Origin of the sequence: Flavobacterium sp. ASW18X (genome assembly GCF_005144745.1) — a bacterium.
GTDB lineage: Bacteria > Bacteroidota > Bacteroidia > Flavobacteriales > Flavobacteriaceae > Croceivirga.
Genome location: NZ_SWKK01000010.1, coordinates 1 through 83,552 on the forward strand (window position 1 = coordinate 1; position 83,552 = coordinate 83,552).

Consider the following 83,552-nt stretch of genomic DNA (forward strand, 5'->3'; position numbering starts at 1 on the left):
CGTACAAATCGTACAGAAAAAATAAAAAACAACTGGAATTTTTAACCATTTAATCTCAAAAAAATGGTCAACCTATTTCAGGACAAGACAAACCTACTCTGAATGAAATACCTTTTAAAAACCCCTGCTCTAATCTATATGTTACTGTTTATTTCTTGCGGGTATCGAACCCCTGAAGCGGATAAACATCCCGAAATTCCAATTTTCCCAATGCATACCAATGATCAATTATGCATAAAACAAATAACCCCTAATTTATATGGTATTAAATGCAATGAGAAATACCTATTTGCCCATAATAGCGATGGTGAGTTGGTTATTATTGATAGACAATTATATACCACAAAAACAATACAGGCACCTAACAATTAAATCAGTAAAAACGGAGATATTTATTCCATAGAACTTAATCAAAATCCTGAACTAACAGAGGTTTACAAAATATCGTTTCTAAATAATTTTAAAAAAGAAAAAATAGAAAACTTAATCATAAATTCTAGAGAGGGTTATGCCATCAGGGATTCATTAAACCTAGTTTACAACCTGGATAAGGATGCTAAAGAAAATATTGAACGTAAAAGGCACATAGATAGTTTAATCCCTATTATTTATTAAAAAGAACAAGATGTAATCGCTGCTAAATTAGAAGAATTAAAACCAAATGTAATGTCGATATATCCGCTAGCATACTCCGTGAGTGTTTTAAAGTTTAAGAATAAAGAACTCGCTTTGTATATAAGAAATGACCATTCGCAAAATTTTAAAGAGATGTTAGAAGAAACACGCAGTAATCGATTAGAATTTATATGGGATGTAACAAAAAGCCCAAAATCTTTTGACAAGGTTGTTCTAGGTAATTCCTTCACTGGGAATCATTACGTAGTGGGGTATACCCCTTATGGCTATAATTATATAGAACTCTCATTAAATAAGCAAACAACAAAATTCAAAGCAAAAAACACACATAATGGGGATGGGGTACATATTCTACATGAAAGTAAAGACACTGTTATCCTCACAGATTATGAAAAATTATATCGCGTAACACTAAAACCATAAAACCGAACTAGAATAATTCATCATTTAATCCTAGAAAAATGAATAACCTATTTGAGGGTAAGCCACTGCTAAAACAAGTACCTTTGGCAACACCGCTATAACGCAACTGAAATTTAATAGTATGAAAAAACTTTTACTACCCTATTTACTTCTTTCATTGCTTTTTGTTGGGTGTAAAGTAAACTACAAGCAAGAGGATACCACACCAACCAAATTTACCTACACGGAAAACAGTGAGGTATTAATTAGTGCACACCGCGGGGGCAAAGGTTACCCTGGCTATCCAGAAAATTGTTTAGAAACCATGCAGTACATCAAAAAAAATATACCCAATGCGTTATTTGAAATTGATGTGGCAAAAAGTAAAGATGGGGTACTATTGCTGATGCACGATAATTCCTTAGAACGTACCACTACTGGCTCTGGCAGCGTAGACCAAAACAGTTGGGAAACCATGTCTCAACTCACCCTTAAAGACGATTTTGATTCGATTGTACCCTTTAAAATTCCACTGTTTAAAGAGGTATTGGATTGGGCAAAAAAAGAAAATGCCATCCTCACAGTGGATATTAAACGTAGCGTGGACCCTACAGAAGTACTTCAGTTTATAGAAGATAACAATGCTTTAGAACAAACTATTATAATAACCTATGCTATAGAAACCGCCCAAAAATTGTATCAACGTAATCCTAACGTTATGCTCTCTGTAAGTATCAGAAATATGGAAGAGTTTAACAGAGCTGCTGACTCTGGTATACCATGGGCTAATATGGTGGCATTTACAGGTACCAGATTATCAGATGTTTCTTTATATGACCAACTGCACGATAAAGGAGTAATTTGCATGCTAGGTACTTTAGGAAACTTAGATAAGCGTGCAGCTGCAAGAGGTGACCATCTTTACAGGGACTGGGCCAAACTAGGTATTGACGTTTTTGCTACAGACAGACCCTTAGAGACGCAAAAAGCACTTATAACGCATAAAAACTAATTGCAGTAGCTCATTAAAAAGAAGCATAATTTTGTAGTACTGTAACGGATAATCACCGCAATTGTAATGCGGCTACACGCGTTGTTTTAGCAGGATAAACAAAAGCAGTCCCCATAACAGTAGCAATACACCGAGTAGTGCCAATAGTATATTCAAATTTTGGACAGCTACATGGGAGACCGCTGTAGCCTTAGCATTTTCTAAGATTAAGCTATTTTTCAGTAATTCTTTTTCGCAGTGCGATAAACCTGTACGTGCCGCTGTTCGCTGTTTTTCTAAATCTAGATATGTCGCCGTCTTGTTTTGTGCAACACGTATGTTAGCTGTCTGTTGCCATGCCAACCATGCGGTTAGCCCTAAGACCAGCGTACAAAGCAGCAAAGCAATACATGCGTATAGCGATTTCATTTAACTTTCTAAAGCTGCCGCGGTAAGTCCAAGAAATGCCAAGGCACCAAAAAAGAATAGCAATAGAATTAAGCCTATACAAGAAATAACCAAGCCCGCTATAGCTGTACCTCTTGGACGCTTAAATAGGCCTATAATGGAAAAGATAAGACCTAGCAACCAAATAATAGAACCTGCAATAGGTAGGCAGCTAGAAAACCATGCTAAGATAGACAGTATAAGACCTGCCAATCCCATGCTATTGCTTTGGTTTTGTTGGTTGATGATGATGGTCTGTTTTTCCTGATTACGGTGGTCTTGCATGCTTGTGGTTCTTTGTTAGTTTAACGTTAACGCGTAAAAATAATCATTTAAAACAATTTTCATTCTGTAGTTAGAAATCGTTGTACATCACAGCATAAAAAAACGAGGGCCTGTGCCCTCGCTTTCAATTCTTGGAATGTGTTGGTCTTTACTTACCGTCGCATCCTGGTTTGGCATCGGCATCCGTAGCCAGTTGTATGGCAGACAGTCCTAATGTAGTGCCCTTTGGTGCGCTAATGCTAAAAGCAGTGTTTACTGCAGTCATATCAGTCCCCAATTTTTCAAAACAACTAAGGCTCAAACGGTATTCTTTCCATGCTTGCCCAGAGATACCTATTTCTAGTTGTTGGTTGCATAGCCCAGCGGCACTGCAAACTCCAATTTGTACTGTTGCTGTTTCTTGGTCAAAAGTACGTGCGTAAAACGCAAGTTCCATGGCGCCATTGCTTTCCCTTGCCATATCTGCAGGAGTGGTCGCAATCAATTGTGCTTGTATACGCTCTGTAGAAGTCCACTCTAATTTTAACGCATCTTCTTGTGCCATATGGTCTGTTTTCCCTACCAATAACCCACCAATAGAGGTTGGGAAACTGGCCACTTGCTTTTCTAAATCGGCCGACTGTAATTGCAAACGCCAAGGCGCGGTAGGCTGCCCTTTATCAAAAAAGACGCCAGTAGAGGCTACCTCTAAATTTTCTAAACCTGAGTTTTCTGGTAATACCTCAACCGTTTCTTTGCTGCTGTAATTTAAACCATAACCTAGCTTAAAAAGCACATCTTTGGTTTGTGGTGCTACAGCAGTTGCAGGCCATGAAAAAGATAGTTTTCCAGTAAAATCGTATGTTGCATCACGCTTAAACAACAAGTCCGATACCCCACCACCTTCACTTCCTGGTAGCCAAGCAGCCACAAAAGCATCAGAAAGGTTGAGCTCTGGGTTAGTCCACATAGGGCGGCCAGAAAGGAACACACTTACTACAGGAATCCCTTTTTCTTTGTAAGCCGAAAGTTTGGCAGTATCAAAAGCATTGGGCACAAAATCTAAATGTTTACGGTCTCCTTGGAACTCAGCATAAGGGTCTTCCCCATAAATGGCTATTACTACATCTGCCGTAAGGCTTGCATCTGCCTCTGGCGAAAAGATAAGCTTCCCTCCTTTTTCTGCAACTGCTTCTTTTATACCTTCTAATATAGATTCGCCATTAGGGAACTCTTCATTAGTATGGCCTTCGCCTTGCCAAGACAAGCTCCATCCGCCAGCAGCTTTAATAATATGTTCCGCACCATCACCTACTACCAAGATGGTTTTGCTCGCATCTAGTGGTAGTATATTATCATTGTTTTTAAGTAAAACCATAGATTCCCGTACGGCTTGGCGTGCCAATGCACGGTGTTCTGGTAATGCTAGTTGACGCTCGTCTCCAGCAAATTTACGCGTGCTTGGTGCTCCCTTATCAAAAATACCAGAAGCCAGCTTCACCCGTAAAATTCTACGGACCGCATCATCTAGGCGCTCCATAGTTATGGTTCCTGCTTTTACGTGTTTCAACGTACTTTCATAAAGCCCTTTCCAGCTATCTGGTGCCATAAACATATCTACCCCTGCATTAAAAGCATTGGGGCAATCTTCATTAGTACAGTCGGGTACTTGGCCATGACCGTTCCAATCCCCTACAACAAAGCCATTAAATCCCAGTTTCCCTTTTAAAACTTCTGTCAGTAACTCATAATCGCCATGCAATTTTCTGCCATTGTAACTAGAAAAAGAAGCCATCACCGTTTGTACTCCGGCAGGGATAGCACTGTAATAGCCTGCTGCGTGTACATTGAGCAATTCAGATTCATCAATCTTAGCATCGCCTTGGTCTACACCATTTTCTGTGGCTCCATCTGCTAAAAAGTGCTTAGCACAAGAAATTACACGACCTGCTCCCATAAAGTCTGCATCGCCCTTAGTGCCTTGTAAGCCTAATACAATTTTATCCGCATACCTGTTTGCCAGGTCTGGCTCCTCAGAAAACCCCTCGTAACTACGGCCCCAGCGCACATCTTGCGGCACGGCTAAGGTTGGGGCAAACGTCCAATCGTGCCCAGAAACTGTAAGTTCATGTGCTGTAATAGATGCTAATTGTTGTATCAACTCTGGGTTATGGGTAGCGCCTAGCCCAATATTATGTGGTAAAATAATGGCACCTTCTAAATTGCCATGTCCATGTACGGCATCTATACCCCAAATAATAGGGATAGCTACTTCTACCCCATCCGTATCCATAGATGCATTGTAATACTGGTCTGCCATCTGCAACCATGTTTTAGCATCTGCGTAGGCTTTATCTCCGGGAGCAGAATTACCACCACTTAAAACCGAACCCAAACGGTATTGTTTTACTTCTTCTGGCGTAACAGACTCACTATCTGCTTGTATTATTTGCCCTACCTTTTGTTCTAAGGTGAGTTGGGGTAACAAACTATCTATTTGCGCCTCTATGGTAGAATCTAAGGGTTGAGGCTCAAAAACAGGCCAATCTGTGAGTAACGCTTTGGTTTCTGGTGGTTTTTCTGTTGTTTTGGGTTGCTGCTTACAGGCTACAAAAAACAAGGCTGTAACTAGCGTGCATCTTAGTACGGCTTTGGTAAACATTTTTTAAAAATTAGAATTATTAGAATAGTTGAAAGGAATTATTATTCCTTTCTTACGTTTTAGTTTAGTGCGATGCAATATACGGGTGTACCTGTAAATTTAAAAAATTTTACACCTTGCGATACTTGTAATTCTTTACGTTAACGTTATAGTTCTTTATAGCGTTTTAAATTAAAATTTTCTGGTAGCCTTAAATAAAACTTACGGAGGATATTCATATCATACCCATCCACACTGGTTCCCCGAGTTTCGTCTTCTATATACAAGTAATTTTTTGCATTCTTTATCTTTCTACCTTCGGTTTTAATGTGAGCGAACTTTTTAAGTGTAAATTTTTGCTCTAAGTGTACCATACCATATTGATATTGATGCCATTGTCTGTTTGGGTTTAGTTTTACTTTTTTAAGTGGTTCTAACATGTATATATAAAAGCCCGTGGCCCAAACGGCTACGCTCAACACTAAAGTAAAACCAACAATCAAAGCAAATTCACCATCGTTATCCTTACCCAAAAACAACCCTAATACTAATGCCGCAAATCCAATTGCTAGAGTAATCCCCATAGCTTTAAAATGCTTTGCTTTTTGTTGCGCTATACACTCCTCTATCACAGAACGCCACTCCTGCGGCTCATACCTAAAAATGGCTTTTGCTTTAAACTCCTTAGCCTGGGCTGCTGCAAAAAAGCGCTTATCTGGTTCTCTTATCAACTTACGAATTATGACCATTGCTGCGACAGCATACACATAACAGCCTGCTAATTGAACATATGTTTTTGATTTAATAGCAATGTACCCAATCCACAATAATAGCGGACATACCAAGCCTAAAATAAACATGATTATTACCAGGCTTTGGATGATATCTAATTCATAGCGTTCTTCCATAGGAGCTTATTCACTGCAAGATACTCCCAAATTGTGAAAAGAGGAGGTTCTTAACTTTAAGAACTTTCTATAAATTACACTCCTTGTGGCTCTTCGCCAAAAGCTAGTGTTCTAGTAAATAATTATTAAATCGGTGATGGTTATATTACCTACTATAGCAATGGCAATTACCATAGTTAAGGTAACTTTAGTGTACACCTATATTTTAATTAATCTGCAACACTACCACAAAACATTGCTGCTAATAAAACAAAATAGATAGTAACCTCTATTCTCTTAAAACTTGAGACACTTCTATCATTTGCCATTTCTTATCATAATCAACAAAAATCTCGAACATAGCCGTATGGCTAGAACCCGCTAAAACCATGACCCGCTCGTCGGTTTCTTCTGTATACTTGCGTACCAAAGACCACATGTACAAGTTTCTTTTGTACCATTCTGCAGTTAAGAGCGCGCCATTAAATTGTTCTGTGTTACCGGCAAGGGAAAGTACGTTGTTGTGCAAGTTATTACTCTCGTACCGCATGGTTTCGGTATTCATCCCCAAGGTTAAGGCAATCAAGGAAACTCCCTGATCTATTTGCGCATCAAAATCTGCACTAAACCACTTTAGTTTTTCTTCTATTTCTTGCTGTAATTGGGTTTGTTGGTTGGCTTCTATATCTTCCATCACCTCTGTATATGGAAAGTTGGTATCCGTGTAATCTATGGCATATACCCGCTCTTGGTTATTGGCCTTGGCTACCCTAAACGCTAGTTGAAAAATCTCATTTTTTTTGTAAAAATTAGATAGGTTTTCTTGTTTAAAATAGTTGCCCGCCTTGTACAGGTTGTAAAGTGAGTCTAGTTCTTTTTGTTCGTGATGTGGCCATTCTACAAAGATTTTTGTAGGGTTATAGTTTACCAGTTGTTTGGTCATCTTATCCAAATCTTTCTGGGCACTTGGACTAAGGATGTCAAAAGATTTGGTTTTGGCTACATCTGCACCTGGGTTATGGTAGTGAAACGTACCCAACAAAAGTACCTCTTTAGGCTTGGATTGCAAGGTTGTCTTAGGTTGAGCGCTAAGGAAGGTAACACTCGTTAAGAGTAATAAACAAAATAAAGTAGTAATTTTCATTTTTTTGATAGGTTATTGATTGCTCTAGGTATAAGATGAATTACTTTAAAATTTGTTACATCACTAAACTATTTTTTGCCTTAAAAATGAGTCCAGCTATATAAAAAGAGGAGGTCCTCGCCTATAAGTACCTCCTCCAAACTACACACAATGCGGCTATTCCCCAATAGCCTATTTTTTAATATTGTTCTAATAGATAATTAATTAAATCGGTAGTGGTAACAATGCCCACCAAGGTATCACCATCTACAACAGGTAATGCATGAAATTCTTTTTGAGATAAAAACAAAGCAACATCTCTTATTGTAGTGCTACGCTGTACAGAAATTACATCTTTAACCATGACCTGTTCTATAGTAAACATATTGTACACCATAGTATCTACATCTTGTTCTTCTTCATCTATCGCATCTGCAAAACTGATGCGCATTAGGTCTGTATAACTCATCATACCAATAACCTTTTCACCTTCGGTTACAGGAATGTGTCTAATATGGTGTTTTTTAAATAACTCTTCTGCGGTAACCAAATCATCTTGTGTAGACAAAGTGATGACATTTCTGGTCATTATTTCGGAAACTGGAACACGCTTTTTCATGGGTTTAGTTTTTTAATTTACATACCTAAAGGTAGTACGGTTAACGTGCTAAAAACATGACAATTATCAGATTACACCATAAAAAAAGTCCCGCCGTAGCGGGACTCCCTGTAAACAATACCAAACTGAACTGGTAAAACAAATCATATTTTAAAAGTCACCACAGGAATTTCACTGTGGTTAGCTACATCTTCTCCTATACTACCCATAAAAAAGTGGGTAATTCCTTTTCTACCATGCGTAGGAATGGCAATCATATCTGCAGCATTGCTATCTGCAAAAGCAAGTATTCCTTTTTCTACCGTATAATCATTATAAATCACCACTTCCTTACCTAGTTTTGCTTGGTCTAAAAATTTAGAAATACGGCTGTAGGTATCTGCGGTACTCAAAAAGTTATCTGCAGGGGTATTAATGTACACCATTTGTAATTCTGCGCCTATAAGCGCTGCAAATGCCACCACGCGTTTGGCAACGTCTACACTTTCTAGTTTAAAATCTGATGCAAACACTATACGTTCCGCATTAAATTTTGTCATATCACCTTTCACGACCAAAACCGGAACCTCAGCACTACGTACTACGCGTTCTGTATTGCTGCCAATAAATAGTTCTTCTAAACCATCTACGCCATGAGACCCCATGACAATAAGGTCTGCTTTGTGTTTTTCTGCTACTTCATTTACTTCAGAGAACACTTTGTAATGTTTAATTATAGGTGTTACAGCTATACCTTCTAAGTAGGGCTTTTCTAAAAACTTAGCAAAGCGGTCTTCTGTTATTTTAAGCAGATGTACCATATGCTCTCCTGGAATTAAATCTGTATTAGACGTTACGGAGGGCGATAATTCTAGCATGTGCATTACATACAAGGTGGCATTATGTTTTCTAGCTATGTCTGCAGCTACTTTTAAGGCTGTTTCCGATTGTTGAGAAAAATCGATGGGTACTACAATACTTTTCATTTTTTTTGCTTTTAAATAGGTTAAACGGTCATTGAGAATAATTGGGTATCAGGCTTTTTGCGCTGTAATTTTAAATCTAAGGCCATGCTTATGTTTCTGATAAAAGGCTTTCCTTTTTCGGTCACCGTAATGCCTTTATCGTCTACCAAGACTAAATCATCTTTGGCCAATTCTTGTAATCTTTCTTGTATCTCTTGCAGCGGTAAAACGCCGTGGTCCTCTGTATTCCATGCTGTTTTAAATCGGCACATTAAATTAAGAATATGTTTTCTTATTAAAATGTCTTCATTGTTAAGAATGTGACCTCTAAAGACCGGAATAACATTATTTGCTACTAAATCTTGGTATTCCTCTATATTTTTTACATTCTGGGCAAAACCATACCAACTATCACTAATACTGCTGGCACCTAAGCCAATCATCAATTGGGTTTTAGAAGGTGTGTACCCCATAAAATTGCGGTGCAACTTTCCGTTTGCAGCAGCAGTGGTTAACGCATCTGTAGCCAAGGCAAAATGGTCCATACCAATATCAACGTACCCCATGTCTGTAAGCATTTTTTTACCTAAAGCGTATTGTGATTGTTTTAATGCTGCGGAAGGTAAATCAGAATCTTTAAAACCACGCTGACCATTGCCTTTTAACCACGGTACATGTGCATAACTATAAAAAGCAATACGGTCTGGGCGTAGTTCACTGGTTTTTGTAATGGTATTTTTAACGTCTTCTAGTGTTTGGAAGGGTAAACCGTAAATAATATCATGCCCCACACTAGTGTAACCCACAGCTCTGGCCTGTTCCGTTACTTGCTTAACATTCTCAAACGGTTGTACTCTATGGATGGCCTGTTGCACTCTTAAGTTGTAGTCTTGTACACCATAACTGACCCGCTTAAAACCTAGCCCATACAATAGTTGCAAATGGGCGGTTGTTGTATTATTGGGGTGCCCTTCAAAGCTCATTTCCACGTCTGTCGCTACTCTAGCTTTCCTAAAAATACCTCTAAGCAACATTTCTAAATTTTGCGGGGAAAAGAAGGTAGGTGTACCTCCGCCAATATGCAGTTCTTTTAGTAACGGACGCTCTGGCAATAGCTCCAAATACAAATGCCACTCTTTCAGTAATGCCTTTACATAAGGTAGTTCTACATCGTGCCTTTTGGTAATGCGCTTGTGGCAGCCACAAAACGTACACATACTTTCGCAAAACGGTAGGTGTAGATATAAACTTATACCTTCTTCTTTGCTTTCTCCAAAGCTTTTAACCACACTATCTTTCCATTTTTTACCAGAGAATTCGGTAATATCCCAATAGGGAACCGTTGGGTAACTGGTATACCGTGGTCCTGCCACATTGTATTTCTGAACTAAATTGCACATACCTAATAATTATACTCCAAAGCTAAGGTTAGGCGTTTTTGTAAAATATGATATTTATCAGGTTGCTATAAAAGAAATGCCCTGCAGCCTTTGTAGCCTGCAGGGCATCAACAAAAAAAACGAAAACCCCATTATTGCATCACAAAATTTATTGGGACACCATATCGTACTGTAGCTGGTCTGCCTCTTTGATTACCAGGTGTCATATTCGGTAACATTGCTATAATTCTTACTGCTTCGTCCTCTAACAATTTATCCGGACCTCTTTTATTTATATGGGCTACCTTGCCCTTAGAATTAATCTCGAACTGCACATAAACTTTACCCTGTATCCCTAATTCTAAAGCAGTACTTGGATACTTAAAGTTGTTTTTAATATGCTCCTGAATTTTCTGATTAAAACATGCTTTACGGGCTTCATTATCTGCTAAACCCTCGCAGCCAGGAAAAATAGGCACTTCTTCTATCACAGCAAAGGGAACGGTAATCTCCTCTTCTTCTTCTACTACCTCTACCTCATCTACAGCTACCACGGCATCATTCACGTAAATATCTTGGCTACTTTCTGTACTTTCTATTAAAGTCTCTTCTACCTCTTCCATATCTTCTACAATAGAAATAACGTCTGGAGCAGCAGGTGGTGGCGGTGGTGTAAAATTGGTTTGCATGTGGGTTACTGGTACTTCTTCATCTATATCGTCCATAACTTGCATTATGGTTACAAATTCTTCTGCTGTGGAATAGGTTTTATGTTCTAACATTCTCCATACAGCGAACAAGACAATAGTTAATCCTATTACAAAATAAAGACCACTATCTCTACTTAAATCTACTTGTGGGTTTTTCTTCAGTTCCATGGGTATTACGATTTTATAGTATAAAAGTAATCTAGCTAAGTATCTTAAAACATGACAATTATCATGCTTACCTTTTTTATTGAGATGTTGCTTTTTCTTCTTGTTGAGCAACCTTATTTTGTTTATCCTTATATAGTTTGGTCTTAAAATAAAGGCTGAATCTAAGGCGGTCGTAATTTTCTTTGCCTACGTGATTTTTTAAATAGCCTAATTCTAAACACAGGTTTGGCGTTATTTTTTTACCAAGTCCAATGAAAAATCGGTTTTGCATTATTTTAAATTCGTTCAACTCTAAAAAATGCTCATTAGAAACTTTTACGTAGGTTGATGCGTCTACAGCTTGTGTAAATTGTAGGCGATGTCGTAAGCGTGGTCCAAATGTATGGGTAGTTCCACTGTGTTTCCATCGGTGTTCCAAGCGAAAGCGCTGTGCAAATTTTTTACTATGCTTCCATCCCATTTCTTGGTACAACCAGAATTGACCTTTTTGTTCTAAGGAGTTTACCTTCTCAAAAGGATGGTGGTCTAAGAATGCTACCCCTGCACCTATATATGTATTGGAATTTAATTTATAATTGGCACCAACACGTAAAAATCCAAATTCCACGCTTTCTGCATAGTTGTATTGTCTTAGAATACCTACCGTTGGGATGCTCCAATTATTAGCAATTTGATGGGTGCCAACCAGTTGTGTCCACGTACCTACTTGGTCTTTTGGAGCTTCTTGTGTAAACCCCACTAGCGTATAAAAACTTAGTGCTAAAAAACAAAGGCGGAAGAAATATGAAGCCAGTTTCATGGTATTCCATTTTATATACCAAAGGTCTACTCTAATAGGCTAGGAATTCATGATAAATATCAGGTAATCAAACTTTAAGGTTAAGAGAATGTAAAGTATTCAAAAGCTGATATCTGTCATATTTTGCCCGCTAGGGGGACCCTACTTTTACAGTGTTATTAGTTAACCTCTAAAACATCAGGTATGAATCACATTAAACACATTTTGGTCCCTTTCGATTTTACAGAATCGGCTATCAACGCATTAGACTACGCCTTAACATTCGTAGGTTTTGAGAACGATATTAAAATTACAGCTGTATACGCTAGTACTAGCCCTATAACAAGTTTAGAAGAAGTGTCTTCTGAAGCTAAGTTTGTGTCCTTGGTTGCTTCATTAAATAAAAAAACCAAGAACGTACCCAAGCTAAAAATGGTCACAGGAGAAATTACCAACGTAATCTTAAGTGAACAAAACTTTTTAGAAGCAGACCTTATTCTAATGGGCACTATGGGCGATAGTAGTGCAGACACCCATCTAACTAATACATCTAAATTGGTGTTAGAAGCAGATTGCCCTGTACTGTCTATTCCGTTAGAAACTACGGTAGATACTCCTAAGCACATTGCCTTGGTTTTAGGCAATGAAGAGATAGAACACAAGAGCGTCCTCAACTTTTTATTAGACATCGCAAGGAGTTTTAATGCTAAAGTACACGTGCTAACCATCTACAAAGAGAGTATTTATAAAGAAAAAGTAGTGGTTGAGTCTAATGAGGACTCCTTAGAATACTATTTGGAGCATTTTTATGCATCGCATGATTTTGAAAAAAATCAGGATATAGAGCAAGGTATTATGGACTATGTGGCAGATAAAGAGATAGACCTTTTAGCTATTATCCCTAGAAACCATGCCGAGAAAACAAAACCATCAGAAGGTAGGCTTACCAAATTATTAACCCTACACGCCACGGTACCTGTACTTACGTTGGATTAACCTTCTATACCACGATTATGACCATCTTAATCATCATATTAATACTAACCATTGCCTTATTTGTGTGGGGAAAATACCCACCAGATGTGGTGGCATTAATGTCCCTACTATCACTATATCTATTTGGGGTATTGGATATGACAGAGGCATTAAGCGGCTTTAGCAATGCTACCGTGATTATGATTGCCGCTTTGTTTATTATAGGAGAAGGCTTATCCAGAACAGGGTGGACTGCCTTAGCTGGTCAATGTTTTGTTAATTGGGCCGGTAAGAGTGTCCCTAAACTACTAGTTATTGTTACCTTGGGTGCAAGTGTTCTATCTGGTTTTGTTAGTAACACTGGTACTGTGGCTGCTTTATTGCCCGTTACCGTTTCTGCCGCTTGGAATGCTGGCACCCTTCCTTCTAAGCTATTAATGCCCGTAGCTTTTGGTTCTAATACGGGAGGTTTATTGACGCTGACGGGTACACCACCAAATATTATTGCTAGTAATGCAATGGTAGAAGCTGGGTTTGAGGGATTCTCTTTCTTTGAATTTAGTTTGATAGGGCTCCCGCTACTCCTTATTGCCATTCTGTACTTTAGGTACATAGGCTACCGTTTGCTCCCTAGTAATAAAACCAAAAACAAGCCTGTTAACATAGATGCAGAAATGAATAAATGGATAGAAGGATATAGTATTGGTGACAATTTATACCGTTTACGCATCCGTTCCATGTCCCCGTTAATAGGTACTAAAATTGGCGATTGGGGTTTTGAAGATAAATATAAAGTATGTGTAATGCGCTTAAAACGTAGACACCCTAGTCCTTTACAACAAAAAACACCCGCCTTTGTAGAGTTACCAGACCCAGACACAGAAATGCGTTACCATGATATCATAACGGTTAAGGGCGATGCAGAACATATTAATTTTTTAACCTTAAAATTCAGTTTAGGGATTATCCCTACTCCACCAGAAAAAGAGACCTTAAAAAACGAGCTCATTAATCAAGAAATTGGTATGGCAGAAATGCTTATTACACCAAAATCTGTGTTTGTCGGCAAGACTATAAATCTAGGTTCTTACCTGCAAAAATCTGGTGTACAGCTTTTAGCCGCTTCTAGGGATGATAGACCTTTAACTAAAGCTATTACTATAAAGGCAGGTGACGCTTTTATCATACGTGGCCCATGGAGTGAAATAGATGGTTTAAAATCCGTATATGAAAATCTAGTTATTGTAGGTAGTCCAGAGTCCATGGCCAAAAACGTTCCGCAATTAACGCCTAAAAGTTATATTGCTCTTGGAGCATTGCTGCTAATGATTGGCTTATTGGTTTTTAAAGTACTTCCTGGTGCCATAGCAGCGTTACTCTGTGCAGGTTTAGTGATGATTACGGGTTGCGTTCCTATTAATAAAGCGTACAAAGGTATTTCGTGGACCAGTGTAATTATGATTGCCGCTATGATACCTATGGGAGTAGCACTACAAAAAACAGGTGTTGCACAATTGGCAGCAACTAATTTAGTAGACACGCTTGGCTCATGGAGTCCTACCGCCTTATTGGGAGGTATATTTTTACTCACAACAGCATTTAGTCAAACAATAAATAATTCGGCCACCGCAGTACTAATGGCGCCCATAGCCTTGCTGGCGGCCACCTCTTTAGGGGTTTCTCCTAAACCCTACTTAATTACCGTTGCCATTAGTGCATCTACAGCGTTTTTAACCCCAGTGGGCACCACAACCAACGCCATGGTTATGACTGCGGGTGGATATCAATTTAAGGATTATGTAAAGGTTGGCGGTCCTTTATTGTTGTTTTTTTTCTTAGCAACCATAGTCCTGGTACCACTTATATGGAAATTCTAATAACAGCATTGTAAAAACAACACTCATGGAATTAGTAGTAGAAAACAAAAGAGATTTAAACAAGTATGGGCTTAAGAATGTTACGGCCTATTGGAACCTAGACGGAGAAACCTTACAACGCCATACCCTAGAAAAGGGTTTGGGGGTAGAAACTGAAAATGGCACGCTAGCCATTAATACGGGTAAGTTTACAGGGAGGTCTCCTAAAGACCGTTTTTTAGTAAAAGATGATTATACCAAAGACAAAGTGTGGTGGGGCCGCATAAACAAACCTATTTCTCCAGAGAACTTTGACCAATTACAAGAAGAAATTATCAACTATCTATCAGGTAAAGAAGTTTATGTAAGAGATGCTGCAGTTTGCGCTGACCCTCGATATCAAATGAATGTGAGAACCATAACCGAATATCCGTGGTCCAATTTCTTCATTAAAAATATGTTCTTGCGTTTGTCTGAGGGCGAATTAGAGAATTTTGAAGAAGAATGGTTAGTACTTTGTGCTCCTGGTTACCTGGCCAATAACCCACAAGAATATGGAATTTTAGCAGGTAATTTTTCTATCCTAAACTTTACCAAAAAAATCGCTTTGGTAGGTGGTTCTGCCTATACAGGTGAAATGAAAAAAGGGATATTCTCTGCCCTAAATTTAATACTACCTACAGAAAAAAATGTATTGCCTATGCACTGCTCTGCCAACGTTGGGCAAGCTGGTGACACGGCTATTTTCTTTGGATTGTCTGGTACTGGTAAAACTACGCTTTCTGCAGACCCTAACCGTAAGTTGATTGGAGATGATGAGCATGGATGGACGCCAGAAAACACCATTTTTAATTTTGAAGGGGGTTGCTATGCCAAAGTAATTGACCTAACAGAAGAAAAGGAACCCGAGATTTTTAGGGCGATAAAACCTGGTGCTTTATTAGAGAATATTACGTTTAAAGAGGGTACTAAAGAAGTTGATTTTTTTGATAGTTCCATAACGCAGAATACCCGTGTGAGCTACCCTATTTACCACATAGAAAATAGCAAAGAACCTTCTTATGCCGGTAATCCTAAAAACATATTCTTTTTAACCTGTGATGCTTTTGGGGTATTACCGCCTGTATCAAAACTTACAGCAGGACAGGCTGCATACCATTTTATCTCTGGTTACACTGCTAAAGTAGCTGGTACAGAAGCTGGTATTACAGAACCTGTACCCTCTTTTTCTGCTTGTTTTGGAGAACCTTTTATGCCACTACACCCAACCGTTTATGCAGAAATGCTGAGTAAAAAAATGACCGAAGCAGGCGTTAATGTATGGTTAATTAATACCGGATGGAGTGGCGGTCCTTACGGCGTAGGCTCTAGAATAAAATTAAAATATACTAGAGCTATGATTACAGCCATATTAGAAGGTCAATTGGAGCAGGTGGAGTTTGAGACACATCCTATCTTTGGTCTGTTTATGCCAAAATACTGCCCTGGGGTACCTACAGAAATGTTAGACCCAATGAACACGTGGTTGCAAAAAGGTGCTTATATTAGTAAAGCAATTCAGTTAGCACACTCGTTCCATATCAACTTTGATAAGTTTGCATCAGAAGCATCCGAAGAAATCTTGAATGGCGGGCCGCTAATTGATTCGCACCATAGTTTGGCAGACCATCTTTAAAATAAACCTATATGTTCCAAATAGCACAATTAGGAACACCAACTATAAAATCCCCCTTGGAGTTAAGTACTGTCAAGGGGGATAATATCTTCAACTTTATTACAGAAGAAGATAAATTGGTGTACGACCTTTCATTAGAAAATTACCAAAATTGTTTAAGCAGTAATTCTGCACCTATTTGCCTAGAAAAGGCTGGGCCTAGAGAACACCTCTTTTTTGACCCTAGAACCACCAAAGCGGCTATAGTTACTTGCGGCGGCTTATGTCCTGGTCTTAACAACGTAATTAGGGGTATTGTTATGGCACTACACTATTTTTATGGGGTTAAAGAAATTGTTGGTGTACGCTACGGGTATGAAGGTTTAAATCCAGAAGTAGGTCATGAGTTAATGCCACTTACGCCAGAAGTAGTTAAAAATATACACCATTATGGTGGTACCATTTTAGGGTCTTCTAGAGGTGGACAAGAAGTAACTACTATGGTAGATACATTAATAGCTAATGACATCAACGTCCTTTTTACTATTGGCGGGGACGGAACGCTTAAAGGAGCCAATGCTATTGGTGAAGAAATAGGCAAGCGTGGTGCACAAATAAGCGTAGTAGGCATTCCTAAAACCATAGATAATGATATAGACATCATTGATAAGTCCTTTGGTTTCGAGACGTCTTTTGACATTGCCAGCCCAATAATCAGAGATGCACATAATGAAGCGGCAGGTGCCATGAACGGTATTGCCATTATAAAGCTTATGGGTAGAGATAGTGGTTTTATAGCCGCTTCTGCCTCCTTAGCAATGCCAGAAGTAAATTATGTACTCATTCCAGAAATGGCATTTAACCTCTACGGTAAAAAAGGCTTTTTAGAACTATTGAAATTGCGCTTAGAAGCCAAAAAACATGCTGTCATTGTAGTAGCAGAAGGTGCTGGCCAACATCTCATAGAAAAAGAAACTGAGGTAGTAGATGCCTCTGGCAACATACAACATGAAGATATTGGGTTGTTCTTAAAAGATAAGATTAAAGCTTATTTTAAAGACCATTTTCCTGTAACCATAAAATATATAGACCCCAGTTATATTGTGCGTAGTGCTCCTGCTAACAGTAGCGATAGTATATTTTGTAGCAGTTTAGCGTACCAAGCAGTACATGGTGCCATGGCCGGTAAAACCCAATTTGTAGTAGGTAAAGTAAATAACAAGTTTGTACACCTACCTATAGTTGCCGTGACCAGTAAACGTAAAAAAGTTGATTTGGAAAGCGAATTCTGGTTTTCTGTGTTACAAAGTACAGGGCAACCCTTTTCCTTTTAGGCAGTTAACAAAATATCGGATTAAGCACTGTAATGCATAAGCTAAATTATACTTTAGCTTATGCTTTGGACCCTCATCATAATAGTATACCTTATTATTTCCTTCTTTATCGTAGGAAAATTGCTTGTTAACGGCATGCGGCCTTCCAAAAGTTTGGCATGGTTGCTTGCCATTTTTACCATCCCTATTGGGGGTATGTTGTTGTATTGGATGGTGGGTAGAAACAGACGCAGAAACAAGCTATTTACGCTTAAAGACGACTTTACAAAAAACCTACCAGAGCCTCCCCGTTCTAAGCCTACGGAAGATTTAAAAAAACACCGTAGCTTAATTAATCTTATTTATCGCAATTGCGGCTACCCACTTACTTGCGATAATAGTGTAAAGGTGCTGCGCGATGGGCAAGATACTTTTAATTGCATTTTTGATGCCCTAGAACAAGCAGAAGAACACATCCATATTCAGTATTATATTTTTGAAGATGGCACTTTAGCAGAACGCTTTTTTAATATCTTAAAAACAAAGTGCGAAGCGGGTGTAAAAGTTCGCTTGATGTATGATAGTGTAGGAAGCTTTTCTTTAGACCGTAGTTATAAAAAAAGATTAGAGGATATCGGTGTAGAAGTTGGTCAATTTTTGCCGTATCGGTTTGGAAAATTTTTAGCGTCCATTAATTATCGTAATCATCGTAAAATAGTGGTTATAGACAATATTATAGGGTTTACCGGAGGTATCAATGTATCTGACAAATACTTGAAAGAAGATAACATGCTGGGTACTTGGCACGATACACATCTAAAAATTGTAGGTGATGGAACCAACCTTCTAAACCGTATTTTCTTAACAGATTGGTATTTAGCTACCAATAAAAAGGTCGCTATTCCGGGACGTAAAATTGATAAACCCATAGAACGAAATGTACCGTTACAAATAGTCCCTAGTGGACCGGACGACGATTTTGCAGTTATGGAACAGGTTTACTTTTCTATCATCAATAAAGCTAAAAAATACGTTTACATTGTAAATCCATATATTATTCCTAATCACGCTTTGCTGCAAAGCCTGCAAACAGCTGCCTTAAGTGGCGTAGATGTTCGTTTATTGATGAGTAGTACTACGGATTACACTGTGGTAGATTGGGCAGTGCGCTCCTACTTTGAAAGTTATTTAAAGGCTGGTATTAAAGTGCACTTACAACCCGAAGGATTTATCCATAGTAAAATAATGATTTCTGATGATGAAATTGCAAGCATTGGCACGGCCAACTTAGATAACCGCAGTTTGCATCAGAACTATGAGAACAATGCTATTATTTATGACGCTGAGCTTTGCAAAGAAGTAAAGGAAAATTTCTTAAACGATTGTAAAAACGCGGTTCGCTTAACAGATTTTGATGCGTACCATAAAAGAGGTAAACGACGTAAATTATTAGAAGGAGCAGCAAAGCTGCTCAGCCCCATGCTTTAAACAATTCCAAACTTAAATACAGTGGTAGTGTTGTACACTTCTCCTGGATGTAAACGTACAGAAGGAAAATCTGGTTTGTTAGGACTATCTGGAAAATGCTGCGTTTCTAAACAAAATGCACAACGACGGTTAAAAGTACCCCCTGCAGGATTTTCCAAAGAACCGTCTAACCAATTGGCTGTATAGAGCTGTACCCCAGGCTCTGTGGTCCAAACCTCCATTGTTCTACCACTAGATAGTTCCTGTACCGTGGCCGCCTGGCGTAAATCTCCTTTTAATCCGTCTACAACCCAACAATGATCGTAGCCATTCCCTATTTCTAGTTGGTCATTAGTTGCATCTATGGCTTCGCCAATTGGCTTCATCCTTGTAAAATCAAAAGGTGTATCTACAACAGAGCGTAATTCTCCTGTAGGGATACTGTGTACATCTACTGGTAAGTATGACTCTGCGTTTAATTGCAAATGGTGGTCTAATACCTCTGTGTTTAAATCACCACTTAAATTAAAATAACCGTGATGAGTTAGATTGACTACAGTTGCTTTATCTGTAATGGCATGGTACACTACCTTCAACTCATTAGTCTCTGTTAAGGTGTACGTCACCTTCACCTGTAAATTCCCAGGAAAACCCTCTTCTCCATCGGCACTTAGATAGGTTAATTCCAAATACACTGCATCTTGGTCTTTTCTTGTAGTAGCATCCCAAACTTTACTTTCAAAACCTTCTTCCCCTCCATGTAGATTATTTGGGCCGTTATTGGCTGCCAATTTATAGATTTGGCCATCCAGTTTAAATGACGCATTGGCAATACGGTTACCATACCGCCCTACAATAGCTCCAAAATAGGGGTCGTTTTGTAAATATCCTTCTAGACTATCAAATCCCATGGTAATATTGGCATGTTTACCCTTTTGGTCTGGTATATATAGTTCTGTTAAACGCCCCCCTAAAGTAATTATGTGGGCCTTTACCCCATTGGTATTGGTCAATATATATTTTTCTATTGTTGTACCATTAGGTAAACAGCCAAAAGGAGTGTTTGTAATTGCTAAGTGGCTCATGAGTGTGCTTTGTAGTCCTATTAATGCTGAAAGATAAGATGCTTTAAAGACAATAGTTAGTAAAGCTTTTAGAAGATACTAACTATAACGATTGCGCATGAAAAAGTTGGTACAAATTGTCCTAAATAAAAGCATAATTCTGAAATAAAAAATAAAAATAGCTGGTAGTCTAAGAAGTAGTAAACAGTAAAATTCTGCTTAAAAGAAAAAAGTCCTTTATTTTTGTTTGGATACACTAACGAATTAAAAGCACAAAGAAACCTACTGGATGGAGGCTAAACGACCTGAAAAAAATACGATTAATACCAATTACTATGCTAACGAGGACCAAGTATTATTGGCTGTTGACTGTATTATATTTGGGTTTGATAAAAAACAGCTTAAAATTTTATTAGTAAAGCGAAACGTGGAGCCAGAAAAAGGCAAATGGTCTTTAATTGGTGGCTTTATGAAGCAAAACGAAAATCTAGATACTACAGCAGAACGCGTTTTACAATTAAATACTGGTTTAGATAATGTGTACATGGAACAGCTTTATACCTTTAGCAACGTAGTACGTGACCCTGGAAAACGTGCCATTTCTGTTGCCTATTATGCACTAATAGACGTAGCCACGCATGAGGTTAAAGATATTCCGTTAGAATCTGCCAAATGGTTTGATTTTAAGGAAACACCAGAACTTATTTTTGACCATGCAGAAATGGTAGAAAAAGCAATTTCTAGATTGCGTAGAAGAGCCATGACACGCCCCATTGGGTTTGAACTGCTTCCTGAAAAATTTACAATGAGGCAATTGCAAACCTTGTATGAATGCATTTTGGATAAGGAGTTAGACAAGCGCAATTTCATAAGTAAAATTAACTCCCTAGACGTGCTCATTCGTTTGGATGAAAAAGATAAAACAGATTCTAAAAAAGGGTCTTATCTATACGTTTTTGATAAAGAAAAGTACGAGAAAAAGGTAGCAGAAGAAGGCTTCAACTTTAAAATGTAAGACAACAGCTAAGGTATAACGTATACATAATCAATTCCCAAGAATAACTGTTATAAAATTTACAACAAAAGTACTACTAGGATGGCTACACAATACCACAAAACTCATATCCTGTGCTTTAGGGGAACTATTTAAACCTATCAAATAAACTGCCTTCCATATTTTGACTACACACGAGCCAATTCTGTAAAGCTAAAGGATAAAATACGGATAGATTACCGCTATAAAAATGTACACTGTTTTCTTCTTTATATTTAGATGAGAAGCAAAAAAAAAGCGATGAGAAAAACCCATCGCCCTAAATATTAAATGTATTGATTGTCCTTAATGCGAGGTATATTTTAACTTACGCTCAATAGTCTCTATCATAATATTGGCAATATCTAAGCCTGTTGCGTTTTCTATGCCTTCTAAGCCTGGGGAAGAGTTAACTTCTAACAATAATGGTCCGCGATTACTACGAATTAAATCGACCCCTGCAACATCTAAATTCAACGCTTTAGCTGATTTTACTGCTAGTTTGCGTTCTTCTGAAGTTATCTTTATTAAAGAGGCTTTACCACCTTGATGAATGTTAGCCCGGAATTCGCCCTTCTGTGCTTGCCTTTGCATGGAGGCTACTACCTTACCATTAACCACAAAACAACGGATATCTTGCCCATTGGCTTCTTTGATAAATTCTTGCACCAAGATATTGGTTTGCACACTCTTAAAAGCATTAATAACACTTTCTGCAGCCTTATTGGTTTCTGCCAAAACTACACCTCTACCTTGTGTACTTTCTAGTAATTTTATAATTAAAGGTGCCCCATCTACCATCCGGATAAGGTCCTTGGTATCTTGTGGTGATTTAGCAAAACCGGTTACTGGAATATGTATATCGTTTTTAGAAAAAACTTGTGAAGCGTACAGTTTATCTCTAGATTTAGAAATAGCATCGGCAGAATTAAGACAGTATACGCCAAGGGTATGAAATTGCCTCAGTAAAGCACAACCATAAAAAGTAACTGATGGTTTTATACGGGGTATTACCGCGTCCATTTTATCCAAAACATTACCACCTCTGTACCGTACCTGTGGCGCTATGGCATCTAATTTCATGTACGCACTTTCTACGTTCAGAAAAACTACTTCGTGCCCTCTTGCTTGTCCTGCCTCTACAATACGCTTATTGCTATATAAATTAGGATTACTTGCTAATAAACCTATGGTTAGACCATCTTTTTTACGCATATAAGGTTTATAGAGCACATTCATTTCATCATCAGAAATATCGCCCATTAAAAAACTTTCAGAAGGGTCTACTAAAAAGCGGTCGTTTAAAGCTTCTCTACCCAAAAGCATACGATACTCCATAGTATCTCTATTAGCAAGGGTTACTTCTATGTCAAAAGTTTGGTCACCAATACCTACGTGTGTTTTAATTACAGGACGTTCTTCTGCTATTCCTTGAGAGCTTTTTACAGTTCTGAGCCCTACCAATCTAGCTTGGCAAAGAATAGATATACTTCTGTTATCTTGAATGGGGTTTACCTCAAACCGCACCCATTCTTCTAATCCTTTAGTAAATATTTTAACCTTTGTGGCTTGCAAAGAAGAGGTTTTAGCTCCAGAATCTACTCGTGCCTTAATGGCAGGAATACCCAGTTCTTCTAGTTTGCACCATTCCTCGCTTGCTACTACTGCTTTATTCATTTTATCCTATTATTTAAACATTCGCAATATGAACATATCAAGGATTTCTACCAAGATTAGAATAATAATTATCCATTCTAAACGGCTACTTTCCTTATGGTCCATGATGTCTTTAAATAAGCTAAGGTTTTCTTTGATAATGTTTCCCTGCTCCTTAATAGTGCGGTACCGTTCCTTTAAATCAAAAATTCTTTTTAAATCCTTATCTAACTTATCTAAATTTTCATCTTCCCAAGTTACTTCATGCGAATCAAAAATGTAAAGATTCTCTGATATTTGATTGTTAATATTTAGGACTTTTCCAATGTGCCGTTTTAATTTTTTACCACCAATATCTAATTTACCGTGCATCTCTAAAAAAGTAGTATGCTTTCTGGTCTCTTTAATAATTTGCTCTGATAATCTAGAAAAGTAATCTAAGGCAACGGATTGTGCCAAATGCATTAGCGTTAATCTAATGCCTTCTACATTATCTTTTTTTAGCGTTACCTTATTATTGGTCACTCTAACCCAAGGTGTTTCTGCTACAAACTCTAAAGTAATATCATCCATCAGGCATTCTACTTGCCATTGGTCTGTATGGGATTGTAATTGATTTAGGAGTGTAGCTACACGTTCGGAAGTATAACCATAATAAGATATCATTCCGTATTTAAATAGGTATATATAGGCGTCTTGGTCTTTAAAGAAAAGTTCGTCCCTATCACCAAAAATGAGACTACCTAACTGCAAGTCTCTACACTTTGCAATATCTATAGCACCTGCTATATGCATTGCAACAGCTTTATTTTCCATTACTTATTTACTGCTATGAAGTACGTTGTATGGGAGAAGATTGTTGTAGTGCGTAAGTCTCTACATAAGTGGTTTCTTCTTTGGCCCCTTTATTTTTAAAGTAAGTTTTAATGGCCTTACGGTCTGTTTTATCCATATATTCTATGGCCTCTTTATAATCTAGCCACAAAGTTTCTGTGAACTTGTGCGTTTCTATAACAGCAATTGGTTTTTCTTCTATTTTACTGTAATAGTATTTTTTAGAGTAAGTAACTTCTTTAGATTTCTCTATAAAAGTAAAAAAGAGCTCCAATGCATCTTCTTGTAATTGTAGAGCTATTTCTTCTGCTGTCTCACGCATCAGTGCTTCTATGTACGTTTCATTTTTTTTTCTAATCCCACCAGGAAGGGTGTATTGTTTGCGTTTTCCCACTTTTCTCATCACTAAGACTTTCTGGTCTTTTATCGCAACCAATCTAGATTTAAAAATTTTTTTCATACAAATAAGCTTAATATGGGCAAGCAAGATAAAGCTTGCCCATTGTTTTTTATTGTATGGGCACCAATTTTTTTAAGATGTACACCTCAAATTCTTGGTCTTCCTCATCAATATCAGTTTCTATGGAAAAGGTTACCTTAAATGGTTTACCCACCCACTCTTCTGATGTAAGGTCGTAGTTTTCTAGTACTTCTGCAGGTACGTCAGAGAAATCATAGGAGGTACCATCGTCCCCCATAAAAGAATACATCTCATTAACGTAGCCGTCATACGTAGCTGCTACGGTCTGGTCTTGCACGTCTAATCCTTGTAGTGCAACCATGAAGAAAGCAAAAATAATTGCAGTTAATTTCATTCTTAGAATAGTGAATTATAAATCTAATAAATAAGCGAAAATCAAGGGTGCCACTATAGTAGCATCTGATTCAACAATAAACTTAGGTGTATCTATATCTAGCTTACCCCAAGTAATCTTCTCATTTGGCACCGCACCGGAGTACGACCCATAACTAGTAGTAGAATCACTTATCTGGCAAAAGTAGCTCCAGAATGGTGTTTCTGTTTCTTCCATATCCTGATATAGCATGGGTACTACGCAGATAGGAAAATCCCCTGCAATACCACCACCTATCTGGAAAAATCCAATTCCGTTTTGGCTGTTGTCTCTATACCAACCTGCCAAAAAGGTCATATACTCTATCCCCGATTTTACGGTACTCGCTTTTAACTCTCCCTTTAGTACATAGCTAGCAAAAATGTTACCCATGGTGCTGTCTTCCCAACCGGGGACAACAATAGGCAAGTTTTTTTCTGCCGCGGCATACATCCAAGAATCTTTTAAATCTATCTCATAATATTCTTCTAAAACGCCAGAAAGTAACATTTTGTACATGTATTCGTGCGGAAAGTAACGTTCTCCTTTATCATCTGCATCCTTCCAAATCTTATGAACGTGTTTTTGCAGCCTTCTAAAGGCTTCCTCTTCTGGAATACAAGTATCTGTTACCCTATTTAGGCCGTTTTCTAGTAAATCCCACTCGTCTTTTGGTGTTAAATCTCTATAGTTTGGCACCCTTTTGTAGTGCGAATGTGCTACAAGGTTCATAATATCTTCTTCCAAGTTTGCACCCGTACAAGAAATAATTTGCACTTTGTCTTGGCGAATCATCTCTGCAAAACTTTTACCCAATTCTGCGGTACTCATTGCCCCAGCTAAAGACACCAACATTTTAGCGCCATTGTTTAGCTGTGCCTCGTACCCTTTTGCGGCATCTACCAAGGCAGCTGCGTTAAAGTGCAGGTAGTGTTTTTCTATAAAATTAGATATAGGTCCTTTATTGCTCATCGTAAAAATCTTCTGCGTTTAAATTTCTTTTGTGTAATGGTTCAGCTCCATCTAATTCCTCTGTTTCAATTTCGTCTTTTCTAAACTTATAGCTTAACATTTTGTAATATAGTTTTGCAGCTAAAAAGTCAGACGAGCGGTCTATCTCATTTGGGCAAAGCTCCACGATATCAAAACCTACCACGTTTTTGCTTTCAAAAATTTTGCTTAAAAACTCTAAGGTTTCGTACCACAATAAGCCACCTGGCTCCGGTGTTCCCGTAGATGGACAAATAGAAGGATCAAACGCATCCAAATCAAACGTGATGTAAACGTTGTCTGTCATTAATTCTATGGCGTTATCCATCCAAAAATCGTCCGTAACCATCTCATGCGCAAAAAACACTTTGTTATAATCCATAACCAAAGTTTCTGCATGGTCCATACTACGGATACCTACTTGTATTAAATTGGTGGTCTCATTGGCCTCATACAACGCACATGCATGGTTGTATTTGGTACCTTCGTACTCCTTACGCAAATCTGCGTGAGCATCTATCTGTACTACGGTTAAATCTTGGTAATATTCAGAAAAAGCACGTATTGCGCCTATAGAAACCGAATGCTCACCACCAAACATGGTTACTAATTTATTACGCTTAACCAGTTCTTTTACCTTATCGTGCACCGCGGTAACCATAGCTTCAGGAGAGTTAAAACCTTCCATAGTATCTGCTAGGTAAATGCCTTCTTTATACACTTCACTATCGGTCTCTATATCATAGAGTTCCATATTCTCAGAAGCCTCCAAAAAAGCTTCTGGTCCCTTGTCTGCTCCTTTGCCCCATGTGCTTGTACCATCATAAGCTACGGGCAATAAAACTACTTTAGACTTATCCATAGCGGCATATTGGTCTGGAATGCCAGCATAGGTCCTATTTTTTTTCATTTTAAAAGGGTACTAAAAATTATTTGTTGTTTTATTTTTTACGAAAATGCTCAATTACTTGGTATACCCTAAGATATCCATAAATTTGGCTGATGTCTGTTGTTCTGCAAAAACTTTTGTAGTTAGCTCACCATTTTCATCTCTATCTATGAGAATGTGTTTTGGTGCTGGTATTAAACAGTGTTGCAATCCGCCATAACCCCCTATAGACTCTTGGTATGCTCCTGTATTAAAGAAACCAATGTACAAGGGTTTATCCTTTTTGTATTTTGGCAAATAAATAGCGTTCATGTGTTGCTCAGAGTTGTAGTAATCATCACTGTCACATGTTAATCCACCAAGCAGAACACGCTCATACTCCTCATTCCAACGGTTTATAGCCAGTAAAATAAAGCGCTTATTTATAGCCCAAGAATCTGGCAAGGTTGTTATGAAAGATGAGTTGATCATATTCCATTTTTCCCTATCATTTTGTTGTTTTTGGTACAATACCTCATAAATGGCACCGCCACTTTCGCCTACGGTAAAACTTCCAAATTCAGTGAAAATATGGGGTACATCTACTTTTGCTTCTTGGCATGCCTGGTTTATCTGATTGATGATTTCATCTATCATATAAGCATAATCATATTCAAACGCCAACGAATTTTTGATAGGAAAACCACCACCAATATTTAGGCTATCCAAAGTTGGGCAAACGCGTTTAAGGTTAATATACACCTTTAAACATTTTAATAGTTCGTTCCAATAATAAGCGGTATCCCTAATACCGGTGTTGATGAAAAAGTGAAGCATTTTAAGATTCACTTGCTCATTTTCTTTAACAGATTGATTGTAAAAAGGAACTATATTTTTATAGCCAATACCCAATCTTGAAGTATAGAACTCAAATTTTGGTTCTTCTTCTGATGCGATACGAATACCCACATTAAACGTTCCGTTAATGTTGGACTGCAACAAGTTGAGCTCCTCATAATTATCAATAATAGGAATACAATTTTCGTGTCCGTTATTGATAAGGTCTGCAATATTATTGATGTATTTATCGCGCTTAAACCCATTGCAAAGTACAAAGGTATCTTTGCTTATTTTGCCTTTAGATTTAAGATGGTTTACAATATCGATATCAAAAGCCGAAGACGTTTCTATATGGATGTTATTCTTCAAAGCCTCATTCAACACATGCTGAAAATGCGAGCTTTTGGTACAATAGCAATAATGGTAATTACCCTTATACCCATGCTTTTTAATGGATTTGGCAAACCACTTTTGTGCACGTTGTATGTTGTCTGATATTTTTGGCAGGTATGTGAATTTTAAAGGTGCGCCATACTCAGCGATTAATCCTTTTAAATCGATACCATGAAATTCTAAATTGTTGTCTTTAAGTTGAAATTCCTCTTGTGGAAAGTCATAGGTTTGATCAATTAGATCAAAATATTTCGTTTTCATTTTTGTTTATGCATCTGTTAATCCTAAAATTCTAAAAAATACGAGGGAATAACAAGAATATCAGATACGAAATTCAAAAACGGTGTATGGTTTAAACGTGCGGTTTAAAATAGTTGCACGTCCTGACAACAAGCGGTCTTTAGAAGTCAGCCCTAGTATCCGGAGTCCTAATCTTAGAACAGCTTTTTGGGTAGACTTCCTTATCCCCAAAGGCCCGAACATGAAAAAAGTTTTCAATAAAAAGGCAATGCGTCCGGTTAATTAGTTGGACTCATTTAACGGGGCAAACATAGATAAAAAATCGATGCTGCAAACTTTTTAAATATTTTTTTTGCTTTTTATACCAAAAAAAATGTAAAACCTTGATTTACAACTTGTTTTTTAAGACAAAAAGCGTGTCTAGGTTAAGCTAGGCACGCTTTTTTACATAAATTTCTTGATTATTGCAGAGAATAATGTACGGTAGAAAGCGTATTTAATTTATCTGCAGCTTGTTCTGCAGTAATGTCTCTTTGCGGGTTTGCAAACATCTCATACCCTACCATAAATTTTTTCACAGTTGCAGAACGTAATAAAGGAGGATAAAAACTCATATGAAAATGCCATTCTTCATGCAAATCCCCATCAGTTGGAGCTTGGTGTATTCCACTGGAATAAGGAAAAGAAACCTCAAATAAATTATCAAATTTTGTAGTCACTACTTTAATGGCTTCTGCATAATCTTTTTTCTCTGCTACTGTTAATTGCAAAATATGCTGTATTTGTCTTTTGGGAGCAATCATCACCTCATATGGCCATACTGCCCAATAAGGAACTAAAGCAATAAAAGTATCGTTCTCAAAAATGATACGCTCTCTTTGTTCCATTTCTTGCTCAATGTAAGCTAACAACAAACCTTTTGCATTGGCTTGCCAATATTCCTTTTGTTTAATACTTTTCTTTTCTACCTCTTGCGGAACAGAATATTGTGCCCAAATTTGACCATGAGGATGCGGATTACTACACCCCATCATATCTCCTTTATTTTCAAATATTTGCACATGGTTGATGCCCTCTTTAGCACCAAGTTCTTGGTATTCTTTTTGCCAAAGTTCTATGACCTTTTCTATCTCTTCTAAAGACATAACAGGTAAGGTTTTAGAGTGGTCAGGAGAAAAGCAAATTACTTTACACAGCCCCGTTTCTCCTTTGGCACGCAATAGGCCGTCTACTACCTCATCATTTGGCGTATCTGCAAGCAATGCAGAAAAATCGTTAGTAAAACTGTAAACACTATCGTAATTTGGGGTTTGTTGCCCGCCGGCTCTAGTATTTCCAGGACACAAATAACAATTTGGGTCGTACGTAGGTCTTTCGGCTACAGGTGGCTTTTCTTGTTTGCCTTGCCAGGGTCTTTTGGTTCTATGTGGCGATACCAAAACCCATTCCCCAGTTAAAATATTGTATCTTCTATGTGGATGTTCATTAAAATCTAGTGCCATAGTTATGAGTTTATAAGCGTTGTACCATTACTAGGTAAAGTAGTGAATTGGGAAAGTTCTATACCAAACTTTGATTTGTAAGCTGTTGCAGCTTTAGACACAAAGTCTTCTATAGCATCTTCATGTATTATATTTAGAGTACAGCCACCAAAGCCGCCCCCCATCATCCTAGCTCCTAATACGCTGGGTTCATCTTGTGTAAGGGCAACCAGATAGTCTAGTTCTGGACAACTTACTTCATATTTTTTGCTCAATCCTTGATGCGTTTGGTACATGTATGCTCCAAACTGTGATAAATCTCCCTGTTTCAAAGCTTTTACAGCTTGTACAACTCGCTCTGTTTCTTCTACTACGTAAGAGCTTCTGTCATATAGTACAGCAGACAAGTCGTCCTTTACTTTTTGTAGCATCGCAAGCGTAACATCTCTATAATTTTTGACCGTTTTGAACTTTTGTTGAACTACAGCCAACGCGTCCTCGCATTGTTGTCTTCTAACGTTATATTCTCCACTGCTTAAGTTATGGGTTACATTAGTATTTAAAAGTAAGAGTTTATAAGGTTTAAAATTGGTAGGGATATACTCAAATTCCAGAGAATTACAATCGAGTAACATGGCATGTTTTTCTTTGCCCATGACGGACGCAAACTGATCCATGATTCCGCATTTAGTTCCTACAAAATTGTGTTCTGCCCGTTGTGCTAACTTTACAATATCCCATTTAGAAAGTCCCAATTTAAATAGCTCATTAAGACCATAAGCAAAGCCACATTCTAAAGCTGCGGAAGAACTAACACCAGAACCAATAGGTAAAAAGCTTTCTATCTCACAATCAAAACCCGCCAAGCCTTCTTTTAGCTGCTGAATTTCATGCAAAACACCCAACAAATAATTCTCCCAACCTGTTGTACTTTTTTGCACGTTGTCTAAATTGATGCGTAAAACACCATCAAACCCTTTACTCCGCACAGAAGCATCGTGCTGAGTACCATTTTTTGTAAACTTTAAATGTATGGTTTTATCTATGGCTGCAGGCAGTACAAATCCATCATTATAATCTACATGTTCCCCAATCAAATTAATTCTACCAGGAGAGGTTAAATGTATTTCTGTAGTATTCATGGGTTATTTTCTTAAACTTTACACAGCATTACCACTGTATGAACAAATATAGAAAATATTTTAAGTGTATATACTACATTTATTAACATTTAAAGAAAGTCTGCTTCAGCTGGCCCTAGTTTACCAGAATAGAACTAGAATAGTACTAATAACCACCAAAAGCAGTATAATTTGAAATTGATAGTTTTTATACCAAGGTAATTGTTTGTCTACTGATAATGTTAACTCCTATTCCATTATTAAATGGAGTAAACCAACCGAAAAACTTTTATCCGTTAGTATAATTTACCAACTTTGCCTCTAACTCTTCTAAAGATTTACCTTTAGTTTCTGGTACTTTAGCGATAATAAATAGAAGCCCTATTACGGCAAATATAGCATACAATAGAAATGTAAGTGCATTACCAAAATTAGATAACTGCCATGGAAACACTAATTGTACTAAGAAGGCGAAGGTGAGATTTACTAAGCCTACAAAGGATATGGCTAAACCACGTATACGGTTAGGAAACAATTCTGAAAACAAAACCCACATTACTGGACCTATGGAAACTGCATAAAAAGAAACGAATAGTAAAATACCTATAAGAATTAAAGAGGTATCCATAGCAGCAGCAGCCGTAACCAAATTAGCTTCGTACTGCTTAGCTGTTTCCGTTCCTAAATGTTGTGCTAAGGCCGCTTTAAAATCCAAGTCGTTATCAAAAGTTTGGCCTATAACGGGTGCTATTTTAGATGTTTGTATAGCAGAGGGCAATTGTTCTAAAGCCGTGTTATCTAGAGTATAACTTGCTGTTTTAAATCCGTAAGTAAGTAATAGCATAGATATTCCCATACCTATCATTCCATATATCAGCATAGGTTTTCTACCTAACCTATCGATGATAAACATGGCTAAAACCGTAAATACCAGATTAACTAAGCCTACTAAAATAGCTTGTAAAAAAGAAGCATCTGTACCTATGCCGGTTTGTTCAAAAATCATAGGAGCATAGAACATCACGCTATTAATACCCACCAACTGCTGAAAAATTGCGACAATTATACCTACCACAATAACCAGACACATATTCTTTTTAAAAATTTCTTTTATATGGACCTTTTCTTTTTCTTGTTCTTGCTGAATACTTTTTTCTATAGCACGCATTTGAATTCCACCCGGCCAATTTTGTAACGTATCTTGAAAAATGTATTTAAAGCTTAAAAATTGTGGTTTTTCCAGGGACTGATTCAAATCGAGCATATTCATCCCATCCTTGGTAGCAATCCAAAGTCTATTTTTACTATCCTTGTGTAGAGAAGAAATGTAATTATTAGCAAGACTATTTGGGTCTTCTTGATTGTATTTAAACTGCCTAATGACTTTATCAAGGACTTTCATTTTATTCTGCTAATTTGTCAATAAGTTAAGACTACCCTACAGCCGTAATTTGTCTTAGCACTTAAATCTTTTTAAAGATCATTTAAGCTAATAAAACAGCATACACTATATGTTTTAAAAGATATAAGATATGGTTTTATTGCCAAACCCTTTTCTTACACCTACCTAAATTCGTGCACATGCAACAAATACACAATAATCTAAATTTCAAGTATTTAACTTAAAAAAACAAGAACAATAGGTACCAAAACACCACATAATAAATGTGTTTTTTAAAGTTTTTAACTAGCAAGTATGAGTGCTTTGTTATAACTTGACGCTTTTAATAAAACACAGACAAACTGCCATTTTTTTATGACGCTTTCTACAAAAAACCTCCTTATCAAAACAGTGCTTTTAAGCTTTATTTTTAGTCTCTTTTTTACAGCTTGTAAAGAAAAGAAAATAGCTAAAGACACACCCCAAGCTCAAACAAAAGCTCAAGTAGAAACTCCAAAGATTTTAATAAAAAAACCAGCAACTGTAGAAACTCCAGAAGGAATGGTGTGGATTCCGGGGGGTACGTTTAATCAAGGAGCGTTAGAAGGGGATACAATGGCCATGAATCATGAAAAACCTAGACACCAAGTTACGGTAGATGGCTTCTTTATGGACATACATGAAGTTACCAATGCCCAGTTTAGAGAATTTGTAACAGCCACGGGGTATGTAACGGTTGCGGAACGTAAAATTGATTGGGAAGAAATGAAACAACAATTACCACCAAATACGCCCAAACCCCATGATAGCATTTTGCAGCCTGGCGCTTTAATTTTTAAAAAAACGAAGTCTTCCGTGCCTAATTTATACGATTATTCTCAGTGGTGGGAATGGAAAATTGGCGCCAATTGGAAACACCCTAACGGTCCTGAAAGCACTATTGAAGGTAAAGACAACGAACCTGTTGTGCAAGTAGCTTATGAGGACGCTTTAGCGTATTGTGAGTGGGCAGGTAAACGCTTACCAACCGAGGCTGAGTGGGAATACGCTGCACGTGCTCAAAAAGAAAACGCCATTTTTTTCTGGGGAAATGACCACAGTCAACTAAATAAATATGCAAATACTTGGGAGGGTGAATTCCCTAAAGTAAATAATAAAGAAGATGGGTATGAAAGACGCGCTCCAGTGATGAGCTATCCAAAAAATAACTTTGGTTTGTATGATATGGCGGGCAATGTATGGGAATGGACCACAGATTGGTACAATATTAACTACTACAAAGAACTTGCAAATAAGGGTACCATCCACAATCCTCAAGGGCCTACGGCGGCCTATAATCCAAACAACCCTATGATTCATGAAAAAGTAATTAAAGGCGGTTCTTTTCTTTGTAGTGACAGTTATTGTGCAAGCTACCGTATTAGTGCCCGTATGGCAACAAGCATGGATTCTGGAGCTGAGCATGTTGGCTTTAGAGCTATAAAAGATATTCCCCTAGAGTAGTATGTAATATTTTGTAAATACTGGTTGCGTTTAGTAGCTTAGCTGCATGCCATTTAAGTATTTTCCTCCAAACTCTAATTTCTATTTATCCTATACATACCAGTATGAAAGTAACCAAAAGTATACGCTAGTTTTTTTACATGATTCCCTAGGATGTATTAGTTTATGGCGGGATTTTCCGGCGCAGTTAAGCCAAAAGAATGGCATGAATGCTTTGATTTATGACCGGGCTGGCTATGGCACAGCAGCTAAAGCACCCCAATTAGCAGAAAGAGGCGATAATTATCATGAGGTAGAAGCAGACCTTCTAATACCATTCTTAAAACATCTAAATATTGAAAATCCCATTTTATTTGGTCATAGTGATGGTGCAACCATTGCATTAATAGCAGCAGGCAAACATCCTAACTACATAAAAGGATGTATTGTAGAAGGTGCTCATTCTTTTGTTGAAGAAATCACGTTAAAAGGTATTATCCAGGCTAAAAGTGCGTATACTAAGAATGATGTATTGCACCAAAAATTAACCAAGTACCATGGAGACAAAGTACATCAGCTATTTATGGCATGGACAGAAACATGGTTAGAGCCAAGTTTTAAATCTTGGAATATCTTTTCTTTTTTAACTCAAATTACGTGCCCTGTTTTTGTACTACAGGGAGAGCTAGACGAATTTGGTACCTTAGAACAAGTACACGTTATTCTAAACAAAGTTAAAGGTGAAAAACAGGAATTGATTTTAAGAGATACAGGACATTCCCCTCATAAAGAACATCCTGAGATAGTGTACAAAGGAGTAAGTCAGTTTTTAGCAGATTATTTTTGACAATAACGCTATCCTTAAAATAGATTGCTATTCGCAATCTAAATTATCAACTCTTTTTAGTTACTGCTAATTCAAGGTATATAAGTACATATTATTCCACTAATTTCAACAAAATTCTATAATTAGGGGTAAAATATGCCTAGCTTAAGCCTATATACGTTAAATGCAATTTATTTACAATAATTTAATTTGCACTATCCACAACTAATAAACATGCCAAAACAAACTAACGCATACAAATATTCGTTTATAGTAGCCATTGGCGGGCTCATCTTTGGTTTAGATGCGGCCCTTATTTCTGGCACTATTAACTTTATTACTAAAGAATTTGCTCTTAGTGACATACAATTGGGAACAGCCGTTAGTGCTCCCGCATTAGGTGTATTATTAGCACTACCCTTTGCTGGTTACGCTTGTGATAAATTTGGTCGTAAAAAAACATTAATTATCGTAGCTTTTCTCTATTTATTTTCTGCTATTTTTTCTGCATTAGCTCCTAATTACTTTACGCTGGTGGCCGCACGTTTTATTGGAGGTCTGGCGTTTAGTTCCATTTCTTTAGCCTCTATGTACATTGGAGAAATTGCACCTCCTAAACTCAGAGGCAAATTAGTGTCTATGACACAAATTAATATTGTAATAGGTCTATCTGCAGCGTATTTTATAAACTATTTAATTTTAGACTGGTCTACAGCGACTAGTGGATGGGCAGTAGATTATGGCTTAACCACCAACGTTTGGCGCTGGATGTTAGGCTCAGAAATAATTCCGGCACTTATTTGGTTTCTATTGCTGTTTACCATTCCTGAAAGTCCATCTTGGTACCTGCTAAAAAACAGGAAAGAGGAAGCCACTAAAGTGCTTACCAACCTAATGCCGTTAACAGAGATTCCTAAATACATCAATGAGAATCTAGAACGCATCCATTCCAAGACAAAAGAACTTAGTATTGTAGAACAGTTAAAAGGTGTTTTCGCAAAGCGAATGCGTGTCATTTTAATCATTGCTACTACCATTGCCATTGCACAACAAGCCACTGGTATTAATGCAATTCTTTTTTACGCCCCAACGGTTTTTGAACAATTGGGATTAGGTACAGATGCGGCATTTGCACAAGCCATCTGGATTGGTCTCGTAAGTATAGTGTTTACTATTCTTGCCATTCTTTTAGTAGACAGACTTGGACGTAGACCTATGATTATAGCAGGTATGTTATGGATTGTAGCCAGCTTAGTACTTTGTTGGTATGGTTTTTCTCTGGCGGAATATAGCCTAACTCCAGAGGCTTTAATTGCACTAAAAGATGTGCCAAATATTGAACAATTAAATAATCTGGTAGGCGTGGTGTATGATAGTGATTTGGCAAAATACGAAAGCTGGCGACAATATGTTTGTAAGCAATGGTAAACCTTCTTTTCCGTACGATTATTTTTCTAAAACAGTTGGGCAACCTTTGACCAACACTCAGGTGTATAACGACCATCTTGGGGCACTCTATCACGGTGGTGAAAATCTTTATCCGGTAGACCATGACCGTGCTATAAATTCTTTCTTACTAAAAGAAGATGGCACTTTTAACGAAGAATTGATGAAAGAGCTCACTACTATTCCAGATACCAACGTAGGCTTTTTGTACTACTGGGGCATGTGTATACCAGAATGGGTAGAAAAAAAAGAGCCCGAAATTCGAAAAGGGCGTTCCTTGTTTTTAGGTTTTGACATTGATAACCCAACAGCCAAAGACCTTTGGGGCAAAATAATACGTAAGACGGGAGAACTTACCAAGGGTAAAAAGGTGACGGAATTAGGGTATGTATTTGCTAACGAACCACACTGGTATTCAGAAAAAGACCATTGGACCTACAATTACCAAGAAATGCATGGTATCTCTAGCTACACACTCAATAATTTTAGAAAATGGCTAAAGAATACCTACAACAATGATATTAAAAAATTGAATGCCAATTGGGAGACAAAATTTTCCTCTTTTGATTCTGTGGAGATTGAAATACCTATAGATACTGCACTTAGAGGAAAACCTATTTGGTATGATTGGAACCGATACCACATGCAGCGAACTACGGATTGGTTCACTTTTAATCAAGAAAATTTACACAGCGTAAATCCAGAAGCAGATACCCATATAAAACTATTTCCTAGAACGTTTTATGAGGATTCTCGTTCTCACGGGATGGATTTTGAAGCACTTACAGAACTTACCACCATGATTGGTCACGACGCTAAAGCCTTGGGAGGGCCTAGCATTAGACCGCATATTAAGTCTGACTTTGTTGAAAAGTATGCCTACAAGTGGGACGGTATGGCCATTCTACACGATTTTCTAGAGTCCGTGGCTCCAGATAAGATAAATGTAAACTCAGAATCACATTTTCTTTCCTCCGGGCAATGGCGAGATTTAGATACCCGTACCAGTTATGTACGCAACGTATACTGGTTGGCCACTTTAATGGGCATGGATGCCAATATGGGCTGGTTCTGGGCGCGTGACCCAGATGGTTCTCCAGAAGACCGTTTAGAAGGTGAACTTAACTTTTTTGACCCTGGTTTGGGCGGTGCTTATGCAGGCTCTGTAAACATGCAACCCCATGTTGCCAATGAGGTAACACAGGTGATGTACGATTTAAATAGCTTTTCTGAAGAAATCATCGCTCTGCGTAATCAAAAAAGACCATTACGCTTGTTTTATTCAGAAACCTCAGCGATAAATACTCCTGATTATATGACGCAAACGGGTACAATTTACAACGCTTTATTTTTTGAAGGCTTACCACTGGGCTTTGTAACCAAAAATATTATAGAAAAGCAAGACAATAGTACATGGAGTACCGTGTTGGTGCATAAAACCAAATATGTTACGGAAAAAGAATTTGCGGCACTACAAACTTTTTTAAATAATGGTGGTACGGTTATTATTGATTCTGACGAAAGCTTGTCTCTTAATGAGTACGGAAAAGAACACAAACAAAAACTCTCTGCCAGCAAAGGTGAATTGATAGTCTTAAACACAGAAAATATAGAAAGCTTGAAAAAAGCGGCTTTAGAAAGTGTAGCAGACCAAATACCTCCTGTACAAATAGTAGCTGATAATAGTGAAAAATACAAAACCATTATTTCTAGAGTGGTAACCCAAGAAGATGGCTCTTATTTGGTGAATCTTTTGAATGTGGGGCGCAATACAACCAAAATTAAATTGCAATTGGATTCTGGAGAGGCTATAGCTGTTACAGACTTAATGACGATGAATACTATGGAAACTTCATTTGAACTACCATCAGAAGGGGTTTTGTTATTAGAGGTGAAAAAGAAGTAAACTGATTTTATAACATGAATTGGAATAAAATAATGGTGAGCATCTTACTAGGTTTTAGTGTGATTGCTTGTAAAAACCAAGAAAAGAAAGAAGAGGCTAAGACAGATTTAGTACAAAATGAAACTGTTACCAACAGACCTAATATTTTGGTAATCATGTGCGATGATTTGGGATATAATGATGTTGGCTTTAACGGCAGCAAAGACATCCCCACGCCCAATCTTGATGCATTGGCAGCCAATGGTGCTATTGCCACCGCTGGTTATGCAGTGCATCCGTTCTGTGGTCCTAGTAGAGCAGGATTTTTAACAGGGCAGTATCCGCACGAATTTGGTTCGCAGTTTAATTTGCCTAGACGCCATGAGAATGAAGGCAAAGGGATACCGACCAACTTAGCTTACATGAGTAGCACTTTGCAGGATGCAGGCTATTTTACAGGATTAGTGGGTAAATGGCACTTAGGTATAAAACCAGAATTCCATCCGCAGAAAAGAGGTTTTGATGAGTTTTACGGTTTCCTTGGTGGTGGCCACAAATATTTTCCTGAGCAGTATTACTCCGCCTATCAAAATGAAAAAGCCAAGGGGAATGATGACATATGGGAGTACATTACGCCTCTAGAACACAACGGTAATCCTATTATGGATGCTGATAAATACCTAACCGATGAACTTTCTGATGCGGCAGTTAATTTTGTGTCTGACCAAAAAGCGAAGGAAAATCCATTCTTTTTATTTCTAGCGTATAATGCGCCACACGTGCCTTTGGAAGCTAAGAAAGAAGACTTGGCCAAGTTTAGCCATATTACGGATAAAAAACGCAAAACCTACGCTGCAATGGTGTATGCAGTAGACCGTGGCGTAGGCCAGTTGGCAGATGCGTTGAAAGCTAACAATCAGCTAGACAATACCTTAATTGTGTTTTTAAGTGATAATGGCGGTAAAACAACCGAAGGTGCTAATAACTATCCGTTAAAAGAAGGAAAAGGCAGTATGCAAGAAGGTGGTTTTAGAGTGCCTATGTTTATCCACTACCCAAAAGAAATACAAGCCAACACCATTTACGACCACCCTATTTCCGCATTAGACTTCTACCCTACTTTTGCCCATTTAGCACAGGCAAAATTACCTAAAACACAGGAATTACATGGTAAAAACATTTGGGAAAGTTTAACTACTGGCACTAGTGCTCGACAAGACGAAAGCATTTTTGCCATGCGCCACTGGCCTGGCTATTCTGATGTAGCTGTTCGCAAAAATGATTTTAAAGCCTTAAAGAAAGGTAAAGCAAACTGGCAATTGTTTAACGTAAAAGAAGATTTAAGCGAAGAAAACAATTTAGAAAGTGAATATCCAGAGGTATTAAAAACATTAGTATCAGAAGCGGAAGTCTGGTCTAAAAAGCATGTAAAACCCTTATGGTACAATCCCCCAGAATTAGAAACTGACTGGAAAACGCATGACATGGGCAATTTTCCCGGTATTTTTGATGCCTCTGCGCACAAATAAAAACGTTTTTTTACAATGTAAAAGCCACTGCATCTGCAGTGGCTTTTGTTTGGACAACACTTAACACTAACCAATTGGTTACCCAAAGTAAACCTTTAAATCCATTTAGCTAAGACTTCAAAAAGGTCGTCTTTACCCAAAGGCTTTGGAATATAATCCACAAATCCTTTTTCTAAACACTGCTCCCTATCATTAGACATAGCATGTGCAGTTTGCGCAATAATTTTAGTATTAGGGTTAATTTCTAAAAGATGATTTTTTGCTTGGAAACCATCCATATTGGGCATTCTTATATCCATTAAAACAATATCATATGCATCGTCTTTTTTAAACATGCTAATAGCTTCTTCTCCACTGTCCGCAAAAGCCGCTATCAAAGTGGTTCGTTTAAAAATCGTTTTTAGATATTGTCTATTAATTCTATTATCATCTACGACCAATACTCTTTGGTCTTTAAAAAGCGCTTTGTAATCTGGTGTTTCTTTTACAATAAACCCTAAGCTAACTGGTTTAGTTTTTGAGTAGGGAATAATAAAGGAGAAGGTACTCCCTTGGCCAGGTACAGATTCCACTTTAATCTCTCCGCCTAACAAACCAATTATTCCTTTAGAAATAGATAAGCCTAAACCTTTACCAGAATATTTATCTGTATTACTTGGGTTAACACGTTCAAAACGTTCAAAAATGAGTTTTAACTTATCTTCCGTTATGCCTATTCCAGTATCTGTGACGCGGAACATCACAAAATCGCCTTCTATTTGATAGCCAAACTTAACATGGCCCTTATCTGTAAATTTTAGAGCATTCCCTATCAGATTTATAAGCACTTGTTTAAGACGGTTGGGATCTGTTTTGATATTTATTGGCTGATTGGGATTAGGGGTGTAAGCTATAATTTCCACCTGATCCTTTTCTTGTTGTCGTTTAATCTCTCTAAACGTTAATTCTAATTCTTTTACCAAATGATTCAGTTCACATTGGGTAAAATTCATATCCAGTTCTCCTGCTTCTATCTTACTTAAATCTATAATATCATCTACCAGATTGAGCAATTGCTTGCTACAGTTTTCTATAATATCTATATATTCCTTTTTCTCATGAATGTCTAAATCATGATCTCTTAGCAAATTAGAAAACCCAACCAAACCATTGAGTGGTGTTCTAATTTCATGACTCATGTTTGCTAAAAATTGATTCTTGTAAATGTTAGCGCTATTGGCATCTTTAAGCGCTTTTTTTAAACGCTCTTCGGTTTTTTTCTTTTCTGTTATATCTAAAAAAACACCAAAAAAGCTCTTTACGTTGCCTTGGTCATCGAATTCAAAAGGAGAATCTATAGAATAACACCAAATGTATTTTCCATTTTTATGTCTAAACCGGTATTCTATTTTATTTTCTGGTTGGCCTTGAGCTACTTTACTAATGTGCTTTTCTATAGAAGCCCTATCTTCTGGGTGAAAGAGAGCAAAAAATTCTCCATCCTCTAATTTTGCAATATCTTCTGATGTATAGCCTAGAATGTTAGTGTAACCATCATTCATGTAAATATTTACACCCTTTTCCATATCATAGATATAGATGCCAGATGGCGATAATTCTGTAATTTTACTGGTAAACTCCTTTGCTTTTTGCAAACTAGAACGTAGCTCTTTACGGTCTGTAATATCTTGAGCAATACCCTGTAAATGTGTTATGTTACCATACGTATCCTTAACTGCTCTACCATGCGCAAACAACCACCCTTGAGTACCATCTTTACGTATTAAACGTAATTCTAGGGAATAAGGTTCTCCAGTCTCAATAGTTTTTTGAACCGCTTGCTCTAATTTATTAGTAGATGCTTTGGTAAACAGCTTCTTATGGTTTTCATCATCGTAGTTGGGAACACCTAAGGCAGGGTCTAAACCATAAATATCAAATAATTGTTCTGACCAACTTACTTGGTTTGTTGCTAAATCCAAGGTCCAACTACCTAATTTAGCGATATTTTGTGCCATGGTAAGCTCTGCGGTTTTAAGCTCTAAAGCAGCCTCCTTATTTTTAATATCATTGATATTTACAAAAGTGATGACTACCCCAGAAATCTGTTTACGTTTAGTAACAAACGGGCCAACACGTACTAAATAGAAATTGTTTTTAGTATCTGCTAACTGAAATTCAAAACTTTTAAATTCGCTAAGAGCAGTTTTGCATTTGTTTAGTAAATCTGCACGAACCTCTTCTGTGACAAAGGAAGAAAATTTGGCTATGGAACGCCCTTCATCTTGCTCTTCTATCTCAAAAATCTTGGTTATTGCTGGGGTAAATTTTCTAATATTTAAGGTATCGTCTAAAAACAAGGTTCCAATATCTGTACTGTTTAGGAGGTTATCCATGTCATTATACAGTGCTTCTAACTCCTTATTTTTTTCTTGTAATTCTGTATTTACGGTATAAAGTTCCTCGTTAACAGATTGTAATTCTTCATTAGAACTCTGTAGTTCTTCATTAGAAGACATGAGTTCTTCATTAGAACTCTGCAATTCTTCATTACTGGTCTCTAATTCTTCTCTAATATCGTCTAGCAAAACATTCTTTTCACCCAATTCAAACTCCAAATCGGTAATGCGTTGTTGTGCATAGCTAGGAATATCTTCATTTTTAAATGTGACCTCTTCTGCTTTTACAATTTCTTTACCCTCCCCAAACTGAATTAAAAACATGGGATCAGCTTCTGGTTCTAATGTTACACTTTCTAGTAAAACATTGGTAACCACATTACCTTCTAGTGTATGTATGTTAACCGCCTTGTAAGTAACGGGGTTACCACTTTGTTTTACCCTTCTAACCCCATTCCTAATTAAAATGGCTAAGTCTTCCGGTATTAGATGTAATAAGTTATTGGTAAAAAGCCCGTCATTAGATTGGAACCACTTTTTAAAGTCGCCCATCATAAAAGTCAAATCATAATTTTCATTTATATAAACCGTAACGGGCACATGTTTTTTACATAAATGTTTATAATACAGTAATTCTTTCTGAGAAGCAAAACTTCTGTGAGAGCTACTATTGTTTGCATTTAAATAGCTCACTTGGTCTACAATTGTCTTATTCTCTAAGGTAGGTTTTTTACTTTCCATCCTTCCTTCCTTAATTTTATAAATTTTGTTTTTTGCGTCTATTAGTTTAAAAGCCTGACTCATCTTACCTAAAGATTCGCTATTCCCTAAAAAGAGGTAACCATTTTTATTTAGGGAAAATTCAAACGATTTAAATACTGACTCCTTGGCCTCTTTATTTAAATAAATGAGCAAATTTCTACAAGAGATTAAATCTATTTGTATGTAAGGTGGGTCACTAGTTAAGTCATGATATGAAAAAATAATCTTTTCTCTAATCTTTTTAATTACTTGAAGCCTATCCCCTTTTTTTATAAAGTAATTGGTCAAATAAATATCGTTTAATTCTGCAGCATCATTAATAATATATTCACCACTGCTTGCCTTTTTTAAACTTTCTTTATTAATATCTGACCCAAAAATTTTAAACTTGAGGTTTAATTTATGTTCTTGTATGTATTCATCAAACAGTATAGCAAGTGTATATACCTCTTTACCAGAAGCGCAACCAGGCACCCAAATACGTATGGTATCTTCTCCTTTTTTTTGTTGGCAAAGTTTTGGAATTATGCTGTGTTTTAGAAATAGAAATGCTTCTGGATTTCTAAAAAATGTAGTAACGCCAATTAAAAAGCTCTGACTTAAAATTTCAATCTCATCCTCATGATTCAGCAGATACCTAAAATAATCATCTAGCGTATTTGTCTTTACATAACTCATACGCTTATTCATTCTCCGGATAAGTGTGTTGGGCTTGTATTTTTTAAAATCTACCCCACCTGTTTTATATAAAAGTGTTAAAATTTTGTCGTAGATGGAATTGCTATTAGAAGCACTGAGATTTACAAGTTGTTGGTCTTGACTGGCGAGCCAAACAATATTCTCTGCTATTTTCCCAGGTGATAAAATAAAATCTACACAATTGGTCTGAATGGCAGATTTTGGCATACCATCAAATTCAGCAGATTCAGGGCTTTGTACTAAGATTGTTCCTCCTTGCTCTTTTAAATCATATAGTCCTTTGGAACCATCGGAACCTGTGCCAGATAATATAACACCTATAGCATTTTCTTTATATTCTCTGGCCACCATCTGAAAGATGATATCTATAGGTAAATCTATTTGTTTTCTTGTAGCTTTCTCTAACAGTGTAAATTTTCCATCATTTACCCCCAAATTTTTATCCTTATTGTTTAGATAAATGCAATTAGGTTTAATTTCTTGGTTTTCTTCTGCTACAAAAATTTCCATTTTTGTATGAGAAGCCAATAGTTCTGGCATAAGACTTTTAAAGTTTGGTGCCAAATGTTGAACTAAAATAAACGCCATCCCCGGACTATCTGCCATCGCATCAAAAAAATCATGAACAGCTTTGAGACCACCCGCAGACGCACCAATGGCAACCACTAAAAAATCATTATCTAATTGCGGTGGATTTATCTTTTTCATGGTACGTTTTTGGTGTCTTCTTAAAATTTTAAAAGATTATAAGAATTACGACAATCCTTTTAACAAATGTAAGATTTTTACTAATAATTTTAAATTATGTTTAACTAAATTCAGAAAATATAATAACAAAATAGAAACTCTGCTATAAAAGTAGAACATAACCCAACCTCACTTTTAACATGTATATTCACGCCTATAGCCTCTACCCGATTTTTAGTCATGAACAAACCTATACCTCTAGCTTCTGGGTGTTTGTGAAAGGTTTTGTACATGTCAAATAATTTAGTTTTATGCTTATCTAAATTAATACCTAGACCATTATCTTCTACAATAATTTGTACTTTCTTATCCGTAAAGTTCGAGAGAATCTTTACATATCTTTCCTTTGATTTATCTCTATAGTTTGTAGCGTCAGTAATAAAATTTTACGGCACACTTTCTAAATAGGCGGCTACACCATAAACCTTCGGACTTTCATCACATTTTAATAGTAATCTGTACTCTTTTTCTTAATCACTATTCATTTTCTAAATAAACCTTTCTCTATAAAATTTGGGAGTATATCCTACCTTTATTTAGCCCATTACTGAATTAATTTTTAATGGGCATAGAAAGAAAAGAAATTTGTAGCACTAGAATGGATTATTAATGGGACACCCTTAAATAAACAGCAAAGTTTATTTATCCGTTCTCTTATGGTTATTTCAGTTAGTTATAGATGTCTGTAATCCAACAGAGTATCCCTTAGTTCCTAAAACAAGTACAGTTTGTAGCACGATTTAAGATAGGTATGAACGATTAGAAACAAAAAAAGCCACTGATTTCTCAGTGGCTCTTGTTGTCGGGGTGGCAGGATTCGAACCTGCGACCTCCTGCTCCCAAAGCAGGCGCGATAACCGGGCTACGCTACACCCCGAAGGTTATCTTTATTTGGAAAAAAGCGGAGAGACTGGGACTCGAACCCAGGCAGCACTTACGCGCTGACAGATTAGCAATCTGCTCCGTTACCACTCCGGCACCTCTCCAATATTTTCTGTATGAACGTCTTTAAAAATGCGGTTGCAAAAATACCACAAGTAAACATACAATGCAACTATTTAAACAGCTTTTTTTTGATAAATTTCATAACTACCTTATTCTGGGTATTCTACACGCAAGTGATAAATGTTTGTTAGCTTCTTTTTTAGCACCTTCTTTACTGTTTCTATTTCTTTAAGGGTAATATTAGCGTTGGTAAACTGCCCCGCTTTTAGTTGTCCGCCAATAATTTTTTCCACAAATTCATCAATGATAATGTAGGTAGGTGATTTTAAACTTTTAGATGCTGCCTCCACCGCATCTGACATCATTAAAATTGCCGTTTCTTTTGAAAAGGGTATTGGACCAGGATACCTAAAAGGTTCATCTTCAGTATCTGGTTCTATCTCTTGCTGCTTTTTGTAAAAATAATACACCATAGAATCACCATGGTGTGTTCTTATAAAATCAATAATCCTATCTGGCAAATTATTTTTCCTTGCTAATTCTATTCCCGCTATCACGTGATCTATAATTATTTTAGCACTTTCTTTTGGTGGTAAATCATCATGCGGATTAACATTAGTAATCTGGTTTTCTGTAAAGTAGGTTGGTCTGTTCATCTTACCAATATCATGGTAGAGTGCCCCTACCCTAACCAACATAGCATTGGCTCCAATTTCATTGGCGGCTGCTTCGGCTAAATTCGCTACTTGCAAAGAATGATGAAAAGTACCTGGTGCCTTGTTTGCTAATTCCTTTAATAGCTTAGAATTGGTATCTGACAACTCTAATAAGCTTACATCAGAAACTAAGCCAAATAGTTTTTCATATAAATAAATTAATGGCTGCACAAACAACGTTAGCATTCCATTAAGCAAGAAAATAGCGAAAACATACCACTCTATATTATTCATATTCCCTTCATGAATAATATGAAAAGCAAAATACCCAATAATGTAGATTAAGGTTATCTGCCCTACCGAAATAAATAAATTGGCTCTCTTGTATAACTCGGAGACGGTTAAAATTGTCACAATCCCTGCAATTATTTGTAAGAAGATGTATTCAAAACTATTGGGTACAACAAAGCCTAGAATAAGAATGGTTAAAACATGAACAAATAAACCAAGACGAGCATCAAAAAAGTTTTTGAGGATTAAGGGTAAAATACAAAGAGGTACCACATACAGATAATTATCTACCCTTTTCACCACCATAGTAGTGACAAAAACCATCAATAAAATATTAAAGAAAATAAAGGTTACCTTAATATTATTTTCATAAATATCGGGTCTGTAACGCATTAAAAACAAATACAACATTACCAGCACTAATGCCACCAAAACGGCATAACCCAATAAAATAAAGTAGTAATTATTTGCATCCCAAACCTCAGATTCGTATTCCTTTTTTAAACTGTCTAGAATAGTAAAGTTTTCTGCTTCTACTACTTCGCCTTTGGCAATTATTAATTTTCCTTCTGGCACGGTGCCTCTAGTAAAAGAAATTTTGCTTAACTCGTCTTTCAATGCCTTTTCTGATAAATCTTCGTCATAAAAAACATTAGGTTTTATAACACTTTGCAAGGAAGTCTTAAACGGATTACGGACGCTTTCTGCTATAGAATCTTGTACTAGATTTACCAAATATTGTTTTGCGCTGGTTACATCTAATACCTGATGTTTACGAATGAGAATAGCTTCATTATTTTTAATTAGATAGGGTCTTCCTTCTATTTCTCTATTTTTAAAAACCCCCAAGCGGTACATTTCTGATAGCCACTGCTTCCCTATTTTAAAAAGGCGTTCTCTTTCTGCCATACTATAATTAGCCGCACCAAAATGTTTTGCAAATACGTCTGCAAAATCGTTCTCTACCTTGGTAGCAATATTGGCATTATAACTGTAGTAAGAGGCTTTATTAAGTAGTAATTCTTGTTTTTCCTCATCTATTTCTGATAAATTCTTCTGAATATTAAAATCAAATGGAGCATATAAGTTCTCGTACTGCCAAGCCTTTCCTTTTTGATAATCGTACTTAAATTTACCTCCTCTTGGAAAGAAAAAAACAATAAGCCCTACAGTTACTACATAAAGAATGTACTTATAGATACGGGTTTGATTTTTATAAAAATTATCTAAGGATTTTCCCATAATTACGCTTGGACTGTCCCAAAAATAGAAAATATAAATACAATCAAAGGTTATTAACCATTCCGTGGGATTGCACTTAAATTTAGTATTTTCGTGGCACAAAACTGAATTTAATGAAAGAAGTTGTAATCGTGTCCGCTGTCCGCACTCCAATTGGCAGTTTTATGGGTGCATTATCCACTGTCCCAGCACCAAAATTAGGCGCCGTTGCTATTAAGGGGGCCTTAGATAAAATTAATCTAGCAGCAGATGCTGTGCAAGAGGTGCTCATGGGGAATGTGGTGCAAGCAGGAACGGGGCAAGCTCCTGCCAGACAAGCTGCAATTTATGCTGGGATTCCAGATACTGTACCCTGTACAACCGTAAATAAGGTTTGTGCTTCTGGCATGAAAACCATAATGCAAGCCGCACAGTCTATTGCTTTAGGAGATGCTGATATTGTTGTTGCTGGTGGAATGGAAAATATGAGTCAAATTCCACATTATGTTCATATGAGAACAGGCACAAAGTTTGGCCCTTCTACCTTAGTAGACGGTCTGCAAAGAGACGGACTAGTAGATGTTTATGACCAAACCGCAATGGGTGTTTGTGCAGATGCTTGTGCTGATAAATACGAGTTTAGCAGAGAAGACCAGGACACTTTTGCCATACAATCTTACAACCGTTCTGCTGCAGCATGGCAAGCAGGCAAGTTTAAGGACGAAGTGGTCCCTGTAGAAGTACCGCAACGCAGAGGAGATGCACTAGTAATACGTGAAGATGAAGAGTACAAGAATGTAAAGATGGACAAAATACCTGCTTTACGCCCTGCATTTACCAAGGATGGTACAGTAACTGCCGCCAATGCATCTACCATTAATGATGGTGCTGCTGCCCTTGTGTTAATGAGTGCTGAGAAAGCAAAAGAACTTAACTTAAAACCCTTAGCTAAAATAAGAGGTTATGCGGATGCCGCTCAAGAACCTAAGTGGTTTACAACTGCTCCCGCAAAAGCATTACCAAAGGCCTTAGCTAAAGCTGGTGTAAGTATTGATGCTATTGATTATTTTGAATTTAATGAAGCTTTCGCCGTAGTAGGTTTGGCTAACATGAAACTTTTAGGGTTAACAGACTCCAATGTTAATGTAAACGGTGGTGCGGTCTCTTTAGGGCATCCATTAGGTTGTTCAGGTGCACGCATTGTAGTAACGTTATTAAATGTTTTAGCGCAGAATAACGCCAAGTTAGGTGCTGCCGGAATTTGTAATGGTGGTGGCGGTGCCTCTGCCCTAGTTGTAGAACGCTTATAATTTAGATTGATGCAGTATGGCTTAGGGCATTTAAGTGTTGCTCCCTTAAGGATTGCACCAGATAATTCTTCTGAGATGATAACCCAAATATTATATGGTGATCATTTTAAAATTAAAGAAGAACGTAAATTTTGGAGTAGAATACAGTTGATAGCAGACGGTTGTGAAGGTTGGTTAGACAACCGACAACTAACTAAAATAAATGAGGAAACATTCCTTACCTTAGATGCTGTAACACAACCTACGTTATCACAAGATTTACTGTCCTATATTGCCACTAAGGATGATATGCTCTGCCCTATTGTATTAGGTTCTAGGTTAGACATTGCTCCCCTTTTAAATCATAAATACGAGGAAGAAGAAGTAATAACAACCAAGAATCGAACAAATTTGGTCAATACTGCATTTATGTACTTAAACGCTCCTTTTCTATGGGGTGGCAAAACCCCAATAGGTATTGATAGCGCAGGTTTAACCCAAATGGTTTATAAACTAAATGGCGTTAATCTTTTGCGTACCACACAAGAACAAGCCAGACAAGGAGATGCTTTAAGTTTTATAGAAGAAAGTGAACCTGGAGATTTAGCCTTTTTTGACAATACTGATGGTATTATAGATCACGTGGGTATCATTTTAAAAGACAATTATATTATCCATGCGTATGGTAAAGTACGCATAGACCGTATTGACCATACTGGTATTTTTAACACGGAAGAAAATAGATATTCTCACCAATTACGGGTGATTAAAAAAATTCTATAAGGCAAATTATTATGTATAAAAAAAGCCTCGATTTTAAATCGAGGCTTTTTTTATAAGGTGTATCAGGATTACTCCATCATCCCTTTAATTCTCATGAAATTATCATTATCACCTAAAGCACCATAAATGTTTTTAAGTTGTGATAAAATACCTTCATTATCTGGATTCTTTACCAAAGCATCTTCCAAGATTTGAGCTCCTTTTTTAAACAGGCTATCTTTCTTAGCTTTTAACTCGTCATACTTTTTAGTGTCCGCTCTAGAAGTACCTAAATTGTTCATCTCATCTATAAGTCCGTTACCTTCATTTACGTAAGACGTAGACAAGTTTAACATAGCGTTGATGTAGTTTGGATCTATTTCCAAAGCTTTTTCATAAGCTGCTCTCGCACCTTCTAAATCGCCCTGCTCCATGTTAATTACACCAATGTTATATAACAAATCTGGATTATTTGGATCCATAGCAGAAGCCTGAGCCATCAACTCTTTAAACTTATCTTTCTCACCTATACTATAGTAAAGGTTTGCTTTGTTAAGCACCAAATTTACATCATCAGGATTACTTGCAATAGCATCTTCGTAAGCTGCTAAAGCTTCCTCATTCTTACCTTGTTGTTGGTATATAAGTGCGATATTTTTAACTACCTCAGCTCTTTTAGATTCGGTTTTTTCTTCTTTAGGGTCCTTGTGTGTACCCGCCTTTACATATAAATCTCTTGTAGACTTATCTAACTCTTCTACTTCACCTGTGGCAACATTAACCGCCGTATACTTTACACCGCTACCATCATAATTAATTTCTTTTAACTTTTCATAATACTGTATAGCTTGATCATAATTATCTGGACCAACTTGCACCGCACTAGAAGCCGCGTAATACAAATAGATGGTATCCTTAGGACTTAACGTATACGCTTGGTAAAGCTTTTCTGCAGCAGTTTTAAAATCCTTATTGCTGTTATCTTCTACTGCAGAATTAATTAAATCTGCAGTCATTTGAGACATTTTTTGTTTAATCTCTGCACTATATTTTTGCTTACCTGTTTTCTCCTCTATACTTAAGGTTTTCTTGTAAGCTTCTATGGCTGGGTTAAACTCAGATAATTTTGCATGCGCATCACCTAACAAAGCGTAATATTGGGCCTGCATTTTCTCGTCAGCACCAGAAATGCTTCCAGAAGCAGCCATTAATGCTGTTTTAGCACCTGCAGCATCACCAGTTTTCATGGCTTTTGCAGCGGTCTTTATTTCGTCTTTTTGGGCAAAACCTGCTAGAGAAGCTCCCATAGCAAGTAGTATTAACATTTTACCTTTCATTTTCTGTACTTGTTGTAATTAAATATTTAGTGTTTATTTATTATTCCTTTGATTCATCATCATTCCCTTCCGGTGAGGATTGTTCTTCAGAACCGTTTTCGTCTGTCTTATTATCAATTGCCGTGCCATCTTCTTCTTTGACCTCCATATCCAAGACATCTGTCTCGTCTACGGCATCTTCGTCTTTCATCACTTTAGCAACAGCAGCTATGGCATCTTTCCCTTTTAAATTTATTAAGCGAACTCCTTGTGTTGCTCTACCCATAACACGTAGGTCTTCTACACTTAAGCGGATTGCAATACCAGATTTGTTAATAATCATAAGGTCATCAGAATCGGTCACATTTTTAATAGCTACCAATCCACCAGTCTTTTCCGTAATAGATATCGTTTTTACTCCTTTACCACCTCTATTAGTTACGCGATAATCCTCTATATCGGATCTTTTACCATAGCCATTTTCTGAAACTACAAGAATATTATCTTCAAAATTATTTACAGAAACCATACCTATTACCTCATCATTATCGTCAGCTAAGGTAATACCACGCACCCCAGAGGCATTTCTACCCATTGGACGTGTTTTGCTTTCTTCAAAACGAATAGCTTTACCAGATTTTAATCCTAAAAAGATTTCACTAGTACCTGTGGTCAATTTAGCTTCTAACAACTCGTCTCCATCCTTAATAGTGATGGCGTTAATACCATTCTGTCTTGGCCTAGAATACTGCTCTAAAGAAGTCTTTTTAACAGTACCTTTCTTAGTTGCCATGATTACAAAATGGCTATTTACATACGCTTCGTCCTTAAGATCTTGAGTACAAATAAAAGCCTTTACCTTATCATCTGTCTCTATATTAATTAGGTTTTGTATTGCTCTACCTTTAGAAGTTCTACTCCCTTCTGGAATTTCATAAACACGCATCCAGAAACATTTTCCTTTTTGGGTAAAGAACAACATATATTGGTGGTTGGTACCCACGAACAAGTGCTCTAAGAAATCTTCATTTCTTGTATTAGATGCTTTTTGTCCTACACCTCCTCTATTCTGCGTTTTATATTCTGATAACGAAGTTCTTTTGATGTAACCCGCGTGAGAAATGGTAATCACCACTTGCTCATCCGGAATCATATCTTCTATACTTAAATCACCCCCAGCAAAATTGATTTCTGAGCGTCTTGCGTCACCATACTTATCTTTAACTTCTAATAATTCTTCCTTGATAATTTGCATCCTGCGCTCCTTCTTATCAAGAATATCTTTAAGGTCTTCTATGGTTTTTAGCAATTCATCATACTCTTCTCTAAGCTTATCTTGCTCTAGACCCGTTAACTGTCTCAATCGCATTTCTACGATTGCCTTAGCCTGTATTTCGCTTAATTTAAAACGCTCCATCAAGCTATTTCTAGCTTCCTCTACATTAGAAGACCCACGGATAATAGCAATCACCTCATCAATATTGTCTGAAGCAATAATTAAACCCTCTAAAATATGCGCACGCTCTTCTGCCTTCCTAAGCTCGTATTGTGTTCTGCGCACCACCACTTCATGCCTGTGTTCTACAAAGTGATGTATCATTTCTTTTAGGTTCAACAATTGCGGACGGCCGTTAACCAAAGCTATATTGTTAACACTAAAACTAGATTGTAACGCCGTGTATTTGTATAGCATATTTAGAACGATGTTTGGAATAGCATCTCGCTTTAATATGTATACAATTCGCATTCCTTTTCTATCCGATTCATCCCGAATAGTAGAAATACCTTCTATCTTTTTATCGTTAACAAGTTCGGCAGTCTTTTTAATCATGTCTGCCTTATTTACCTGATAAGGAATTTCTGTAACGACAATACACTCTCTGCCTTGCACTTCTTCAAAAGAGGCTTTTGCACGCATCACAACACGTCCACGGCCTGTGTGGAAAGCTTCTTTTACACCATCATAACCGTAAATTGTACCTCCGGTAGGGAAATCTGGTGCTTTAATATGTGTAATTAACTCATCTATTTCTATATCTGGGTTATCCACATAAGCTACAGTACCATCTACCACTTCTGACAGGTTGTGTGGAGGCATATTCGTTGCCATACCCACCGCAATACCAGAAGCACCATTTACCAATAAATTAGGAATACGGGTTGGTAGTACTGTAGGTTCTTTTAATGTATCATCAAAATTTAATTGATGGTCTACGGTTTCTTTATCAATATCCGCAAGCATTTCTTCAGAAATCTTACGCATTTTGGCTTCGGTGTAACGCATTGCTGCAGGGCTATCGCCATCTACAGAACCAAAGTTACCCTGACCATCTACCAACATGTAACGCAAACTCCATTCTTGAGCCATACGTACCATGGTATCATATACAGATGTATCGCCGTGTGGGTGGTATTTACCTAAAACCTCACCAACGATACGAGCAGATTTTTTATGTGAACTTGTAGACCTTACACCTAGTTCGTGCATTCCAAAGAGCACTCTACGGTGTACAGGTTTAAGACCGTCTCTAACATCTGGCAGTGCACGTGACACAATGACCGACATTGAATAATCAATGTAGGCAGACTTCATTTCATCTTCGATGTTAATCGGTATTAACTTTTCTCCTTCAGCCATAAGTAAATGCTAAATTTTATTGAGGTTAAAATATCGTGGCAATATACCAAAAATTGCGCCTTTGTGAGAATCTGCAAACTTGTTTATTAAAAAAATTATTAACACTTTGCTTGCCAATAAAACAACCCATAAAACCGTTAAAGTTTATACAAAATGCTGCCAAATCTCACAATTTCCCAAATCTTTATAGATTATGGGTACGGTATTTGAACATGGTTGTAATACTTTTATTAATTTTAGTTCGGAAAAGATAAGCTATGGATGATAATTTCTCACCAAGAGTAAAAGATGTGATTGCTTACAGTAAAGAAGAGGCTCTTAGATTAGGGCACGACTTTATTGGTACCGAGCACCTTATGCTTGGACTATTGCGAGACGGCAATGGTAAGGCCATCAACATCTTAGATGCTCTAGATGTGGACTTGGATCATTTGAGGAGGAAAGTAGAGATTTTAAGCCCTGCTAATCCGAATTCTGGTTCAGCACAAAAAGACAAAAAGAATTTACATTTAACCAGACAGGCAGAAAGAGCCCTGAAAACAACCTTCTTAGAAGCTAAGTTGTTTCAAAGCTCCTCTATCAATACGGCGCACTTGTTACTATGTATACTTAGAAACGAGAACGACCCTACTACCAAACTTTTACACAAGCTAAAAGTGGATTATGATAATGTTAAGGAGCAATTTAAGTCTATGATAACAAGCGATGACGACTTTTTAGACAATACAAGGGCAGAATCTTTCCCGGGAGAGCCAGATGATTTGGGCGATTCTAAGGAAGGTACTTTTGGTTCTGCGGGTCAGGCTAAATCCAACAAAAAATCTAAGACTCCTGTTTTGGATAATTTTGGAAGAGATTTAACCAAACTTGCAGAGGACAATAAGCTAGACCCCGTTGTTGGTCGTGAAAAAGAAATAGAACGTGTTTCTCAAATATTGAGTAGACGTAAAAAGAACAATCCTCTATTAATTGGGGAACCAGGTGTTGGTAAAAGCGCTATTGCAGAAGGTTTAGCATTGCGTATTATCAACAAAAAAGTATCTAGGATTTTGTACAACAAACGGGTGGTTACACTAGATTTAGCTTCTTTAGTTGCGGGTACTAAGTACCGCGGACAGTTTGAGGAGCGAATGAAAGCTGTGATGAATGAACTAGAAAAGAATGATGACATTATTCTTTTTATAGACGAAATTCACACCATTGTGGGTGCTGGTGGAGCAACAGGTAGTCTGGATGCTTCTAACATGTTTAAACCAGCGTTGGCACGTGGGGAAATTCAATGTATTGGCGCTACTACCCTAGATGAATACCGTCAGTATATAGAAAAAGATGGCGCTTTAGAAAGAAGGTTCCAAAAGGTTATGGTAGAACCTACAAGTGTTGAGGAAACTGTAGAGATTTTGATGAACATCAAAGGTAAATATGAAGACCATCACAATGTAACGTATACAGACGATGCTATAAAGGCCTGTGTTAACCTTACCAACAGGTACATGACAGACCGCTTTTTACCAGATAAGGCAATAGATGCTTTGGACGAAGCAGGCTCCCGTGTGCATATTGTAAATATGGATGTTCCCAAACAAATTTTAGAGCTAGAACAGCAACTAGAAGATGTAAGGGAATTGAAAAATAGCGTAGTTAAAAAGCAGAAGTATGAAGAAGCTGCTAAATTACGGGATGATGAAAAACGTTTAGAAAAAGACCTTGCTACGGCGCAACAACAGTGGGAAGAAGAAAGCAAATTAAATAGAGAAACGGTCTCTGAAGACAATGTGGCTGATGTTGTTAGTATGATGAGTGGTATTCCTGTAAATAGGATTGCACAAACAGAAAGCAATAAATTGGCAGAATTACCAAATCATATAAAGGATTTCGTAATTGGTCAGAACGAAGCGGTACAGAAAGTGGCCAAAGCTATTCAACGTAACCGTGCAGGTTTAAAAGACCCCAACAAACCTATTGGCTCTTTTATCTTTTTAGGACAAACTGGTGTAGGTAAAACACAGCTAGCTAAAGTTTTGGCTAGAGAGTTGTTTGATTCTGAAGATGCGTTAATCCGCATAGACATGAGCGAATACATGGAAAAATTCGCTATTTCTAGATTAGTTGGTGCACCTCCAGGCTACGTAGGTTATGAAGAAGGCGGGCAATTGACAGAAAAAGTGCGTAGAAAGCCTTACTCCGTAGTGCTTTTAGACGAAGTAGAAAAAGCCCATCCAGATGTTTTCAACATGCTTTTACAGGTATTGGATGATGGTTTTATTACCGATAGTTTAGGTAGAAAAATAGATTTTAGAAATACCATCATCATCATGACTTCTAATATTGGAGCTAGACAGCTTAAAGATTTTGGTCAAGGTGTTGGTTTCGGTACAGCCTCTAAAAAAGCACAGGCAGATAGTCACCAAAAAAGTGTGATAGAAAATGCACTTAAGAAGGCATTTGCTCCAGAATTTTTAAATCGTATTGATGATGTAATTGTATTCAACGCCTTAGAACGAGAAGACATACACAAAATCATTGATATTGAATTAAATAAGTTGTACAAGCGTATCAAAAGTATTGGATACGACTTGCAATTATCAGAAGAGGCCAAGGACTACATTGCAGACAAAGGTTTTGATAAGCAATATGGCGCCAGACCGCTAAAAAGAGCTATCCAAAAATACATTGAAGATGCATTAGCAGAAGAAATTGTAAACTCTAATCTTGATGAGGGTGATAGCATTTTTATGGATTTGGATAAAAAGACAGAAGAGCTGACGATTAAAATTCAGAAAGCAGAAAAATCTTCTGAAACTAAAGAGTAATATATTTTAATTTGATAGTAAAGGGAGTCAAAAGACTCCCTTTTTTTATGCGCACAATTCTGTTAAATTTATATCACCCTATTAAATTTTAACAGTAATCAGTAGAAACTTACCGTTAATCTAATTTATTTCAGCAGACAGCCCTACCCATCTACTTTTGTTAACGAGAACACTATATTAAGATTTAATGAAGTTAGGGACGGGAAAAAAACAGGTGGTTGTCCGTGAATACCACCTGGATATTGGTATTATACAGGTTTTTGACAATTATTTAGTTGCACATTTTAATGAAGGGGCTACCTTAACCCTTGAGCGCGTGTACCAATTAATTGGAATATCAGAAATACATTTTAGAGACAAAAACTTTGCTTATATCAGCAATCGCAAGAACTCTTACGCTATAGACCCCATTATCTACACCTATCTTAGAGGTTTAGACAACCTTGTTGCGCTAGCTATAGTTTCTAAAAAAGAAATAGACATGCATAATTTTAAAATAGAAAAGCTTTTCTATAAAAAGTGTATGGAGTTCTTTATAGAGTATGACAACGCTGTGGCGTGGGCTAAAAAAAGAGTAAAAGCAAAGAAGTAATTATTTATCTTTTGCAATTAATCTTTTTGAGATTACATCTCCAACAAAAGCTAATACTATAACTATCAAAAGTTCTGTAAAATCAAAGCCGTTACTTTTTTCTTTATATACTCTAGCGTACAAAAGGTAAGATAGCGCTGGGAGATAGCATCAAATATTTATTAGTACAGTTTTCATATTTTTATTTAAGATTAAAACCCGCTTCTTTTATAAAAAGCGTATCTGTAAAGCGTATATTTTTATTTAATTTATTTATTCTGGGGTCCTTACTAGAATATTTTACACGGTAATAACCACCAATTTCCAAAGCACTGTAATTATCCCCTAAATAATAGGAACTTTTGTATTTTTCCCCATTAACATAAAAATAATAGTTCATAAAAGTATTAGAATTTTGATACTCAATCCCTGTACATTTAGCAATACTGTATTGGGGATAGTATTTAAGATGTAAATCTGTTTTAAACGCCTTGTACCCAGACCATGCCAACAAAGTCCAAAAGAGTATTAAAACACCTGTTTGGCCGTTTAAAAAATCTTTAATCTTACGCATAACCAGCACAACTTATCATTCAGTCTTATCAGCTTCTTGTGTAGCAGGTTGTTCCCTTTTAAATAATTCTAAAAAAGCATTACCAATATTATCCACTAATTGCGAGGCAGTAAAGGCTTCAAAACCACTGGCATTTACACCAACATCAGCTGCTAATCCATGTAAATAAACGCCCATTATTGCAGCTTTTAAACTACTATATCCTTGCGCAAGTAAACCTGCAATCATCCCAGCCAAAACATCTCCGCAGCCACCTGTAGCCATACCAGGATTACCTGTAGAATTTACAAACCCCACACCGTTAGCAAAGGTTATGGTATGCGCTCCCTTTAATACCAAAATACAGTTGTATTTTTTAGAAAAGAGTTTTCCCTTTTCAACCTTATCAAAATCGTCTTTCCATGGTCCTACTAATCGCTCAAACTCTTTAGGATGTGGCGTAAAAACACTGCCTTCTGGTATTAAACCTAAAAAATCTTCTTGATTAGCTAATAGGTTTATAGCATCTGCATCTAGCACCAAGGGTAATTTGTTAGTTTTTAAAAAGGAATGTAATGCTTTTTGAGTACCCTGATCCTGCCCCATACCCATACCTATACAAACAACATTGACTTTTTCTGGCACTTTAATTTCAGAAATACAATCCTCTTTGGTGTCTGTCATCACCATCACCTCTGGTATTGCCGTTTGTAGAGGTATATATCCGCATTTAGGAACATAGGCGGTTACCAAACCTGCTCCTGCCTGTAAAGCACCTTTACTTGCTAATTGTATAGCCCCTATTTTTCCATAACTGCCACCAACCACGGCAACGTGACCATAATTTCCCTTATGGGAAAATTTCAACCTAGGTTGGTATAGTGGAGCAATTTCTGGCTTACCTAGATACTCAAAGGCGGTTGGCAGGTTATAAATATATTCGGGGTCCAAACCGATGTCTAGCAACTCCCAATGGTTTAAATGTTGCGCAGTTTGCGGCAAGAAAAAAGGCAACTTTGGTGTTTGAAAAGACAACACAAAGTCTGCTTGCACCACATTTTCTGGTTTGGTGGGCAACCTATCCATAAACAAACCAGAAGGTATATCTACTGCCAGGGTAAATGCGTTGGCGTTATTAATATGTTGTATTACTTGTAATACCCAATCTTCTGGGTCTCTGTTTAGACCAATTCCAAAAATGGCATCTATAACAATATCATCTTTACCAATTTCTGGCAAATGCAAAGTTTCATCTATAAATTCTGGCCAGAGTTTACGGTCTTTTAAGCGGTCTAGATTTATTAAAAAATCTTTAGAACGTTTTTCACTGTACTTCACTACGTAAACTTCCATGTTATAACCATGCTCCTTAAGCATCCTAGCAAGAGCTAACCCATCACCACCATTATTGCCAATACCGCAGAACAAATGTAATTTTACAGGACCACCTTGCAACCTACTATGCAACCAATTAAATAATTGGTCCGCAGCCCTTTCCATCAGTATATCACTAGAAATACCATATTTCTTGATTGTATAATCGTCAGCGTCATGTACTTGTTGGGCAGATAATATCTTCATTTTCTAAGAAAGGGATTGATTAATTATTAAAATCGTAAAAATTACACAAACGTGTTTGATGCACTTTTGGTATACACTACATTTGATACACACAAATGAACGATGCAATTTAATCAATCGGACATAAAAACTTTCCTATCCAATGGTAAATCGACCCAAACTACGATTACCACTACCACCCCTTTGGGGTAGTCTGTATATATAATTTTCGTCTGTTCACGTATTTATTTTTTTTTAGAATTTAATATTCATCCCTAATGAAACTTTTAAAATTTGGTGGTACTTCGGTAGCCAATGCACCCAACATACAACGCGTAAAATCCATAATAGCAAACAATCAAGATAAACAGGTTGTGGTTGTCTCTGCCTTTGGTGGCGTAACAGATTTATTATTAAATGCCTTAGAACTAGCTGCCTCTGGCGATGTAAGTTATAGAGAAGTAATTGCTCAAATTGAAGCACGACATTTTGATGCTATTAAAACCCTATTTCCTGTAACCGCCCAAAGTAGTATTATAAGTAAGGTTAAGAGTGAACTAAATGAACTTGAAACACTGTTAGAAGGAGCTTTTTTGATTGGCGAAACTACCTCACGTTTATCAGATAAAGTAGTAAGTTATGGAGAACTACTTTCTTCTTACATCATTAGTGAATATTTTAAAACAGAAGGTTTAGATGCGAGTTTAAAAAGTGGCAGGGAATTGATTGTTACCAACGCAAATTTTGGCAATGCTAGTGTAGATTTTAAAACCACCAACGCAGTATGCCAATCCTTTTTTAAGGATCAAAACCATCAAATTACGGTAGTACCAGGTTTTGTAGCTGCAACTGCCAAGGGCGATGCCACTACATTAGGTCGTGGTGGGTCTGATTATACCGCTGCAATAATAGCCGCAGCGCTAGAAGCAGAAAAATTAGAGATTTGGACTGATGTGAGTGGTTTATTTACTGCCAATCCAAAACTGGTAAAACAAGCTAAGTGTGTTACCCATATTTCTTATGAAGAAGCGATGGAACTTTCGCATTTTGGAGCAAAAGTTATATATCCACCAACCATACAACCGGTATTACATAAGCAAATTCCTATTATAATTAAAAATACCTTTGAACCAGAAAAAGAAGGCACACTCATCACTAAAAACACCAATGGTGGTGGCAAAACGGTAAGGGGTATAAGTCATATAGAGCATATTAGCTTGTTATCTTTAGAGGGGCCTGGCATGGTTGGTATTCCTGGTATTTCTAAACGCTTTTTTGAGACTATTTCTACTATTGGTGTTAGCGTTGTTTTAATAACCCAAGCATCTTCTGAGCATTCTATTTGTATTGGTATTGCCGATAAAGATGTGGAAAAAGCCGTACAAGCGGTAAACGAAGCCTTTGAATACGAAATTGCTTCTAACAAATTACACCCTGTAGTTGTAGAGTCTAACTTAGCTATTGTTGCTTTAGTTGGTGATAATATGAAAAGTCACCAAGGTTTAAGTGGTAAAATGTTCGCTACCCTAGGTAAAAACAACGTGAATATCAGAGCTATTGCTCAAGGTGCTTCTGAGCGAAATATTTCTACCGTAATTAACAAAGTAGATATTAAAAAAGCATTGAATGCTTTACACGAAGCTTTTTTTGAAGAAAACACAAAACAGCTCAATTTATTTGTAATGGGCTGCGGTAATGTAGGTTCTAAATTGTTGGCCCAGCTAGAGCAACAGCATAAATACCTAAAAAAGGAATTAAAACTCAATGTTAGGGTTATTGGCATCTCTAACTCTAAAAAAATGATTTTTGATGAGGGAGGTATTGCCTTAACGCAATGGAAGACTGCTTTGGATGCTGGGGAGAAAACAGACAGGGCTGCCTTTATACAGAAAGTAAAAGAATTAAACTTAAGAAACAGCATTTTTGTAGATAATACGGCCAATGCAGAAATTGCTAGCACCTACAGCGACTACTTAAGTAACAGTATTTCTGTAGTTACCTGCAATAAAATTGCATGTTCTAGTGAATACCAAAACTATTTGTCTTTAAAACAATTAGCAAAAAAATACAACGCGCCCTTCCTTTTCGAAACAAACGTTGGAGCAGGCCTTCCTATCTTAGACACTTTAAAACATCTTATTGTATCTGGTGATAAAGTAAAGAAAATACAAGCTGTGCTATCTGGTAGTTTAAATTTTGTGTTTAATAATTTTAATAATAGTACTACTTTTCATGATGTAGTAAAACAAGCACAAGAACAAGGGTATACCGAGCCAGACCCAACCATAGATTTAAGTGGTGTAGATGTAGCCCGTAAAATTTTAATTCTTGCCCGCGAAAGTGGTTATCAATTAGAATTAGAAGATATTGAGAACAATTCGTTTCTTCCAGAAGAAAGTCTGCAAACTTCTAGCAATGAGGACTTTTTTGCCTCTTTAGTTAAATTCGAATCAGATTTTCAAAAGTTATACAAAAGCGCAGCAGATAAAAATTGCAAGCTAAAGTATGTTGCTCAATTTGAAGATGGCAAAGCCAAAGTAGGCTTACAAGAAATTCCACAAGGCCATGATTTCTACAACCTAGAAGGTAGTGATAACATTGTCCTTTTTTATACAGAACGTTATCCGCAGCAACCTTTAATTATTAAAGGTGCAGGCGCTGGAGCAGATGTAACCGCTTCTGGAATTTTTGCAGACATTGTTAGAATAGGAAATTTTTAAGCATGGAAGAAGTACACATTTTTTGCCCAGCAACCATTGCCAATGTTTCCTGCGGATTTGATGTTCTAGGTTTAGCGTTAGACAGTGTAGGTGACACCATGAAAGTCCGTAAAACGGAAGAACCCGGTATTAAAATCAGCAAAATAACTGGACAGGATTTACCTCTAACTACAGAAAAAAATGTCGCTGGTGTTGCCGGCTTAGCCCTATTAGAAAAAGCTAACTATAAAGGTGGATTTGAAATAGAAATTCACAAAAAAATAAAACCAGGAAGCGGAATTGGTAGCAGCGCTGCAAGTTCTGCTGGGGCTGTAGCTGGGATGAATATGTTATTGGGCAATCCCTTTACCTTATCAGAACTGGTTACCTTTGCCATGCAAGGCGAAAAATTAGCCAGTAACGTGGCACACGCAGACAATGTAGCACCAGCCCTATTTGGAGGATTTACCTTAGTAAGGAGTTATGAACCTTTAGATGTTATTCCTATTCCAACTCCTATAGCTCTTTATGCTACCGTTATTCATCCACAGATAGAAATTAAAACTGCAGATTCTCGTAAAATTTTAAAAAATACGTTTTCATTAACACAAGGAATTAAACAATGGGGTAATGTGGGTGGTTTAGTTGCAGGCCTATTTACAAATGACTACGAGCTTATTGGCAGGTCTTTAGAAGACCATATAATAGAACCCATACGTTCCATTCTCATTCCAGAATTTGCCAATGTAACACAAGCTGCTAAAAAAGCAGGAGCCCTAGGCGCTGGTATATCTGGTTCTGGCCCTTCTATTTTTGCTTTAAGCGAAGGTGAGCAAATAGCCAAAAAAGTGGCAGATGCCATGACAAAAATATACAGTACAACGGGAATTGATTTTGATATTCACGTTTCTAAAATAGCAACTAAAGGAGTTCGCACAATTGCATAATCATGAAGTATTACAGCTTAAATAACAACCAGCATACCGCAACTTTTAGAGAGGCAGTAATCGCAGGGATTGCACCAGATAAAGGGTTGTATTTTCCAGAAGAAATTACACCACTACCTGAATCTTTTTTTAAGAATATTGAAAACCTATCTAAGGAAGAAATTGCTTTTAATGCCATACATCAATTTGTAAGTGATGAAATACCCAATCAAAAACTTAGAGAAATATTAGCAGACGTTTTAGATTTTGATTTCCCTGTAGTACCACTAGAAACTGATATAGCCACATTAGAACTTTTTCATGGACCTACCATGGCTTTTAAAGATGTTGGTGCTCGTTTTATGGCGAATTGCCTTGGCTATTTTTCTGAAGGTAATGAAGAAGAAGTCACTGTTTTAGTGGCTACATCTGGTGATACCGGTGGCGCTGTCGCCAACGGATTTCTGGGAGTAAAAGGTGTACAAGTAGTTATCCTTTACCCTAGCGGAAAGGTAAGTGAGATTCAAGAAAAACAACTGACCACATTAGGTCAAAATATCACAGCAATAGAAGTAGACGGCGTTTTTGACGATTGCCAAAGCATGGTAAAAACTGCATTCTTAGATGAAGAAATAACTAGTGTACGCAAGCTTACATCTGCAAACAGTATTAATGTCGCGCGTTGGTTACCGCAATTGTTATATTATCTTTTTGCCTATAAACAGGCTAAAAAAGAAGGAAAAGAATTAGTATTTTCTGTACCCTCTGGTAATTTCGGAAATATCTGTGCAGGTATGGTTGCTCAAAAATTGGGTATGCCTGTCAAAAATTTTGTGGCCTCGACGAACGTAAATGATGTGGTACCACAATTTATGGAGAGTCAAGGTGACTATCAACCTAAACCCTCCATAGCAACTATTAGTAACGCTATGGATGTTGGTGACCCTAGTAATTTTATTCGTATTCAAAAATTATATGGCAATCAGTTCAACGAACTTTCAAAAGTTTTTTCTTCCTATTCATTTACGGACAAAGAAACTAGAGCTGCCATGAAAAAACTATACCAAGAAACAGGCTATGTAGCAGACCCCCATGGTGCCGTGGGTTACCTAGGTTTAAAGAAATTTAAGGAGCAACACCCAAATACCTACGGTATATTTTTAGAAACTGCACACCCAGTTAAATTTTTACCCGTTGTACAAGAAACTTTAGGCTTAACACCAAAGATACCTGCACAAATAGCAAAAGTTATGGACGGTAAAAAGGTTGCAACTCAATTAAAAACATATGAAGAGTTAAAAGCATTCTTGATAAAAGGTTAACCAAACATCTGCAATATTTACTTCTTTAGTTTTAATACTTTTGCAGCGACTAATATTGTAACTAATGAAAAAAACTGCCTTAAACGATACACACATTGCCTTAGGTGCTAAAATGGTACCTTTTGCAGGCTATGAAATGCCTGTCTCTTATGAAGGTGTAAATGCTGAACACGAAACAGTGCGCCAAAGTGTAGGTGTATTTGATGTATCGCACATGGGAGAGTTCTTAATTGAAGGCCCTAACGCGCTCGCTCTAATCCAAAAAGTAAGTTCTAATGATGCTAGCAAACTTGCCATTGGTAAAGCTCAATATAGTTGCATGCCTAATGAGGCTGGTGGCGTTGTAGATGATTTAATTATATATAAAATTAAGGAAGAAACCTATTTACTAGTAGTCAACGCAGCTAACATAGCAAAAGACTGGAACCATATATCTGCCTACAATGCAGATTTTGGCGCCACTATGAGGAACATCTCTGAAGATTACTCCCTTTTAGCTATTCAAGGTCCCAAAGCTGTAGAAGCCATGCAAAGCTTGAGCTCTCATGATTTATCCGCTATTAAATTTTACAATTTTGTGGTAGGTGATTTTGCTGGCATTGAGCATGTAATTATTTCCGCTACAGGCTATACTGGTTCTGGTGGATTTGAGATTTATTGCAAAAATTCTGAAGTACAACAAGTTTGGGATAAAGTTTTTGAGGCCGGTAAAGCCTACGGAATTAAACCGATAGGCCTGGCAGCAAGAGATACATTACGCCTAGAGATGGGCTATTGCTTGTATGGTAACGATATTGATGACTCTACATCTCCGCTAGAAGCTGGTTTAGGATGGATAACCAAATTCAACAAAGATTTTGTAAACTCAGAGGCATTAAAACGACAAAAAGAAGAAGGTGTACACAAAAAATTGGTTGCTTTTGAAATGTTAGAAAAAGCAATACCCAGACAAGGCTATGCTATTCTTTCTGAAGGGGAAACTGTGGGTAATGTTACATCTGGCACCATGTCCCCGTCTTTAAATAAAGGTATTGGTTTAGGTTACGTGCCTATTGCACTGGCAAAAGAAGATACTACAATAGAAATACAAATACGGAAGAAAACCGTACCTGCAAAAGTGGTTAAGTTACCATTTTATAAAGTGTAAACAGAAACAAACACTTTAATAAAGCATCCTACCTTTGTAAAAGATAGGATGTTTGTTTTTTAATTAACGACCAAGAGGATTTGAGGAGCAGAGATAAAGGAAAAAAAATATTGATTTTAGGCGGCAGTGGTTTTATTGGTAATGCCTTGTATAAAGAACTCAGGGGGTATTTTGACACTTATGGCACCTATTGCACCAATCCTTCCTTTAAGGATAATCAACAATTTTATCCTTACAATATGGTGGAAGATGATATATTTCCGCTTTTAGAAAAAATAAAGCCAGACATTATAATCTCTGCGGTACGAGGCGATTTTGCATCTCAGATTATTGCACACCAACATGTAGTAGAATACCTAGAAGAAAATGAAGCGCGCTTACTGTTTATTTCTTCTGCTAATGTATTTGACGCCTATAGCAAATACCCCTCTTACGAGTACGATAAAACTTTATCAGAAAGTATCTACGGAAAATTAAAAATTAAAATAGAGAATATGCTTATGCGTATTCCTAAATATAAGATGGCAATTTTACGCGTATCAATGGTGTATGGCAATGCCTCTCCCCGCTTAAAAGAGCTAAAAACAGCCCTGCAAGAGCAAGAACCTATAGAAGTTTTTCCTAACCTTATTACCAATGTTATAGATGATGATAAGCTAACGCAGCAAATTCATTTTATTATAAATCAAGATTTGTACGGTATATTTCATTTGGGTAGCAAAGATTTAGTTCATCACGAAGATTTTGTTAAAGAAACCATTAAGAATTTAGGCAATTTTCATCCTATATTTAAAAAGGTATACACTACCAATAACGACCGTTATCTAGCTGCCTTACCCAAAGATCATTTGTTGCCTAAAAATCTTCAATTTACTTATCAAGAAGTGATTGACCATCATTTGCCAATAGAATAATAGTTACCTTAGGGCTATGAAAAAAATGGACGCTAAAGAAATAGAAATTGCTCTAGAAACACTTAACGGTTGGGCTTACAATGGTGAGGTAATTCTTAAAAAATATGAGTTTGCAGATTTTAAAGCTGCATTTGCATTTATGACGCGTATTGCGTTTGAATGTGAAGCACAAAACCACCACCCAGATTGGGAGAATGTATATAACAGGGTTACTATTAAATTGAACACGCATGATGCTGATGGCATCACAATAAAAGACATTAAACTAGCCCAGTGTATAGAAGAACTTAGCTAAGAGCTAAGTAATTTGTATTTCTTGTATGGGTTTGATTAAATTTGTCGCTATCTAAAAAACGATATTGTAAACATGGGAAGAGCTTTTGAGTTTAGAAAAGCCAGAAAGATGAAACGCTGGGCAGCGATGTCTAAAGCGTTTACCAGAATTGGCAAGGACATAGTAATGGCAGTAAAAGAAGGTGGCCCTGACCCGGATGCCAACTCTAGATTAAGAGCTGTTATACAGAATGCCAAATCTGTGAACATGCCTAAAGACAATATTGAAAGAGCCATTAAAAGAGCCTCTGATAAAAGTCAGGGAGATTACAAGGAAGTTCTATTTGAAGGCTATGCCCCACACGGCATTGCTATATTAATAGAAACCGCTACCGATAACAACACACGTACCGTAGCTAATATTAGAAGTTACTTTAATAAGTGTAATGGTAGTTTAGGCACTTCTGGCTCGGTAGAATTTATGTTTGATCATACCTGTAATTTTAGAATTAATGCAGAAGGATTAGACCCAGAAGAGCTAGAGTTAGAAATGATAGATTTTGGAGCAGAAGAGGTGTTTGTAGATGAAGATGGAATTCTTATTTATGCCCCTTTTGAAAGTTTTGGTGACATCCAAAAAGAGTTGGAATCTAGGGAGATAGAAATACTGTCTTCTGGTTTTGAACGTATACCACAAGTCACTAAAGCTTTAAATGAAGAGCAAGTAGCAGATGTAGAAAAGCTTTTAGAAAAAATTGAAGAAGATGATGATGTACAAAACGTATATCATACCATGCAAGAGTAATCTCTGGAGCACCTTACAATACTAGCATAAACCCCTATTTTACATAGGGTTTTATTTTTTATAATCCTTTGTAATTGTTTTTAAAGATAATGAGCAAGCAAAAGTGGAGCTCTATTATATAAAATTCGCCTTGCACTAAAAACCCTAAGGGAATAAAGATAAATACTTGAGGATAATCATTCCAATCTAAGTATCTTAAAAAAGAGCAAACTTTACAATTGCACCGTCCTATAATCATTACAAACCCAAGGGTGAGACCCGACTGAACCTAGAGTTCATACATTGGATGAACGAGCACTACTCCGACCACTATTTAAAGGGTGCCAATGAATGTACATTTAGCATACCATGAAAAAAAATGCGGAATCAACCAAAAGCATTTAGACCATGTATATTACAAGAAAATAGAGCTAAAAGCCATTTTATCTAAAAAATATAAGCCTATTGGTGAAATAACGCGTATAAATAAAGTATATCCCTAACTTTTACGAAACCTTAGAAAGAAGCAATTTTTTTTTCGAAGTATTTCACCGTTTAGTCAAATTGAGTTTGGACGATAAGAAAATAGCGATAAACAATATGTTCATTGAACCTTATATAAGAGTTGTTAAATATTAAAGCGAATACTTTGATTCACAGAACATAAATGGACCTATACCAACAGTATAAAACATATTTTGACTCTTGCAAAAAGAGAAGAAAGCATCAGGAAATCGACAATCAAATATCTTTCAGAATAAATTAAAAATCCTCCATAAATAACTAAGTATCATGGAGGATTTTTTCTAACTCAAATAAACTAACTTACTCTAATTTAATTGTTGGGTTTTGGGTAGGGCTTATTTCTAACTGGATCATTAATGCTATGCCCTATACCATTGCTAAAAACATAATTGTAATTTCTGATTCGTTCATTATTACCACCTCCTGTAGCAGTGCTTGGTAATGGAGCAGGATTTCTATTGATATCTACACGTAGTCTATCATCCCTTCTTAAAACTATCTTACCATCTTCACCAGGTATCAAAGTTTGAAATGTATAATTCACTCCAAATTCAACTAGAGGGTCATTTTGAGTTATATAAGTTGATATTATATGGTAGCGTAATACAAGTCTAAGTACATCTAAATCTGCTCGTGCCATTACCTCTGCTGGAGTTTCCCCTTCTTCTATATCTGGGCTACCAGTAACTAAAGCTATTACATCTCCATTACCTAGAAACGCATTATTATTCAACATTAAAAATGTTCTGCCATCATTAGGAGTATTATACTCATCAACCAAACCTGCAGCTTCTATAGCAGCCGACATGTAATCATAATTATCACCTATTAATGCACCGTCTTCATTAAATTGATTATTAACTTGACTAGAACTTAAAAACTGCCAAGCAGTAATGTCTTTATAAGGGTCTTCTAAATTCACCTCAGGTTCAAATACAAATCTTTCCTGAAGCTCTAAATCACAACCGACTGTAATTAACGCTATGGTTAACACGGTTATCGCTTTCAATTTATTAATAAGAAATTTCATTTTAATAACTTTTTAATTAATAACCAGGTGTTTGCTCTAACAAGGGATTTTCCACCAAATGCTCATCAAAGATTGGAAACAATAATCGCTCCTGTGTAAGAGGTGTACCCGTAGATAAGGTATCTAATATAGGATTCAATATCTCTAGTGCTCTATTAGTTCGGCGTAAATCCCACCATCTTTGACCTTCTCCAATAAGTTCTAAATGTCTTTCATCTAAAATATAGAGTTCTCGTTCCTCAACAGTAGCACCAAATTCAGAAGCTTCAACCAAAGGCAGTTGCCGTGCTGTTCTAAACTGGTTGATGAGTGCCAATGCCTCGGCATCATTTCCCAATCGATTTTCAATTTCAGCCAAATATAAAATAACATTAGCGTAACGATAAAGTACTATATCGGAATCATCTAGACCTGCATTGTAATTAGTTTTATTATATTTAGCTAAACGGGCATTACCCACACCTTTTGATTCGAGATTTGTAAAACCTTCTCTACATAGATAGTAGCGATAATCACCATACACAAAATTTCCGGTTTCTGGATTGGTTAAAATAGGGTCTGTATCAGGATATTTTGTTACCCATAAAGTAGAATCTATTGGAAATTTTTCTCTCCATTTATTCTCTAAAGCTGGTGATAAAGTGAAAGAAGGTATACCTGCAAAAAACAATGAAAAAATACCTGATCTATTAGCATTACCACTACCTTGACTTTCATCTAAACTAAATTTAATAGACATCATTAATTCTGGACCTTGCATTACTTTGAAAGGACCATCACTTTCAGAATCTGCATCAAACGGATCACCATTATCATTTAAGAACATATCTTGCCATTCTTCAGGAGAATTTGCTAAACGAAACTGATTACTATTAATAATCTTTTCTAGCGCTTCTTTTGCGTTCACATCCTCTCCTAAAAAACCGTATACATCTGCTTGTAAAGCCCAAATACTGGTTAAAGAAAACCGAAAAGGGTCCGAAATTCGACCGATATCCATGTTTGCCTCGGCAGCAAGCATGTCTGGAATAATTATTTCATTGATAATTGTTGTTGCTGACGTTCTTTCTTTCTGTAGATCTTCAGGTGACCTTGTAGGCTCAGTGAATACTGGTACTGAACCCCAAACTCTAACTGCCTGAAAGTACGCATATGCCCTTAAAGCATAAGCTTCAGCTAATAGGTTTGCATCAAATCCTTCTATTGTTGGAATATTTACGATTGCCTCATTTGCCCTATTTATCATGGTATAAAAATTATCCCATCTTAAAGCAGGTGAATTACCAGAAGTAACATCATTAGATGTAAGTTCAATATTATTTGCGTTTGCTCCATCATTACCGTTGATGTAGCTATCTCCCCTAAATTCACCCCATAAATAATGCTTAACTCTAAAAGCAGGTTGCATAGCATCATAGATACCAATTACAGCTGCAAGTGCATCATTGTTGTTGTTAAAAAAGTTTTCTGGATCAATTTCACTAATTGGGGATTCATCCACCAATTCTTCACAAGAAGTAACACCCATAAATAGAATGGTTACCGCAAGAATAAATTTTGTGTATTTTCTTATTTTAAAAGTTGTCATTGTAATACAGTTTAAAATTTAAGATTCATTCCAAATATTACTTCACGATCATTCGGAAATCTAAGATTATCCAAACCTGGTTGTAGTGGATTACCTCGTGTACCTAATTCTGGGTTGTACCCAGGGTAATTTGTCCATGTTAACAAGTTATTTCCTGAAATAAAGAATGAACATTTCTTTAAAAAGCCTAATCTGTCTAATGCAGATTGTGGAACATTATAACCTAACCTTACAAACCTTAACTTTATAAAGCTACCATCTGTTACATAAAAACTATTAGGTCTATCTCTGTTCTGTGGAACTCTATTTAATCTAGGGTAAGCAGTTATATCACCAGGATTTTGCCATGAACCTTCAATACGGTCTGGCCCAGGAGTTTCATTAGCAGAATTCAAATCGTTTCGCAATTCATCCCAACGTCTCCAAGTGTCATTGCCCAAAGTAAAATCGAACAGAAAACTTAACGAGATATCCTTATACGTGAAATCGTTGTTAAAGCCTCCAAAAGCTGTAGGCAAACCGTTACCAATAACTTGTCTGTCTTCATTAGTGATAACAAAATCGCCGTCTACATCATCCCAGATAATATCACCGCCTTGGGCTACTCTACCATCGTTTCTTATTTGATTTACATCACCCGTGAATTCTTGACCGTTTAAGGTGTAATTGGTAAACTCCCCATCTGCGTCAAAATTTGGGGTTAATTGTACCCCTTCATCTGTAAAGGCATTAGACTCATCGTATTGAAAAACACCTAAATTCTTAAATCCAAAAATGTTACCTATTGGCTGTCCTTCTTCTATAATATAATCTCCCGATTGAAAAGGTGTGCCACCAGCTAACTTAGTAACTTCATTCTCTTGAAAACTAATATTGAAATTACTATTCCACTGAAAGTTGGGTGCCTTAATAATAGTACCGCCAACATTTAAATCGATTCCTTGGTTACGTACTGCACCTACATTTTGTCTTATTGAACTAAAACCTGATTCTTCTGGCAATGGAACGTTAGCTAAAAGGTCTTCAGTATCTTTTCTCCAAACATCAAAATTGATTGTTAATCGATTTCTGAACATACCCAAATCAAAACCAATGTTAGTGGCATTTGTACTTTCCCAGCTTAGATTAGGGTTTCCTAACCTGGTAGGTTGCACCCCACTGATACCATCATATATAGCCCCTGGAACTAAAGCTGATGTAAATTCGTAATCACCTATTCTGTCATTACCAGTTTCACCATAACTAGCTCTAAGTAATAGATTGTTTAATACTGTATTACCTTTTAGAAAAGGTTCATTACTTACCCTCCAGCCAATCGAACCCGATGGGAAATAACCAAACTCTTTGTTTTCTCCAAATCTTGAAGAACCATCTCTTCTAAGGGTGGCGCTTATTAAATATCTGTTATCAAAATCATAATTAAACCCAGCAAACAGAGAGTATAGATTACTTCTTGTATTAAATGTCTGACCTGAATTTATTCCTAATCCGTCTGGATCAGCATTATTAAAAGTTCTTATATCTTCAGAAACAAATAATGCATTAGAAATACCAAATTCTTCTTGATATCTCTTTAAAATTTGCATACCTGCAAACGCAGAAACACTGTGCTTACCAAACTCGTTAGTGTAATTGACGAAGTTTTCTTGTTGAATATCATAATCAATACGATCTCTAAAACTTGCTAATGGATTGGTGTTTCTTGGATTTAAAACTAACAGTGGTTGAAAATCATTATTTCTACGTAATCTAAAATTTAAACCTAATGTTGACTTTAAAGTAAGAGAAGGCAATAGCTCATATTGTGCAAAACTAAAACTCTGTCCTCTCCATGTTCGGAGTCTAAGTTCTCTTAGATTTGCTTCTGCTAAGGGATTTTGTCTACCTGCGATTTCAGGAGTAAAGTCTCCATTTGGCTCAAGCACAGGAAAATAAGCAATACGTTCTACTAGTTGTTGAAATACTTGATTTTCACTCAATCCATTGAATTCTTCAAACGAAGCATTAAAATTAGTGCCAAAGGTTAGTTTTTTACTTGGCATGAAATCAATTTTAAGACGTGTATTTATTCTTCTGAAATTGCTATTTACCACAATACCATCTTCGTTTAAAAAACCAGTATTCCAGTACGCTCTTGATTTTTCATTACCTGCGCTAACCGCTACATTAACCTGATTTCTAAAACCAGCTCTAGTAATTAAATCTTGAAGATCAAAAGAATTTCTGTAAAGCAAGTTTAAAGAATCTCTTTGTGCTCCAATTGGATTTTGCCTTTGCGCTTCTGTTCTTCTTACATCCTCGTAAAACAACCGTTGTCTGGTATTTGCAACCGGTATTGCACCGTTTAAAGAATTTACGCCGGTAACAACATTTACATCAACACTAACTTCTCCTTTTTTACCTGATTTTGTTGTGATTAAAACAACACCGTTAGCACCCCTTGTACCATAAATTGCAGTTGTTGCACCATCTTTTAATACTTCTAAAGAAGCAATATCGTTAGGGTCAATATTATCAATATTATCCAATTGTTGACCGTCAACAACGTACAACGGACCGGTACCACCAGCACTAAATGTAGAAGTACCTCTTACCTTAATGTCAAACCCAGCTCCAGGACCTCCATTACTTGCAATTTGCACCCCTGCTAATCTACCTTGAACCCCTTCAAATGCATTCGTTGGAGTTACTTCTGCTAATTTTTCTGATTTGACAGTAGATAATGCACCAAGCACTTTTTCTCTTGACACCTTGGCATAACCAATGATTACCACCTCATCTAAGCTTTGCGTATCTTGCTTCAGGACAACGCTTAGCGATGAAGAGTTAACTTTAACTTCTTTGGTATCAAAACCAATGTAAGAAAATATAAGTGTTCTAGAGCCTTCGATTAAGTTTATGGTGTAATTACCATCAAAATCAGTTGAAATACCATTGGTAGTACCCTTTTGCACAACATTCACCCCTGGTATCGGTTCTCCATCAGGGTCAGTAACCTTACCGGATACATTGCTAATCTGCCCGTAACTATTAATACTTATTACAAGCATCACAACTACAGCCAACATTAAATCTAACCGGTGTTTGCTAGATTTTTTGTTAAACATCCTTTTCATGTAAAATTTAGTTTTTGTTAGTTAATAAATTCAGCAAGAATAAAGGTCATTTTGCTACGAACTGTGAAACAAAATTTCTTTAAACACGCCTATTCGTTAACAATAATATTAACCAAATTTTAACGAAGTGTCCTGTAGTGTTCTGTTGAGAAAAGCTTTAAAATAAGTTCTAGACAGAGTTTCTATTTATAAGATTGAATTCATTTTTTACCTCAATAAAATTATTATCAAGTATCATTTGAGCGGCTAATTCGCCCATTCTGTCAAAATTTGTAGTGACAACGGTAATTCCTAATAATTCTTTTAATGGAGTGTCATTATAAGATATAATACCTACATCTTTTCCAAGAATTAAGTTTTTATCCCTTATTTGTTTCACTAGATTAACCAAATCATTTTCTTCAATAGTAATATATAGGTCGTCTTTTTGCAGTTCCATTCCCTCATAAATTTCATCAAGTATTTCAAAATTTAAGTCGTTAATAATGCAAAATCTTTTAAAACCTGTAACAATACCACTAGGATAAGGGTATACCGCCTTACTGGGATAAGCAAGAACAACCTTATTGTATTTTTTAATTTTTTGCGCACCAGAATTTAGAGCCTCAAAAATGTCTTCAGTAAAGTTTTGGTATACCCTACCAGCCTCTTTAGACAGGCTATCTAAATTCCGATCCATTATAATAAGCTTTCCTTTTGGTATGGATAATATAGCTTTAAGAATATTATCTGTACACCCCATATGTTGTAACTCTTCATTTTTAAAATGTGGCATTATCACATAGTAATCATATAGATGTTTTTTTTTATTGAGGATACTTTCAAACAACAAGGGTTCGCAGTGATAAATATCTAAATCAACATTTGTGCCTGCACCTAATGTATTTACAAATGAGTTAAAAATCTTCATCTTGTAGGTGCTTAATTTATTGATTAAGAATAGAACACTTGTTTTTATAGATAAATCAGTTTTAGAAATATAATAACCTTTACCCTTAACAGATTCTATTATTTGTCTTTTCTTTAGGGTACTATATGCTTTTTCTACAGTATCTCTTGACAGAAGGTGTTCTTCACTTAATTCATTTATTGAAGGAATTTTTTGCCCTATTTTAAGATTTCCGTTATTTATATTTCTTATAATGGAGTCTATCACCTGTTTATATTTTGGGACGCGTGAATCTTCATTAATTTCAATATTTTCCATTTTTCAGTCTTAGTTGTTTTAGTTATTAGTGCTGCAAAATAGCATAAATACCTTTTCTAAACTATTACTAATGCATTTCTAAGACTAACAGTATAGTACAGGACGCCATTATTAGTTAGTAAATTTACTTTCGTTAAAAAGTTATTAAAATAAATACTATGGCCGTAAAAACTTTTAAACACGTAGATTATCTCTGGAATGAGAATAAAGCTTTAGAGCTTGGTGATAACCAAGTGGAACTTTTTCTTTACCGTTCTAATCTTCTTGGCTCTGATTTAAGAATTACCAATTACGGAGGCGGAAATACAAGTTGTAAAACTATTGAAAAAGACCCCTTAACAAATGAAGAGGTTGAAGTCATGTGGATAAAAGGTTCTGGTGGCGACATAGGAACACTTACTAGAGCTGGAATTGCAGGATTATATACAGAAAGACTTAGAAACTTAAAAAATGTCTATCAAGGATTGGATGATGAGGATAGAATGGTCGGATTATTCAATCATTGTATCTATGATTTGGATAGTAGAGCACCTTCTATAGATACTCCATTACATGGTCTTTTACCTTTTAAGCATATTGACCATTTACACCCAGATGCCTTAATCGCCGTTGCCGCAGCCAAGGATAGTGAAAAAATAACTAAAGAAATTTGGGGTGATACTATGGGCTGGGTACCTTGGCAAAGACCTGGTTTTGATTTAGGCTTACAATTAGAAAAATGTTTAAATGATAACCCGGGAATTAGAGGAATTGTACTTGGTAGTCATGGTTTGTTTACATGGGGAGACACCTCTTATGAATGCTATATGAATAGTTTAGAAGTTATTGAAATGGCTTCTGAATATATTGCAAAGAAAATAGAAGAAAATGGAACTGTATTTGGTGGTGAAAAAATAAAAAGTTTACCCAAAGAAGAGCGATCTGCTAAAGCTGCGCAATTAATGCCATTATTGAGAGGTTTATGTTCCTCAGAAGCTCAAATGATTGGACATTTCACAGATACGGATGTTGTGCTTCAATACATAAATAGTAATGACTTAGAGCGTCTTGCGCCTGTGGGTACATCTTGCCCTGACCATTTTTTACGCACAAAAATTCAACCTCTAGTACTATCACTAGATACATCAGAGGACCTTACAAATTCTAATACGGTACTAGAAAAGCTAAAGCCAGAATTTGAACAATATCGTCAAGGATACAAGGAATATTACGAAAAATGCAAAAGAGATAATAGTCCTGCAATGCGCGATCCTAATCCCGTAATAATTATTTATCCTGGGGTTGGTATCTTTAGTTTTGCTAAAAACAAGCAAACCACTAGAGTTGCGAGTGAGTTTTATATTAATGCAATTAACGTTATGCGCGGTGCTGAAGCCATATCAGAATATACTTCACTGCCAAGGCAAGAAGCATTTGATATTGAATATTGGTTATTAGAAGAAGCCAAATTACAACGAATGCCAAAGGAAAAACCACTTTCTAGGAGGGTTGCTTTCATAACTGGTGCTGGAGGTGGAATTGGAAAAGCAATAGCGGACAAACTTGCGGAAGAAGGTGCGAATGTTGTTTTAACAGATATTGCTGAGGATAGATTAAAAGAAGCCGTTGACACCTACAAAAGAGATACTGCAAGCTACGCAGTTTGCGATGTTACAAATACAGCTTCAATAAAAGAAGCTTATAGTAAAGCTTGCTTAGAGTTTGGAGGTGTTGACATTGTTGTACATAGTGCTGGTTTAGCCATCTCAAAACCGCTCGAAGAAACCTCTGAAAAAGATTGGGATTTATTACAAAATGTTCTGGTAAAAGGTCAATTTGAATTAGCAAAACAAGCTGTAGAAATTATGCGGAAACAAGGTTTTGGAGGCGACATAATAAGTATTGCTAGTAAAAACGGATTGGTTTCTGGCCCTAACAATGTTGGCTATGGCACCTCTAAAGCGGCGCAACAACATATGTCTAGATTACTTGCAGCAGAATTAGGCAAAGATCAAATTAGAGTTAATGTTGTTAACCCTGACGGAGTTATAGTTGGCAGCAAGATATGGGAAGGAGATTGGGCTGAAGGTCGCGCTAAAGCTTATGGTATCACAGTAGAAGAGCTACCAGCACATTATGCAAAGAGAAATTTATTGAATCAGATAATATATCCTGAAGATATAGCTAATGGTGTTTTTGCGTGCGTAGGAATTTTGGATAAAACTACTGGTAATATTATAAATGTTGACGGTGGTATGGCCAATGCCTTTGTCAGGTAATAATTTAATTGTTTATATATTAAGCTTCTACATCTAATATGTAGAGGCTTTTTTAATAGTTTACTTAAATATGAAAATTAATCCAAATCAATTAACAGATATAAATAAATCTTATAAGGACGTACATGAAGTTCATTTTAATTTTCTTAAAGATTCGTTGCTAAAAAAAGGGGTTAACGTAGATTCTATAATACGGAAATTAATAGATTTTCAGGTAGCCATTCCAAGTTGGGCATTAGGTGCTGGTGGCACAAGATTTGGCAGGTTTGGTTTTAGTGGTGAACCTAGATCACTAGAGGAGAAAATTGATGATGTTGGTATTATTCATAAATTAACTGGTACAGCTGGTGCAATATCGCTACATATTCCTTGGGACGTTCCCCAAGATTATAATGCTGTTAAAGAAATTGCCAACTCCAACAATATTGTTTTTGACGCTGTCAATTCCAACACATTTCAGGACCAGCCAGATTCTAAAGAATCATATAAATATGGCTCGCTGTCAAATACAAGTATAAATTCAAGAGATCAAGCAATCGCCCATAACATTGAAGTTATTAAAATTGGCGATAAATTGGGTTCTAAAAGCTTGACCGTTTGGTTAGCGGATGGATCCAATTTCCCAGGACAAACTAATTTTCAGTATGCATTGCAACATACAGAAGATAGCTTAAAACATATTTATAAAGAACTTCCAAATGACTGGAAATTATTTATAGAGTATAAACCATATGAACCAAATTTCTATAGTACAGTAATCCAAGATTGGGGAACATCCTTCATGTTAGCTAATGCCTGCGGAGAAAAAGCGTATTCATTGGTAGATTTAGGACACCATTTACCTAACACTAATATAGAACAGATTGTCTCTACTTTAATGATGAAAGGCAAACTTGGCGGTTTTCATTTTAATGATAGTAAATATGGTGATGATGATTTAACAGTAGGCAGTATAAAGCCCTATTCGTTATTTTTAATCTTTAATGCGTTGGTATACGGAATGGAGAATAATCCTATTAATCCATATCCCTCTTGGATGATTGATGCAAGTCACAACATCAAAGACCCATTAGAAGATTTAATACAATCTTTAGAGGCAATACAAGAAGCCTATGCAAAAGCATTACTTGTTGATCAACAAAAGTTATTAGAAGCACAACTAAATCATGATGTTGTTGCATGCCAGGAATTATTGCAAGATGCTTACAGAACAGACGTAAGACCATTAATAGAAAAATCAAGATTAGACGTGGGTGGTGCCATAAAACCGCTTAGTGTTTATAGAGAATTGAATGTAAGAAATCACTTAATTGAAAAAAGGGGGGCTTTTTCGATAGCAACTGGTTTGTAATACATAGGATATGAAGGAGGAGGTAACAGCTGTTTTTGATATAGGTAAAACCAACAAAAAGTTTTTTTTATTCAATCAGGATTTCCAAGAAATTTATCGGGAATATGCTAGGTTTGATTTAATTGTTGATGAAGATGGTCATCCAACAGAGAATTTAGATGCACTAAAAACATGGATGAAAGAGGTATTTACGCGTATTCTAAATACTGATAAGCACAATATAAAAGCTATCAACTTTTCTACCTACGGAGCAAGCCTTGTACACCTAGATGAATCGGGTAAAGTATTAACTCCATTATATAACTATACAAAACCGTTACCCGAAGATATCATAAAAGAATTTTATGGTAAATATGGTCCTCCTGAGGAATTTTATAAGAGTACTGGATCTGCTAATGATGGAATGCTTAACTCTGGCTTTCAACTCTATTGGTTAAAGCATAAAAAGCCAAAGATTTATAGTAAAATTAAATTTTCCTTACATCTACCTCAATATTTAAGTTACATATTTACAGGAATAGCGCTTAGCGAGTATACAAGTATAGGGTGCCATACGGCATTGTGGGATTATAATAAAAAAGATTATCATCAATGGGTATACGAAGAAGAAATTCATAGAAAACTACCTCAAATTGTATCAACGGAGACGAGTGTTAATATGAACTATAATGGTAGAAGAATTAAAATTGGAGTAGGAATTCATGATAGTTCTGCGGCTCTTTTACCTTATGTTAGGAGTATCAAAGATAAATTTATTTTAGTATCTACTGGAACATGGAGTATTGCGCTAAATCCTTTTTCTGAACAAGCTTTAAATGAAGAAGATATTGCCAAAAACTGTATAAATTACATGAGGATTAATGGAAAGCCTGTGAAAGCTAGCAGAGTTTTTCTTGGTAATGAATATGGTATTCAAGTAAAAAAATTAGCAGCACATTTTAATCTTCCAGAGGTATATCATAAATCAGTAAGTTTTGATTACGACACCTTCTTTGATATCATTAAGGATTTTAGTTATTGTTTTAAATGGGAGACCATAACGGACCCTAACATGCCAGAGAGGACTAAGTTTAGTTACAATAAGTTTGAACATGCCTATCATCAATTAATGATTGAATTAGTATTAATTCAGGTCAATTATATTAAAGTAGCAGCAGGTAACGATGTTATAGAAAAACTTTATGTTGATGGTGGTTTTAGTGACAACGATGTTTATATAAAATTAGTTTCTCACTATTTAAGAAATATGGATTTGAGCACAACAGATTCTTCTTTGGGTTCCGCTTTAGGTGCTGCTATCGCAATTTCAGATACAAAATTAAATTCAAAATTTTTAAGAAAGAATTATTCCCTAAAAAAACACGTTCCCTTCATAATAAAATAAAAAAATGGCAAACAAAATTAACTCGAAATATCCTTCTTTGGAAGATTTACGAAATAAGGCTCAAAGACGAATTCCAAAGTTTGCATTTGAATACTTAGACGGGGGATGTAATGAAGACGTTAATATCATTAGAAATACAAGTGAGATTAGGGATGTAAAACTAGAACCAAGATATCTTAGAAATAAAGGAATTAGTTCAACTAAAACCAAGGTTTTAGGAATGGAGTTCGATGCTCCCTTTGGTATTGCACCTGTTGGTCTACAAGGGTTAATGTGGCCAAATTCTCCTGAAATTTTAGCTAAAGCAGCTTATCAGCACAATATCCCTTTTATTCTTAGTACGGTAACTACTATGAATATTGAACGCGCAAGTGAACTAACCAACGGAAATGCTTGGTTTCAATTGTATAATCCGGCTGAAGATGCTATACGAAACGATATTATCGATCGAGCGGCAGCGGCACAATGCCCTGTATTAGTTTTATTGTGCGATGTTCCCACTTTTGGTTATCGACCAAGAGATATAAGAAATGGACTTGCTTTACCTCCCAAAATGTCAATTGCGAATATCTTACAAATATTAGGTAAGCCAACATGGGCTTTAAACACCTTAAGACACGGTCAACCTACATTTGAGACGTTGAAACCTTATACCCCGGAAGGCTTAAATCTTAAACAGTTGGGACAATTTATGGATAAAACGTTTTCTGGCAGACTAAATGAAGAGCGCATTAAGCCTATTAGAGATAGATGGAAAGGCAAACTAGTATTAAAGGGCGTAGCCTCTAATCAAGATACCGAAGATGCTATAAGATTAGGATTTGATGGTATTATTGTTTCCAATCATGGTGGCAGACAATTAGATGCTGCAGAATCAACAATAAATTCATTAACTGAAATTGCACCAAAATATGGTGATAAAATTGAAGTAATGATGGATAGTGGATTACGTTCTGGACCAGATATTGCCAGAGCTATGGCATCTGGCGCAAAATTCACTTTTATGGGACGTTCTTTTCTTTATGGATGCGGAGCTCTAGGAAACCAAGGGGGTGACCATACTATTACTATGCTTAAAACACAGTTTAAACAAGTAATGGACCAACTTTGTTGTGAACGTGTTGAAGATCTTCCAAAGCATTTAATTACCAACTAAATCACCTAATATGAGCCAATACAACATTGAAGAAGAAATTATTGAGGAAATCGCTGGAGGCGAATTTGAAAGAGAACCTGTACCAACTTCTAAACTCAAAGGTTGGAAAAGCTTTCTAGGCATGTATGCCGGTGAACACGCGGCAGGTACAGAGTTTATGATTGGCCCCCTATTTTTGACTGCAGGTGTTAGTGCTTTTGATTTAATTATAGGTCTTCTTCTAGGTAATTTATTAGCTGTTTTAAGTTGGCGCTATTTAACTGCAAAAATTGCCGTTAAAAATAGATTAACGCTCTACTATCAATTAGAAAAAATTTGTGGTAAAAATTTAGTTGTTGGTTATAACCTTGCCAATGGTATACTTTTTTGTTTCCTTGCAGGAGCAATGATTACCGTATCTGCAACCGCAGTTGGTATACCCTTTAATATGGAGATGCCTAAACTTACAGATACCTTACCTAATGGACCTACATGGATAATTATTGTAATATGTATTGGTGCCGTAATTTCTTTGATTGCTTCAAAAGGCTATGATACGGTATCCAAGGCAGCAAATTGGATGTCTCCTGTGATTGTTTTGGCTTTTGTGGCGTGTGGGTTTGTTGCCCTTAATCAGTTAGGTGTTGGTAGTTTTAAAGATTTTTGGAATATTTGGGGAGAAGGTTCTGAACCTTTTCCCGGTCAAATTAAATTTACTTTTTGGCACGTAGTAATTTGGTCATGGTTTGCCAATGCAGCTATGCATATAGGTATGTCTGATTTGTCTGTTTTTAGATTTGCAAAAAAATCAAGTACAGGATGGACTACTGCCGCTGGTATGTATGTGGGGCATTACATGGCGTGGATAGCAGCAGCATTATTATATGCTGTATATCTTAAATCTCCAGAAGCCCAAGCTTTTCTTTCTAACGGTGAAGCCCCACCTGTTGCGCCCGGACCATTAGCACATAATGCCATTGGTGTCTTTGGAATTATTGCAGTCGTGCTTGCCGGATGGACTACAGCCAACCCTACAATTTATAGAGCAGGTTTAGCTTTCCAAGCAATTATACCTAAGATTTCAACATTTTGGGTCACTATTATTGCAGGTGCTATAGCTACAATAGCTGGATTATTTCCAGCGTTTGCTATGAAATTATTGGGTTTTGTGGCATTATATGGGTTTATCTTGGCACCATTCGGAGCCGTTATCGTATTTGAACACTTTTATCATACTAAAGCAGGCATTGAAAAAAACTATGCAGAAAAAGCTGGAATAAAATTTAATAAAGCGGTATTTCTTGCTTGGGTAGTTAGCTTTGGACTATTTTATTTCATTTCAATCCAATTTAATGTGTTTCTGTCTTTTGTTACGCTGCCAGCTTGGGTTTTGTGTGGTATACTATTTTTAGTTTTTAGTAAACAACTTCAAAAGAATAAATAATACAACTAATGAGGATTCATGAACTTTTGCATCCAAGGGAACAGATAATTATCATTATTGATAGAATTTATAAAAGAGGTATGACAACGACCTCTGGTGGAAACATATCTATTAAGGATGAAGATGGTAACGTTTGGATAACACCCTCAGCAATTGATAAAGGAACCCTCAGAGCATCCGATATTGTTTGCGTTAAATTAAATGGAACCATCGAAGGCAAACATAAACCTTCTTCAGAGTTTCCATTTCATAAAGCAATCTACGATACTAGGCCAGATTTAAAATCGGTTATACATGCACATCCGCCTGCATTAGTATCTTTTAGTATTGTTCATAAAATTCCAAATACCAATGTAATTCCGCAAGCAAAAACTATTTGTGGGCCTATAGGTTATGCAGCATATAAGCTGCCGGGAAGTCAAGATTTAGGAAGTGTAATCGCCGAAGAATTTAAAAAGGGCTTTAAAGCCGTAATTATGGAAAATCACGGTATTGTTCTAGGCGGTTCGGATATTGACGATGCTTATCAAAGATTCGAAACCTTAGAATTTTGTGCTAGTACCTTACTTTATGGTCAAATGTTAGGAACGCCGAACTACCTCAAAAACGAACAAATAGAAGCATTTTATAATCAAATTACTGAGTTAACAGAAACAAAAAACAATCCTAAGTACACTTCTGAAGAGAGAGAAAAAAGAGCTAAAATATGTACCATTGTTAAAAGGGCGTGCCAACAAGGGTTAATGATAAGTTCCTATGGAACAGTTTCTGTTAGATGGAAAGAAAATGATTTTTTGATTACTCCAAGAGATTTTTCTAGATGGGAAATCCAACTTGATGATATAGTTCAAATCAAAAATGGAACAAGAGAAAAAGGTAAATATCCAAGTAGGGCCACAGCCATCCATCAAGAAATATATCGTAATAATCCGAATGTGAATTCAATTATTATGACTCAATCTCCATATTTAATGGCATTTAGTATTACTGGTGTTCATTTAGATGTAAGAACTATTCCCGAGAGTTGGATTTTTTTACAAGACTTGTTAGCATATCCCTTTGGGGATCATTTTACAAGTAATAAAGAAAATAAGCTTTGGACAGATTCCAAACCTGCAGTACTTATTAAAAATGACTGTGTTTTGATTACCGGAGATGAGTTATTACAAACATTTGACCGCTTAGAAGTTGCTGAATTTAGTGCTAAATCCCTTGTAATGGGGGCTTCTCTTGGCAATTTAAAACCAATTAATAATCAACAGATTAAAGAATTGAAAGACACTTTTTTACGGTAATCTTAATTATTCTAAGAAACAATGTACAATATCACTCCAATAATGAACCTGAGAATGCTTTGTGGTGAGTACTTTGCCATTTTAAAATAGATTTCAATAAATAATTAGTAATTCAATAAACAACTTAGAATAACAAATAATGAAAAAAGTAGTAACCTTCGGAGAGATAATGCTCCGATTGGCCCCTCAAGGGTTTTTAAGATTTTCACAAGCCAATAGTTTTGATGTGGTCTATGGTGGTGGCGAGAGTAACGTTGCCGTATCCTTAGCCAACTATGGCGTACCCGTAGATTTTGTAACACGTTTGCCTAAGAATGATATTGGCCAATGTGCCCTTATGGAAATGCGTAAGCGTGGTGTGGGTACAGATAAGATTGTTTACGGTGGTGACCGTTTGGGTATTTATTTTTTAGAAACGGGAGCTGTATCTAGAGGTAGCAAGGTGGTGTATGACCGTGCGCATTCTGCCATGGCAGAAATAGAAAAAGGTATGGTAGACTGGAAATCGGTCTTTGAAGGTGTTGAATGGTTTCATTGGACTGGTATTACCCCAGCTATTTCTCAAGGTGCAGCAGATGCATGTTTAGAAGCGGTAAAAGCAGCTAGTGATATGGGTGTTACCATTTCTACAGATTTAAATTATAGAGCCAAACTTTGGAAGTATTGTGATGATGCTAAGCGCGAAGAAATTATGTCTGAGCTTACTTCCTATTGCGATATTGTTTTGGGGAATGAAGAAGATGCAGAAAAGCATTTTGGTATTAAACCAGAAGGTTTAGATATTACTACTCAAGGAG

General features: G+C 36.6%; 65 protein-coding genes and 2 tRNA genes. 33 read left to right on the forward strand and 34 right to left on the reverse strand.

Translation table 11 applies throughout. The features are described from left to right. The first annotated feature begins 102 nt into the window (after window positions 1-102). The 3 genes from FBT53_RS07975 to FBT53_RS07985 all read left to right on the forward strand — a co-directional run bounded on the left by FBT53_RS07975 (window position 103) and on the right by FBT53_RS07985 (window position 2,050). On the forward strand, window positions 103-372 hold the full coding sequence (locus FBT53_RS07975; RefSeq protein ID WP_136950657.1) for a hypothetical protein: 270 nt from the start codon (window positions 103-105) through the stop codon (window positions 370-372). Between the two features lie 294 nt (window positions 373-666). Beyond that, window positions 667-1,059, forward strand: a complete 393-nt coding sequence (locus FBT53_RS07980) for a hypothetical protein (RefSeq protein ID WP_136950658.1) — start codon at window positions 667-669, stop codon at window positions 1,057-1,059. Window positions 1,060-1,180: 121 nt separating this feature from the next. Beyond that, window positions 1,181-2,050 (forward strand): glycerophosphodiester phosphodiesterase family protein, encoded by an 870-nt coding sequence (locus FBT53_RS07985; protein WP_136950659.1) that lies wholly within the window; start codon window positions 1,181-1,183, stop codon window positions 2,048-2,050. A 72-nt stretch (window positions 2,051-2,122) separates the two neighbouring features. Here FBT53_RS07985 and FBT53_RS07990 read toward each other — a convergent pair whose 3' ends face one another. The 10 genes from FBT53_RS07990 to FBT53_RS08035 all read right to left on the reverse strand — a co-directional run bounded on the left by FBT53_RS07990 (window position 2,123) and on the right by FBT53_RS08035 (window position 12,010). Beyond that, on the reverse strand, window positions 2,123-2,458 hold the full coding sequence (locus FBT53_RS07990; RefSeq protein WP_136950660.1) for a hypothetical protein: 336 nt from the start codon (window positions 2,456-2,458) through the stop codon (window positions 2,123-2,125). Further along, the gene (locus tag FBT53_RS07995; RefSeq protein ID WP_136950661.1) at window positions 2,459-2,761 is read right to left on the reverse strand and encodes a DUF3810 domain-containing protein; all 303 of its coding nucleotides are present in this window, start codon (window positions 2,759-2,761) and stop codon (window positions 2,459-2,461) included. 148 nt (window positions 2,762-2,909) lie between these two features. Then, on the reverse strand, window positions 2,910-5,402 hold the full coding sequence (locus tag FBT53_RS08000) for a glycoside hydrolase family 3 protein (protein WP_136950662.1): 2,493 nt from the start codon (window positions 5,400-5,402) through the stop codon (window positions 2,910-2,912). Window positions 5,403-5,548: 146 nt separating this feature from the next. Beyond that, complete coding sequence (locus FBT53_RS08005) at window positions 5,549-6,289, reverse strand: hypothetical protein (RefSeq protein WP_136950663.1); 741 nt, start codon at window positions 6,287-6,289, stop codon at window positions 5,549-5,551. Window positions 6,290-6,557: 268 nt separating this feature from the next. After that, window positions 6,558-7,412, reverse strand: coding sequence for a DUF5694 domain-containing protein (locus FBT53_RS08010; protein WP_136950664.1), 855 nt, complete (start codon window positions 7,410-7,412; stop codon window positions 6,558-6,560). Window positions 7,413-7,590: 178 nt separating this feature from the next. Then, on the reverse strand, window positions 7,591-8,010 hold the full coding sequence (locus tag FBT53_RS08015) for a CBS domain-containing protein (protein WP_136950665.1): 420 nt from the start codon (window positions 8,008-8,010) through the stop codon (window positions 7,591-7,593). Window positions 8,011-8,153: 143 nt separating this feature from the next. Next, window positions 8,154-8,975, reverse strand: a complete 822-nt coding sequence (locus tag FBT53_RS08020) for a universal stress protein (protein WP_136950666.1) — start codon at window positions 8,973-8,975, stop codon at window positions 8,154-8,156. A gap of 20 nt (window positions 8,976-8,995) precedes the next feature. Beyond that, window positions 8,996-10,354 (reverse strand): oxygen-independent coproporphyrinogen III oxidase, encoded by a 1,359-nt coding sequence (gene hemN / locus FBT53_RS08025; RefSeq protein WP_136950667.1) that lies wholly within the window; start codon window positions 10,352-10,354, stop codon window positions 8,996-8,998. 131 nt (window positions 10,355-10,485) lie between these two features. Then, the gene (locus FBT53_RS08030; protein ID WP_136950668.1) at window positions 10,486-11,211 is read right to left on the reverse strand and encodes an energy transducer TonB; all 726 of its coding nucleotides are present in this window, start codon (window positions 11,209-11,211) and stop codon (window positions 10,486-10,488) included. A gap of 76 nt (window positions 11,212-11,287) precedes the next feature. Continuing rightward, window positions 11,288-12,010, reverse strand: coding sequence for a DUF2490 domain-containing protein (locus tag FBT53_RS08035; RefSeq protein WP_136950669.1), 723 nt, complete (start codon window positions 12,008-12,010; stop codon window positions 11,288-11,290). Between the two features lie 183 nt (window positions 12,011-12,193). On the opposite strand from FBT53_RS08035, the gene FBT53_RS08040 reads away from it, so the two are divergent. From FBT53_RS08040 to cls, 5 genes are read left to right on the forward strand one after another with little or no spacing between them, the layout of a single operon-like run. Then, complete coding sequence (locus tag FBT53_RS08040; RefSeq protein ID WP_136950670.1) at window positions 12,194-12,985, forward strand: universal stress protein; 792 nt, start codon at window positions 12,194-12,196, stop codon at window positions 12,983-12,985. A gap of 17 nt (window positions 12,986-13,002) precedes the next feature. Beyond that, entirely contained in the window at window positions 13,003-14,841 is a 1,839-nt protein-coding gene (locus FBT53_RS08045) for an SLC13 family permease (protein ID WP_136950671.1), read from the forward strand. A gap of 25 nt (window positions 14,842-14,866) precedes the next feature. Continuing rightward, the gene (pckA, locus tag FBT53_RS08050) at window positions 14,867-16,495 is read left to right on the forward strand and encodes a phosphoenolpyruvate carboxykinase (ATP) (RefSeq protein ID WP_136950672.1); all 1,629 of its coding nucleotides are present in this window, start codon (window positions 14,867-14,869) and stop codon (window positions 16,493-16,495) included. A gap of 11 nt (window positions 16,496-16,506) precedes the next feature. Continuing rightward, entirely contained in the window at window positions 16,507-17,808 is a 1,302-nt protein-coding gene (locus FBT53_RS08055; RefSeq protein WP_136950673.1) for an ATP-dependent 6-phosphofructokinase, read from the forward strand. Between the two features lie 60 nt (window positions 17,809-17,868). Beyond that, window positions 17,869-19,275 carry a cardiolipin synthase gene (cls, locus tag FBT53_RS08060; protein ID WP_136950674.1) on the forward strand — a complete coding sequence of 469 codons (1,407 nt, stop codon included), beginning with the start codon at window positions 17,869-17,871 and terminating at the stop codon, window positions 19,273-19,275. On the opposite strand, the gene FBT53_RS08065 is transcribed toward cls, so the two are convergent. Then, window positions 19,272-20,339 carry an aldose epimerase family protein gene (locus FBT53_RS08065; RefSeq protein ID WP_205729030.1) on the reverse strand — a complete coding sequence of 356 codons (1,068 nt, stop codon included), beginning with the start codon at window positions 20,337-20,339 and terminating at the stop codon, window positions 19,272-19,274. The genes cls and FBT53_RS08065 overlap by 4 nt on opposite strands. 268 nt (window positions 20,340-20,607) lie before the next feature. Between FBT53_RS08065 and FBT53_RS08070 the strand changes: the two genes are divergently transcribed. Further along, on the forward strand, window positions 20,608-21,333 hold the full coding sequence (locus tag FBT53_RS08070) for an NUDIX domain-containing protein (protein WP_136950676.1): 726 nt from the start codon (window positions 20,608-20,610) through the stop codon (window positions 21,331-21,333). A gap of 324 nt (window positions 21,334-21,657) precedes the next feature. On the opposite strand, the gene rimK is transcribed toward FBT53_RS08070, so the two are convergent. From rimK to FBT53_RS08120, 10 genes are all read right to left on the reverse strand, one after another. Then, complete coding sequence (gene rimK, locus FBT53_RS08075) at window positions 21,658-23,028, reverse strand: 30S ribosomal protein S6--L-glutamate ligase (RefSeq protein ID WP_136950677.1); 1,371 nt, start codon at window positions 23,026-23,028, stop codon at window positions 21,658-21,660. Window positions 23,029-23,037: 9 nt separating this feature from the next. After that, window positions 23,038-23,823, reverse strand: coding sequence for an RMD1 family protein (locus FBT53_RS08080; protein WP_136950678.1), 786 nt, complete (start codon window positions 23,821-23,823; stop codon window positions 23,038-23,040). A 13-nt stretch (window positions 23,824-23,836) separates the two neighbouring features. Continuing rightward, window positions 23,837-24,301 carry an NUDIX domain-containing protein gene (locus tag FBT53_RS08085; RefSeq protein ID WP_136950679.1) on the reverse strand — a complete coding sequence of 155 codons (465 nt, stop codon included), beginning with the start codon at window positions 24,299-24,301 and terminating at the stop codon, window positions 23,837-23,839. A gap of 49 nt (window positions 24,302-24,350) precedes the next feature. Next, entirely contained in the window at window positions 24,351-24,656 is a 306-nt protein-coding gene (locus FBT53_RS08090) for a hypothetical protein (protein ID WP_136950680.1), read from the reverse strand. Window positions 24,657-24,671: 15 nt separating this feature from the next. Beyond that, window positions 24,672-25,646, reverse strand: a complete 975-nt coding sequence (locus FBT53_RS08095; protein ID WP_136950681.1) for a deoxyhypusine synthase family protein — start codon at window positions 25,644-25,646, stop codon at window positions 24,672-24,674. Further along, window positions 25,636-26,574 (reverse strand): agmatinase, encoded by a 939-nt coding sequence (gene speB, locus FBT53_RS08100; protein ID WP_136950682.1) that lies wholly within the window; start codon window positions 26,572-26,574, stop codon window positions 25,636-25,638. Before speB ends, FBT53_RS08095 begins: the two co-directional genes overlap by 11 nt. A gap of 54 nt (window positions 26,575-26,628) precedes the next feature. Further along, entirely contained in the window at window positions 26,629-28,026 is a 1,398-nt protein-coding gene (locus tag FBT53_RS08105; RefSeq protein WP_136950683.1) for an arginine decarboxylase, read from the reverse strand. A gap of 440 nt (window positions 28,027-28,466) precedes the next feature. Then, window positions 28,467-29,507, reverse strand: a complete 1,041-nt coding sequence (locus tag FBT53_RS08110) for a UDP-glucose--hexose-1-phosphate uridylyltransferase (RefSeq protein WP_136950684.1) — start codon at window positions 29,505-29,507, stop codon at window positions 28,467-28,469. 2 nt (window positions 29,508-29,509) lie between these two features. Next, on the reverse strand, window positions 29,510-30,628 hold the full coding sequence (galK, locus tag FBT53_RS08115) for a galactokinase (RefSeq protein WP_136950685.1): 1,119 nt from the start codon (window positions 30,626-30,628) through the stop codon (window positions 29,510-29,512). 268 nt (window positions 30,629-30,896) lie between these two features. Beyond that, the gene (locus FBT53_RS08120) at window positions 30,897-32,009 is read right to left on the reverse strand and encodes an MFS transporter (RefSeq protein WP_136950686.1); all 1,113 of its coding nucleotides are present in this window, start codon (window positions 32,007-32,009) and stop codon (window positions 30,897-30,899) included. A gap of 354 nt (window positions 32,010-32,363) precedes the next feature. On the opposite strand from FBT53_RS08120, the gene FBT53_RS08125 reads away from it, so the two are divergent. The 5 genes from FBT53_RS08125 (at window position 32,364) to FBT53_RS08145 (ending at window position 39,156) form a co-directional block, all read left to right on the forward strand. Then, a complete protein-coding gene (locus tag FBT53_RS08125) occupies window positions 32,364-33,491 on the forward strand; it encodes a formylglycine-generating enzyme family protein (RefSeq protein WP_136950687.1) in 1,128 nt (375 codons plus the stop codon). Window positions 33,492-33,537: 46 nt separating this feature from the next. Beyond that, window positions 33,538-34,317, forward strand: a complete 780-nt coding sequence (locus tag FBT53_RS08130; RefSeq protein ID WP_136950688.1) for an alpha/beta fold hydrolase — start codon at window positions 33,538-33,540, stop codon at window positions 34,315-34,317. A 213-nt stretch (window positions 34,318-34,530) separates the two neighbouring features. Beyond that, window positions 34,531-35,724, forward strand: coding sequence for a sugar porter family MFS transporter (locus tag FBT53_RS08135; RefSeq protein ID WP_240729786.1), 1,194 nt, complete (start codon window positions 34,531-34,533; stop codon window positions 35,722-35,724). Beyond that, a complete protein-coding gene (locus tag FBT53_RS08140) occupies window positions 35,705-37,648 on the forward strand; it encodes a beta-galactosidase (RefSeq protein WP_205729031.1) in 1,944 nt (647 codons plus the stop codon). Before FBT53_RS08135 ends, FBT53_RS08140 begins: the two co-directional genes overlap by 20 nt. A 14-nt stretch (window positions 37,649-37,662) precedes the next feature. Further along, complete coding sequence (locus FBT53_RS08145) at window positions 37,663-39,156, forward strand: sulfatase-like hydrolase/transferase (protein ID WP_136950689.1); 1,494 nt, start codon at window positions 37,663-37,665, stop codon at window positions 39,154-39,156. Window positions 39,157-39,251: 95 nt separating this feature from the next. On the opposite strand, the gene FBT53_RS08150 is transcribed toward FBT53_RS08145, so the two are convergent. The 5 genes from FBT53_RS08150 to FBT53_RS08170 all read right to left on the reverse strand — a co-directional run bounded on the left by FBT53_RS08150 (window position 39,252) and on the right by FBT53_RS08170 (window position 46,876). Then, window positions 39,252-43,703, reverse strand: a complete 4,452-nt coding sequence (locus FBT53_RS08150; protein WP_136950690.1) for a chemotaxis protein CheB — start codon at window positions 43,701-43,703, stop codon at window positions 39,252-39,254. A gap of 110 nt (window positions 43,704-43,813) precedes the next feature. Then, a complete protein-coding gene (locus FBT53_RS08155; RefSeq protein WP_136950691.1) occupies window positions 43,814-44,122 on the reverse strand; it encodes an ATP-binding protein in 309 nt (102 codons plus the stop codon). 422 nt (window positions 44,123-44,544) lie between these two features. Further along, window positions 44,545-44,619, reverse strand: a tRNA-Pro gene (locus tag FBT53_RS08160). A 25-nt stretch (window positions 44,620-44,644) separates the two neighbouring features. Next, a tRNA-Ser gene (locus tag FBT53_RS08165) sits at window positions 44,645-44,728 on the reverse strand. 108 nt (window positions 44,729-44,836) lie between these two features. After that, on the reverse strand, window positions 44,837-46,876 hold the full coding sequence (locus FBT53_RS08170; RefSeq protein ID WP_136950692.1) for an HD family phosphohydrolase: 2,040 nt from the start codon (window positions 46,874-46,876) through the stop codon (window positions 44,837-44,839). Window positions 46,877-46,989: 113 nt separating this feature from the next. Between FBT53_RS08170 and FBT53_RS08175 the strand changes: the two genes are divergently transcribed. Next, entirely contained in the window at window positions 46,990-48,165 is a 1,176-nt protein-coding gene (locus tag FBT53_RS08175; protein ID WP_136950693.1) for an acetyl-CoA C-acyltransferase, read from the forward strand. 9 nt (window positions 48,166-48,174) lie between these two features. Beyond that, a complete protein-coding gene (locus FBT53_RS08180; RefSeq protein WP_136950694.1) occupies window positions 48,175-48,927 on the forward strand; it encodes a C40 family peptidase in 753 nt (250 codons plus the stop codon). 68 nt (window positions 48,928-48,995) lie between these two features. Here FBT53_RS08180 and FBT53_RS08185 read toward each other — a convergent pair whose 3' ends face one another. Beyond that, the gene (locus tag FBT53_RS08185) at window positions 48,996-50,243 is read right to left on the reverse strand and encodes a tetratricopeptide repeat protein (RefSeq protein WP_136950695.1); all 1,248 of its coding nucleotides are present in this window, start codon (window positions 50,241-50,243) and stop codon (window positions 48,996-48,998) included. Between the two features lie 40 nt (window positions 50,244-50,283). Beyond that, a complete protein-coding gene (gene gyrA, locus FBT53_RS08190; protein ID WP_136950696.1) occupies window positions 50,284-52,860 on the reverse strand; it encodes a DNA gyrase subunit A in 2,577 nt (858 codons plus the stop codon). A gap of 257 nt (window positions 52,861-53,117) precedes the next feature. Here gyrA and FBT53_RS08195 point away from each other — a divergent pair, with 257 nt between their 5' ends. Both FBT53_RS08195 and FBT53_RS08200 read left to right on the forward strand, forming a co-directional pair. After that, a complete protein-coding gene (locus FBT53_RS08195) occupies window positions 53,118-55,673 on the forward strand; it encodes an ATP-dependent Clp protease ATP-binding subunit (protein ID WP_136950697.1) in 2,556 nt (851 codons plus the stop codon). A 187-nt stretch (window positions 55,674-55,860) separates the two neighbouring features. Continuing rightward, on the forward strand, window positions 55,861-56,265 hold the full coding sequence (locus FBT53_RS08200) for an STAS/SEC14 domain-containing protein (RefSeq protein WP_136950698.1): 405 nt from the start codon (window positions 55,861-55,863) through the stop codon (window positions 56,263-56,265). Between the two features lie 181 nt (window positions 56,266-56,446). Here the strand turns inward: FBT53_RS08200 and FBT53_RS08205 are convergent, their stop codons facing one another. Then, window positions 56,447-56,818, reverse strand: coding sequence for a hypothetical protein (locus tag FBT53_RS08205; RefSeq protein WP_136950699.1), 372 nt, complete (start codon window positions 56,816-56,818; stop codon window positions 56,447-56,449). A 15-nt stretch (window positions 56,819-56,833) separates the two neighbouring features. Next, window positions 56,834-58,378, reverse strand: coding sequence for an NAD(P)H-hydrate dehydratase (locus tag FBT53_RS08210; protein WP_136950700.1), 1,545 nt, complete (start codon window positions 58,376-58,378; stop codon window positions 56,834-56,836). Window positions 58,379-58,635: 257 nt separating this feature from the next. Here FBT53_RS08210 and thrA point away from each other — a divergent pair, with 257 nt between their 5' ends. The 8 genes from thrA to FBT53_RS16095 all read left to right on the forward strand — a co-directional run bounded on the left by thrA (window position 58,636) and on the right by FBT53_RS16095 (window position 66,925). Continuing rightward, entirely contained in the window at window positions 58,636-61,077 is a 2,442-nt protein-coding gene (thrA, locus tag FBT53_RS08215; RefSeq protein ID WP_136950701.1) for a bifunctional aspartate kinase/homoserine dehydrogenase I, read from the forward strand. A 2-nt stretch (window positions 61,078-61,079) separates the two neighbouring features. Continuing rightward, window positions 61,080-62,003: a homoserine kinase gene (locus FBT53_RS08220; protein WP_136950702.1), complete on the forward strand. Its 924-nt coding sequence runs from the start codon at window positions 61,080-61,082 to the stop codon at window positions 62,001-62,003. Between the two features lie 2 nt (window positions 62,004-62,005). Beyond that, a complete protein-coding gene (gene thrC / locus FBT53_RS08225; protein WP_136950703.1) occupies window positions 62,006-63,304 on the forward strand; it encodes a threonine synthase in 1,299 nt (432 codons plus the stop codon). A 64-nt stretch (window positions 63,305-63,368) separates the two neighbouring features. Then, a complete protein-coding gene (gene gcvT, locus FBT53_RS08230) occupies window positions 63,369-64,451 on the forward strand; it encodes a glycine cleavage system aminomethyltransferase GcvT (protein ID WP_136950704.1) in 1,083 nt (360 codons plus the stop codon). An 80-nt stretch (window positions 64,452-64,531) separates the two neighbouring features. Continuing rightward, the gene (locus FBT53_RS08235) at window positions 64,532-65,365 is read left to right on the forward strand and encodes a sugar nucleotide-binding protein (protein WP_136950705.1); all 834 of its coding nucleotides are present in this window, start codon (window positions 64,532-64,534) and stop codon (window positions 65,363-65,365) included. Window positions 65,366-65,381: 16 nt separating this feature from the next. Beyond that, entirely contained in the window at window positions 65,382-65,660 is a 279-nt protein-coding gene (locus FBT53_RS08240; RefSeq protein ID WP_136950706.1) for a 4a-hydroxytetrahydrobiopterin dehydratase, read from the forward strand. Window positions 65,661-65,732: 72 nt separating this feature from the next. Beyond that, a complete protein-coding gene (locus FBT53_RS08245) occupies window positions 65,733-66,443 on the forward strand; it encodes a YebC/PmpR family DNA-binding transcriptional regulator (RefSeq protein ID WP_136950707.1) in 711 nt (236 codons plus the stop codon). Window positions 66,444-66,769: 326 nt separating this feature from the next. Continuing rightward, window positions 66,770-66,925 carry a hypothetical protein gene (locus FBT53_RS16095; RefSeq protein WP_169630336.1) on the forward strand — a complete coding sequence of 52 codons (156 nt, stop codon included), beginning with the start codon at window positions 66,770-66,772 and terminating at the stop codon, window positions 66,923-66,925. A gap of 332 nt (window positions 66,926-67,257) precedes the next feature. Here FBT53_RS16095 and FBT53_RS08250 read toward each other — a convergent pair whose 3' ends face one another. From FBT53_RS08250 to FBT53_RS08265, 4 genes are all read right to left on the reverse strand, one after another. Next, window positions 67,258-67,977, reverse strand: coding sequence for a fasciclin domain-containing protein (locus FBT53_RS08250; protein ID WP_136950708.1), 720 nt, complete (start codon window positions 67,975-67,977; stop codon window positions 67,258-67,260). A 16-nt stretch (window positions 67,978-67,993) separates the two neighbouring features. Then, entirely contained in the window at window positions 67,994-69,565 is a 1,572-nt protein-coding gene (locus FBT53_RS08255) for a RagB/SusD family nutrient uptake outer membrane protein (protein ID WP_136950709.1), read from the reverse strand. 11 nt (window positions 69,566-69,576) lie between these two features. Next, window positions 69,577-72,681 carry a TonB-dependent receptor gene (locus FBT53_RS08260; protein ID WP_136950710.1) on the reverse strand — a complete coding sequence of 1,035 codons (3,105 nt, stop codon included), beginning with the start codon at window positions 72,679-72,681 and terminating at the stop codon, window positions 69,577-69,579. 169 nt (window positions 72,682-72,850) lie between these two features. Further along, on the reverse strand, window positions 72,851-73,888 hold the full coding sequence (locus tag FBT53_RS08265) for a winged helix-turn-helix domain-containing protein (protein WP_136950711.1): 1,038 nt from the start codon (window positions 73,886-73,888) through the stop codon (window positions 72,851-72,853). A gap of 158 nt (window positions 73,889-74,046) precedes the next feature. Here FBT53_RS08265 and FBT53_RS08270 point away from each other — a divergent pair, with 158 nt between their 5' ends. The 7 genes from FBT53_RS08270 to FBT53_RS08300 form a co-directional block, all read left to right on the forward strand. Further along, window positions 74,047-76,146 (forward strand): bifunctional aldolase/short-chain dehydrogenase, encoded by a 2,100-nt coding sequence (locus tag FBT53_RS08270; RefSeq protein ID WP_136950712.1) that lies wholly within the window; start codon window positions 74,047-74,049, stop codon window positions 76,144-76,146. Between the two features lie 70 nt (window positions 76,147-76,216). Next, on the forward strand, window positions 76,217-77,497 hold the full coding sequence (locus tag FBT53_RS08275; protein ID WP_136950713.1) for a sugar isomerase: 1,281 nt from the start codon (window positions 76,217-76,219) through the stop codon (window positions 77,495-77,497). Window positions 77,498-77,507: 10 nt separating this feature from the next. After that, window positions 77,508-78,881, forward strand: a complete 1,374-nt coding sequence (locus FBT53_RS08280; protein ID WP_136950714.1) for an FGGY-family carbohydrate kinase — start codon at window positions 77,508-77,510, stop codon at window positions 78,879-78,881. A 4-nt stretch (window positions 78,882-78,885) separates the two neighbouring features. Next, window positions 78,886-80,037, forward strand: coding sequence for an alpha-hydroxy acid oxidase (locus tag FBT53_RS08285; protein WP_136950715.1), 1,152 nt, complete (start codon window positions 78,886-78,888; stop codon window positions 80,035-80,037). A 10-nt stretch (window positions 80,038-80,047) separates the two neighbouring features. After that, complete coding sequence (locus tag FBT53_RS08290; protein ID WP_136950716.1) at window positions 80,048-81,460, forward strand: cytosine permease; 1,413 nt, start codon at window positions 80,048-80,050, stop codon at window positions 81,458-81,460. 8 nt (window positions 81,461-81,468) lie between these two features. Beyond that, window positions 81,469-82,755 carry a class II aldolase/adducin family protein gene (locus FBT53_RS08295; RefSeq protein WP_136950717.1) on the forward strand — a complete coding sequence of 429 codons (1,287 nt, stop codon included), beginning with the start codon at window positions 81,469-81,471 and terminating at the stop codon, window positions 82,753-82,755. Between the two features lie 139 nt (window positions 82,756-82,894). Further along, a partial coding sequence (locus tag FBT53_RS08300) for a sugar kinase (protein ID WP_136950718.1) occupies window positions 82,895-83,552 on the forward strand: 658 nt, incomplete at its 3' end.

Coding starts and splice junctions, on each gene's coding strand:
- FBT53_RS08195 (WP_136950697.1), top strand. CDS start 53,118: ATGGATGATAATTTCTCACCAAGAGTAAAAGATGTGATTGCTTACAGT.
- pckA (WP_136950672.1), top strand. CDS start 14,867: ATGGAATTAGTAGTAGAAAACAAAAGAGATTTAAACAAGTATGGGCTT.
- FBT53_RS07995 (WP_136950661.1), bottom strand. CDS start 2,761: ATGCAAGACCACCGTAATCAGGAAAAACAGACCATCATCATCAACCAA.
- FBT53_RS08000 (WP_136950662.1), bottom strand. CDS start 5,402: ATGTTTACCAAAGCCGTACTAAGATGCACGCTAGTTACAGCCTTGTTT.
- FBT53_RS07985 (WP_136950659.1), top strand. CDS start 1,181: ATGAAAAAACTTTTACTACCCTATTTACTTCTTTCATTGCTTTTTGTT.
- FBT53_RS08030 (WP_136950668.1), bottom strand. CDS start 11,211: ATGGAACTGAAGAAAAACCCACAAGTAGATTTAAGTAGAGATAGTGGT.
- gcvT (WP_136950704.1), top strand. CDS start 63,369: ATGAAAAAAACTGCCTTAAACGATACACACATTGCCTTAGGTGCTAAA.
- FBT53_RS08095 (WP_136950681.1), bottom strand. CDS start 25,646: ATGAGCAATAAAGGACCTATATCTAATTTTATAGAAAAACACTACCTG.
- thrA (WP_136950701.1), top strand. CDS start 58,636: ATGAAACTTTTAAAATTTGGTGGTACTTCGGTAGCCAATGCACCCAAC.
- FBT53_RS08135 (WP_240729786.1), top strand. CDS start 34,531: ATGCCAAAACAAACTAACGCATACAAATATTCGTTTATAGTAGCCATT.
- FBT53_RS08090 (WP_136950680.1), bottom strand. CDS start 24,656: ATGAAATTAACTGCAATTATTTTTGCTTTCTTCATGGTTGCACTACAA.
- FBT53_RS08150 (WP_136950690.1), bottom strand. CDS start 43,703: ATGAAAAAGATAAATCCACCGCAATTAGATAATGATTTTTTAGTGGTT.
- FBT53_RS08085 (WP_136950679.1), bottom strand. CDS start 24,301: ATGAAAAAAATTTTTAAATCTAGATTGGTTGCGATAAAAGACCAGAAA.
- FBT53_RS08010 (WP_136950664.1), bottom strand. CDS start 7,412: ATGAAAATTACTACTTTATTTTGTTTATTACTCTTAACGAGTGTTACC.
- FBT53_RS08020 (WP_136950666.1), bottom strand. CDS start 8,975: ATGAAAAGTATTGTAGTACCCATCGATTTTTCTCAACAATCGGAAACA.
- FBT53_RS08205 (WP_136950699.1), bottom strand. CDS start 56,818: ATGCGTAAGATTAAAGATTTTTTAAACGGCCAAACAGGTGTTTTAATA.
- FBT53_RS08035 (WP_136950669.1), bottom strand. CDS start 12,010: ATGAAACTGGCTTCATATTTCTTCCGCCTTTGTTTTTTAGCACTAAGT.
- thrC (WP_136950703.1), top strand. CDS start 62,006: ATGAAGTATTACAGCTTAAATAACAACCAGCATACCGCAACTTTTAGA.
- FBT53_RS08260 (WP_136950710.1), bottom strand. CDS start 72,681: ATGAAAAGGATGTTTAACAAAAAATCTAGCAAACACCGGTTAGATTTA.
- FBT53_RS08200 (WP_136950698.1), top strand. CDS start 55,861: ATGAAGTTAGGGACGGGAAAAAAACAGGTGGTTGTCCGTGAATACCAC.
- FBT53_RS08185 (WP_136950695.1), bottom strand. CDS start 50,243: ATGAAAGGTAAAATGTTAATACTACTTGCTATGGGAGCTTCTCTAGCA.
- FBT53_RS08285 (WP_136950715.1), top strand. CDS start 78,886: ATGGCAAACAAAATTAACTCGAAATATCCTTCTTTGGAAGATTTACGA.
- FBT53_RS08120 (WP_136950686.1), bottom strand. CDS start 32,009: ATGAAAGTCCTTGATAAAGTCATTAGGCAGTTTAAATACAATCAAGAA.
- FBT53_RS07980 (WP_136950658.1), top strand. CDS start 667: ATGTCGATATATCCGCTAGCATACTCCGTGAGTGTTTTAAAGTTTAAG.
- cls (WP_136950674.1), top strand. CDS start 17,869: ATGCTTTGGACCCTCATCATAATAGTATACCTTATTATTTCCTTCTTT.
- FBT53_RS07990 (WP_136950660.1), bottom strand. CDS start 2,458: ATGAAATCGCTATACGCATGTATTGCTTTGCTGCTTTGTACGCTGGTC.
- FBT53_RS08295 (WP_136950717.1), top strand. CDS start 81,469: ATGAGGATTCATGAACTTTTGCATCCAAGGGAACAGATAATTATCATT.
- FBT53_RS16095 (WP_169630336.1), top strand. CDS start 66,770: ATGAATGTACATTTAGCATACCATGAAAAAAAATGCGGAATCAACCAA.
- FBT53_RS08080 (WP_136950678.1), bottom strand. CDS start 23,823: ATGGAAAATAAAGCTGTTGCAATGCATATAGCAGGTGCTATAGATATT.
- FBT53_RS08210 (WP_136950700.1), bottom strand. CDS start 58,378: ATGAAGATATTATCTGCCCAACAAGTACATGACGCTGACGATTATACA.
- rimK (WP_136950677.1), bottom strand. CDS start 23,028: ATGAATAAAGCAGTAGTAGCAAGCGAGGAATGGTGCAAACTAGAAGAA.
- FBT53_RS08110 (WP_136950684.1), bottom strand. CDS start 29,507: ATGGCACTAGATTTTAATGAACATCCACATAGAAGATACAATATTTTA.
- FBT53_RS07975 (WP_136950657.1), top strand. CDS start 103: ATGAAATACCTTTTAAAAACCCCTGCTCTAATCTATATGTTACTGTTT.
- FBT53_RS08180 (WP_136950694.1), top strand. CDS start 48,175: ATGCAGTATGGCTTAGGGCATTTAAGTGTTGCTCCCTTAAGGATTGCA.
- FBT53_RS08015 (WP_136950665.1), bottom strand. CDS start 8,010: ATGAAAAAGCGTGTTCCAGTTTCCGAAATAATGACCAGAAATGTCATC.
- FBT53_RS08040 (WP_136950670.1), top strand. CDS start 12,194: ATGAATCACATTAAACACATTTTGGTCCCTTTCGATTTTACAGAATCG.
- galK (WP_136950685.1), bottom strand. CDS start 30,628: ATGAATACTACAGAAATACATTTAACCTCTCCTGGTAGAATTAATTTG.
- FBT53_RS08145 (WP_136950689.1), top strand. CDS start 37,663: ATGAATTGGAATAAAATAATGGTGAGCATCTTACTAGGTTTTAGTGTG.
- FBT53_RS08275 (WP_136950713.1), top strand. CDS start 76,217: ATGAAAATTAATCCAAATCAATTAACAGATATAAATAAATCTTATAAG.
- FBT53_RS08065 (WP_205729030.1), bottom strand. CDS start 20,339: ATGAGCCACTTAGCAATTACAAACACTCCTTTTGGCTGTTTACCTAAT.
- FBT53_RS08220 (WP_136950702.1), top strand. CDS start 61,080: ATGGAAGAAGTACACATTTTTTGCCCAGCAACCATTGCCAATGTTTCC.
- FBT53_RS08045 (WP_136950671.1), top strand. CDS start 13,003: ATGACCATCTTAATCATCATATTAATACTAACCATTGCCTTATTTGTG.
- FBT53_RS08255 (WP_136950709.1), bottom strand. CDS start 69,565: ATGACAACTTTTAAAATAAGAAAATACACAAAATTTATTCTTGCGGTA.
- FBT53_RS08265 (WP_136950711.1), bottom strand. CDS start 73,888: ATGGAAAATATTGAAATTAATGAAGATTCACGCGTCCCAAAATATAAA.
- FBT53_RS08270 (WP_136950712.1), top strand. CDS start 74,047: ATGGCCGTAAAAACTTTTAAACACGTAGATTATCTCTGGAATGAGAAT.
- FBT53_RS08250 (WP_136950708.1), bottom strand. CDS start 67,977: ATGAAATTTCTTATTAATAAATTGAAAGCGATAACCGTGTTAACCATA.
- gyrA (WP_136950696.1), bottom strand. CDS start 52,860: ATGGCTGAAGGAGAAAAGTTAATACCGATTAACATCGAAGATGAAATG.
- FBT53_RS08280 (WP_136950714.1), top strand. CDS start 77,508: ATGAAGGAGGAGGTAACAGCTGTTTTTGATATAGGTAAAACCAACAAA.
- FBT53_RS08175 (WP_136950693.1), top strand. CDS start 46,990: ATGAAAGAAGTTGTAATCGTGTCCGCTGTCCGCACTCCAATTGGCAGT.
- FBT53_RS08170 (WP_136950692.1), bottom strand. CDS start 46,876: ATGGGAAAATCCTTAGATAATTTTTATAAAAATCAAACCCGTATCTAT.
- FBT53_RS08240 (WP_136950706.1), top strand. CDS start 65,382: ATGAAAAAAATGGACGCTAAAGAAATAGAAATTGCTCTAGAAACACTT.
- FBT53_RS08245 (WP_136950707.1), top strand. CDS start 65,733: ATGGGAAGAGCTTTTGAGTTTAGAAAAGCCAGAAAGATGAAACGCTGG.
- FBT53_RS08140 (WP_205729031.1), top strand. CDS start 35,705: ATGTTTGTAAGCAATGGTAAACCTTCTTTTCCGTACGATTATTTTTCT.
- hemN (WP_136950667.1), bottom strand. CDS start 10,354: ATGTGCAATTTAGTTCAGAAATACAATGTGGCAGGACCACGGTATACC.
- FBT53_RS08130 (WP_136950688.1), top strand. CDS start 33,538: ATGCCATTTAAGTATTTTCCTCCAAACTCTAATTTCTATTTATCCTAT.
- FBT53_RS08055 (WP_136950673.1), top strand. CDS start 16,507: ATGTTCCAAATAGCACAATTAGGAACACCAACTATAAAATCCCCCTTG.
- FBT53_RS08005 (WP_136950663.1), bottom strand. CDS start 6,289: ATGGAAGAACGCTATGAATTAGATATCATCCAAAGCCTGGTAATAATC.
- speB (WP_136950682.1), bottom strand. CDS start 26,574: ATGAAAAAAAATAGGACCTATGCTGGCATTCCAGACCAATATGCCGCT.
- FBT53_RS08125 (WP_136950687.1), top strand. CDS start 32,364: ATGACGCTTTCTACAAAAAACCTCCTTATCAAAACAGTGCTTTTAAGC.
- FBT53_RS08070 (WP_136950676.1), top strand. CDS start 20,608: ATGGAGGCTAAACGACCTGAAAAAAATACGATTAATACCAATTACTAT.
- FBT53_RS08105 (WP_136950683.1), bottom strand. CDS start 28,026: ATGAAAACGAAATATTTTGATCTAATTGATCAAACCTATGACTTTCCA.
- FBT53_RS08290 (WP_136950716.1), top strand. CDS start 80,048: ATGAGCCAATACAACATTGAAGAAGAAATTATTGAGGAAATCGCTGGA.